The sequence below is a fragment of the Stenotrophomonas sp. GD03877 genome, from assembly GCF_029840555.1.
Classification (GTDB): Bacteria; Pseudomonadota; Gammaproteobacteria; order Xanthomonadales; family Xanthomonadaceae; genus Stenotrophomonas; species Stenotrophomonas geniculata.
Window position 1 is genome coordinate 1 of sequence record NZ_JAOCCT010000023.1, and the last position, 87,416, is coordinate 87,416.

Genomic DNA, 87,416 nt, shown 5'->3' on the forward strand with positions numbered 1-87,416 from the left:
ATACTTCCTCGCCGATGCGCTGGAAATCCTGGTCTTCGGTCTGCCCTTCCACCGCCAGTTGCAGCAGGCCCTCCAGCAGGGCGCGGTCGGTATCGGAATGGGGATCGCTGGGGTGCATCGGTGCCTCCGCGGTGGTGCGCATGATCAACGGTCGCAAGGGCCGTGCCAGCCTGGCCGTACCCCTCCACAGGCGATAGCGGCCGCCGGCCCTCCAGCTTGAGGGTCGAAAACTGACGTGAACGGACTGGACTTGCCCCTGTTCAGGCTTCACGCGATCATGGCGCCCGGCTGCGCACCATCCACGCAGTCGCCGCAGGAGACAGTTCCATGGCTTCGGTCACGCCCCCCGGTCTGGCCTACGAGGTCGAACACGACTTGGCCAACCATCGCTTCACCGCCCGTGTGCGCGGACAGCTGGCGGTGCTGGATTACCAGATCAAACGCAGGCGCATGGTCATCACGCATACCGAGGTGCCCGAGCCGATCGCCGGCCGGGGCATTGCCGGTGAGCTGACCCGTGTGGCGCTGCGTTTTGCCCGTGAGCAGAAGTACAAGGTGGTGCCGGCGTGTTCCTACGCCGAGGCCTTCCTGCAGCGGCATGAGGAGTACCACGACCTGCTCGTTGGCTGAATGCCAGCGGGCCACGCTTCAGCCATGGCAGGCGATGATGTACAAACATGAACAGGGGATCCCGATGAAGATTGGAAACAACCGGCCATTGCACGGCAGCGTGCTGGCCGGCGTGGTGGGCGTGCTGTTGCTGGCCGGTTGCCAGCGTGAGAGCGAAAAGGCACCGGTGGCCGACGGGGCACCTGCCGCCGAGACCACCGCCGCAGGCGAAACGCCGGCCACGGAAGCGCCGCTGGACCTGCGCGACGTGATCGAGAACAACGAACGCGAAGTGGTGGGCATCAGCTACCCGGCCGGCATCGACCGCTACCCGGGCCTGGCACGCGCGCTGCAGGACTATGCCACCAGCGCTCGCAGCGACCTGCAGCAGGCACTGGACGGGCTGGGCAATGACAAGCCGACCATGCCCTACGAGCTGTCGCTGAGCTTCGAGAAGCTGCTGGAAACGCCACAGCTGGTGGTGGTCAGTGCCGATGGCAGCCGCTATACCGGTGGCGCCCACGGCGAGCCGCTGGTGGCGCGTTTCGTGTGGCTGCCGGCGCAGCAGCAGATGCTCAGCGCCGACAAGCTGGTGGCCGATGCCAAGGGCTGGAAGGCGATCAGTGATTTCGTTGCCGACCAGCTGCGCGAACGCGTGGCCACGCGGCTCAGCGGCGAGGACATGGACCCGGCCCAGCTGCAGGAATCGCTGCGCAACGCATCGCGCATGATCGCCGACGGTACCGGCCCGCAGGCCGACAATTTCAGCCAGTTCCAGCCGCTGACCGACGACAAGGGGCAGATCACGGCACTGCGCTTTGTTTTCCCGCCCTACCAGGTGGGTCCATACTCGGACGGCACCCAGACCGCCGATGTTCCGGCGGCGGTGCTGTTGCCGCACGTGGCCAAGGACTACGTGGAGCTGTTCGCACGCGGTTGACCGCAGTCGAGGAGGTGGCGTGGATACAGGGTTGCAGGAGCGGGTCGCCGGCCTGCTGCAGGAAGCCGGGGTCCGCATCGGCGGTACCCAGCCACAGGATATCCAGGTGCATGACCCGCGCTTCTTCGCGCGGGTCATGGGCCAAGGCTCGCTCGGCCTCGGCGAGAGCTACATGGAGGGTTGGTGGGATGCCAACGTCCTGGATGATTTCCTCGTCCACCTGATGCAGGCGCACCTGGACGAACGGGTGCACGGTTGGCGCGAAGTGGCCGATGCGCTGAAGGCGCGCCTGTTCAACCTGCAGGTGGGGCAGGGCAGCTACGAAGTCGGCCGCCGCCACTACGACCTCGGCAACGATCTCTACCAGGCCATGCTCGGCCAGCGCCTGGTCTACAGCTGTGGCTACTGGCGCAATGCCGACGATCTCGACACCGCGCAGGAAGCCAAGCTCGACCTGGTGTGCCGCAAGCTGGGGCTGCGCCCGGGCCAGCGTGTGCTGGACATCGGCTGTGGCTGGGGCGAAGCCCTGAAGTTCGCTGCCGAGCGCTACGGCGTCAGCGGCGTCGGCGTGACCATTTCGCAGGAACAGGCCGAGTTTGCCCGCGAGCTGTGCGCGGGGCTGCCGATCGAGATCCGCCTGCAGGACTACCGGGAACTGGACGAACCGTTCGATGCGATTTTCTCGATCGGCATGTTCGAGCACGTCGGCGACAAGAACTACGCCAGCTTCTTCGAAGTGGCCAAACGCTGCCTGTCGCCGCGTGGCCTGCTGCTGCTGCATACCATCGGCACCAACATCTCGCGGCATCGCACCGATCCGTGGATCGCGCGCTACATCTTCCCCAACTCGATGCTGCCGTCGGCAGTGCAGATCACCCGGGCGTTCGAAGGCCGTTTCGTGCTGGAGGACTGGCACAACTTCGGTACCGATTACGACCTGACCCTGCAGGCCTGGCGACGCAACGTGGAAGCGGCGTGGCCACGGCTGGACACGCGTTACGACGAGCATTTCCGCCGCATGTGGCGGTTCTACCTGGCCGGATCGATGGCCACCTTCCGCTGCCGGCATGCGCAGTTGTGGCAGCTGGTGCTGTCGCCGGAAGGCGTGCCGGGCGGGTACGTGGCGCCACGCTGATCTGCAAGAGCATCCACGCCATGCGTGGATGACCCAACAAAAAACCGCCCGGTTTCCCGGGCGGTTTTCGTTTCAGGCTGCCGCAGCGGCGATCAGTTGCCGGCGCCGGTCAGGCCACGCTTTTCCAGCAGCGGTTCGATCTGCGGCTCGTGGCCGGCGAAATCGCGGAACAGCTGCATGGCATCCACGCTGCCACCCTTGGACAGCAGCGTGGCGCGGAAGTGGTCGCCGTTCTTGCGGCTCAGGCCGCCGTTGTCCTTGAACCACTTCTGGGTGTTGGCGTCGAGCACTTCCGACCAGATGTAGGCGTAGTAGCCGGCCGAGTAGCCACCCATGATGTGGCTGAAGTACGGGGTCTTGTAGCGCGGCGGAACCGGCGCGTAGTAGATGCCGTCCTTCTCCAGCGCGGCGCGCTCGAAGGCCATCACGTCCTTGGCGGCCGGCACCTGGTCGGCGCCGATCTGGTGCCAGCGCTGATCAAGCATGGCTGCACCCAGGTACTCGGTGGTGGCGAAGCCCTGGTTGAACTTGGCCGCCGCCAGCACCTTGTCCAGCAGCGCCTGCGGCATCGCCGAACCGTTCTGGTAGTGCTTGGCGTAGTTCTTCAGGATGACCGGGTTGTCGGCCCACATCTCGTTCACCTGCGAGGGGAACTCGACGAAGTCACGCGGCACCGAGGTGCCCGAGAAGTACGGGTACTTCACGTTGGAGAACATGCCGTGCAGGGCGTGGCCGAACTCGTGGAAGGTGGTGTTCACCTCGTCCCAGGTCAGCAGGGTCGGCTGGCCGGCCGGCGGCTTCGGGATGTTCAGGTGGTTGGCGACCACCGGCTTGAAGCCGGTCAGCTTGGACTGCGAGACGTAGGAGTTCATCCACGCACCACCGCGCTTGGAGGCGCGTGCATACGGGTCGAAGATGAAGATCGCCAGCTGGCTGCCGTCGGCGTCGAACACGTCATAGACGGTGACGTCATCGTGGTAGACCGGCAGGTCGGTGCGCTGCTTGAAGGTCAGGCCGAATTCCTGGCCCGCGGCGTAGAACACGCCGTTCTCCAGCACGTTCTTCATTTCGAAGTACGGCTTCAGCTGCGACTCGTCGAAGTTGTACTTGGCCTGGCGCACCTTCTCGCTGTAGAAGGCCCAGTCCCACGGTTCCAGCTGGAAGGTCGGCTTGCGCGCGGCCTTCTGTTCCTTGTCGATCATCGCCTGCAGGTCGGCGGCTTCGCGCTTGGCGTTGGCCACGGCGGCCGGGGCCAGCTTGCCCAGCATCGCATTGACCGCTTCCGGGGTCTTGGCGGTCTGGTTGGTCAGGTTGTAGGCGGCGAAGTTCGGGAAGCCCATCAGCTTGGCCTTGTCGGCACGCAGCTGCATGATGCGCGAGACCAGCGCGGTGTTGTCGAACTCACCGCCACGGCTGCCACGGCTGACCGACGCTTCGTAGATCTTCTGGCGCAGGGCGCGGTTGGCCAGGTTGGTCAGCGGCGGCTGGCCGGTGGTGTTGAGCAGGGTGATCACGTACTTGCCGTCCTGGCCGCGGGCCTTGGCGGCTTCGGCAGCGGCGGCGATCTGCTCCTTGGACAGCCCGTCCAGCTCCTTGACGTCGTCGACGGTGATTGCCGAAGCGTTCACTTCCGACTGCACGTTCTGGCTGAACTTGGTGCCCAGGTTGGCCAGCTCGGCGTTCATTTCCTTCAGCTTGGCCTTGTCGGCGTCGGACAGCTTGGCGCCGGCGCGCACGTAGTTGTCGTAGTACTTCTCGACCAGGCGCACGCCTTCGGCGTCCAGGCCCAGCTGGCTGCGGGTGTCGTACAGTGCCTGGATGCGCGCGAACAGCTTGCCGTTCAGCGCGATCGCATCGCTGTGCGCGGCGAACTTCGCCGAGTAGTCGGCCTGCAGCTTCTTGCGGGTGTCGTTGGTATCGGCGCCCACCAGGCTGAAGAACACGGTGGTCGCGCGGTCGAGGATGTCACCGCTCTTTTCCAGCGCGATGATGGTGTTGTCGAAGGTCGGCTTGGCCTTGTTGTTGGCGATGGCCTCCACTTCCTTCAGCTGCTGCGCCATGCCGGCGTCGAAGGCTGGGGCGAAGTCGCTGTCCTTGATCTTGTCGAACTGCGGGAAGTGCAGCGGCAGCGGGCTTTCGGCGAAGAACGGATTGGCCTGCTGGGCTTGGGTGCTGGCAGCCGGGGTGGCGGCGCCGGCGGAGAAGGCGGGCAGGGCAAGGCCGAGGGACATGGCCACGGCAAGGGCAAGGCGAGTGGTCAAGGTAGTAGCTCCGGTAAGGCAAACAAGGGCCCGAGGGTAACCCGGTCCGGCGCGGCTGCACTTGTGTCAAAAGGCATGTTGCCGGGGCCGGGCGCGGGTACCATGCATCCACCGCCCACGGCCCGCTGCCATGACCACTGCCTACGATTTCAGCTTCCGCGACCTCGACGGCCAGCCGCAGGCCCTGGCCCGTTATCAGGGCCACCCGTTGCTGCTGGTGAACGTCGCCAGCCGCTGTGGCTTCACCCCGCAGTACACCGGGCTGGAACAGTTGTGGCAGGACTACCGTGAGCGTGGCCTGGTGGTGATCGGCTTCCCGTGCAACCAGTTCGGCGCGCAGGAGCCCGGCGACGCCGCGCAGATCCGCCAGTTCTGTTCGCTGGATTATCCGGTCAGCTTCCCGCTGTCGGAGAAGATCGAGGTCAACGGCGAGGGGGCTGATCCGTTGTGGGCCTGGCTGTCACGCGAGAAGCGCGGCCTGCTGGGCAGTGCCCGTATCAAGTGGAATTTCAGCAAGTTCCTGGTCGATCGCCAGGGGCGGGTGGTGTCGCGTCATGCGCCCACCACCAAGCCGGAGCAGCTGCGCGACGAGATCGAAGCGGTGTTGTAACACGCCCTTGTTCGCGCTGGAGGCGATGTACGGCGTCAGTGCCCCAGCGGCGCCGCCCCTGCCTCGCGGTTGCGCACCTCTTCGGGCAGTGCATCGATCACCTGTTGCATGATCTGCGGCAGGCTGGCCTCGCTGTAGCCGCGGTGGGCATGGGCGATGGTGCCGTCGCGGCCGACGATGAACATGTGGGGTACTGCGACGATGCCGAATTGCTCGGCCAGCGCGCCGCTGGGATCATGCAGGTACTCCAGCTTCGGCCAGTCGCGCTGACGGATCAGACGGCTGACTTCCAGTCGGGGTTCGCCCCAGTTGACCGCGTAGACCTTCAACGCGTCCTCGCCGACCACCTGTTGCAGATGGGCCAGGATCGGAAGTTCCTTGCGGCAGGGGCCGCACCAGGAGGCCCAGAAGGTCACGATCACGACCTTGCCGCGCTGCTCGGCCAGATTGACCGGATTGCCCTTGCGGTCGCTGCCCAGTGCCTGCGGCGGCACGTCGCCACGGGCGGGCGGCGCAGCCCACGCCGGAGCCGCCGCCAGCAGAAGACCGGCAATCGCCCACGCCCGCATCCGGTGCGGGATCCATGTGTCCATCATCCGTGTATTCCCCAGGAGGGCCATCGGCCCGTGTGTGGCGGACCATGCCGGCAATGCGCAGGGCATGCAACAGGTCGGGTGCAGAGGCGGGGGCGGTGCCCCGCGCTTTACTTCTCGACGAACGCGCGCTCGAACACGTAGTGGCCCGGCTGGCCGATGCGCGGCGAGACTTGGAAGCCACGCGCGTCGAGCACGGTGCGCAGGTCGGCCAGCATCTGCGGGCTGCCGCAGATCATCGCGCGGTCGTTTTCCGGGCTCAGCTCCGGCAGGCCGAGGGTGCGCTGCATCTCGCCGCTCTCCATCAGCTGGGTCAGGCGGCCCTGGTTGGCGAACGGTTCACGGGTGACGGCCGGGTAGTACAGCAGCTTGTCGCCGATCATCTCGCCCAGGAACTCATGCTCACGCAGTTCCTTCTCGAAGTAATCGCGGTAGGCCAGGTCCTTTTCGTAGCGCACGCCGTGGCAGAGGATCACCTTCTCGAAGCGCTCGTAGGTTTCCGGGTCCTTGATCACCGACAGCCACGGTGCCATGCCGGTGCCGGTGCCCAGCAGATACAGGTTCTTGCCCGGGTGCAGATCGCTGATCAGCAGGGTGCCGGTGGGTTTCTTGCCAACCAGCACCTTGTCGCCCGGCTTGATGTGCTGCAGGCGCGAGGTCAGCGGGCCGTCCTGCACCTTGATGCTGAAGAACTCCAGATGCTCTTCCCAGTTGGCGCTGGCGATGGAATAGGCGCGCAGCAACGGCCGCGCCTCGGTTTCCAGGCCGATCATCACAAACTGGCCGTTCTCGAAGCGGAAGCCGCTGTCGCGGGTGAGGGTGAAGCTGAAGTAGGCGTCGGTCCAGTGACGGACCTCAAGCACCGTTTCGGCGCCGAAAGCGGAGGACATGGGCGTATCTATCGAAAGTCGTCGGGGGTGATTCTATCTCAAATGAGACAGGTTCTCATTAGGCGGAACGAGAGGCGTTCTCAGCGGTAACCCGCTGCCTGCAGCTCGAACAGCTCGGCGTACCGCCCTCCCTGGGCCATCAGCTGCTCATGGGTGCCGCTGGCCTCGATCCGGCCATCGGCCAGCACCAGGATGCGATCGGCCATGCGTACCGAGGAAAAACGGTGGGAAATCAATACTGCGGTGCGATTATCCGCCAGTTCCCTGAACCGCTGGAACACTTCAAACTCACTTCGGGCATCCAGCGCTGCGGTTGGCTCATCCAGGATCATCACCTGCGCATTGCGCATCCACGCGCGGGCAATGGCGATCTTCTGCCATTGGCCACCAGACAGGTCCACGCCCTGCTTGAAGCGGCGGCCGATCAGCTGGTCGTAGCCGCCGGGCAGGTCGTCGATCACTTCCTCGGCCATGCCTCGCCGCGCGGCATCGGCGATGCGTGCCTGGTCATCCATCGCCTCGACCTGACCGACGCCGATGTTCTCGCCGGCGCTGAGGTTGTAGCGCACGAAGTCCTGGAAGATCACCCCGAGGTTGGCGCGCAGGTCGTCCAGATCGTAGTCGCGCAGGTCGCGGCCATCGAGCAGGATGCGGCCCTCGTCCGGTTCGTACAGCCGCGCCAGCAGTTTCACCAGGGTGGTCTTGCCCGCTCCGTTCTCGCCGACCAGTGCCAGCACTTCACCGGCGTGCAGCTGGAAATCCAGATGGCGCACCGCCCATTGCTCGGCATCGGGATAGCGGAAGCCGACGTTCTCGAACACGAAGCCCTGGCGGATCGGCTGCGGCACGCGCACCGCACCTTCACGCGAGTGGATTTCCGGCTGGATCTGGAAGAACGAGAACAGGTCATCCAGATACAGCGCCTGGCTGGCCACCTGCGAGAATCCGATCAGCAGGCCTTCCAGCAGCTGGCGCAGGCGCAGGAAGCTGCCGGCGAGGAAGGTCAGGTCGCCGATCGAAAAGTCGCCGCGCACCGTGCGCCAGGCGATATAGGCGTAGGCGGTGTAATACCCCAGCGTGCCCAGCGCGGCCAGCAGCGTGCCCCAGAACGCGCGGCGCCGTGCAAGCGCCCGGTTGGCCTGGAACAGCGCCACCGACAGGCGTCGGTAACGCTCTACCAGGAAGCGGTGCAGGTTGTAGATCTTCACTTCCTTGGCCGTTTCCACGCTGGCACCGAGCTGGCGCAGGTAGTCGAGCTGGCGGCGCTCAGGCGTCCATTGGAAGTTGAGGCTGTAGCCGGCCGCATTGAAGTGCGATTCGCCGATGAAGGCCGGCACCAGTGCCAGCGCCAGCAGCAGGATCAGCCACGGCGCGTACACCAGCAGGCCGACGGCGAGGCTGGCCACGGTGATCGCGTCCTGCACCTGGCCGAACAGCTGGCTCATCAGGTTCATCCGGCCCATGGTCTGGCGCCGCGCGCGGTCCAGCTTGTCCTGCAGGTCCGGATCCTCGAAGTCCTCCAGATCCAGCGTTGCCGCGTGTTCCATCAGGCGGATGCTGGTGACGTTGGCGAACAGCTCCGAGAGCAGGGCATCGGCGTAGCTGACCAGGCGGCCGAGCAGGTCCGAGCCGATGGCCAGGCCGAATTCCAGCGCCAGCAGGACCAGCAGTGGGTTGAGCAGACCACTGGACAGCGCTTCGCCCAGCGGCGGGAAGCCGGCATCGTGCTGGCTCAGGTGCAGGGCGCTGTCGATGATCAGCTTGCCGACGTAGAGCATCGCCACCGGCAGCAGCGCACGGATCAGGCGCAGCCCAAGGCTGGCCAGGGTAAGCGCGGGGCTGGTCTTCCAGACCATGCGCAGGAACGGCGGCAGGTTGCGCATGGCCCTGAAGCGCTGGCGCAGGCTGGGTTTCTTCGCGGCGGCAGCGCCAGCGGTGGGGGAAGCAGGCATGCCCGTATTGTGCGCGCCTGATACGTGCAGAGGGGGTCAGTGCAGCCGTGTCGCCGGCACCGGGGGGCAGCATCGGGGTCAGATCCCTTTGCCACGCAAAGGGATCTGACCCCATCACTCTGGATCGGGCCAGAGCCCTTCGCGGAGCGAAGGGATCCGATCCTCCCGCATCCAATCCTCCCGCATCCACGCACGGCGTGGACCCACCCCGCCAACCCACAGTAGAGCCGGCTTTTGATGTTGCTCTGGTTATTGCCTCTGCGGGTGCCGGGCGGCAGCCCGGCCGGACCCTCCTTTTAGGGCAGCGGCGGCAGCAGGCCCGCACCCAGCCGGTTCCAGGCGTTGATCACCGCAATGCCCATGCTCAGGTCACTGATGCCCTTCTCGTCGAAGTGCGGTGCCAACGCATCGAACGCCGCCTGCGACGGCGCACCGTCGGTCAGCCGGGTCAGTGCCTCGGCCCAGCCCAGCGCCGCGCGTTCGCGGGCATCGAAGAAGCGGCTTTCGTGCCAGGCGGGCAGGGTGTCCAGCTTGCGTGGCTCGATGCCGCCCTTGCGCAGCGTGGTGGCGTGCATGTCCATGCAGTAGCCGCAGCCATTGAGCTGGGAAACACGCAGGAACAGCAGCTCCATCAACGTCGGGTCGATCGAGCTTTCGTGCACCGCCTTGCTGGTGGCCAGCAGGCCCTTGAAGGCCTCGGCGGCCAGGCGGGTGTAGGGGACGCGGGGAGAGGTGTGGTCGGACATTTTCGGCTCCACGGCGGCCACGATGGCCGCCTTTCATTACAAGGACGCCGTGCCGTCACCGCGCGTGACAACGACCGGCAACTTTTCCGGATTCAGCACGCTGTACACATTGGCGATGCGGCCATCGACCACTTCGATGGTGGTGACCGAGTGCAGCCGATCGCCATGGAAGCGCAGGATCGCCGGTTCGCCGTTGACGTAACCCAGCTGCGCCGGGTGCGCGGCACCACGGCGGGCGATCGCCCAGAACAGGCGGCCGATGCGCTCGGCGCCAAGCAGCGGGCGGATTGCTGCGGTAACCACGCCGCCACCGTCGGAGACCAGCTGCGCGTTGGCGTGCAGCAGGGCCTGGATCGCCTCGCTGTCGCCGCGCTGCGAGGCATCCATGAAGCGCGCCAGCAGCTGCCGGTGCTGGCTGGCATCGGCGTTGAAGCGCGGTCGTCCGGCCTGCAACCGCTGCCGGGCGCGATGCACCAGTTGCCGGCAGTTGGCCTCGCTGTGGCCGATCAGGTCGGCGATTTCGCGGTAGTCGTGGTCGAACGCCTCCTTCAGCAGAAAGGCGGCGCGTTCCTCGGGGCCGAGCCGTTCGAGCAGGGTCAGGAAGGCGACCGAGACGTCGTCGGCCAGCGCATGCAGCTGGGCAGGGCCGGGTGCTGGGTCGGGCTCCAAGGTGACCGCAAACGGCTCGGCCAGCCACGGGCCGACGTAGTGGACGCGCTCGCGCTTGGCCGCGCGCAGCCGGTCCAGGCCGAGCCGGGTGGTGGTGGTGACCAGCCAGGCTTCAGGGTCGCGGACGGCCGCCGGATCGGCGCCGGACCAGCGCAGCCAGGCATCCTGGACCACGTCTTCGGCATCGGCGCGGCTGCCGAGCAGGCGGTAGGCCAGGGCCATCAGGCGCGGGCGGTGGGTCTGGAAAGCGGTTTCGGCGTTCATTTGGGCAAGGACGCCGCAGCGGTGCGTGGCGTGACAGAGGGCTTGCGCGGATATTGCCGGCCGGCAGCCGGCACTACCACCCCGCGGCCGGGGGAGGGGGTAAAATGGGCGGATTACCCCCGCCAGCCTCGAGCAAGCGAGCAAGACGTGACATCGATCAAGCAGGAAGACCTCATCCAGTCCATCGCCGACGCGCTGCAGTACATCTCGTACTACCACCCGGTCGACTACATCAAGAACCTTGCCGCCGCCTACGAGCGCGAGGAGTCGCCGGCCGCGAAGGAAGCGATGGCCCAGATCCTGATCAATTCGCGGATGTGCGCCGAAGGCCACCGCCCGATCTGCCAGGACACCGGCATCGTCACCGTGTTCCTGGAAATCGGCATGGACGTGCGTTGGGATGACGCCACCATGGGCGTGGAAGACATGGCCAATGAAGGCGTTCGCCGCGCCTACATGCACCCGGACAACAAGCTGCGCGCCTCGGTGCTGGCTGATCCGGCCGGCAAGCGGATCAATACCAAGGACAACACCCCGGGCGTGGTCAACGTCAAGGTGGTGCCGGGCAACACGGTCGACGTGATCGTCGCCGCCAAGGGCGGTGGCTCGGAAGCCAAGACCAAGTTCGCCATGCTCAACCCGTCCGACTCGATCGTCGACTGGGTGCTGAAGACCGTGCCGACCATGGGCGCCGGCTGGTGCCCGCCGGGCATGCTCGGCATCGGCATCGGTGGCACCGCCGAGAAGGCGATGCTGCTGGCCAAGGAGGCGCTGATGGAACCGATCGACATCACCGAGCTGCAGGCCCGTGGTGCCTCCAACCGCATCGAGGAGCTGCGCCTGGAGTTGTATGAGAAGGTCAATGCGCTGGGCATCGGCGCGCAGGGCCTGGGCGGCCTGACCACTGTGCTGGACATCAAGATCAACGACTATCCGACCCATGCGGCCAACCTGCCGGTGGCGATGATCCCGAACTGCGCGGCCACCCGCCACGCGCACTTCACCCTGGACGGCAGCGGCCCGGTGATGCTGGACCCGCCGTCGCTGGAAGACTGGCCGAAGCTGACCTATGACGCGTCCAAGGGCACCCGGGTGGACCTGGACACGATCACGCCGGAGGACGTGGCCAGCTGGAAGCCGGGCCAGACCCTGCTGCTCAACGGCAAGCTGCTGACCGGCCGTGACGCCGCGCACAAGCGCATGGTCGACATGCTCAACAAGGGCGAGGAACTGCCGGTCGACCTGAAGGGGCGTTTCATCTACTACGTGGGCCCGGTCGATCCGGTGCGCGACGAAGTGGTGGGCCCGGCCGGCCCGACCACGGCGACCCGCATGGACAAGTTCACCGAGCAGGTGCTGGCGCAGACCGGCCTGCTGGGTATGGTCGGCAAGGCCGAGCGCGGCCCGGCCGCCATCGAGGCGATCAAGAAGCACAAGTCGGCCTACCTGATGGCGGTCGGCGGTTCGGCCTACCTCGTGTCCAAGGCGATCAAGGCGGCCAAGGTGGTCGGTTTCGCTGACCTGGGCATGGAAGCGATCTACGAGTTCACCGTGCAGGACATGCCGGTGACCGTGGCAGTGGATTCCACTGGCGAATCGGTACACAAGACCGGACCGCGCGAATGGCAGGCCCGCATCGGCAAGATTCCGGTGGTGGTGGAGTAAGTCTTCCGCTTCCGTTTCAGGCAACGGCGCCCGCGTGGCGCCGTTGTTGTGTGCAGCCTGCCCGCGCGCTGCCTGCTCTGCCAACGTACTGGCCGGCGTACTGGAAGGGAGTCCATCGTGCTGCAGTGGTCGCGTGTTTTCGTGTTGCTGGTCGCTACGCTGGCGTGCAGCGCCTGCGGGCCACGTTATTTCGTCGAGCCACCCACCCACGAAGCGGGGAAGATCTGCGCGTCGGTCTGCGAGAGCCAGAAGGCGACGTGCGACTTCCACAACCGCGCCCGTGCCGAATCGGATCAGCGGAGCTGCGAAAGCGAGAAGAGCCGGATCATCAGCCGTTGCAGTGGTATCGCCGACGACAAGCAGCGGCACAACTGCGAAGGGGGCAACGGTGCCGGCAACTACTGCGGTCCCCCGGCGCTTCCTTCATGCAGTGCCCCGTACGCCCAGTGCCTGCTCTCCTGCGGCGGTACCGTGAATGACGTCCGCACCGACACTGGTATTCCCGTGTACTGATCGCGGCACGCGTAGGTGCCTGCACGAGTAACCGTAGTCTGCTAGGGTCGGCACTCCCCTGCACTGGATGTGCCCATGCGCCTGCATCGATCCGCCGCGGCTGTGTTCCTGCTGGTCCTGGCCGGCTGCAGCACAACGTCATCCTATGAAGGTGCGGATTTCTCCGCCTCCTCGCAGTGCCGCATGCAGTGCCAGGCCGACTATCGCAGCTGCATGGCGCGGGGCAGCACCGGCAACAGTGCCTTCAGCTGCGAGCAGCAGGTGGTGCCCGCGCCGGACAAGCGCTGCAAGGATGTCGCCAACCCCGAACTGCGCCGTGCCTGCGAACTGAAGGCGCATGACTGCACGATGCGCGCGCCGATGATGTCCTGTGGCGAACGCCGGGATTCCTGCATGAGCAGCTGCGGCTGAGCAACGATCGCGCGCGCGGGCGCATAATCGGCGGATCCACCTGCACAGGATCTTCCGCATGAGCACCACGCTGTATGGTTCGACCAGTACCGCCGCCCTCGTGGTGCATTGGCTGTTGATCGAGCTGGGCATCGAGCACGAACTGGTGCTGCTGGATTTCGACGCGCGCGAGCACAAGTCGGCGGAGTACCTGGCGCTGAATCCGGCCGGTGTGGTGCCGACGCTGCTGATCGATGGCTTGGTACTGACCGAAGCGGCGGCCATTGCGTTGTACCTGGCTGATCGCCATCCGGACGCCAACCTGCTGCCCCCGGTGGGTACGCCACAGCGTGCCGATGCCTACCGGTGGATGTTCTGGTGTGCCAATACGCTGCAGCCCGCCTATCGCGCCTGGTTCTACCCGCATGAAATGGCGGGGGAGGCGAATATCGAGGCGAGCCGCGAGATGGCCCGTCAGCGCCTTGAAGCCGCCTGGCAGCATGTCGCCACGCACCTGCAGGTGCATGGTCCCTACCTGCTGGGCGCCACGCCCTGCGTGGTCGATTACATGCTGGTGATGCTGATGCGCTGGTCGCGCAACATGCCGAAGCCCAGCGACACCTGGCCGGTGCTGAAGGCGCATGCCACGTCGATGAAGGCGCGCCCGGCGTTTGCCGAGGTGTATCGCCTCGAGGGCATCACCGACTGGCGATAACCGAAAAAGGGGACGGAGGGAATTAAGTCGTTTGTGCACAAACGACTTAATTCCCTCCGTCCCCTTTTTCGGGCTAGAGGATCTCCAGCACCGTTTCCGGCGGGCGGCACAGCCGTGTGCCCTTGGGCGTGCGCACCACGGGGCGGTTGATCAGGCGCGGGTGTTCGGCCATTGAGGCCAGCAGCGTGGCCTCGTCCGCATCTTCCAGGCCCAGTTCGGCGAACTGCGCTTCCTTGCTGCGCACCAGATCACGCGCGTCCAGCCCGGATTCGGCCAGCACCTGGCGCAGCGCGGCCACGTCCGGCGGGTTGCCCAGATACTCGATCACCACTGGATCGAAGCCCGCATCGCGGATCAGCTTCAGTGCGCCGCGCGAGTTGCTGCAGGCCGGGTTGTGCCAGATCGTCACGTCCATCAGAACCACTCCAGCAGCGACACGCCCACACCCACGTAGGTGGCTTTGTGGTTGTAGTCGATCAGGCTTTCGCCATAGCCATCGAAGACCTGCACATGGCCGCGCAGCAGGTTGCTGATCGGGAAGCCGTAATCCAGCTGCAGGGCGCCGTGCGAGCGGCTGCCGGTACGCAGCGAATGACGCGCCATCAGCGAGACTTCATGGCCGTTGCGGTTCCAGGTCAGGGTCGCGTCACCGCGGCCCATGTAGTCCTCGATGTCCGGATTGTTGTCGTCGCTGCGGGTCTCGGGAATGCGGTACCACGGACGCAGCACCAGTGCCCAGTTCTCACGGTCCAGGCCGATGTTGAGCATCACCCGGTTCCAGCTGCGCGACAGCGGATCAGCGCGGCCGTTGGACTGATGGTTCAGTGCGATGCCGGTCATGCGCCCGCGCCAGCCACCGATCGAGTAGCCGTTGCGGAATACCATCATCACTTCCGGCTCGTAATTGGTTTCGCGGAACGGGCGCGAATCCTCGCCGTTGTAGGCCTGCCAGCGCGAGCTCTGGGTGTAGCCGGCCCAGATATCGCCGTTGTCGCCGAACAGGTTCTCGGCGATCTTGGTCTTGAAGCTGATCTGGAACTTCAGTTCGGCACTGTCGAGCACCTGCGGGGTGGTGACCGTGTTGGCCGGGTTCGGCGAATGCGGCGTGGTGTTGCGGTCGCTGGTCCAGAACGCCGGCAGCAGGTATACCGGCTTGTAGGCACGCAGCTGGAACGGGCCCAGCTTGGAGTCCTCGGCCAGCTCCCAGCGGCTGTCCAGCAGCGAACCGCGTCCGGCGTTGGCCAGCGCGCTGTCCGGTGCTGCCGGACGGAACAGGTCGCTGACCCGTTCGCGCAGTTTCTCTTCGCCCTGGCTCACGCGTGCGGTCTGGCGCTCTTCGCGACGGGCCTGCGCGGCCGCCTCGGCAGCGGCGTCGGCAGCCGCCGTGGCCTGCGGGGTGTGCGCGAACAGGCGGTCATAGCAGGCCAGGCGCGCGGCGTCGGTGGTGATGGCGGCACACGCCGCCGGCGAAGTGTCGGTGCTGGGCACGAATTCCTGCGCGGCCAGCGGCGCACTGGCCAGGGCCAGCGCCAGCGGAGCGAGGCGGGGAAGCAGCGGGGGGAGGGTCATTCCAGCAGGCCCTTCGGTGAATACGGGAATCGCATAGTGTGGCGGCTGTACCGGATCGCGGCCAGCCCCTACGGTTTATGCACGGCCACTGCGTGCGTGTAGCGTGAAGGCTGCACCGGTCACAGGAACCAGGCGAAGGCGAACAGCCCCAGCATCGCGATCACCACCGCCAGCTTCAGCGCCAGGCCGAGCAGGATGCCGAGCCAGGTGGCCAGGCCGACCTTGGTCGAGCGGCCCAGCTCGCGGGTGTGCCAGTACTCGCCGAGCAGGGCGCCGATCAACGGGCCGGCGAACAGGCCGATCGGCATGAAGAACAGGCCGACGATGCTGCCGAGGAACGTGCCCCATAGCGCCTTCCGGCTGGCGCCCACCCGTTGTGCGCCCACCACTGTGGCCAGCACGTCCGCCAGCAGCGAGAGCACGGTCAGTACACCCAGTGCGACCAGGGTTGGCCAGCCCACATGGGCGAAGCCGTCGGCCCAGGCCGCCAGCAGCAGTCCGATGAATACCAGCGGGATGCCGGGGAGGGCTGGCAGGATGATCCCGGCGACGCCGACGAGGACAAAAATGACCGCTAGCAGATATAAGATGAATGAGAGTCCCATGCTGTCCCGTATGGTGGCCGTTTTGGGGTTGACAGTGAAAGATTTTGCCAGTTGCTTTTTCGTTTTGGGCGGGTTAAGTTGCAGTCGCTGAGCTTGGCAAGGTCACCGTGGATCGTGGCCTGATGAAGCAAGATCTTCCCGATCCGCTGCATCGATGCACCTCGCTTCCCCCTTGCTTGTCAGCCGCCCACCAGGCGTTTCCAACAACAAGAGAGAGTCAAAGGGAGTTAGTGAGATGGCTGATCGCGAGACCGGTACCGTAAAGTGGTTCAATGATGCGAAGGGCTTCGGCTTCATCAGCCGGCAGAATGGCGAGGACGTGTTCGTGCACTTCCGCGCCATCGAGACCCAGGGCTTCAAGAGCCTCAAGGAAGGCCAGACTGTGAGCTTCGAAGTCGTGCAGGGCCAGAAGGGTCTGCAGGCTGACAAGGTGCAGCCGGTGTAATGCCCGCCGCCTGTCGGCATGAAAAAGGCCCGCGCAAGCGGGCCTTTTTCGTTGCGCATGGCCCGGTGCGGGTCAGCGCAGGATGACCTTGCCGTTGACCACGCGCACGTAGGTGTTTTCGCGGATGCCGCCGAGGTCACGCTGGTTGACCACGATGGTGCGGCCATCGTCCATGCGCACGCTGATGTCGTAGGTGTCGCTGGTCACGTTCTTCTGGATCTGGTTGCCGGCCAGCGCGCCACCGACTGCGCCCGCAGCGGCGGCGATGTTCTTGTTGCCACGGCTGCCACCGGTGTGGTCGGAGATCTCGTGGCCGGCCACGGCGCCGACGATGCCGCCCAGGATCGCGCCGGTCGCGCTGGGGGCGGTACGGCCGGACTGCACGGTATTGATGCGGGTGACGATGCCGCAGTCAGCGCAGCGGCCCTGGTTGTAACCGCCGTTGTTGCCGTAGCCGCCATTGTTGTAGCCGTTGTTGTAACCACCACCGCCGTAGCCAGGCGAGGTGGCACAGCCTGCCAGGGCGAGGGTAGCGATGGCGCTGGCGGCAATGAGCTGGATCTTCATGGGGCGTCTCCTGGCCGTGAAGGCGGGTGTCTGGGGTGGTACTGCGTCATGCAGCAGGGTGGACGAATCGTCTCCTTTCGAACGTGAACGACGCGCCAACCGTGTGTGCCTTGCCCGGCTGCAGGATGAATGCGGCTCAGCGGAAGTCCTGGTGGCAGGCGCGGCAGTCGGCCTGCACGGTTTCCACCACTTGGGCGAGGGCCGTGCAGTCGCTGGGCGGCGCGGCCAGGGCGGCGTTGAGGTTGCCACGCAGCTGGCTGGCGTGCTGCTGGAACTGCGCGTTGTCCTTCAGCCCGGGAAAGGCCAGATCGAGGTCGTTGGACAGCAGGCGCAGGGCCTGCAGGCGCGGCACGCTGTCGGCCAGGCTGCAGCGGTTCTGCTGCTGGGCCTGCTGCAGCAGCTGCGATTGCCGTTGCATCACCTGCATCAGACTGTCCGGGAACGGGTCGCGGCGCGCCTGCAGGGCGCGGCCCACCATCACCGTGGCGATCAGGCCGATCAACAGTCCCAGGCCGAGCACGAACAGATAGCGGTAGGCGGTGGACGGACGGCGGGGTGGGCTGGCGTTCATGGCGGGCTCTCCGGGCGTGCAACGGTGGGTTCGATGCCGGCGCGCTGCAGGCGCTGGCGCCTGCACGTTAAAATAGCGGGATGAATGAACAGGTCAAACAACGCTTCGCCGGCATCGAACGGCTGTATGGCGTGGGTGCGCTTGAGCGCCTGCAGGGTAGCCGCGTGGCGGTGGTGGGCATGGGCGGCGTCGGCTCATGGGTGGTGGAAGCGCTGGCCCGCTCGGCGGTCGGCCACCTGACCCTGATCGATGCCGATGACATCTGCGTCTCCAACACCAACCGGCAGTTGCCGGCGATGGAAGGCAACTACGGCCGCAACAAGGCCGAGGCGATGGCCGAGCGCTGCCGCGCGATCAATCCGGACATCGAGGTCGATGCCGTGCAGGCGTTCCTGACCGTGTCGAACATGGCGGAGCTGCTGGACCGTGGCTTCGATCTGGTGATCGATGCCTGCGACAGCTTCCGGGTCAAGGTCGAGACGATTGCCTGGTGCCGTCGCCGCAAGCTGCCGCTGCTGACCGTCGGTGCCGCCGGTGGCCGTACCGATCCGACCCTGGTGCGCATCCGCGACGTCTCGCGCACCGAGCACGACGCCATGCTGGCGCTGATCCGCAAGAAGCTGCGCAGCGAGTTCAATTTCCCGAAGAACGCCAAGCGCTATTTCGGTGTGCCGGCAGTGTATTCGCTGGAGAACGTGAAGTATCCGCAGGCTGATGGCAGCGTCTGTGGCATCCGCCCGAACCTTGGCGCCGATGCGGCGTTGAAGCTGGACTGCGGCGCCGGCCTGGGTGCGGCGACCCATATCACTGGCGCGTTCGCGTTCGCGGCGGTGGGCAAGGCGCTGGAAATGCTGCTGGAGCCGAAGAAAGTGAAGGCCGAAGCGGTAGAGGCCAGCGAGGTGTGATGGATCGTGCCGGCCAGCGGCCGGCACCTGCCGTTACATTGCCGGCAGCGCGAACAGGCGTCGTGCATTCTCCGTCGTGGCCTGGGCCACTGCGTCCAGCTCCATCCCGCGCAGCGCGGCCACGTGGCGGGCGATGACCGCCAGCCGTGCCGGTTCGTTGCGCTGGCCGCGGATGCCGGCGTCAGGCTGGTCGGGCGCGTCGGTCTCCAGCAGCAGCTGTTCCAGCGGCATGTCGCGCACCAGCCGCTGCAGGCGCTGCGCGCGTTCGTAGGTCAACGGGCCGCCGAGCCCGAGCAGGAAGCCCTGCCGGTGCAGTTGTGCCGCCTGTTCCGGACTGCCGGAAAAGCTGTGCACCACGCCGCGCAGGCCGCCGATGCGACGGATCGCGGCGATCACCACGTCCACCGCGCGCCGTGCATGCACGATCACCGGCAGCTCGAACTCACGGGCCAGTTGCAGCTGGCCGAGGAAGTACGCCTGCTGCGTCTCGGCATCCAGGCCTTCGACAAAGAAGTCCAGGCCGCATTCGCCGATCGCGCAGGGGCGTTCGCGCTCGATCCACTCGCGCAGCAGCGGCAGGTGGCCGGGCCGGTGCTCGGACAGGAACATCGGGTGCAGGCCGTAGGCCGGGTACAGCCCCGGCGCCTGCTGGCAGACCTCCCGCAGCTTCGGCCAGCTGGCCGCCGTCACCGCCGGCACCACCTGCAGGCGCACGCCAGCGGCCTGCGCGCGTGCGATCACGGCGGCGCGGTCACTGTCGAACCCGCCGGCATCGAGATGGCAGTGGCTGTCGACCAGCAGGCTCAACGCTGTTCCAGCGACGGCGGCGCTGTGGCGGTGTTGCGGCTTTTCCAGTTGGCCAGCAGCAGGGTGCCGAAGCCGAGCACCAGTTCATCGACGAACGGGATCGGGTCGGGGATGAACAGGGTCAGCACGAACAGGCCTGCGGTGAGCTTGAACAGGGTGGGGTAGCGCAGCCGGCGCGCCCATTGCAGTACCGGCAGCAGCATCGGGTTGGCCATGGCGGGGGTCCTCCTGGGGAATATGCAAACGCTACCACGGGCCCAGCATTTCCCGATGCTGAATGGGTTACGGGAATGAGCAGGAAATGTGGAGATTCCGTTCAGGCAGCGCATGCTGCAATCTGGTCCGAGAACGTTGCGGATGGTCCGCAAGGAGCAGGTCATGAAAAGCACAACTACAACTGTCCTGGTCGCAGCGGGCGCGCTGCTGGTCGGTGGTATCGCCACCGCCGCCTTCATGAAGAGCGGCGACACGTCGCCTGATTCCATCAGCGCCGGAACCCCCAATGGCGAATCGCGCCTGGTCGATGGCAACGCCACTGGCGATGGCGCGCGTGGTGACACGCTCGACCCGTCGGCACCGCGTGGGCTGGAATATGCCGACGTGCTGAAGGTCGACCCGATCACCGAGAAGCAGAAGGCCTACGCCACCGTGATCGGCACCGATGCGGTGCGCGAGACCTCCACCACCCAGACACCGCATGAAGTCTGCCAGGACGTGACGGTGCAGGAGCGCCTGCCGGAACGTGACGGCAACGTCGGCGGCACCGTGGTCGGTGCTGTGGTGGGTGGCCTGCTGGGCAACCAGGTCGGCGGTGGTAACGGCAAGAAGGCCGCGACCGCGGCCGGTGCCGTGGCCGGTGGCTTCATCGGCAACCAGATCGACAAGCGCCACGTGGGTGGCCGCGTGGTCAACCGTACCGAGCGCCAGTGCCACACCGAGACCGCAACCTCCGAGTCGAGCCGTGTTACCGGCTACAACGTGACCTACCGCAACGAGGACGGCACCACCGGCACCATGCGCATGGCCAGCAAGCCGGGTAACCGCATCGCCATGGGCACCAACGACGTGGTGAAGGGCTACAACGTGACCTATCGCTACGACGGCGCCGAGAAGACCGTGCGCATGGACAACAAGCCGGCCAGCGATCGCCTGCCGGTGGTCGATGGCCAGCTGGTCACGCAGACCGCTGCCGCCGGTGCCACTGCGGCCACCACGCGCCAGTAATCTGGAAGCAGCATGCAGTACCCCACGGGCCGGCTCATGCCGGCCCGTTTCGTTGCAGCCGGCGAAATTCATCCGCGCGGAGCGCGAATCCACCATCATGGACGCTTCCTTCGACATGGAGCCGGCATGAGCATCTTCGACCTGCGCATCGAAACAGAGCGCCTGATCCTGCGCCCACTGCTGCGCGAGGACTACGAACCTTACCTGGCGTTCTGCGCCGACGAGGAAACGATGCGCACCCTCGGTGGCGTGCAGCCGCCTTCGGTGGCCTGGCGCGGCTTCTGCAGCCTGGCCGGCGCCTGGCAGCTGTTTGGCTTCTCGATGTTCAGCGTGATCGAGAAATCCAGCGGTGACTGGATCGGGCGCATGGGTCCCTGGCAACCGCAGGACTGGCCCGGTACCGAGGTCGGCTGGGGCATCCGCCATGCCAGCTGGGGCAGGGGCTATGCGCCGGAAGCTGCGGTCGCCGCGATCGACTGGGCGTTCGACACGCTCGGGTGGGATGAGGTGATCCACACCATCGCCGAGAACAACGACAACTCGCGGGCGGTCGCGCGCAAGCTCGGCAGCACGATGCTGCGCATGGGGGAGCTGCCAGCGCCGTACAACGACAAGCCGATGCAGATCTGGGGCCAGTCGCGCGAGCAGTGGCGGCAGCGCCGTTGACGGTTGTAGAGCCGAGCCCACGCTCGGCTGCCGTTCGCCAAATGCAGCCGAGCATGGGCTCGGCTCTACAGATTGTCCGCATGCTGCACCCGCGCTTGGCATTCACCGGCGTGCTTGCCAGACTGCACGCAGCCGGCCGCCGGCCGGACGTGATGGAGCAGGCAATGGTGGAAGAGCGCGTCCCGCTGACGGTGCATGGCATGTCGGTCTCGGGCAATTGCCACAAGGTCCGCCTGCTGCTGGAGCAGCTCGGCAGCCGTTACCGCTGGGTGGAAGTGGACAGTGCCCACGGCCAGACCCATACCCCTGAATTCCTGGCGCTCAACCCGAATGCCAAGGTGCCGCTGATCGTCCGCGACGATGGCCGCGTGCTGACCGAATCCAACGCGATCCTGTTCTGGCTGGCCGAAGGCACGCCGTACCTGCCCACTGATGGTTGGGAGCGCGCGCAGGCGTTGAGCTGGATGTTCTTCGAGCAGTACACGCACGAGCCGTGCGTGGCAGTGGCGCGCTTCATCCGCGGCTGGACCGCGCCCGAATCGCCGCGCCGCGCCGAACTGCCACGCCTGCACGAGCGCGCCGCCACCGCGCTGGCGGTGATGGAGCAGCACCTGCGCCAGGCGCAATGGTTCACCGGCAGCGGATACGGCATCGCCGATATCGCCCTGTTTGCCTATACCGATGTGGCGGGCGAGGGCGGTATCAGCCTGGAGCCGTTCCCGGACGTTCGCGCCTGGCTGCAGCGCGTGCGTGAGCAGCCGCGCTTCCTGCCGATGCCGGCGGTGACCGCCGAAGTGCGCTCGCGATTCGAGGCCGCGTGACTCTCACCAGGGTGACTCCCACAGGCTAGCGCCGGGCCATGCCCGGCCGAATGCAACAACGACACGGAGGGTGTTCGATGTTCGCTGTGGTTCCAGATCCGATTCCCGCACGCATGCGCGTGCTCAACCGCGCCGAAGTGTGCGACGTCAACTTCCTCGATGCGGTGCGTGGCTGGCGCGGCACCCCGCGCCAGCGCCCGGCGCCGGATGCGCCGATCCTGCCGGGCAGCACGCTCAGCGCTGCGGCCTTCGGTGAACTGTTCGACTCGCAGCTGGCCAGCCGTCAGCTGGACCTGATGGCACGCGTGCTGCGCGTGCAGAACAAGGTCTTCTACACCATCGGTTCCTCCGGCCATGAAGGCAATGCGCTGCTGGCGCGGGCCTGCCGGCATACCGATCCCGCCTTCCTGCACTATCGCTCCGGTGCCTTCATGGCCGAGCGTTCACGCCAGGTGCCGGGTATCGACCCGCTGCGCGATGCCGCTCTGTCCTTCGCCGCCAGCGCGGATGATCCGGCCAGCGGTGGCCGCCACAAGGTGTGGGGCAGCAAGCCATTGTGGGTGCTGCCGCAGACCTCGACGATTGCTTCGCACCTGCCGAAGGCGCTGGGCACCGCGCTGGCCATCGAGAGCGGCAAGCGGTTGGGGCAGGCGCTGCCGGTTCCCACCGATAGCATCGTGCTGTGCTCGTTCGGGGATGCCTCGGCCAATCATGCCACCGCGCAGACCGCGTTCAATACCGCGATGTGGTCGGCCTACCAGAAGCTGCCGGCGCCGATCCTGTTCGTCTGCGAGGACAACGGGCTGGGCATTTCGGTGAAGACGCCGGACGGCTGGATTGCCGAGCGCTTCAGCCGGCAGCCAGGGCTCGACTATTTCTTCGCCGATGGCCTGGACCTGGCCACCGGGCATGCCCAGGTGCAGGCCGCGGTGGAACATTGCCGGCGCACGCGGCGGCCGACCTTCCTGCATCTGCGTACCACGCGCCTGATGGGCCATGCCGGCACCGACTTTGAAGTGGAATGGCGCGCGCTGCCGGAGCTGTGCGCGGCCGAGGCGCAGGATCCGCTGCTGCGCTCGGCGCAGATCGCGATGGAATCGGGCTGGATGGATGCAGCCGCCATCGAAGTGGCCTACGAAACGATGCGCGCGCGCTGCATGGCGGCGGCCGCCGACGCCGAAGGCCACCCGACGCTGCAGTCGCTGCAGGACGTGATGGCGCCGCTGGCGCCGTACACACCGGCGGCGGTGCAGGCTGAAGCGCGGCGCGAGGTGCCCGCCGAGATGCGCGAAGCGCTGTATGGCGGTGCGGAGACCCTGCCCGAGCGACAGGCACCACGGCACCTTGCCATCCAGATCAACCACGGCCTGCAGGAGCTGCTGGCGAAGTATCCGCAGAGCCTGCTGTTCGGCGAGGACGTCGCGCAGAAGGGCGGTGTCTACACCGTCACCAAGGATCTGCTGCGCCGCTTCGGCCCACGCCGGGTGTTCAACACCCTGCTGGACGAGACCATGATCCTGGGCATGGCGCAGGGCCTGGCCAACATGGGCATGTTGCCGATTCCGGAGATCCAGTACCTGGCCTACCTGCACAACGCCATCGACCAGCTGCGCGGCGAAGCGTGTTCGCTGCAGTTCTTCTCCAATGACCAGTACCGCAACCCGATGCTGGTGCGGGTGGCCGGGCTGGGCTACCAGAAGGGTTTCGGCGGCCACTTCCACAACGATAATTCGATCACGGCGCTGCGCGACATTCCCGGCCTGGTAGTCGGTTGCCCGTCGCGTGGCGACGATGCGGTGATGATGCTGCGCACGCTGGCGGCGCTGGCCCGGGTGGATGGACGTGTGGCGGTGTTCCTGGAGCCCATCGCACTGTACATGAGCAAGGACCTGCATGAGCCGGGCGATGGCCGGTGGCTGTTCGACTACCCGGACCAGGGCCAGGCGCTGGTACCGGGTGAAGGCCGGGTCTATGCGCCGGAGGCAGGCGACCTGGTGGTCTACACCTATGGCAACGGCGTGCCGATGGCGCTGCGCGCGGCGCGGGCGATCGAGCAGCAGCTGGGCTGGCAGGTGCGGGTGGTCGACCTGCGCTGGCTGGTGCCGCTGGATGCCGGCTTCATCGCCAGCCAGGCCGCCAGTGCACGGCGGGTGCTGGTGCTGGACGAGGGCCGCCACAGTGGTGGGGTGGGCGAGGGCGTGGTCACGGCACTGGTCGAGGCCGGTTTCGGCCACCTGCCGCTGCGCCGGGTCTGCGGTGCCGATACCTATACCCCGCTGGCGGGGGCAGCAATGTTCGGGCTTCCAAGCGACAATGCGGTGATTGGCGCCGCCCTTGAACTGGCGCAGGAACCTTGATGCATGTGTGGATTGGCGGGAATGTTGTTGCCGGCGCCTGTGGCGTCGGCCGAGGTGCTGCAGGCGCAGGTCCTGGCCATGGGCGAGGCGCTGCACCACCGCGGGCCGGATGATGGCGGCAGCTGGGTCGATGCCGGCGCAGGCATCGCGCTGGCGCACCGCCGGCTGAGCATTCTCGACCTGTCGCCGCTGGGCCACCAGCCGATGGCCTCGTCCGATGGTCGCTACGTGATGGCCTACAACGGCGAGGTCTACAACTTTGCCGCCCTGCGTGCCGAACTGGAGCCGCTGGGGCATGCCTTCCGTGGTCACTCCGACACCGAGGTGCTGCTGGCAGCGATCCTGCAATGGGGCATCGAGGACACCCTGCAGCGCTGCAACGGCATGTTCGCCATCGCGCTGTGGGACCGCCAGCAGCAGTGCCTGTGGCTGGCCCGCGATCGTGTTGGCAAGAAGCCGCTGTACTACGGCTGGGCCGGTGACACCCTGGTGTTCGGTTCCGAACTGAAGGCGCTGTGGCAGCACCCGGCGTTCGACAACGACATCGACCGCGACGCACTGACCCTGTTGCTGCGGTTGGACTACATTCCGGCCCCGCACAGCATCCACCAGCGCTGCTACAAGCTGATGCCGGGCCGCGTGCTGCGCCTGGATGCCGAAGCCGTCGCGGCGGGTGCATCGGCGCATCGCCCGGAACAGGCGCAGCGTCCGTACTGGGATGCGCGGGCACGCATGCAGGCGGCGCTGGCCGCGCCGTTCCAGGGCCGCATCGAAGAGGCCGAGGAACAGCTGGACGGGCTGCTGCGCGACGCAGTGGCGCTGCGCATGGTGGCCGACGTGCCGGTGGGGGTGTTCCTGTCCGGCGGCACCGATTCATCGCTGGTGGCCGCGCTGATGCAGGCACAGAGCGGTCAGCCGGTGCACAGCTTCAGTATCGGCTTCACTGGTTCGGGCCACGACGAGGCGCCGCTGGCCAAGGAACTGGCCGCGCATCTGGGCTGTGACCACACCGAACTCTACGTCAGCGGTGCCGATGCACTGGCGGTGGTGCCGCAGTTGCCGGCAATGTTCGACGAACCCTTCGCTGATGCCTCGCAGGTGCCGACCGCGCTGGTCGCCCGCCTGGCGCGGCAGGGCGTAACCGTCGCGCTGTCCGGCGATGGTGGTGACGAGCTGTTCTTCGGCTATACCCGCTATGTGCGCGCGCTGCGCAACTGGCAGATGCTGGGCCGCGTGCCAGGGCCGCTGCGGCGTTGGATGGGCGCGCGCTCCCAGCAGCAGGGCGAGGCCTCGCGTACCGGCGGCCTGGCCGCGCTGTTGGCCGAGTCCGGCGCGCGTGGCATCGGTGACGTGTACCGCAACCGCATCTCGCGCTGGCGCGACCCGACGGCGGCAGTGCCGGGCGCGCAGGCTGCCGGCAGCTTCTACGACCTGGCCGACCCGTTGCACGGTGCCGGCACACCGGCCGACGCGATGATGCTGGCCGATTACGTGACCTACCTGCCGGATGACCTGTTGTGCAAGGTCGACCGCACCTCGATGGCGGTCAGCCTGGAAGCACGTGCGCCGCTGCTGGATTCACGCGTGGCCGAGTTCGCCTGGTCGCTGCCGCTGGGCTTCAAGCGCAGTGAAACCACCAGCAAGGTGCTGCTCAAGCGCGTGCTGGGTCGTTATGTGCCGCAGTCGATGGTGCACCGGCCCAAGCGTGGCTTTGGCGCGCCGGTCAGTGACTGGCTGAAGGGCGACCTGCGGCCATGGGCCGAAGACCTGCTGCAGCCGGCGCGGCTGGAGCGGGAGGGCGTGCTGTCAGCGGCCGCGGTACAGCCGCTGTGGCAGCAGTTCCTCGGCGGCCAGCGCAAGTGGCATACCCATCTGTGGAACGTGCTGATGTTCCAGGCCTGGCAGGCACATTGGCGGCAGGTGCGCGCGGGCGTCACGGGCGGCTGATCTTCACCGGTCTGCAAGGGCCCGGCGACTAGGCTGGGTCTCCCGCACCATGAGGAGTATGTCCCGATGTCCGTCCCCACCATCGCCGTGTTCGTCGGCAGCCTGCGCAAGGAGTCCTGCAACCGCAGGCTGGCCCATGCGCTGGAGAAGATCGCCGGCGACCGTGCACGCTTCCAGTACGTGCAGATCGGTGATCTGCCGCTGTACGACCAGGATTTCGATGGCCAGTACCCGCCGCAGGGCACCCGGCTGAAGGATCAGGTGCGCGCCGCCGACGCGGTGCTGTTCGTGACCCCCGAGTACAACCGGTCGGTGCCGGGCGTGCTGAAGAACGCCATCGACATCGGCTCGCGCCCCTACGGTGACAGCGCGTTTGCCGGCAAGCCGGCGGCGGTGATCGGCGCCTCCATCGGCCAGATCGGTACCGCCGTGGCCCAGCAGCACCTTCGCAACAGCCTGGCCTTCCTGGACATGCACGTGCTCGGCCAACCCGAGGCGTTCATCCATTTCAAGGACGGCCTGATCGATGCCGACGGCACGGTCCACAACGAAGGCACGCAGAAGTTCCTGCAAGGCTATGTGGACCGGTTCCTGGCGCTGATCGCGGTTCACGTCAAAGGCGATTGACGCCAGCGGTTGCCACCCCCATCTGCGATAATGCCCGCTCGGGTGCCGCAACGGCGCCCGTCGCAGGCAGTGCGACGCCCCCACGCCAATCTGGCCAGGCACCGGCGGATATCCCCCGTTTCTCCACGGCTTATCCACAGGCTTGTCCATGGCCGCCGGGGTCGGCGCATGCCTACACTCGTCCGGCCCACTTTTGCAGGAAACACCGCAGCATGTCCGCTCGCCCCGGCTTCCGTTCCAACCGCAGAGAGCGCGGTGATGGCTTCGATCGCGATCGCGACGAATCGCGCATCGACCAGTTGCGGGTACCGCCCCATTCGGTGGAAGCCGAGCAGGCGGTGCTGGGTGGCCTGATGCTGGCCCCGGAGGCCTATGACCGGGTCAATGACCAGCTGACCGAAGGCGATTTCTACCGCCGCGACCACCAGATGATCTACCGCGCGATCCGTGAGCTGTCCGAGCGCGAGCGGCCGTTCGATGCGGTGACCCTGGGGGAGTGGTTCGAATCGCAGGGCAAGATGGAACTGGTGGGCGATGGTGCCTATCTGATCGAGCTGGCCAGTACCACGCCGTCGGCGGCCAACATCGTGGCCTACGCCGAGATCGTGCGTGACAAGGCAGTGCTGCGGCAGCTGATCCAGGTGGGCACGGACATCGTCAACGATGGTTTCCAGCCCGAGGGCCGTGAGAGCAGCGAGCTGCTGGCATCGGCGGAAAAGAGCGTGTTCGCCATCGCCGAACAGGGCGCACGCGGTCGTACCGATTTCGTGGCGATGCCCGGTGCACTGAAGGATGCCTTCGAAGAGCTGCGCAGCCGCTTCGAGAACGGCGGCAACATCACCGGCCTGCCGACCGGCTACAACGATTTCGATGCGATGACCTCCGGCCTGCAGCCGACCGACCTGATCATCCTGGCTGCGCGCCCGGCCATGGGCAAGACCACCTTCGCGCTGAACATCGCCGAGTACGCGGCGATCAAGTCGAAGAAGGGCGTGGCGGTGTTCTCGATGGAAATGTCGGCATCGCAGCTGGCGATGCGCCTGATTTCCTCCAATGGCCGCATCAACGCGCAGCGCCTGCGTACCGGCCAGCTGGAAGACGAGGACTGGAGCCGCGTCACCAGCGCGATCAAGATGCTGAAGGAAACCAAGATCTTCATCGACGATACGCCCGGCGTGTCGCCGGAAGTGCTGCGCTCCAAGTGCCGCCGCCTCAAGCGCGAGCATGACCTGGGCCTGGTGGTGATCGACTACCTGCAGCTGATGAGCGTGCCGGGCAACAGCGAAAACCGCGCGACCGAAATCTCGGAGATCTCGCGTTCGCTGAAGGGCCTGGCCAAGGAACTGCACGTGCCGGTGATCGCGCTGTCGCAGCTCAACCGCTCGCTGGAAACACGTACCGACAAGCGCCCAGTGATGGCCGACCTTCGCGAATCGGGCGCAATCGAGCAGGACGCGGACATGATCGTCTTCATCTACCGCGACGATTACTACAACAAGGAAAATTCGCCGGACAAGGGCCTGGCCGAGATCATCATCGGCAAGCACCGTGGTGGCCCGACCGGTTCGTGCAAGCTGAAGTTCTTCGGCGAATACACCCGCTTCGACAACCTGGCCCACGATTCGGTCGGCTCGTTCGAGTAACAGGCGTGCCGGCCGCTGGCCGGCAATCTCCTCCTGGCCGGCAAACCATTCCAAACACCAAACGTCCGTATGTGGCGTGTAAATGACATGTAACGCGACGCTTCTACGATTCCGCCGCTGCTGCCCTTCGACGCCGCCCTTCGGCGTCCAGCGTGCCCAAGGAATCCGCCCCCATGCCGTCCCACGCTCCGCTCCGCCGCAATCTGCTGGCCCTGCTGGTCTGTGCTTCGCTGCCGTCGCTGGCTGTCGCTGAAACCGCTCCCACGACCGACGCGCCGTCGGCCACCACCCTCGATTCGATCTCGGTGATCGGCCGCGGCGAAGCCCGCCAGGTGCAGCGTGTGACCGCCGAGGACATGAAGATCCTGCCGCCGGGTGCCAACCCGCTGAAGCTGCTGGCCAGCAAGCCGGGCGTGCACTTCGAATCGGCTGATGCCACCGGCGCCTACGAATGGTCCACCAGCATCAGCCTGCGTGGTTTCAACCAGAACCGCCTGGGCTACACCCTTGATGGCATCCCGCTGGGCAACATGGCCTACGGCAACAGCAACGGCCTGCACATCAGCCGCGCGGTGATCAGCGAGAACCTGGGCGGCGCGGAGGTTTCCACCGGCATTGGCGCGCTGGGTACGCCGTCCACCAGCAACCTTGGCGGCGTGTTCCAGTTCTATTCGATCGACCCGTCCACCGAATACGGCGTGGTTCTGGCACAGGGCTTTGGCAGCGACAACGCGCGCCGCAGCTATGCGCGCCTGGAGACTGGTGAACATCAGGGCTTTGCGGCCTACCTGTCCGGCGCATACTCAGAAGGCGACAAGTGGAAGGGCAAGGGCTCGCAGGAGCTGAAGCAGTTCAACGGCAAGGCCACCTACAACTTCGGAACGGACAGCAGGATTACCGCGCTGTTCAACGCCTCGCGCCGCGTCGAGGCCGATTACCAGGACCTGTCGCTGGAGATGATCGATCGTCTCGGCTGGGACTGGGACAACTACGCGCCGGACTGGAACCGTGCCGTGGCCGCTGCACGCGGCACGTTCAGCGGCGGCGTCAACAGCCCGTGGGATGCGTACTACTCCGGCCACGGCCTGCGCAATGACGACCTGTCCAGCATCGCCGGCGATTTCGGCCTGAACGAGTCGATGCGCCTGAAGGTCAACGTCTACAACCACAGCAACCGTGGCCAGGGCCACTGGTTCAGCCCGTCCAATCCGTCCAACCCGGGTACCAGCCGCGAGATCCCGATCTCGATCCGCACTACCGAGTATGCGATCGACCGCACCGGTGTGACCTCTGCGTTCACCTGGAACGTGGCGGGCCACGAGCTGGAAGCGGGCCTGTGGTACGAGGACAACGGCCACAGCGTGCAGCGCAACTTCTATTACATCGACGGCCCGATCACCGACGATTTCTTCCTGCGTAATCCGGACCAGCGCGTGTGGCACCAGCGCTACACCACCATCACCCGCCAGTTCTACGTGCAGGACCGTTTCCGCCTGTTCGATGACCGTCTGACCATCGACATCGGTGCGAAGTCGCCGCACACCCGCACCCGCGTGCGCACACCGCTGGGCAGCTATGCCAACAACAGCAGCCTGACCTCGAAGAAGGGCTTCCTGCCGCAGGCCGGCTTCAACTTCAAGCTCAACGAAGGCAACGAGATCTTTGGTTCGTTCGCCAAGAACATCGCGGCCTATGCACTGGGCGTGGGCAGTCCGTTCAACGTGCCGCAGGCCGCGTTCGATGCCAGCGCGAAGAGCCTGAAGCCGGAACAGTCGCGCACCCTCGAACTGGGCTGGCGCGGCTACGGCCAGGGCTATGAAGCCTCGGTGGCGGTGTATGACGTGAAGTTCGACAACCGCCTGCTGGCCATCGCGCAGTGCGTGGGCATCCTCGGTTGCCCGGCGCTGTTCTCCAACGTCGGTTCGGTGACCAGCCGCGGTGCCGAGGCGACCCTGCAGTTGAAGCCGATGCAGGACCTGATCTGGTCCAATGCGCTGTCGTGGAATGACAGTACCTACGACAACGACTACGTGAACAACGGCGTGGTGCCGACCCGCGGCAAGACGACCGTCGACACACCGGAGTGGATGTTCGCCAGCACCCTGGCCTGGACCCCGGGCCCGTGGGACCTGCGACTGGCCGCCAACCATGTCGGCAAGCGTTACGTGACCTATACCAACGATGTGTCGGTGCCGAGCTACTGGCTGGTCAATGCGTCGGTGGCCTATGACTTCGGCACGCTCGGCCCGGCACAGAACCTGACCGTGGCGCTTAACCTGACCAACCTGACCGACAAGCGTTACCTGTCTTCGATCAACACCAACGGCACCTACGCCGCCGACCCGACCCGCAGCCTGGCGACCATGCAGGTCGGCGCGCCGCGGCAAGTGATGGCCACCGCCACCGTGCACTTCTGATGCGCGGGCCTGTCGATCCGGAAAGCCGTCGTCGCCTGTTGCGCATGGCGTGGCAGGGCGCGGGGGCGGCGATCGCACTTGCGGCGATGCCGGGGCTGGCCACGGCCGGCCCACGGCCGCGGCTGGGGCGTGATCCGTTCACCCTCGGTATCGCCGCCGGTGATCCGGATCCGCAGGGTGCAGTGCTGTGGACGCGGCTCGCGCCGGACCCGCTCAACGGCGGCGGCATGCCGTCGCGGGCGTTGCCCGTGCGCTGGTTCGTGGCCGAAGACCCCGGCATGCGCCGGCTGGTGCAGCGGGGCGTCGCTGCGGCTGTGCCGGAGCTGGCCCATTCGGTACATGTGGAGGTCGACGGCCTGCGTCCCGGCCGCGATTATTACTATCGTTTCGCCTGCGACGGCGATGAGGAAAGCGTGGTCGGCCACTTCCGCACCGCGCCGCTGCTGGGCACGCAGTTGCAGCAGTTGCGGTTGGCGCTGTGTACCTGCCAGGCGTGGAACAGCGGCTACTACCCGGTGCTGCGTGACATCGCGCAGAGTGATGTCGACCTGGTGCTGCATGCCGGCGACTACCTGTATGAATACAGCCCGCTGCAGAACGCGCGTGGCAGCACGCTGGATGCGGCGCGGTTCAGTGGCGAGACGGTGAGCCTGGAACGTTACCGTGACCAGTACGCGCTGTACAAACTCGATCCCGACCTGCAGGCCGCGCACGCCGCACACGCGTTCGCGGTGATCTGGGATGACCACGAAGTGCAGAACGATTACTCCGGCATCCACCCCGAGAAGCCCGGCGTCTCAATGGAGGATTTCATCATCCGCCGCGCGGCCGCGTATCGTGCGTTCTACGAGCACCTGCCGATGCGCAGCACGCCTGCGGGCAACGGTGGCCTGCGCGTGCATCGGCGCCTGCGTTACGGCGATCTTGCACAGCTGACGCTGCTCGACTGCCGCCAGTTCCGCCCGGCCAATCCCTGCGGTGTGGGCGAGTCACCGCGCTGCGAGGCGGCGCTGGATCCACGCATGAGCATGCTCGGCACGGGCCAGGAGGCGTGGTTCGCGCAGTCGATGGCCGTCGCGCGGGGCACGCGCTGGAACGTGGTGGTACAGCAGCTGCTGATGGCGCAGCTGCGGCTGGACGGTGGCACACCGCGCGAGCGCTTCTGGAACGACGCCTGGGATGGTTATCCGGCGGCTCGCAACCGCCTGCTGCAGGCGATGCAGGCGGGCGGGCAGGGCAATGCCATCGTGCTGGGCGGTGACTGGCATTCCACCTTCGTCAACGACCTGAAGCTGGATTTCGACGTGCCCCGCTCGCCGGTCGTGGCCACCGAATTCATCGCCCCGGCGATCAGCAGTGGCGGCGACGACACGCCGTACGGTCCGTACTACGGACCGTCGATAGCGCAGAACCCGCATATCCGTTACTTCGATGGCGACCGCCGTGGCTGGTGGAAGCTGCAGCTGAACCGGCAGACCGTTGAGGCGGAGCTGCGCTTCGCCGACAGCGTGCTGCGTGCGGATGCCGCAGTGCGCACCGCAGCGCGCTTCCAGGTGACCCACGGCCGCCCGGGCGCAGTGCAGCTCCTGTAGAGCCGAGCCCACGCTCGGCTGCTTCTGGAAAGCCGAGCGCAGGCTCGGCTCTACAACGGCGGTGGACCGGTTTCATCGCCCCCAGCCCGGTTTCGTCGCAAACCGTTTGTGCGTGGCAAGGGCAGGGCGCCAAGGTGTCCGCAGGCGGCAAGGTGCCGCCACAAGGAGACCGTGATGAAGACCCTGTTCGCGCTCGGTGTGTGGTGCCTGCTGTTCGTACTGTGCTGGCCGCTGGCGATCCTCGCCCTGATCGCCTGGCCGTTCGTCTGGCTGCTGAGCCTGCCGTTCCGCCTGGTCGGCATCACCTTTTCGGCGCTGTTCGCCTTCCTGCGCGCGCTGTTCATGCTGCCGGCGCGGTTGATGGGTGGCCGGGCGGTGGCCGCATGAGGGCCGTGTTGCTGATGGGTCTGGTCCTGTTGCCAGGCCCGGTGCTGGCAACACCGCCCGCGCCACCGTCGGTGTGGCTGGAGCGCCAGCAGGCAGCCGGTGCCGATGAAGCGAATGCGGCGGGGGCGAAGGCTTCGACGGCACCCGAGGCCAAGGAGCGCTGCCGGGTCACGAAGCAATGGAAGGTCGGCGAGACGGTGGTGCAGCACAGGGTCTGCGACGATCCGCCGAAGAAGCCTGCTGAAAAGGTGTAGAGCCGAGCCGATGCTCGGCTGGGCCTTCACGGACCGCCAAATGCGCAGCCGAGCGTGGGCTCGGCTCTACATGAAGAAGGGCAACAAAAAACCCCGCCGAAGCGGGGTTTTTCTTCTGCAGGTGAGTGCCGACCAACGGTCGGCACCTACCATGATGCAGATCAGTTCGCCTTGTGGATGGCGCGCTTGCTGACCGCCATCGCCGCGTCGTGGATCACTTCCGACAGCGACGGGTGGGCGTGGCAGATGCGGGCCAGATCATCGGCCGAGCCGCTGAACTCCATGGTCAGCACACCTTCGTGCACCAGCTCGGAGACGTTGGCGCCGACCAGGTGCATGCCGAGGATGCGATCGGTTTCGGCGTGGGCCAGGATCTTCACGAAGCCTGCCGGCTCGATCATCGCCACGGCACGGCCGTTGGCGGCGAACGGGAAGCTGCCGGCCTTGTACGGAATGCCTTCGGCCTTCAGCTGCGCTTCGGTCTTGCCGACCCAGGCCAGTTCCGGCTCGGTGTAGATGACCCACGGGATGGTGTCGAAGTTGACGTGGCCCGGCAGGCCGGCGATCAGCTCAGCCACCGCGATGCCTTCCTCGAAGCCCTTGTGCGCCAGCATCGGGCCGCGCACGCAGTCGCCGACCGCCCAGACGCCGTTGACGCCGGTGTGGCAGTGTGCGTCGACTTCGATCTGGCCGCGCTCGTTGATCTTGACGCCGGTGCCTTCGGCCAGCAGGCCCTTGGTGGCGGCGCGACGGCCGACGGCCACCAGCAGCTTGTCCACGGTCAGGGTCTTTTCGCCTTCGCTGTCGGTGTAGGTGACAACGACTTCCTTCTTCTTGCCCTTGCCGGTGATCTCGGTCTTGGAGACCTTGGCACCGAGGCGGATGTCCAGGCCCTGCTTCTTGAATTCCTTGGCAGCGGTCTTGGCCACTTCGGCGTCGGCCACGGCCAGGAACTCCGGCAGTGCTTCCAGGATGGTGACTTCAGCGCCCAGGCGCTTCCACACGCTGCCCAGTTCCAGGCCGATCACGCCGGCGCCGATCACCGCCAGGCGGTTCGGCACTTCGGTGAAGTCCAGGCCGCCGACGTTGTCGACGATGGTCTCGCCGTCGAACTTGGCGAACGGCAGTTCGATCGAATCCGAACCGGCCGCGATGATGACGTTGGTGCCCTTCAGCTCGACGATGGAACCGTCATGCTGGGTGACCTTGACCACGTTGCCCGGCTGCAGCTCGCCGAAGCCGTAGTAGGCGGCGACCTTGTTGGCCTTGAACAGCATGCCGATGCCGCCGGTGAACTGCTTGACGATCTTGTCCTTGCGGCCAATCATCGCCTCGACGTCGATCTTGGCATCCTTGAAGCTGATGCCGTGGTCGCCAAAGATGTGGCCCATGTTCCAGAACTGGCGCGAGGAATCCAGCAGCGCCTTGGACGGGATGCAGCCCACGCGCAGGCAGGTGCCGCCGAGGGCCGGCTTGCCGTCCTTGCCCAGCGCTGCGTCGATGCAGGCGGTCTTCAGGCCCAGCTGGGCCGCGCGGATGGCAGCGTGGTAACCGGCCGGGCCGGCACCGATGACGACGACGTCGAATTGTTCAGCCATTGAATTATTCCTTGATGCATTACCAGAACCCCTCCGCGCAGGCGCGGAGGGGCGGGAGGTGTCTTACAGGCCGAACAGCATGCGGCCAGGGTTTTCCAGCTGGTTCTTGATGTCCACCAGGAACTGCACCGAATCCTTGCCGTCGATGATGCGGTGGTCGTACGACAGCGCCAGGTACATCATCGGCGCGATCACGACCTGGCCGTTCTGGGCGATCGGACGCTCCTTGATGGCGTGCATGCCCAGGATGGCGCTCTGCGGCGGGTTGATGATCGGGGTCGACAGCAGCGAACCGAAGGTGCCGCCGTTGGTCACGGTGAAGGTGCCGCCCTGCAGTTCGTCCAGGCCCAGCTTGCCGTCACGGGCCTTCTTGGCGTAGTCGGCGATGGTCTTCTCGATGTCGGCGAACGACATGCGCTCGACGTTGCGCAGGACCGGGGTGACCAGGCCCTTCTCCGTCGAGACGGCGATCGAGATGTCCGAGTAGCCGTGGTAGATGATGTCGTCGCCGTCGATCGAGGCGTTGACCAGCGGGAAGCGCTGCAGCGCGTTGGCCGCGGCCTTCACGAAGAAGCTCATGAAGCCCAGCTTGATGCCGTGGGCCTTGACGAACTCGTCCTGCAGTTCCTTGCGCGCAGCCGAGACCTTGGACAGGTCGACTTCGTTGAAGGTGGTCAGCATGGCGGTGGAGTTCTTCGACTCCATCAGGCGCTCGGCGATGCGCTTGCGGATGCGGGTCATCGGCACGCGTTCTTCCGGACGTGCACCACCGGCCTTGCCGGCGCCGCCGTTGCGGGCGAAGTTGACGATGTCTTCCTTGGTCACCGCGCCGCGACGGCCGGTGCCGTCGACGTCGGCCGGGTTCACGCCTTCGGTGATGGCGGTGAAGCGGGCGCCCGGCGGCAGGGTGTCGGCGGCCGACTTGGCAGCCGGGGCCGGAGCGGCGGCAGCGGCCGGAGCAGCGGCGGCCGGGGCAGCGGCAGCCGCCGGAGCGGCTTCAGCAGCCGGAGCCGGGGCAGCAGCCACGGCGCCTTCTTCGATGATCGCCACGACCTGGCTGGAGGTCACGGTCGAGCCTTCGGCGAACTTGATTTCCTTCAGCACGCCGTCGACCGGCGACGGCACTTCCAGGACGACCTTGTCGGTTTCCAGGTCAAGCAGGTTTTCGTCGCGCTTGACGGCGTCGCCCACCTTCTTGTGCCAGGTGGCGATGGTGCCGTCGGCGACGGATTCGGGCAGTACCGGGGCTTTGACTTCGGTGGCCATTGCGGGAGCTTCCTGGTTTGTCTTCTAAATAGGGGGAGGATTATTCAGCGAACGAGTCGTTGAACGGGTTGACCAGCGCGTCGGCGACCAGCTGCTGCTGTTCGCGGACGTGGTCAGCCATGTGACCGGCAGCCGGCGAAGCCGAACGTGCGCGACCGGCGTAGTGCAGGTTCTGGCCATCGGCCAGGCAGAACTGCAGGTGGTGGCGGATCTGGTACCACGCACCCTGGTTCTGCGGTTCTTCCTGCGTCCACACCACGTCGGTGGCCTTGCCGTACTTCTTCAGTTCGGCGGCCAGCAGCGCACGCGGGAACGGGTACAGCTGCTCCACGCGGATGATCGCCACGTCGTCCTGGCCACGCTTGGTCTGGTCTTCCAGCAGGTCGTAGTAGACCTTGCCCGAGCACAGCACCACGCGCTTGACCTTCTTGGCGTCCGCGTTGGCGTCGCCGATCAGGTGCTGGAACTCGCCGTTGGCCAGTTCGTCCAGGGTCGACACGGCCAGCTTGTGGCGCAGCAGCGACTTCGGCGACATCACCACCAGCGGCTTGCGGGTGGTCAGGTGCTGCTGGCGGCGCAGCATGTGGAAGGCCTGCGCCGGGGTCGACGGCACCACCACCAGCATGTTCTCCAGCGCGCACAGCTGCAGGAAGCGCTCCAGGCGCGCCGAGCTGTGTTCCGGGCCCTGGCCTTCATAGCCATGCGGTAGCAGCAGGGTCAGGCCGGAAATGCGGCCCCACTTGGCTTCGCCGGCGGCGATGAACTGGTCGATGACGACCTGGGCACCGTTGGCGAAGTCGCCGAACTGTCCTTCCCAGATGCACAGCGTGTTCGGATCGGTGGTGGAGAAGCCGTACTCGTAGGCCATCACCGCTTCTTCGCTCAGCAGCGAATCGATGACGGTGGCCTTCTCCGGCGAATCCACCAGCTGCCGCAGCGGCATGTAGTAGTTGTCGGTCTTCTGGTCGTGCAGGATCGCGTGGCGGTGCGTGAACGTACCGCGGCCGACGTCCTGGCCGACCAGGCGCAGTGCATTGCCTTCGTCGAGCAGGGTGGCGTAGGCCAGGTTCTCGGCAAAGCCCCAGTCGCCCGGAATCTCGCCGGCGGCCATCTTGCGGCGGTCGTCGTAGACCTTGGCCACGCGCGAGTGCAGCTGCACGTCTTCGGGAATGGTGTTGATCAGCTTGGCCAGCTCGACCAGCTTGTTCTTCTCGACCTTGGTCGAGATCGGATCGGACAGCTTGCCTTCCAGCAGCTTCGGCCAATCGACGAACAGCGGGCTGGTCGGCGGGGTCTTCTCGACCTTGGCCAGCTCGGTGGTCACTTCGCCGGCATCGAGCTTCTCGCGGTAGGCATCGACCATCGCCTTGCCAGCGCCGGCGGCGATCACGCCCGCCTTTTCCAGCTGCTCGGCATACATCTCGCGGGTGGTGGCGTGCTTGCGGATCACCTGGTACATCAGCGGCTGGGTGATCGCCGGTTCGTCGGCCTCGTTGTGGCCCCAACGGCGGTAGCACATCAGGTCGATGACCACGTCCTTGGCGAACTTCTGGCGGAACTCGAAGGCCAGCTGCGCGGCGAACACCACCGCTTCCGGATCATCGCCGTTCACGTGCAGCACCGGAGCGGCGATCATCTTCGCCACGTCGGTGGCGTAGCGCGTGGAACGCGTATCCAGCGGGTTGGAGGTGGTGAAGCCGACCTGGTTGTTGACCACGATGTGCACGGTGCCGCCGACGGCGAAGCCGCGGGCCTGCGACATCTGGAACAGCTCCATGACCACGCCCTGGCCGGAGAAGGCCGCGTCGCCGTGGATCAGGATCGGCATGACCTGCTTGCGGGCGGTGTCCTTGCGGCGCTCCTGGCGCGAACGCACGGAACCGGCCACGACCGGGTCGGCGATTTCCAGGTGCGACGGGTTGAACGCCAGCGCCAGGTGCACCGGGCCGCCTTCGGTGGCGACGTCGGCCGAGAAGCCCATGTGGTACTTCACGTCACCGGCCGAGGCGTGCTCGTCGTGCTCGAACTTGCCTTCGAACTCGTCGAACAGCTTGCGCGGGTTCTTGCCCAGGGTGTTGACCAGCACGTTCAGGCGGCCGCGGTGGGCCATGCCGATCACCACGTCCTTGACGCCATCCTTGCCGGCGCTGCGGATGATGGTGTCCATCATCGGGATCAGCGAGTCGCCGCCTTCCAGCGAGAAGCGCTTCTGGCCGACGTACCTGGTGTGCAGGTAGCGCTCCAGGCCTTCAGCCGCGGTCAGGCGCTCCAGGGTGCGGCGCTGGGTGTCAGCGTCCAGCTGGTAGTTGCCACCGGCCGCTTCCAGCTTCTTGTAGATCCACTGGCGCTGCTCGACCTCGGAGATGTGCATGAACTCCGCACCGATCGAGCCGGTGTAGGTCGCCTTCAGGCGTGCAAGCAGGTCGCGCAGCTTCATGCGCGGCTGGCCGCCGACGCCGCCGGTGCTGAACTCGCTGTTGAGGTCGGCATCGGACAGGCTGTGGAACGGCAGGCCCAGGTCCGGGGTGTTGACCGGTGCGGCCAGCCCCAGCGGATCAAGGCGCGCGTCCAGGTGACCACGCGAGCGGTAGGCGGTGATCAGGCGACCGACATTGCGCTCACGCTCGTCGCCCGCACCGCTGCCGGTGCCGGCTTTCAGCGCATCCTTGGCCGCGTCCGCGATGTGGGAGATGACAGCCGAGTGCGGGATGTCACCTGCTTCGCGGCCCTTGAAGCCGTCGAAGTAGGTTTTCCATTTGGGATCGACACTATCCGGGGAGACCAGGTACTGCTCGTACAGGTCCTCGACATAGGAGGCGTTGCCGCCGGCGAGTTGCGAAGATTGCGCAAACTGCTTCAGTTGATTGTCCACGATGGAGGGTGCTGATTCGCTTTGTGGGGTATGGCTTCAGAAGGACCCGGCACGAAGATGAATAGCCATGCACGGGCGCGTTCAAACAGCCAAATTGTACCCCCAACCGGACACGAAGGGGCACCACCAGAGGCATCGCGCGTCCCCCGGTGCCGCTTCCAGACAGGTTGGCGCGGTGGCCCGCGCTCAGATGCCGAGCGCGCGCAGTTCGCTGCAATCGCGCGAACGGTCCCAGACACGCTGCAATTGCTGCTCGAACGGCTGCGAACGTGCCGGCAGCGCGATGCCGGCCTCGCCGTCGAAGCGATGCCCGATCAGACGAAAGTAGAAGTCGCCCGCATCGTTGAGCAGGCAGGCCGAGGCCAACGCACGGTCGACCGGGTCGGTGACCTCGCGGAACTGGATCACGCTTGGCAGGCGCTGGGCCAACGCCAGCAGCGGTGCCCCGGCAGAGGCAACGGCAGCCGCATCGTGCACGATCACCCGCAGGTGCTTGTCGTGGCGGGCGGTGACGAAGCGGCGCAGGGCGGCCTGCACCGGCGGTGTGTCAAGCAGGCCGGGGTCCAGCTGACGGCTGTGCAGCCACAGCTGGCGGCGGGCGCGGTGGATGATGGCGGTGGTGATCGCCACCGCCTCGGCGCGACCGTCGATGGCGCCGGCCGCGCCCAGCCGGCGACGCATCTGCTGGTGGCCGATGCCGGCCTCCTCGAACACCTCGCCCTCGGGCAGGAAGCCCTGGCGGGCATAGAAGTCACGGGCGGGCAGCTGGGCGTGCAGGTGCAGTTCGGCCAGGCCGAGGCGGCGCCCGGCCTCGACCAGTGCCTCCAGCAGGGCCTCGCCGACCCCCTGGCTGCGATGGCTGGCCAGCACCGCCATGCGGCCGATGCGGCCGTCCGGGGCCAGTCGGCCGGTGCCGACCGGCTGGTTGTCACTGTCCAGCGCCAGCACATGGGCACTGACCGGGTCCAGCGCATCGCGTTCCAGTTCGGCGGCGATGCCCTGTTCCTGCACGAACACGCGTTGGCGCACGTCGTGGATGGCAACGTGGGCGTCGGCGTGGCTGACCTGCTGGACCCGGATCATGGCGGCGGCTCAGACGCGGCCGGCGTCGCTGTCGTCTTCCTCGTCGTCCTCGAAGTTGACGATGACCTCGATGCCGTCGTCGTGCACGGTCACGGAGTGGACATCGTCGGACACCGCATCGGCGTCTATCGCATCCACGCGGTCACGGCCTTCGACCACTTCGCCGAGCACCACGGCGTCTTCGCCGTCGTCCTCGTCTTCGGCGTCATACACCTCGTTCGGATCGATCAACTGGAACACGCCACCAACCAGCAGCTGCTGGACCACCGCGCGGCCTTTGTCGGACAGGCCGCGATAGGCGGTGGCGTCGAGCTGCTCGGCACCGGCCAGGCGCTGTGCGTCCTTCACCGGCAACGCGAAGTCCTGGCCGCTGACATACAGGCTGGCGCCACGCTTGGCCCGGCGCCAGGCCAGTCGCGCCCACGGGTGGCGCTGCAGCAGCAGGCCCGAGGCCAGCGCCTGGGCCACTTCCTCCGGTGCCGGTGCAGCCTGGTGGGCCATCACTTCGCCCGCTGCACGGTAGGTGGTGATGAAGCGGCCGAACCAGTCGCCCAGCTTGTCCGGGTCGTTCATGCGGATGGCATTGAGCGCGGTGATCACCCGCGCCATCGCCACTGTGTCGATTTCGTTCGGGTCGGCCGGCACCTTCAGGTCGGCATCCTGGTAGCGGATGTTCTCGTCGGCATCGGCGATCAGGGTGTCCAGATAGTCGCTGATCAGCTCGGCAGAAGACGGCGCACGCATGCCGAACGAGAAGGTCAGGCAGGGGTCTTCGGCCACGCCGTGGTGCGGCACGTTCGGCGGCAGATACAGCATGTCGCCTGGTGCCAGCACCCAGTCGTGGGTCGGCTTGAACACCTTCAGCAGCTTCAGCTCCACGTCCGGGCGGAAGCCCAGCGGCGGCTGCTTGCCCTTGATCGATTCGCTGGCATCGATCTGCCAGCGGCGGTGGCCGTGGGCCTGCAGCAGGAATACGTCGTACTGGTCGACGTGGGCGCCGACCGAGCCACCGGTAGCGGCGAAGCTGATCATCACGTCATCCATGCGCCAGCGCGGCAGGAAGCTGAAGTGCTCGATCAGGGCGCGCACGTCCGGGTCCCACTTGTCCACGTCCTGCACCAGCAGGGTCCAGTCGTGGTCGGGCAGGGCGGGGAACACGTCTTCCTGGAATGGGCCAGTGCGCACGCGCCAGCTGTCCTGGGTCTTGTCGTGCTCGATCAGGCGCGCCAGTACACCTTCCTCGCAGGCCAGCCCGGCCAGGTCTTCCGGCTGCACCGGGGTCTGGAAGTCCGGGAAGGCGTTACGGATCAGCAGCGGGCGCTTCTGCCAGAAATCGCGCAGGAAGGTGGCCGGCGCCATGCCCAGCGGCTGGCCGGGACGGGCGGTGACTTCGATGAGGGGGGCGGAGGACTTGCGGGCGGCCATGGGGGAATCCTTGCAGCGAAAAGCGGGAGGGGCGGCGCGGCGGGCCGCCAAGGTCTCCATTGTCCGACGTTCGTTGGGATTGCGCACGTGCGGTGGTTTGTCGCGGGGTGCCGGCCAACGGCGGAGCCCCTCGTGGCGGGGGCTGGGTGGGTCGCTGAAAGCAAAAGCCGCGCTTGGCCGGGCGGGTGGGCTGCGCGGGGGACGCAGCAAGTACGTCCCTGTAAGCTTGGCCGCCGCATCCATGCGGCGGACACCCCCGCGCAGCCCACCCGCCCGGCCCCTGACAATTTCCTGCGCGGCCCGCCACGGAATGGAAGAGGAAAATCAAAGGCAAAAGCGGGTCGCGCGCTGCGCTTGCTCGTGTAGAGCCGAGCCCACGCTCGGCTGCTTTCAGGCCAGCCCGCGAAGCCGAGCGCAGGCTCGGCTCTACAACAAAAAAGCGGCCAGCCAGGCTGCCTTTGCTTTTGATCTTCTTTTTTCTTCTCCGTGGGTGGCGGCAGGCACCAGGAATCTGTCAGCGGCCGGGAGGGTGGGTAGGGCGAGGTGTCCGCGGCATGGATGCCGCGGCCAAGCCCCATGGATGGGTTCACGGCGTCCCCGGCCTACCCACCCTCCCGGCCAGCCCGCAGGAAACCGGCTTTCCGCGACCAACCAAACCACCCACGAGGGGCTGCGCCGTTGGCAGGAATCCCCCACCGATTCGTTAGCCGGAAGTTAAAGATCCGTAAGCATTCTGCTGCGATCCCGCCGTCATCTGCATGCAACCGATCGTCATTAGCCTTCGTGACGTTCCAGTCAGGTTCGACGCGGTAAGCTCTCCCTCGATGAGCTCGCAGCATCGCTCATCGAGTGCAGTACGCAGTAGCAATTTGGAGGAATACATCACATGGCAATCGTTCTTTATGTCGGTGGTAGCAAGGATGGCGAGAAGGGCGTGGTGCCCTACGGCTTCAGCAAATCCCGCGCCGACACCGCGCTGGGGCCGGAGTTCTACACGGAGCGGTTCATGGAACTGCAGGGTGTCGGCAAGGTCCGCCTGATGGCCCTGGAAGGCATGCGTGACGAGATCGTCATGCAGCGCGCCGCCCGCCACTACCGCTGACCTCCGCAACACGCGGCAGGGCGCGCCCACCATCGCGCGCCCGCGCCGGCATCCCAGCCCAGGGCCAGTCCGAGCCCTCTCCTTGCCAGGATGCCGGCGTCCAATCCGGCCCCGCCGCTGAACCGCTCCCCCTGTCAATGCCTTGTCCGGCTCCGTCGTGGGTTGCCAGAATGGGGTCTTCCCGAAACGCGGCACAGACCTGAAGCAATGCACGACGCCAAGAACGCACAGAGCGCGCTCGCCCAGCAGATCGCCCAGACCATCGCCGACGAGATCGGTGCCCAGTCCGCCCAGGTACGCGCCGCGGTCGGCCTGCTCGACGAGGGCGCCAGCGTTCCGTTCATCGCGCGCTACCGCAAGGAAGTGACCGGGGGCCTGGACGACACCCAGCTGCGCAACCTGGAAGTGCGCCTGACCTACCTGCGCGAGCTGGAGGACCGCCGCGCGGCGGTGCTGGCCAGCATCGGCGAGCAGGGCAAGCTCAGCGACGAACTGCGCAACGACATCCTCGCCGCCGACACCAAGAGCCGCCTGGAAGACCTGTACCTGCCGTACAAGCCCAAGCGCCGCACCCGCGCCCAGATCGCCCGCGAGGCCGGTCTGGAGCCGCTGGCCGATGGCCTGCTGGCTGACCCGACGCAGGACCCGCAGACGTTCGCGGCCACCTTCGTCGACACCGACAAGGGCGTGGCCGACACCAAGGCTGCGCTGGAAGGCGCGCGTGCGATCCTGATGGAGCGCTGGGGCGAAGACGCTGCGCTGGTCGGCGAACTGCGTACCTGGCTCGGCGAATCCGGCGTGATCCGTGCCCGCGTGGCCGAGGGCAAGGAAACCGAAGGCGCCAAGTACCGCGATTATTTTGAACACGCCGAGTCGCTGGCGAAGATTCCCTCGCACCGCTTGCTGGCGCTGTTCCGCGCGCGCCGCGAGGAGATCCTGTTCCTGGAGCTGGACCCGGGCAATGATGCCGAGGCTGGCCACCAGTACGCCGAAGGGCGCGTGGCGCGCAAGGCCGGCATTGCCGACCAGGGCCGTGCCGCCGACCGCTGGCTGCTGGACGCCTGCCGCCTGACCTGGCGCGCCAAGCTGCATACCCATCTGCTGCTGGACCTGTTCAACCAGGCCCGCGAAAAGGCCGAGGCCGAAGCCATCGCGGTGTTCGGCGACAACCTGAAGGACCTGCTGCTGGCGGCACCGGCCGGCCCGAAGACCGTGCTCGGCCTGGACCCGGGCATCCGGACCGGCTGCAAGATTGCCGTGGTCGATGCCACCGGCAAGCTGGTCGCCACCGATACCATCTACCCACATGAGCCGCGCCGCCAGTGGGAGCAGTCGCTGCAGACCATCAAGCAGCTGTGCGCCAAGCACAACGTGGAGCTGATCGCGATCGGCAACGGCACCGCCAGCCGCGAAACCGACAAGCTGGCCGGTGAAGCGATCAAGGCCGCTGGCAACCCGAAGCTGCAGAAGGTGGTGGTGAGCGAGGCCGGTGCCTCGGTGTACTCGGCCTCCGAGTTCGCGGCCAAGGAGTTTCCGGGCCTGGATGTGTCGCTGCGTGGCGCGGTATCGATCGCCCGCCGCCTGCAGGACCCGCTGGCCGAACTGGTCAAGATCGAACCCAAGGCGATCGGTGTCGGCCAGTACCAGCACGACGTGGATCAGTACCGTCTGGCCCGGGCGTTGGACGCGCGCGTGGAGGACTGCGTGAACGCGGTCGGCGTGTACGTGAACACCGCGTCTGCCGCGCTGCTGTCGCGGGTGTCCGGCCTGTCGGCCACGGTGGCCGAGAACATCGTGCGCCATCGTGACGACAACGGCCCGTTCAAGCGTCGCAAAGACCTGCTGAAGGTTGCGCGCTTGGGCGAGAAGACCTTCGAGCAGTGCGCCGGCTTCCTGCGCATCGCCGACGGTGATCAGCCGTTGGACGCCTCGGCGGTGCACCCGGAGGCCTATCCGGTGGTCGAGCGCATCGTTGCCAGCACCGCGCGCCCGATCAAGGCGCTGATCGGTGATGGCAGCTTCCTGCGTGGCCTGAAAGCAGAACAGTTCACCGACGACACCTTCGGCGTGCCGACCGTGCGCGACATCCTGAAGGAACTGGAAAAGCCGGGCCGCGATCCGCGTCCGGAGTTCAAGGCGGCGCGCTTCGCCGAGGGTGTCGAGGACATCAAGGACCTGCGCGAGGGCATGGTGCTGGAAGGCGTGGTGAGCAACGTGGCGGCCTTTGGTGCCTTCGTCGATATCGGCGTGCACCAGGACGGCCTGATCCACATTTCGGCGCTCTCCGATACGTTCGTGAAGGATCCGCGCGACGTGGTCAAGGCCGGCGATATCGTCAAGGTGAAGGTGCTGGAGGTGGACGTGGCCCGCAAGCGCATCGCCCTGACCCGGCGCTTGGACGACACCCCCGGGCAGGCCACCAGCCGCTCGGGCCAGCGCGATGAGCGCGGGCAGGGGCCGCGCCGCGACGCAGGCGGCCCGAACCGCGGGCCGAACCGGGGCCAGGGCAATGGTGGCCGTCCCGCCGTGTCCGCGCCCCCGGCCAACAATGCCCTGGCCGAGGCCTTCGCCCGCGCCAAGCGCAGTTGAGGACCGTGTCCCCCGTCACGCTTGATTCGTGGTGAGGGACTTGTCGGTTTTCCCCGTGATTGCGCACACTTGCGCTTGAGGGGAGGCGTTCGGCCACCCCGCTGTCGCTGGGGAGGGCCATGACGCCAGCAGGACCCGTTGTCTTCGTTGAGGGCTGCAGCGTTGTGCTGCGGCCACTGCCCGCCTGTGCGGGCCGCGGGGCGGGTTGATGGCGGGCCAGGGAAGCAACGGCAACGGGCTGCTCGAACGGCGCCTGCAGGAGCTGGCCGAGGAGCGCCGTCGCCTGGCGATGATCATCGACGGCACCGCAGCCGGCACCTGGGAATGGAACGTGCAGACCGGCGAAATGCGGGTCAATGCGCGCTGGGCGGAGATCGTCGGCTATCGCCTGGAAGAGCTGGAGCCGGTGTGCCAGAAGACGTTCCTGAAGCTGGTCCACCCCGACGACATCGTCCTGTCCGATGCGGCACTGGAGGACCATTTCGAAGGCCGCAGCGACAACTATGTCTGCCTGCTGCGCATGCGGCACAAGAATGGCCAGTGGATATGGATCCACGACCGTGGCCGCGTGTTCGAATGGGACGGGCAGGGACGACCGCTGTGGATGGCCGGTGCACACGCCGACGTGACCGAGCTGCAGCAGGCGCGACAGGATGCGGCCGAGAGCCGGCAGCGATTGCAGGCCGTGGTCGACGCATCCGACGAGGTGGCGGTGATCGCGACCGATACCGAAGGCACCATCACCTTGTTCAATACCGGCGCGGAACGCCTGCTGGGATACAGCGCCGAAGAAGTGGTCGGCCAGCGGCGACTGGGTGATTTCCACGATCCGGACGAGCTGGCGGCCTGGCTGCGTCCGCTGGCGGCTGCGGACGGAAGCCTGCCGGGCGCGTTTGAAGCACTCAGCGCTCGCGCCGATGATCAGACCTATTCACGGCAGTGGACACTGCGGCGCAAGGATGGCCAGCCACGCCAGGTGCGCCTGTCGATCAGCCGCATGGATGGTGCCGGCGGCGCGCGGATCGGTTATGTCGGCATGTCCATCGACATTACCGAGATCCTGCAGGCGCGTGCCGAAGCACGCCTGTCGGCAGAGAAATTCGCCGGTGCGTTCACGTCGGCGGCGCTGGGCATGGCGCTGGTGTCGCTGGAAGGGCGCTGGCTGGACGTCAATGACGCACTGTGCCGGATCCTGGGCTACCCCCGCGAAGAACTGCTGCAGGTTGATTTCCAGCGCCTGACCCATCCCGACGACCTGCAGACCGACCTGGCCCTGGTGCAGGACCTGCTGGCCGGGCGGCGGAGCCACTACCACCTGGAAAAACGTTATCTCGATCGCGACGGCAAGGTGATCTGGGCACGGCTGTCGGTGTCGCTGGTGCGCACCGAGCACGGCGAGCCGCTGCATTTCGTGTCGCAGATCCAGGACATCAGCGCCCAGCGCAGCAGCGAGCAGCGCCTGTTCGAGAGCGAGCAGCGCAGCCGTATCACGCTTGATGCGGTGGCCGACCTGGTGCTCAGTGTCAGCCTGGATGGTCGCATTGACTACGCCAATGCCGCCGCGGTGCGCACCCTGGCCGGTGATGGCGCGCTGTCGCTGGCCGGGCACAAGGTGCAGGATGTGCTGGCACTGACCACTGAGTATGCACCCGGTTCAGTGCTGGATGTCTCCGTGCTGCTGGACCCGGAAAGCAACGCAGTGGACCTGCACGCTGACCTGTTGCTGCGCCTGGGCACAGCCACGATTCCGGTTGACCTGACCCGTGCCTGGCTGCGTGATGATGAAGGTCATGTACGGGGCGCAGTGTGGGTGCTGCGCGACGATACCCAGCAGCGCGCGCGCCAGCGCGAGGCGCGCCATCTGGCCGAGATCGATCCGCTGACCGAGCTGAGCAACCGCCGCGGCTTCGAGGTGCATCTGCAGCAGGCGATCACCCGCGTCGAGCGTACCGGCCAGGCCGCCTCGTTGATGTACATCGACCTGGACCGCTTCAAGCCGGTCAACGATACCTGGGGCCATCTGGCCGGCGATGCCGTGCTGTGGGCGGTGGCCAGCGTGCTGCGCCACGGCGTGCGCGATTCGGACGTGGTGGCGCGGCTGGGCGGCGACGAATTCGCGGTGATCCTGTCCGGCTGCACACCGCGTCGTGCAGCGCGCATCGGCGGTGAACTGCTGCACACCCTGGCATCGCTGTCGATTCCGTGGGACCGGGATCGCCTGCATGTGGGCGCCAGCATCGGTATCGCGCCATTGGCGGGCGGGATGAGCGTGGACCAGGCTGTAGCGGCGGCTGATGCCCAGTGCTACCGGGCCAAGGCAATGGGTCGCAACAACGTACAGGTGCAGGGCGAGGCCAGTGAGCTGCCGAGCGACGACATCGACCCGATCGAGGGCTGATCTCAGCCTGTGAGAGGGCGTGCGCGAATACTCCGTGCACTTCCCCTCGTACAGGTGATCCCATGAATGTCTGCAACCCGGTGACGGTGCGTGCCTTCGCCCCGGCCCTGGTCGGTTGGTGCCTGGCCCTGGCCGCCTGCCTGCGTGCGGAACAGCTGCGCGGCGACCTGCACGCGCAGGCCCTGCTGCCGGTGCTGCAGGGCGGCGCGGTCGCCCTGCTGGTATTCACGCTGTCCTGCATCGGTGCCGCCTGCATCGTGCTCTGGCGGGCGGGCAGGAACGCGGTGGAGTGATGCGGTGGATGGTCACCGCATCCCCCATGTCATGTTGCGTCAGCGCAGAACTTCATCCGAACTGACCAGCTGCACGTCGTGCATCAGGTTGAGGTAAGCCTCGTAGTAGCCCTTGTGCGAGGCACCGACGATGGTCAGCATGCGAGTGCCTGGATGCTGGCCCAGTATGTCGCGCATGTTGGCGACCATGCGCAGGTTGCGGGTTTCCCAGTAGCCCACGTAGTTGCGGCCGAAGCCTTCCGGCGAGGGTTCGACGAGCGTCGCGCCGAAATCGCTGTTGAAGGCCGCCATCACGGCCTCGGGTGCGTTGTAGGCGCGATACATCGCGAGCAACCCATCCGCTTGGTCAAGATTGGCTTCGAGCCGTTCATCGGCCGCCCTGCGCGCTTTGACGAAGGAATTGTCCCAGGCACCGCGTATGGCGGCAGCGTAGGCCTTCTGCTGCGATTCCGGTGTTGGCGAATCCGCAGTGTGGTCGTCGACCGACCACAGGCGCTCCAGTCCCAGGCGTGCGGCAAGGACGCCGGCCACCAGGCCGGCCTCGTTGCGGCGGGTCATGCGCGTGTCGAGGAACCGCACCAGCTCCGGCGTCAGGCTGTCCGAAGCACGTCGCTCTTCCCTGGGCAGCCGCAGCCATTGGACGACTGCCGAGCTGCTTTCGCCCGCGGCCAGGAAGACTGCGGCCAATCGGCGTCGCTGGGCAGCGGTTGGCGCCTTCGGCCATTCCGCAAGCAGGCGTTCCATCTCCACGTTGGCACTGGGCACGTCCAGGCCGGTAGCGGCCTGCGCCGGGGCCGGATCGACGCAGTAGTCCGCTACGCTCTCCGCGTATCGGGCTGGATTGCGGCGCATGAAGTCACACTGCAGGCCGGACAGGTTCTCCACTGCGATCGCGGTGGGCCGCCAGGCTTCCAGGCGCTGCAGCAGAGGTTCCAGCATCGTCGGCGTGAAGGTCTCCGGCAGGCTGGACAGGTGCGGGCTGCCCAGTACCAGTACTTCGTTCGGGCGTCCTGCGGGCGGTCCCTTCAGCTGGTCCGGGTGGAACGCCGGTCGATAGGCGGTGTCGTTGGCCAGCGCGCTGCTGCTGCACACGGCCAGGAAGAGAAGGCTGGCAAAGCGAGGGAACATGCGATCTCCATGTCGATAAGCGTCCTGCGGGACCTTCATGCTGGTCATTTTCTCCGGCTGGGGAATCCCGCATTGGTCATGTAAACCTTTCTGCCTTGAGCTGCATCCTTCTGCTGAGCGATGCTGTACTCAGCGCTCAGGCAATGCAGAACATGACATCCGACGACTGGACCATCGACAGTCCGCGGCTGCACCTCCGGCCATTCACGCCCGGTGACGCCGACGAGGCATTTGCGGGAATCACACCCGGGCTGACCCGCTACATGGCCTTCGAGCCGCCTCCGTCGGAGGCGGCGTTTGCTGCGGTCTGGCAGACGTGGCTACCCACCATTGCCGACGGGACCGACATCACGTTCGTGATCCGCAGGCGCGAGGATGATGTATTCCTTGGCTTGGCAGGCCTGCATCGAGCCGGGGAAGCAGAACCCGAGCTGGGCATCTGGATCGCAGAAGTGATGCATGGGCACGGCTATGGCCGCGAAGCAGTGGCGGCGGTGTGGTCGGCGGCCTCCGAGCGCCTGCGCTGTGCGGCGTTCCGCTACCCGGTGGCGGAACGGAACCGGTCCAGCCGTTCACTGGCTGAGTCCCTCGGTGGGCAGGCGGTGGCACGTGAGCGGGGCGTGAAGTACACAGCAATCGTCTACCGCATTCCGGCTGCAATGCATGGAGTTGCGACGGACGTCGCGGAATCCCGCTAAAGCGGCCGACGGCATCGCCGATACTCCCTCTGGATCCCGCTCCAGTCACCCGCCGCAGGACCCGGGACTGCCCCCGATGGGCGGTCCGCGCAGTGTGTTCCGCCGCTTCCAGATGCCGATCGCACCCGCAGCAGACGCTCTTGGCAGTCGCTCGAGAGGTGCCGGTTGGCACCTGTAGTCCCTGGCAACTGATGTTGCCGCCGGGCATCCCGCCCGTCGGGTCACAACCGCTTACCGGACACCGAGGATCAGACAATGCTCATTCCAGGCTTCACGGCGGGCGCGCAGGCGCCGGCCGAGCTGCATACCCGTTGGTCGCCGTGGCGTGCGCTGCTTGGCGTACTGGCGCCACAGCAACGCACCCGCACAGAGAAGGCGGTGACCGACCGCACCGAGCTGGAAGCGCAGGTGGCCGCGCTGCATCGCGTGCAGGCCGTCATCGAGTTCGCGCTCGACGGCACCATCCTGCAGGCCAATGACAATTTCCTGCAGGCGATGGGCTACCGGCTGGAGGAGATCCAGGGCGTGCATCATTCCCTGTTCGTCGACCCCGAGCAGGCGCGCAGCGCTGAATACCGCGACTTCTGGGCGCGCTTGGGGCGCGGCGAATATGACGCCGGACAGTACCGCCGCTTCGGCAAGGGCCAGCGCGAGATCTGGATCCAGGCCTCGTACAACCCGGTGCTGGACCGCCAGGGGCGGCCGTACAAGGTGGTCAAGTTCGCGACCGACATCACCGCGCAGAAGCTGCAGGCGGCCGACTCGGCGGGGCAACTGGCCGCGATCGCCAAGTCGCAGGCGGTGATCGAGTTCAGCATGGATGGCCGCATCCTGTCGGCCAATGACAATTTCCTGGCCGCCACCGGCTACAGCCTGGACGAGGTGCGCGGGCAGCACCATTCGTTGTTTGTCGAGCCCGAGCATCGCAGCAGCGTCGAATATCGCCAGTTCTGGGAGAAACTCGGGCGTGGCGAGTATGACGCCGGGCAGTATCGGCGCCTGGGCAAGGGCGGGCGCGAGGTCTGGATCCAGGCATCCTACAACCCGATCCTGGACCTCAACGGCAAGCCGTTCAAGGTCGTCAAGTACGCTACCGACATCACCGTGCAGGTGCATGAGAACCAGGCCATGCAGCGCGCCGTGGCGCAGACCCGCGAGGTGGTGGCTGCCGCCAAGCAGGGCGACCTGACCCAGCGCGTGGCCACCACCGACAAGAACGGACCGATCGCCGAACTGTGCGAAGGCGTGAATTCGCTGGTCGAGGCGATGGCGGCCATCATCGGCCAGATCAAGTTCGCTGCGGACACCATCGCAGTCGGCGCGACTGAAATCGCACAGGGCAACAGCGACCTCTCGCAGCGCACCGAGCAGCAGGCGGCCTCGCTGGAGGAAACCGCCGTGTCGATGAAGGGACTGGCCGAGACCGTGCAGCGCACGGCCACCAACGCGCGCCAGGCCAGCCAGCTGGCCGGTGGAGCGGCCGACGTCGCCGCGCGAGGCGGCAATGTGGTGCATGAGGTGGTCGAGACGATGGCGGTGATCAATGCCTCGTCGCGGCGCATCGTCGACATCATCGGGGTGATCGACGGCATCGCCTTCCAGACCAACATTCTCGCGCTGAACGCAGCGGTGGAGGCTGCGCGTGCCGGTGAACATGGCCGTGGCTTCGCCGTGGTTGCAACCGAGATCCGCGAGCTGTCGCAGCGTTCGGCCAGCGCAGCCAAGGAGATCAAGCACCTGATCGATGAGTCGGTTGCCAATGTGGGCGCCGGCACGGCGCAGGTTGAGAGCGCGGGCCGCACCATGGATGAAATCGTGATCAACGTGCGCCGGGTCAGTGACCTGATGACCGAAATCAGCACTGCCTCGCAGCAGCAGAGCGACGACATCCAGCAGATGAATCATGCGGTTGACCTGATCGATCAGGGCACCCAGCAGAACGCGGCCCTGGTCGAGGAGGCGTCGGCGGCGGCGCGCAGCATGGAAGAACAGTCGGCGCAGCTGCTGCAGACCGTGGCCAGCTTCCGCGTGCAGGGCGGGGCCGGGCATCGGCATGGAGCGGCGGCGCTGCACGCGGTCTAGACGCGGCGCCCGGACCAGTCTTCCGTGGTGCCGGTGTCGCCGCGTACGCAGTTGCGGCCGGCATGCTTGGCGCGATACAGGGCTCGGTCGGCGCGTTCGACCAGGTCGCGCGGATCGCGGTCTTCGCCCGGTGCCTGCCAGGCCACGCCGATGCTGATGGTGACGGTGGCTTCAGGGGCGGGCAGGGCTGCGGCTTCGACCGAAGCGCGCAGCCGTTCGCCCAGGCCCAGGGCGTGGGCGGCATCGGGCGAGGGCAGGGCGGCGATGAACTCTTCGCCGCCATAGCGGGCCAGCAGATCGTCACCCCGTTGCAGGCAGCCATCAAGGATGGCAGCCACCGACTGCAGGCGACGATCGCCTTCCGGGTGGCCGTAGGTGTCATTGAGCCGTTTGAAGTGGTCGATGTCGATCATCAGTACCGCCAGCCCGAGTCCCTGGACGAGGCGGCTGCTGCCGCGTTCGCCCGGGTGATGGCGGCACTGGAGCCGATCCGGCGGCCGGCGGAGACCAAGCCCAGACTGACGGATCCCGCTAAGGCTCGGTTGAGGGAGGCAAAAGTCGGATCAAAGCGGCGCTGACGCGGCGCTGGGCCAATGCCCAGCGCTCGCCGGTGTCGTTACTCGGTAGCGGGCTTGGCACGGGGCTTGAGCCTAAAGCTCACGCCTAGCCGATTGATCGCGTTCATTGCCGCGATGGTGAGCGTAAGATCGACAAGGTCCTTCTCGCTGAAGGCTGCGGCCACGGCCTGATACGCCTCGTCAGATGCGTGGGTCTCGCTGACAAGCGTCACTTCCTCAGACCATGCCAACGCGGCGCGCTCTTGCTCCGAGAACAGGTACGAGGCTTCGTGCCAAACAGGCAGAAGGGTGATTGTGTCGAAGGGCATGCCTTCCTTGAGTAGATCGCGTGTGTGGATGTCTATGCAGTGCGCGCATCCATTCAGTTGAGAAACGCGCAAGAACACCAGGTGGATCAATTTTGAGGGCAACGATGTGCCGGTGGTCACAAAGTGATGGAGCTGTCCAACCGCTTTGGCACCCTCGGGAGAGACCACAAACCAGTTCGCTCGGTTCATTTCTAACGTCCTTTTCCTCTAAGTGTGGGCCGGAGTCGGTCCACTCAAAGGTAGGGACGCCGAGCAGGGACGGTTCGTGACAGCTGATAGCGTGCGCCAGAATAGGCGCTTGGCTGAGCACTGGTGTGCGGTGGGGCTCTACCCGGGCCTGCCGCCGCGCGAGGCCGTGGACCCCCTGACCGACAGCACGCTCATCGCGCCGGCCACGCCTCTGCCGGGCCTACCCCCGACCCGCGAGCAGCAGCAACAGGCCCGGCGCCTGGCTGAGGCTGGGGCGAAGGAGATCGAGCGGATCAAGGCAGCGCTGGAGCCGCGCAAGCCGCCGGCGGAGACGAAACCCCGAGCGAGGGACATCCGCAGCAAGGCGCGGTTGAGGGCGGGGCTGCAGCAGATGCGCGGCGGTGTGTAGCGAGAGAGAATGAAGAAAAAAGGCGGAGCCGGAAGATTCACGACTCCATTACGCCATTTTCTTTTAAACCCTTATGCCGCAAGGGTCTTTGGTGCCGGTGAAAGGACTCGAACCTTCATGGGGTCACCCCCGGCTGATTTTGAGTCAGCTGCGTATACCATTCCGCCACACCGGCAGGCAGCGTGCGATTGTAAACGAGGTCGGCACGGCTTTCATAGTGGGGAGGCCGATCAGGGCGCGTCCTGTCGGCTTCGGCCCAGTGGTGGCTATACTGCGGCGGCTTGAATGCCTCCAGGAGTGGTAGCCGATGACAGTGTTGCAGGACCTGAGGGTGCTGGTGGTCGAGAACGACGAGATGAGTGCCGCACTGCTGCAGATGCAGCTGGTGCACGCCGGTGCGACGGTGGTGGGTCTGGCCGCGAGCGTCGCTGAGGCACTGCGCCTGCTGGAGGCGTCGACCCCGGACGTTGCCCTGCTTGATTACCGCCTGGCCCGCAATGAAACCAGCGAGCCGGTGGCCGCGGCGCTGTCGGCGCGTGGCGTGCCGTTCGTGCTGGCCACAGGCATGCTGGCCGAGCAGCTGCCCGGGCCGATGCTGGCCGGCGTGCTGCTGGTCAAGCCGTATCTCTCGGCAGACCTGAGCCAGGCACTGGTACGCGCAGTGGGCCGCGCCAGCGCCAGGGCCTGATTGGCGCATGCCGAAGCGGTGGGCGTATCCTGCCCGGGCCTGAATGCTCAGGCCTACAAGGAGAGTGGCATGAAGAAGTGGATCAAGCGCATGGTTGCTGCGGGTGTCCTTTCGATGGCGGTCTTCGGTGGTACGGCCTCTGCCGCGTGGTGCGGCCAGCCCTGTTTCCAGCTCTACAAGAGCTGCATCGCGCGGGGTGGTGAGGTCGAACAATGCCTGCAGGAACAGGCCTTCTGCGAAGAGGCGATGTGCGGCGGCAATCCCTGATCCATGAACCCCGCCCAGGCGGGGTTTTTCATCTGTGCGCGGTATTCAGCCGGCTTCTTCGTACACGTAGCGGATCTCTTCGCGGTCGTCGAGGATGCGGTACTGCCGCGCCAGATCATCCGGATCGGGATTGAGCCAGGCATCGAGGTGTTCCCTGCGGATGGGAACGACGCCGCGGTCGTGGCCCGCAGCAGCGACGTCGTGCGGAGGCGTGTCGGTGATGGTGGCAAATGACAGCAGGCGACCTTCCGGTCCTTCCCATTCCGCCCACAGGCAGGCCAGCAGCAGATCGCGCGGGGGATCAGGCCGGAACTCCAGCACCACGTCCTGCTCCTTCTCATCGGCACCCGGCGTAGGGCCGGCGGTGGCGTGACGCGGTACGTGCTCATAGAACGCCTGCACCACCACCACGCCGTGGCGCAGCCCGAACGCACCGCGCCAATAGCCTTCCAGGCTGTCGCGCCTCGCGTTGTAGGTGCCGGGATAGAGGATGTCGTTGCGCACCGGCTTGTCCGGCAGCCGGCACTGGTAGCGCATCGGCTTGATCACGCGTTTGCCGCCCTCGCTGACCATGACCGGTGCGTAGGTGCCAGGGAAAATGCGGTTGTCGCGCGGCAGCAGCTGCACCCGGTGCAGGTCTTCCAGCCGGGCCTGCGCACGATCGATGCGGTTGCCGGCTACGCGCAGGTCGTTGCGTGCCTTCTGGGTGGGGCGGGTCGCCAGCGTGGCGTTGGCGATATCGCGTCGCTCGCGCTGGCGGGCCAGCTCCGCTTCCAGATCCTGGCGCTCCTGCGCATGCCATTGCTGGATTTTCGCGACGATGTCGCGGCCCTGCTCGGTGCGCGCACCGGCGAAGCCGTCATCCATGGCCTTGGGAGTTCTGGGGCGCTTCTTGCCGGGATCGTGCGCGTACAGCTCCGCGAATTCTTCCAGCGACAGGATGGCGCCGAACTCGCGCACCAGCTTGGCGTAGTCGGCGCGGATCAGGGCGGAATAGCACATGGGAACTCTGCAGGCGCGGGTCGCAGCAGTTGCGACATGGATGAGGCAGGATAGCCCGACCTACAGGGAGAAAGCGCATGAATGATTCCGTCGCCTGCCAGTTCCGCGACGCCGTGCCCACGGTCGAAGACTATTGCCAGCTGCGTGTGCTGGCGGGCCTCAGTGCCAAGAGCCAGGAGGCGGCGGCACGCGCGCTGCCCAATACCCTGTATGGCGTGTGCGCCTACCAGGGCAACGAGCTGGTGGCGATGGGGCGCATCGTCGGCGATGGGGGCTGCCACCTGCAGGTCTGCGATATCGCCGTGTTGCCGCGCCTGCAGGGGCAGGGCCTGGGCAAGGAAGTGATGCGTCGCCTGGAGGGCTGGATGCAGGCAAACCTGCCGCCGTCGGCATACGTCAGCCTTCTGGCAGATGGTGAAGCGCACCGGCTGTACGCGCAGTTTGGTTTCGCACCTACCGCACCTGCATCGATCGGGATGTATCGCCGGTTCTGAGGTGTGTCCAGGCTGAGGCCATCCATGCTGGATCGGGCCTTTTCAGAAATCACAGGCAAAGAAAAACCCCGGCCGAAGCCGGGGTTTTAAAGAATTGGCGTCCCCACGGGGATTCGAACCCCGGTCGCCACCGTGAAAGGGTGATGTCCTAGGCCTCTAGACGATGGGGACGCACGAAAACTTCAAGTTGTAGAACCTTCGACGGCCTAATGTCGAAGTGGTGGAGCCAAGCGGGATCGAACCGCTGACCTCCTGCATGCCATGCAGGCGCTCTCCCAGCTGAGCTATGGCCCCAATGAAACTCCGGATGATCTGCCGGGAGCAGAGTCCGTTTTGAAACTGGCGTCCCCACGGGGATTCGAACCCCGGTCGCCACCGTGAAAGGGTGATGTCCTAGGCCTCTAGACGATGGGGACGCACGAAAACTTCAAGTTGTAGAACCTTCGACGGCCTAATGTCGAAAGTGGTGGAGCCAAGCGGGATCGAACCGCTGACCTCCTGCATGCCATGCAGGCGCTCTCCCAGCTGAGCTATGGCCCCGTGTTACCGAGCCGCCTATCATACCTGCGTGTTCACGTTTGTGGAAGCTTTTTTTTTAGCTTTTTTCGTTCCGGTTCAACCGCGGCCACGAGGGCAGGGGAACCGCAACGCCACTACCTGAATGCTGGTAGGCGGTGAACAAAAAAGACCCGGTTATCGGCCGGGTCCTCGTTGTTCGTGATGAGTGGCGTCCCCACGGGGATTCGAACCCCGGTCGCCACCGTGAAAGGGTGATGTCCTAGGCCTCTAGACGATGGGGACGCAATTCTCATCAATGTTCTTTAGCGACCTTTCGACGGCCTAATGCCGAAAGATTGGTGGAGCCAAGCGGGATCGAACCGCTGACCTCCTGCATGCCATGCAGGCGCTCTCCCAGCTGAGCTATGGCCCCACGTCGCTGAGGAGCGAAATAATAGCCTTGCCCCAGGGGGTTGGCAAGCATTTGTTGCACTTTTCTTCACGTGCGTTGCGAAGCCGATGTCAGTCGCCTTTCGCCTGTGCAACGTTGTCGGTCAGTGCCGCCAGGATCGGGCACTGGTCCAGCGTGCCGTGACCGGGGCAGGCGTCGACCAGCTGCGAAAGTGCGGTGTGCATGCGCTGCAGCTCGGCCATCCGTTGTGCGATGTCCTGCAGGCGGGCCTGCGCGGTGTCGCGCACGCTGCCCATGTCCTGCGAGTGCTGATCGCTCAGTACGAGCAGCTCGCCGATCTCTTCCAGGCTGAAGCCCAGCGCCTTGGCGCGGCGGATGAATCGCAGCCGGCGCAGATCCTGCTCGCCGAAGATGCGGTAGCCACCCGCCGAGCGGGCCGCGGTCGGCAGCAGCTGCTGTCGTTCGTAGTAGCGCACCGTATCGATCGGCACGCCCGCCTGGCGGGCCAGTTGTCCAATGTTCATGGCGGATTCCTGCGGATGCTGCCGGCCATTGTGAAGCCTGGAGTCTGGTCGAGAGTCAAGGCTTGGACCGGGTGCGCGCATTCAGCGCACTTTGCAACTTTCTTCATAGCCCCGCCGATGGGCCAGTTCCTACCCTTCGCCTGAACCGGCCGTTCGATGGCCTGCAACGAACCGAGGAGGTGGTCTGTGGAAGGATTCAGGAACGAAGGATTCGTCGAGATCGCGGTGGTTGAATACCCGGGAGGTGATCCGTCTGCCGCCTCCGTACTGGCCGAAATGGCGCACGTTGCCAATCGCCTTGCCCAGCAGCAGCGCCGGCCGTTCAAGCGGGTGCTGGTCACCCGCTGGATCGTGCCGGCCAGCCAGACTGGTGTGCACCGTATTGCGGGTGCGGAAATGCTCGATGCGGCCATCCCGGCTGTGATTGCGGTTCCCGGCCAGATCAGTGCCGGCGCGTGCCTGCGCGCGGATGAGGTCCTGCTGGACTGGCTGCGCGCGCACTATGACGGTGGCAGCCTGCTGGCCGCCGCCAGTGATGGCGTCAGCGTGCTGGCACGGGCCGGATTGCTGGCCGGGCGTACGGTCAGTGGCCCCGATCTCGGGCGCCATCCAAGCCTACAGGCGCAGGCCGCGAGCTGGGTGCCGAGCGAGCGGGCGCTGGTGGATGACGGCGACCTGCTGACGGTCGGCGGGGGCCAGGCCTGGCGCTTCCTGGGCCTGCGGCTGTTGTACCGGCTGCATGGGCAGGGCGTGGCCAGTGCGGTGGCGCAGCAGCTGGGCATCACCGTGCCCGCCACGATCCAGCAGGATCTGGAACGCTTCAGCGCCAACTTCGCACATGGCGATCGTGATGTATTGAAGGCACAGCGCTGGTTGCACACCACGGCGGCACGCGGCGCCACCCTCGCCGCGATCTGCGAAGTCTCCGAATTGGAGCCGCGCACGCTGCAGCGGCGGTTCCTCAAGGCCACCGGCCTGCGGCCGATCGAGTACTGCCAACGGCTGCGCATCGCCAAGGCGCAGACCCTGTTGCAGCAGGGAGCGGGTATCGATGAGGTGGCCTGGGGCGTCGGCTACGCCGATCAGAGTGCGTTTCGCCGGTTGTTCCTGCGCATCGTTGGCATGACGCCGGCGAACTATCGGCGTCACGTCAGCAGCAAGCGCCGCGAGCGGCCCTTGATGCCGTCGGTGGCGGGCAGTCTGCGCGGGCTGCAATCGCCGTCGGTGATGCAACTGGGGCGCAGCGCGGCCTGATGCGGGCAGCATCGTCGGGCTTGCAACCGGAGCGCGACACTTCGACCATGCAGCCAGTGGACGATTGAACAGGTGGTCTGATGTCGAGCGTTGGGCCGGTGCCGATGCCGGTGGTATTGATTCTCGTGTGCGTACTGCTGGCGATGGCCGTGGCGCGTCTGTGGCCACGCAGGAAGGACGGCATGCCGCTGCCTTCCGCACCCAGCATGGTTCTGGACATGCTGCTGGTGGGCCTGCTGTGTGGTCGCATCAGCTTCGTGGCCTTGAACTTCGCGCTGTATCGCGAGGCGCCGTGGAGCATTCTGCAGATTGCCGATGGTGGCTACCACCTCGCGGTTGTCCTGGTTGCGGGATTGGCATGGGGACTGTGGCGGTTGCGCCCATGGCGGGCGTTGCGCCCCCCGGTGCTGGGCGCGGCGTTGGCAGGTGTGCTGCTCTGGGCGGGCGGCAGTCAGCTGTTGTCCGCCTGGCAGGAGCGGCGGATGCCCTTGCCGGTATTGCAGGTTGCTGATCTGCAAGGGGGCAGAGTGGATCTCCAGCAGTTTCGTGGCAAGCCACTGGTGCTGAACCTGTGGGCCAGCTGGTGTGGTCCCTGCAGGCGCGAGATGCCGGTCTTGGCAGCGGCACAGCAGGCACATGCGGACGTGCAGTTCGTGTTCCTCAACCAGGGTGAAACCCTTGAGGAGGTCCAGGGTTTCGTTGCGCGCGAACGGCTCCTGCTGGGCAACGTATTGCTGGACGATGACGCTGCGGCATCCACGGTGCTGGGTGTGCAGGCCTATCCCTCGACCCTGTTCTTCGACGCCGAAGGGCGCCTGCGTGAACTGCACCTCGGCGAACTGACGGCAGCTGGTCTTGAACACAAACTGCGCCGGCTGCGGTAGCCTGCGCGGGCATCTCACTACGGAGTTCCCATGTTGTCGACTTCCCTGCGCACCGCCCCGGCGGTGCTGTTGCTGCCGGTCCTGCTGGCATTGGCCGCCTGCAGCCAGGCACAGACGCCGCCGGGCAAGACCGCCGCGGCACCGGCAGCGAGCGCCACAGCCGCTGCCAACAAGGGCGATCGCCCTGCGGTGCTGAAGGGCATCGAGAAGCATGGGTTCGAGGTCGTCGCCGAATTCGATGCCCCCGGTGGCCTGCGAGGTTTCGCCGGCGTGGTCGGCGGCCAGCAGCCGGCAGCGGCCTATGTCACTGCTGATGGCAAGCATGTACTGGTCGGCAGCCTGTTCGATGCGGAGGGCAACGATGTAGCCGCTGAGGCCGTTGAGAAGCTGGTGGCCTCGCCGATGTCGGCCAAAATGTGGACCAAACTGGAATCCAGCGCCTGGGTACGTGACGGCAAGGCCGATGCGCCGCGCGTGGTCTATACCTTCAGCGATGCCAACTGCCCCTACTGCCACAAGTTCTGGGAAGCGGCACGACCGTGGGTCGATGCGGGCAAGGTGCAGCTGCGTCACATCATGGTCGGCGTCATCCGCGAGGACAGCCCGGCCAAAGCGGCGGCCATCCTCGCAGCCCGTGACCCGAGTGCAGCGCTGCTGCAGAACGAGCACGATTTTGATCGCGGTGGCATCAAGGCGCTGCCGAACATCAGCCGCGAGATTGCTGGCAAGCTCGATGCCAATCAGGTACTGATGATCGAAATGGGCTTCCAGGGCACGCCGGGCATTCTGTTCCAGGACGCACAGGGCCAGGTACAGCGTCGTGCGGGCCTGCCGCAGGGTGCCGATCTGCAGACGGTGCTTGGCCCGCGCTGAGTGACGCCAGCCTCATGAAACATTGCACAGGCCCGCATGGCAGCATGCGGGCCTGTCGCATTCTGTGGCGGGCCTTCCGGTTGCAGGCCTGCGCAACGTTGGTTCATCGTCACGTCTGAATCGTGACTGACATCAAGCATCACGCCTTGATTCCAATCAAGGCCAAAAACGACAGGCGGATTAGCCTGTGACGCATGGAATACAGCGTCACTGCGCGACGGATGCCGCGCTCGCCACGCCCTGATCAGGGTCGGCCGGCACAGCCATTCACGACATTCTCACTCCGTGCTTGTTACCCAGACCGCTGCGGTCGCCACCTCTTTGGCAGCGCGGCCTTGATGGAGTCGACATCGGTGCGGGCAGGGCAGCGTCATCGTCCTGTCGCCTGCAGTGCGCAGGCTGGCCGCCGCCGTCGACGCAGTATCCGCATTTCCAGCAACTGCAACGTGGGGCCGGAGCCGCGCATGCGTGCGTTCGGCCTGCGAGATGAACATGGACGTCCAGGGAGGATGCAATGCGCGTGGCGGTACTGAGTCTGGCCTGCTTGACCGTATTGGCGATCACGCCGGCATATGCACAGGCTGATGACAAGGAGGACGCGCAGGCGCTGCGCCGTGAGATCGCGGCCATGCGTCAGGTACTGGAAGGCATGCAGCAGCGGCTGGATCGGCTTGAGCAGCGCAATGGCGCGGTTGCGCCTGCCGTCGCGCAGATCCCTGCGCCTGCGACCGCACCTGCAGGCGCTACCCATCTGCTGCATCCCACCCAGGTGCCGGGCGTGGCACAACCGGTGCTGCCGCAGCGTGAATCGGTGGCCGATCCTTCCACCGCGGCATCGCGACCGGACAGTGCGGCCGGCCCAACCGACCCGGATCTGAAGGGGTTCTTCGCCATTCCCGGCACCGATACGGTGATCCGCATTGGCGGCTACGCCAAGCTCGATGCCATCGCCGATTCGCGCGCAGCCGGCGACGAAGATCAGTTCATTCCTTCGTCGATGCCAGTGGGCGGCCGTCATCGTGACGTGTCCAATTTCAACATCCATGCCAAGCAGACCCGCTTCAGTTTCGAGGCGCGGCGCCCGACCTCGCACGGGAACCTGCGCTTCTACCTGGAGAACGACTTCTTCGGCAGCAGTGATGGTTATGAATTCCGCCTGCGCCACGCCTATGGCCAGCTCGGCAATACCTACGCGGGCTACGGCTATTCCAGCTTCATGGATCCGGACAGCCTGCCTGACACGCTGGATTTCGCCGGTCCGGGTGGTGCGGGCTATCTGCTGGTGGCCGGCATCCACCACAGCTTTGCGATGGGCAAGGGCAACACCCTGACTGTTGCCGCCGAAGATCCGAAGACTGAACTTGCCGGTGCCAGCGATGAGCGCGCGGCGGTGAACCGGCTGCCGGATGTGACGGTGACGGCGCGCATGGAGCGCGACTGGGGTCACCTGCAACTGGGCGCGGTGGCACGCAGCCTGGCGTATGACGGTGACGATGAGCGTGACCGGCGCATGGCCGGTGGCCTGCAGCTGAGCGGATCGGCGTCGGTGGGCGAGCGCGACCTGCTGCTGTTCGGTGCCCTCGGTGGGCGCGGCCTGAGCCGTTACACCGCTGACCTGACCGGCTCCGGGCTGGACGCGGTGGTCGGTGCCGATGGCCGCCTTGATGCGCTGGACCTGCACGGTGGTTTCGTTGGCTACACCCATTACTGGTCCGAGCTGTGGCGTTCGAACCTGATCGTCGGCCAGCTGACCCTGGAGCGGAATGCTGCACTGGCGGCCGACGCATTCCGTCAGAGTCGCTACGGCGTGTTCAACCTGATCTGGAGCCCGGCACCGTCGTGGACGATGGGCATGGAGCTGCTGTACGGGCGCCTGGAACAGCAGGGCGGCGCGCGCGGTGACACGGTCCGGGTGCAGGGCAGCCTGCAATACAACTTCATCAAGTAAGCGCCAGCGGCGTTACGCCAGCGCAACCGTCCCCACGCCCGGCCGCACCGGGCTCATGCCAGTACAGGAGATTGTCATGGCAGAAGCAAAGAAAATCGGGGTGGTCGGAGCCACCTTCCTCGTCGCCGGCAACATGATGGGCTCCGGTGTGTTCCTGCTGCCCTCCAGCCTGGCCAAGATCGGTACCGCCTCGATCTGGGGCTGGCTGATCACCACCGCCGGTGCGCTGCTGCTGGCGTTCGTGTTTGCCAAGCTGGGCAAGCTGGCGCCCAAGGCGGGCGGTCCATACGCCTATGCGCGCGACTGGTTCGGGCCCTACATGGGCTTCCAGACCAACACCATCTACTGGTTCGCCAACTGGATCGGCAACGTCGCCATCCCGATTGCGGCGGTCGGCTACTTCAGCTACTTCTTCCCGATCCTGTCCGAGCCGCTGGTGCGCTGCATCGCGGTGCTGGTGCTGGTGTGGGCGCTGAGCTTCGCCAATGTGATCGGCCCGGCCTTCGTCAGCCGCGTGCAGACGGTCACCACCAGCTTTGCGCTGGTCCCGATCCTGGGCATCGCCATCTTCGGCTGGTTCTTCTTCGATGCCGATATCTTCAAGGGCGCCTACAACGTGTCCGGCGAGTCGAACTTCGGCGCGATCTCCAGCGCCGCGGCACTGACCCTGTGGGCGTTCATCGGCGTTGAATCCGCTTCGGTCACCGCTGGCGTGGTGGAAAACCCGGAAAAGAACGTGGCCCGTGCCACCCTGGCCGGTGTGTTCCTGGCTGCCATCGCCTACATCGCCAGTTCCTCGGTGATCATGGGCATGGTGCCCAACGGCGAACTGCAGACCTCCGATGCCCCGTTCGCGCTGGCTGCGGCCAAGGCCGTCGGTGGCTGGGGCGGTGCGCTGGTCAGCCTGTGCGCCTTCATCGGCGCGGCGGGTTCGCTGGGCGGCTGGATCCTGCTGACCGCACAGAGCGCCAAGGCGGCGTCCGACGACGGGCTGTTCCCGAGCATCTTCAGCAAGACCAACAAGGATGACGTGCCGGTCAAGGGCGTGCTGATCGTAGCGGTGCTGATGACCCTGGCGGTGCTGGTCACCTCCACCTCGGAAACCGCGTCGGCACAGTTCGACGTCATCACGTCGGCCGCCGTGGTACTGACCCTGCTGCCCTACATCTACTCGTGCGTGGCCTGCTACTTCGTGGTCGAGCGTTCGCACACCCTGGTTCATACCGGTGCGTTCTGGACCCTGACCAGCCTGACCGTTGTGTACTGCCTGTGGGCGATCTACGGCTCGTCGGGAACCATCGTGCAGTACGCCTTCCTGTTCGTGCTGTTCATCACCGTGTTCTATCCCTTCTTCAGCGAGGAGCGCCGCCAGCAGCGGCAGCGCGCCCGCGAGGCATCGGCCATCAGCGCCGGCGCCCAGCGTTCCTGAGTTCGACAAGGAGAATCAACGTGTACTTCAAGTCCCTGGACTATCCGGTCATTGTCATCGACAACGACTACGAGTCGCCGCGCATCGGCGGCATCCTGATCCGCGCCCTGGTGGAAGAACTGCGCAGCAACGACCAGCGCGTGCTGTGCGGCCTGAACCTGGATGATGCGCGCGCCGGTGCCCGCACCTACGTGGCGGCCTCGGCAGTGCTGATTTCGATCGATGGCAGCGAAGAGGTGGATGGCGAGTTCCAGCGCCTGACTGCCTTCCTGCGTGAGCAGAGTGCGCGCCGCGCCAACCTGCCGGTGTTCCTGTACGGCGAGCGCCGCACCATCGAGAAGGTGCCGAGCAAGCTGCTCAAGTACATCCACGGCTTCATCTTCCTGTTCGAAGACACCAAGAGCTTCATCTCGCGGCAGGTGATGCGCGCAGCCGAAGACTACATGAAGAACCTGCTGCCGCCGTTCTTCAAGGCGCTGATCCATCATGCGGCCGAGTCGAACTATTCCTGGCATACGCCGGGCCATGCCGGTGGCGTGGCGTTCACCAAGTCGCCGGTGGGGCGTGCATTCCACCAGTTCTACGGCGAGAACACCCTGCGCAGCGATCTGTCGATCTCGGTGCCGGAGCTGGGCTCGCTGCTCGACCACACCGGCCCGATCAAGGATGCCGAGGAAGAAGCGGCACGCAACTTCGGCGCCGACCATACCTTCTTCGTCACCAATGGCACCTCCACAGCCAACAAGATCGTCTGGCACGGCACGGTGGCGCGCGGTGACGTGGTGTTCGTAGATCGCAATTGCCACAAGTCGCTGCTGCACGCGCTGATCATGACCGGTGCAGTGCCGGTGTACTTCACCCCAAGCCGCAACGCGCACGGCATCATCGGCCCGATCAGCCTGGACCAGTTCACGCCGGAGTCGCTGCAGCAGCGCATTGCTGCCAACCCGCTGGCCAGCCAGGCCTACCAGGCCGGCTCCAAGCCACGCATCGCAGTGGTCACCAACTCGACCTATGACGGCCTGTGCTACAACGCCGAGAAGATCGCTGATGAGATCGGCAGCGCGGTCGATTTCCTGCACTTCGATGAAGCCTGGTACGCCTACGCCGCGTTCCATCCGTTCTACGAGAACCACTACGGCATGGCCAAAGGCAAGCCCCGTGAGCAGGATGCGATCATCTTCACCACGCATTCAACCCACAAGCTGCTGGCGGCGTTCTCGCAGGCCTCGATGATCCATGTGCGCAACTCGGCGCAACGCAACCTGGACGCCGAGCGCTTCAACGAGTCGTTCATGATGCACACCTCGACCAGCCCACACTACGGGGTGATCGCGGCCTGCGACGTGGCCTCGAAGATGATGGAAGGCGAGGCTGGCCGTTCGCTGGTGCAGGAGATGCACGACGAGGCGATCGCGTTCCGCCGCGCGATGCTGCACGTCCGTGACGATCTGGGCCGCGACGACTGGTGGTTCAGTGTGTGGCAGCCGACCCAGGTCGAGCGCAGCCTGGACAAGGGTGATACGCCGGCGCCGCTGGTGGCCAAACGCGAGGAGTGGTACCTGCAACCGGATGCCCATTGGCACGGCTTCGAGAACCTGGTCGATGACTACGTGCTGATCGACCCGATCAAGGTGACCCTGCTGACCCCGGGCCTGGCGATGGACGGCAGCATGGGCAAGCTGGGCATCCCGGCGGCGGTGCTCAGCAAGTTCCTGTGGGGCCGCGGCATTACCGTGGAGAAGACCAACCTGTACTCGGTGCTGTTCCTGTTCTCGATGGGCATCACCAAGGGCAAGTGGAGCACGCTGGTCACCGAGCTGATGGCATTCAAGGAGCTGTATGACCGCAACGCGCCGCTGAGCCAGGCACTGCCGACGCTGGCGGCCGACTATCCCAATGCCTACGCCGGCTGGGGCCTGCGTGACCTGTGCGATGCACTGCATGCGTTCAACCAGGAATTTGCGGTGGCCAAGGTGATGCGCGAGATGTACGTGGATCTGCCGACCCCGGTGATGACCCCGGCCGATGCCTACAACCACCTGGTCAAGGGCGAGATCGAGCGGGTCGACATCGAGCAGCTCAGTGGCCGCGTCGCCGCGACCATGCTGGTGCCGTACCCGCCGGGCATTCCGACCATCATGCCGGGCGAGCGCTTTGGCGACAGTGACGAGCCGATCATCCAGTCGCTGCGCATCGCCCGCGAACAGAACGCTCGTTTCCCGGGCTTCGAGTCGGACGTGCACGGGCTGATCATCGAACAGGAGGGTGATGCGGTTTCGTACAAGGTGGAGGTGCTGAAGGCCTGACCGGCAACGGTCGGTCGTTCGGCGGACGATGGATACCGCGCGCGAGCAACGCATCCTGAAGTTCTCCATCGGGGTCACCCTGGCGGTGAGCACGGTCGGCTTCGGCGGTGGCCTGCTGGTGGGATCGCAGGCCATCCTGTTCGATGGCGTGTACAGCCTGGTCGACGTCGCGCTGACCCTGGTGTCGTTGTCGGTGCTGCGGCTGGTGGCGCGGGAGCAGAGCCCGCGCTTCCAGTACGGCTACTGGCACCTGGAGCCAATGGTCGAGGCACTCGGTGGGGTGATCCTGTCGCTGGCCTGCGTGTATGCGCTGGCCAACGCGGTGATTGGCTTGACCACGGGCGGGCATGAAGTGAAATTCGGGCCCGCGCTGTGGTGGGCGGCACTGCTGAGTGCCAGCAACCTGGCGATGGCGCTGTTTGTCGCCCAACGAGCGCGGCATCTGCGCTCGGCGCTGTTGTGGCTGGACGTGCGTGGCTGGCTGCTGGGTGGGTTGATGAGCCTGGCGGTGGTACTGGCCTTCGTACTGGCCCTGGCCCTGCAGGGGGGCGAATGGCACCACTGGGTGCCGTACCTGGATTCGATCGTGCTGGCGTTGATCAGCCTGGCGGTGCTGCCGGTGCCGGCGCGCAGCGCGTGGAAGGCCATGCGTGAAGTACTGCAGGTGGCGCCGGATGATCTGGACCGGCGCGTGCAGCAGGTGATGCAGGCATTCGTGGCCGAGCGCGGTTATGCCGGTTTTACCAGTCACGTGGCGAAGATGGGGCGGATGCGCTTCATCGAGATCCATGTGCTGGCCGACTCAGGTACGCCGCTGGGGTCGGTGGGCGAGGTTGATGCGATGCGCGATGAGATCGCGGTGCGGCTGGATGCGCGCGGCAGCACGTTCTGGCTGACCATCGATTTCACGGCAGACCCGGCGTGGACGTGAGCGGGGAACGGTAGAGCCGAGCCCATGCTGGGCCGCCATTCGCGCAGCGCAGCCGAGCACGGGCTAGGCTCTACACATCGGCGTGATCGTTGCGCGTGGCAGACCGGTCTGTTGCACCGGATCCGTTTGACCTCAACCCGGGTTGAGGTCACAGACTGCCTGCAATCCCCACGAGGCGCGCGGCATGAACCTGCTGACCACACCGGACCTCAGCCATGGCCTGCTGGAGCTGTCCAATCCTCCCGGCCTCTACGACCCTTCCGCGAATGGCTACTCCCACGTGGCGGTGGTGCGCCTGCCAGCACGGGTGATCCATGTCGCCGGGCAGGGCGGTGAAGATGCCCAGGGCCGTCTCTCGCCCAGTTTCGAAGACCAGGTCGGGCAGGCGCTGGACAACCTGCAGACCGCGCTGCGCTCGGTGCAGGCAAGCCTGGCTGATGTGGCGCGGTTGCGCATCCTGGTGGTGGGCCACGACGAAGACCGGCTGGGCATCATCGCCCATCAGGTGCGGCGGCGCTGGCCGAACCGCGCCGCGCCCACCTGCACGCTGATCCCGGTGCCGCGGCTGGCGCTGGACGGCATGCTGTTCGAGATCGAGGCGGAGGCTTATGCCGCCTAGCGCAGGTAGTACTCCACCGGCACCACCAGCTCCTGCGGTGCCTTCAGTTCATCGGGAATGGGCGGCAGCGGCTGCGCGCGACGGAAGGTCTGCAGCGCGGCGTCATCGAGCATCGGCTGGCCACTGGACTGCTCCAGCCGCAGCGCCAGCAGGCGACCTTCGCGGTCGATGCTGGCCCTGACCCACGCAGTGCCCTGCTGCCGGCGCGAGCGCGCGGTGGCAGGGTAGTAGCGGTAACGCTCCAGCCGCGCCATCAGGCGGGCTTCCCACTGGTCGCTGGCGGCGCCGGCCTGGAAGTCTGCCGGTGGCGCGTCTGGAGCGGGCGGCGCGGCCGTGATCGATGCCGGTGCGGGACTTGCATCGGTCGCGGCCGCAGGCGGGGCGACTGGCAGTGGCTGCCGGCCCGTCCCACCCGTTTCGCTGGCGGCCAGCTCTCCCTCGCGCGCCGCCGTAGGCTTGGGTGGCGGCGGCGACTTCGTGGGCTGCGAGGCGCGGGCCTGCTGCGCCTGGCTGGGGGTCTCGGCCTGGCGTTCCTCCACCGGTTGCGGCGGCGTGGCCGGTGCCAGCAGGCGCAGGCTGATGCGCACGTCCTGCTCCGGCGGCGGCAGCATCGGCGGCATCGCGACCCAGTGCACCAACAGCAGCAGTGGCAGCAGATGCAGGACGACGGTGATCGCGATCGCCTGCCAGTGTTGGCCACGCTCACTCATCGTCCAGCACCCACAGCAGATCGGCATCTGCCGCATCGACGGTTTCACCCGGCGAAGCCAATGCGATCACCAGCGCAGGCGTATCCGGTGACAGGTAGCCCGGTACACCGGTACCGCGCAGTACATGCCAGCGACCTGCTACCAGCAGCGCCGGCGCGGGCGCATCGAGCAGCACCCGCGCCATGCGCGTGTCGCGGGCCTGTTGCACGGCCAGCATTCCTTCCAGCATCGGTGCCGCGTCTGCGTGCTGGGCCAGCACCACCGCCGACAGGCGCTGGCGGGCAGCGGCCACCGGGAACCGCACGCCCTCGGTCGAGGCCAGCAGCGCGTTGACCTCGGCACGCGACAGGTTGCCGCCGAACAACGGCGTGCCTGCATCGGCAGCCTCCCGTACCAGCCCGCCATACGCGGCCCACGGCCAGCGCGTATCCCAGTCGAGCAGTTCCTGCAGGCGTGCACCTTCGGCCTGGTGGCCCTTGGCCAGCCAGCGCTGCACCCGCTGCAGGCGTGGCTGGCGCTCGCTGGCGATCATTTCCAGCACCAGTGAACCCTGCGGACGCTGCCGCTGCAGGGCCTGCAGCAGCCAGCGCTGGGCGGCGTGGTCTCCGGCGAGATCATGGCGTTCACCCAGCAACAGCCGCTGGGCGTGCGCCGTGCGTGTCACGAATGCGGCTTCGTCCAGGTGCTGGCCAGTGGCCAGGTCGATCACTGTGCCGGGCACCGGCTGCGCGCCAGCCACCGCGGCCAGCGCGAGCAGGCATACGGGCAGCCAGTGACGGCTAGAGCGCCACATTGACGCCCATCGCGACGGTACGGCCGCGGCCGTTGCCGCGGTCCAGGATCGGGCTGAAGATGCTGTCGATCGAGGCATTGTTGTCATAGGCCTTGTTCTGCAGGTTTTCGATGTTCAGCCACAGCGTGGTGTTGGCCTGGGGCTTGAAGCTCGCGTAGAAGTCCAGCAGCACGCCGGTGCCGCCGGTCTTGCGGGTCTGGAAGAAGTCGTAGCCCTCCTCGGTGGGCCCGGAGTACGCGGCGCGCAGGCCGGCCTGCACGCGCTGCTGCCACCAGCGGCCGCCTACGTCCAGGGTCCAATAGCGGTCCGGCAGGGCGGTGATGTCTTCCAGGTTGACGAACTCGATGGCCGGTGCGCTGGTGCGCGAGCGGGTCCAGCTGAGCGTGGCGTGGTAGTGCTCGCTGGCGTAATGCGCCTCCAGCTCGATGCCGCGCATGCGCACGACGCCGGGATGGTTCATCCAGCGGGTCGTGGCGGTGAAGTCGTCTGCATCCAGCACATCGGTCCAGGCATTGAGCTGCGGATCGCTGTCGATCGGCATCACCAGCGGTTCCACTTCCGGCGGATGCACGATCAGCAGGTACTGCGGCTTGATGTAGTCGCGGATGCGGTTGTCGAAGCGGGTGATGCGCAGCTGTGCCAGGTCACCGTCGACCAGCAGCGAGTCGATGCTGAGGTTGGCGCCGAACTGCAGGTTGCGCGAGCGCTCGCGGCGCAGGAACGGATTGGCGCCGATGCCGTCGGCGACGCTGGCGTCCTCCAGCGGGATCTTCTCGAAGAACATCTCCTGCACGCGCGGCGGCCGTGATGTGCGCGAGACCTCGGCAAACAGCTGCAGCCAGTCAGTGGCCTGCAGTGAAACCGCCAGGCTCGGGCTGAGTGCGCGCTCGCTGCGCCGCACGTCGATGTCGCCGCCATCGATCTCCGCGCATTGGCCGGGTACATCCGAGCACACCGGGATGTGGCCACGGATGCCGAAGCGGTCCTGGCGCAGGCCGGCAGTCAGCGCGTAGATGTCGTACTGCAGTTCCAGCGTGCTGAACACGCTGTCCAGCTGGCTGCGACCCTGCGGGTTGGCACCGCGCAGGATGGGCGTATCGGCCACATAGATGTCCGACTGGTGCTTGATGCCGGTGTTCCAGCGCGCCTGCAGTGCGCCGATGTCGAAGCGACTGGTGTTGTCGAGGGTCCAGCTGCTCAGGCTGCTGTGGGTGCGGCGGCCGATGTAGCTTGAATCTTCCACCGGCGGATAGAACAGCCGGGTCTTGTTGCTCGCGAAGGTCGCGCGCAGGTCGATCCATGGCGAATAGGGCGTGTAGTGGTAGCTGGCGCGCTGGTTGCGCGCGGAAATCTGCCACGGGTAGTTGTGGTAGAAGTCGTTTTCGTAACGCATGTGGCTCAGGTCGAGCCGATGCTGGTCGCTGGGCTGCAGGCGTGCTTTCAGCAGCCAGCTGCTGGGCTGCTGGCTGCCGGGGTCGGCGTTGTTCTTCTGCCCACGCGCGGTCGCGTATTCGCTGCTGCGGCTGCTGCTGGCGGCGGCCAGCAGGCCGAACTGGCGGTCGCCACCTTCTTCGCTGTGGCGCCATGCACCGGCGAAGGTGCGGCCGCTGCCATAGCCATTGTTGCCATGGCGATAGCCGGCGCGCAGTCCCCAGTCACGGCCCTCACCGAGCAGATCGTCGATATCCAGGGTGCGGAAGTTGGCACTGCCGGCCAGTGTGCCCGCGCCATCACCACCGGCGACCGCACCGCGCTGCACGTCCACGCCTGCAAGCAGGAAGGGATCGACATAGGCGAACGGACCGCCCGAACCATGCCCGGCATTATTGCGGAAGGTCTGGGTGACACCGTCGATCATGGTGTTGACCCGGCCGGCACCGGTCATGCCGCGGATGTTGACCTGCAGGCCCGGCTGGCTGCGCGAATGGAAGCTGTGGGTGCCGGGCATCGAGCGCAGCAGGCTGTTGCCTTCCTGGCGTTCGGCCATCGCCACGCGCTCGCTGCCGACCGAGGGCGCAAAGCCATCGCGGGTGGCCGGTACATATTGGCTGGCGCCGGCCCCCGGTGCCTGGCCGTGCGCGGTAGTGCCTTGCACCCGCAGCGGGCCGGTGCGACGGCTGCCATCGGCGCGTTCAGCCGGCGCCGGTTCCAGGGCGGCGCGGCGCGCATCGACGAAGCGCGGTCGCAGGCCGCTGCCTGCCAGCAGGCGCGACAGGGCCTGCGCATCGTCGAAGTCACCGCGCAGAGCAGGGGCCGAATGACCGGCAGGCAGCGCCGCGCCGATCACCAGGTCGACACCGGTCAGCCGGCTGTAGGCGTCCAGCGCGGCCGCCAGCGGCTGGGCGGGCAGATCGTAGGTGCGTGTGGCGGTCTGTGCGTGGGCACTGCCGGGCAGCAGCGGAAGGGCGCTGGTGCAGGCCAGCGACAGGGCAAGGACAAGGGGGCGGGGGCACAGCATCGGGGGCTCCAGGGGCTGACGCAGAACGTCGTCATCCTGGGTAGACGCAGTCGCAGGCCGGATGTCAGGGTCCATCACGCTGCTCCCTGCGTGGCGGCAGCCACACCTGTATGCCCGCGCCGAGGCGCAGCACGCGCACCTGCAGTTGCGTGGCCAGCTGGTCGCGATTGCTGGCTGCACCGTCGGCACTGCCGAGCAGGGTGACCGGCTGCTGGCGCAGCTGCTCGCCGACGACCCACGTATGCCCGCCATGCCAGCGGTCCAGGCCCTGCGTGACGTCGGCCAGCGGGGCCGAGACCCAGTGCAGGCGCCGCTCGCGCCAGGCCAATGTTCCGGGGGCAGCCGTTGTTGCATGGGCTGTTGCCTGCCCATCGAAGCGCAGCTGCTCGCCGTCGTCGGCCAGCATGCTGACGTTGCCGCTGTCCACGCGCACGCGATGCTCGGTAACGGTGACCACACTGCTGTTGCCCTGCACGGCAAGATCGAATGCGGTCCCCAGTGCAGTGACGGTGCCCTGTGGGGTATGCACCTGGAATGGCCGGTCGGCATCGGCGGCGACCTGGAACCAGGCCTGGCCGCGCTGCAGCTGGAGCTGGCGGCGCTGCCCATCGATGCGCACCTTCACTTCGCTGCCAGGTGACAGCAGGACATGCGAACCATCCAGAAGAGTTTCCTCGCGGATCTCGCCAGCGGCCGTACGCAGTACCTGTGCCACGGGTGGCGAGGCATGGCGGCTGTAGAGACCCAGCGCGCACAGCAACAGAACCGCAATGCCGGCTTCGCGCAGGCGACGGCGTTGCCTGCGCTGCTGTTGCCGCTGCAGGCTGGGCGTCGCCGCACCGGCCTGCCACAACTCCTGCAGGTGCAGGTACTGCGCCGCATGGCGTGGATCGGCCCGGCACCATTGCTCGAACGCGTTCTCATCGCGGTCACCGTCGTGCGCATCCAGCCACCAGCGTGCAGCTTCGCGTGCAATGGTCTCCTGGCTCATGCGCCCGGCACCTGCTGCAATGCGACCAGGGCGCGCAGCAGATGGCCGTGCGCGGTCTGCCGGCTGATCCCCAGCTGGCGCCCGATCTCGGCCAGCGCCAACTGTTCCACACGGGCCAGCAGGAACACCTGGCGCGAGCGTGGCGGCAGCGCGGCGATGATCGCGTCGAGGTGGCGCAGTTGTTCGGCGTCGAGCAGTCGCTGCTCGGGCAGCGGCGCAGGATCGGCGATGGCATTCAACTGCGTGTCATCCAGCACCTCTTCGCGACGGCGCTGGCGTTGCCGGTAGTGATCGGCGATCAGGTTGTGGGCGACGCGGTACAGATAGGCGCGGCCATTGCTCAGCAGGCCACTGGTGGCGACTTTGACGACACGCAGCCAGGTTTCCTGGACGACGTCATCAGCGTCGCTGCGTTGCGGGAGTTTGCGGCGGACATGGGCGTGCAGCGGCCGGTAATGGGCCGCGCACAGCTGCGCGACATCCGTCGGTTCGACAGGCGTGGACACGGGGCGGGCGACAACTGGGAAAGGGAACAGCCCGCGGCGGCAAGGGCAGCGGCTGCACCTTACAGCAAAAGAGAATCATTTACATCTATGGCATGAGGCGCAGCATGCATGGGCCACCGCGGCGTCAGCGCGGGCGATAGTCGCAGTGGATCTGCAGGGCCTCGGTGGGGTTGTGATGCAGCTCGAAGCCGCAATGCTGCAGGCTGCGCTTCACCCGCGCGACCGCTTCGGCATGATGGGCGACGCGATGATCCTGCCAGCGCGGTGGGGTGAACACGCCCAGCGGCAGCAGCCGCTGCCGCTTGCCGTGCAGTACCAGTGAGACATCGATATGACGGCCATCGATGTCGTGGCCGTTGGCACCGAAGATGGCATCGATCTCATCGCGGCGCTGCGGGTAGCAGGTGCGGAACACCGCAATGCCGAGCCGTCGCACCACGCGGCGGAAGCCACCGAGACGGCTGTGGCTGGGTTCGAAGCCACGAGTGAGCAGCAGGCGCAGCCCGGCAGGCAGCATTGCCTGCGCGTCGAGCAGGCGTTGCAGTACCTCTTCTTCCAGTTGGATGCGGGTGGAGGGCCAGCGCGGGGCGATGAGCAGTCCGTGGTGGTTGCCGCGTTGCAGGGTCAGCATCCGTGAAGCTTCGCACGCGGGCGAACAGCCAGGGTAGTGCCGGCCGCTGGCCGGCAAACCTGTTCTCCCGTCGGATGCCGACCAGCGGCCGGCACTACCATCGTCGGGTCAGATGTCGCGGTACTGGATCTGAGAAGCCAGTACGCGCAGGCCATCGGCATTGCTGGACAGGATGCGCTCTTCGCTGACCCCTTTCTGCCGTTTCAGCTGGAAGCCCTGATCGGCAGGCAGCTGTGCGGCGATGGCGTCCATGCGTTGCAGGGCATCGGGGCCGCTGCAGTCGAAGTGACCCCAGTGGGCGCCATCGCGGTGGATCTGCAATCGGTAGTTCATTGTGGTGTCTCCGGCAGGTCCTGCAGCCAATGATCGAACATCGCGGTGGCGGCCGCAGCCAGTGGTGCGCCATAGCGACGCGCCTGCGCGCGAAGGTCGTTGGGATCGATGCCGGCCTGGGCCAGCTCCAGCGTGTGGCCGATCAGCCAACGCTCGAACTGGCGGGCGTCCAGTTCCGGATGGCATTGCAGGGCCAGTGCGTGGCTGCCGATGGCGAATGCCTGGTGACGGCAGGCCGGCGTGCTGGCCAGGCGGCGTGCACCGGCCGGAAGTTCGAACGCTTCACCATGCCAATGCAGTACCGGAATGCCCTGCAGGGACTGCAGCGGAGAACGCTGGCCTTCATCGGTCAGCAGCAGTGGCGCAAAGCCGATTTCCTTGCCACCACTGGGAGCGACACTGGCACCGAGTGCCCGCGCCATCAGCTGTGCACCCAGGCAGATGCCCAGGGTCGGCCGCTGCCGCTGCAGCCGGCGCTGCAGCAGGGCAATGCTGTCGTTGACGAAGGGATAGGTCCCTGTGTCATTGGCACTGATGGGACCGCCCAGCACGACCAGCAGATCGGCGGTTTCGGCGCCATCGAGCACATCGACGCCGGCCTGCAGCACGTGCAGCTGCCAGCCCTGCGCCAGCAGCAACGGTTTCAGGGTGCCGAGGTCTTCAAAGGCAACGTGTTGCAGGACAACCGCGTGCTTCATGCCGGTGCTCCGCTGTTCGGCCAGTAGAAACTGTCCGGGGTGGCACGGGCACCGAAGATGGCCTGGCCGACGCGGACCACGGTGGCACCTTCCTCGATGGCCACTTCGAAATCACCGGACATGCCCATCGACAGCTGCGACAGGTCCAGGCCGGGCGGGGCGGTGCGTTGCAGCTGGTCGCGCAGTTCGCGCAGGCGCACGAAGCAGGCGCGCACGCGCTCGACATCGGGGGTGAAGATGGCCAGGGTCATCAGGCCGCGCACGTGCAGGCGGTCGAAGGCCGGCAGCTGCTGCACGAAGGCCTCGACCGCGTCGGGTTCCAGGCCGTACTTGCTCGGTTCGGCCGAGGTGTTGACCTGCACGAACACATCCAGCGTGCGGTCTTCCAGTTGCAGGCGCTGCTGCAGGGCCTCGGCTACGCGCAGGCTGTCCAGCGCCTGGAACTCGCTGGCAAAGCGCGCCACGTAGCGCGCCTTGTTGGTCTGCAGATGGCCGATCACCGACCAGTGCACGCCCAGGTCGGCCATCGTTTCAGCCTTGCGTTGTGCCTCCTGCACCTTGTTCTCGCCCAGTTCGTGGCAGCCTGCGGCTACCGCCATGCGGATGCGGGCGTCATCGACGGTCTTGCTGACCGGCAGCAGGCGTACGCTGGCCGGGTCCCGGCCGACACGGGCGCAGGCATCGGCGATGCGTTGGCGCACCGTGACCAGGTTGGCGGCGATCTGTTCAACGGACTGGGCGACGGGCCAGTCGGCAGCGGCAAGGGGCATGCGGGCACCTCCAATGCAGGGTGGCCAGGGTGGGATACACTGGCACAGGACAAGAGATATTTTGGCATAGGACAAAATGAAAATCACCGGGCATAGCGCCGAGTCGATCTTCGACAGCATCCGCGACGGCATCGGCAAGGGCCGCCTTCCGGCCGGCAGCGTGTTGCCGCCGGTGCGTGAACTGGCCGAGCAGCTGGGAGTGAACCGCAACACCGTGGCTGCTGCCTACAAGCGCCTGGATGCGGCGGGCCTGGCCAGCACGGCGGGCCGCCGCGGCACGGTGGTGCGTGGCCTGCCGCCGCCGCTGGCGCGTGAAGGCAGTACGCCCGGGCTGGCCCTGCAGGACCTGGCCGGTGGCAACCCGGATCCACGCCTGCTGCCGAACCTGCGCCTGGCCCCGGCCGCACCACGGCTGTATGGCGTGGGCACGGTCGACCCGAGGTTGGAGGCGCTGGCACGCGCCTCGCTGGATGCGGACTGCCCGGAGGGCTATGCGCTGGAACTGACCCATGGCGCGGTCGATGGCATCGAACGCCTGCTGTCGGCGTGGCTGCTGCCGGGGGATCGCATCGCGGTGGAGGATCCGTGCTTCCTCGGCAGCCTCAACGTGCTCAACGCTGTGGGCCACGCGCCGTTGCCGGTGGCGGTGGACGCGCATGGCATGCAGGTCGATTCGCTGCGGCAGGCACTGGAGGCCGGTGCACGCGCGGTGTTGCTGACCCCGCGGGCACACAACCCGACCGGGGCCAGCCTGGATGCGAAGCGGGCGCGGGCGTTGCGGCAGTTGTTGGCGGCCTACCCGCAGGTGGCGGTGTTGATCGACGATCACTACGCGCTGCTCTCGCAGCAGGCCTATCACTCGGTGCTGCCGCTGGATGGCCGGCGCTGGGCGCTGCTGCGTTCGTTGTCCAAACCGCTCGGCCCGGACCTGCGGCTGGCCTGGCTGGCCTGCGATGAAGAGAGCGCGATGCGGCTGCGGCTGCGATTGGCGTCCGGCACCGGCTGGGTCAGTCACCTGCTGCAGGATGCGGCGACCTCGGTGCTGTCGTCGGCAACGCAGCGGGCGAAGATCGCTTCGGCAGGTGAGCGTTACCAGCAGCGCCTGCGCTCGCTGCAGGAGTTGCTGCATGCGCGTGGCCTGCCGACACCGTTGCCGATGGAAGGATTGAACCTGTGGCTGCCGTTGCAGGCCGACAGCCATCCGCAGGTGCTGGCCCTGGCTTCGCGTGGATGGCATGTGCGCGCGGGCGAAGTGTTCTCGGTGGCAGCGCCGGGGCATGGCTTGCGCATCACCTGCGCTGCGCTGGGGGCAGCGCAGCTGCGGCAGCTGGCGGATGACCTGGCGGCGGTGTTCGCTCTGTAGCGTCGAGCCATGCTCGACGTTGCTTCGCCTTTGTAGAGCCGAGCCATGCTCGGCTGCTGTTGATAGAAGCAGTCGAGCATGGCTCGACGCTACACAAGCAGATCAGGGCGCGGCGTTGGCGCCGGGGCGCACGTAGTAGGACTGGCCGCTGTCATCGACGAACATCAGCTCCGGCTTGCCCTGCCAGGAGGTGAGCATGGCGCCGGTGTTGTTCTGGTGCTTGACCATCAGGCTGGCGCCGCGGTCCGGGTTGGCGACGACCTTGAATACTTCAGTGGTGCCGGTGGCATCGTCCAGGGTCAGCAGGGCTTCGCCGCCGCGGTCGCTGGTGCCGTAGCCGCCGCGTTCGGAACCATCGGGACCGAGCAGGATCAGGCCTGACAGGGCGGTGGCACGCGGCCCCTGGGTGCGGCCCTGGCTGAGCGGATCGGGAACCGGTGCGCCGAGGATCACCCGCGGCTGGCCGCTTGCATCGTGGATGACCAGCCCGCGCGCCTCGATGATGCGCTGTGGTGATTGGCTGCGATGCAGGCTCCAGGCGGTCCAGCCGGAAACCAGCAGGGCGAGGGTCGAGACCACCAGGGTGGTCAGCAGCAGCGCACGGGGCATCGGGTCGTCCTTCCTTGGATGTGCCGACGATAGCGGATGCGGACCGGCAATGGCCAGTTCGTTGTGTGACGTTGTGTATCGTCAGTGGAAATCGCGGCTGTGGCTGCGCAGTCCCTGCAGCAGTTCATCCAGGCAGTGCATGCGCTGCACGATGACGTGCTGCACGCCATCGACGCGTTCCAGGCGGCCATCGATCTGCATCAGCTGGGTATCGACCAGCACCCGGTGCTGGCGATCGGCCAGGTGTCGCCAGACCACGGCGTTGACCATGCCGGTCTCATCTTCGAGCGTGAGGAAGGTGACGCCGCTGGCGGTCTGCGGGCGCTGGCGCATGCGTACCAGGCCAGCGATGCGCACGCGACGGCCATGGCCATGCCCGGCCAGTTGTGCAGCGTCCAGACAGCCACGGCTGCGCAGCTGCGCGCGCAGGAACGAGATCGGGTGGCGGCCGAGGGTGGTGCCGGTGCTGCGGTAATCGGCCTGCATGTCGTCCCATGCGCTGGGCAGGGGCAACGGCACGCGGGCTTCGGCAGTGGCGCGGGCCTGGTCGAACAGTGGCAGCCGGTTTTCCACGCCGGAGATATCCCAGCGTGCACGATGGCGATGGCCACTGAGCCCACGCAGTGCACCGGCATCGGCCAGCAGGCCCTGCTGGCGGCGGTCCAGTGCGGTGCGCTGGCACAGGTCGCCCACATCGTCGAACGGGCGCTGCGCACGTTCGCGCATGATGGCCTGCACGACGGGTTCGTTGCAGCCATCGATCAGGCGCAGGCCGAGCCGGATCGCCGCCGGTCCCTTGCTGAAATCCAGCGTGCAGTCCCAGTCGCTGTGGCGCACGTCCACCGGCAGCACGCCGATGCCATGGCGGCGTGCATCCTGCAGCAGCTGGTCGGGGCTGTAGAACCCCAGCGGCTGGCTGTTGATCAGGCTGGCGGTGAACGCGGCGGGATGATGGCACTTCAGCCAGCAGCTGTTATAGGTCAGCAGGGCGAAGCTGGCAGCATGGCTTTCCGGGAAACCGTAATCACCGAAGCCCTTGATCTGCTCGAACAGGTGCTCGCCGTAGTCGCGGCTGAAGCCATTCTTCAACATGCCGGCCAGCAACTTCTCCCGATGCGGTTCCAGGCCGCCACGACGCTTCCATGCCGCCATCGAGCGGCGCAGGGCATCGGCTTGCCCAGGTGTGTAACCTGCTGCTTCCACTGCCAGCTGCATCACCTGCTCCTGGAACAGTGGTACGCCCAACGTGCGTGCGAACACGCGTTCCAGCTGCGGTGGGTAGAGCGGATTGTCCGGATCGTTCAGTGCCTCCGGGCCTTGCTCGCGCAGGATCCTCCGCCGTTCCAGATAGGGGTGCACCATGTCACCATGGATCGGGCCGGGGCGCACGATCGCCACTTCGATCACCAGATCGTAGAAGCAGCGCGGCTGCAGGCGTGGCAGCATCGCCATCTGCGCACGCGATTCGATCTGGAACACGCCGATGGTGTCGGCGGCGCAGATCATGTCGTAGGTCTTCGTATCCTTGGCAGGGATCGCATCCATGCGTCCACTGTGCAGGCCGTGCTGCTGCAGCATCGCCAGGCATTTACGGATGGCGGTGAGCATGCCCAGCGCCAGGCAGTCGACCTTCATCAGGCCGGTGGCATCCAGATCGTCCTTGTCCCACTGGACGACGGTGCGGTCGGCCATCGCCGCGTTTTCCACCGGTACCAGCGTCGACAGCGGGTGCTCTGAAATCACGAAGCCGCCCGGGTGCTGCGACAGGTGGCGCGGGAAATCGATCAGCTCGGTGGTCAGTGCCAGCAGCCGCCGCATCAGCGGTGTTTCCGGATCAAAGCCGCGCTCGCGCAGGGTCTCCGGCAGTGGTACGTGGCCGCCCCAGTGGTCCATCGCCGCGCCGAGTTCGTTGACCTGGTCCATCGGCAGGCCGAGTGCACGGGCCACGTCGCGGATCGCGCTGCGGCCACGGTAACTGATCGCCACCGCAGTCAAGGCGGCGCGTTCGCGGCCATAGCGCTTGAACACGTACTGCAGCACTTCTTCGCGGCGCTCGTGCTCGAAATCGATGTCGATATCCGGTGGCTCGTCGCGCTCGGCGGAGATGAAGCGCTCGAACAGCAGGTTGCTGCGCGCCGGGTCGATCTCGGTCACGCCCAGCACGAAGCACACCGCCGAGTTGGCCGCCGAGCCGCGCCCCTGGCAGAGGATGTCCTGGCTGCGGGCGAAGCGCACGATGTCCTGCACGGTGAGGAAGTAGGAGGCGTAGTTCTTCTGCTTGATCAACGCAAGTTCGTGTTCGATCTGCTCGCGCTGTGCCGGCTGGATGCCGTTCTTCCAGCGCCACGGGATGCCACGCTCGACCAGCACGCGCAGCCAGCTGTCCGGATCATGCCCTTCGGGCACCAGCTCACGCGGATAGGTGTACTGCAGCTGTTCCAGGGTGAAGTGGCAGCGCTCGGCGATGCGCAGGGTCTCGGCCAGCAGCTCAGGCGGGTACAGCTGGGCCAGCGCGGTGCGTGGGCGCAGGTGGCGCTCGCCATTGGGGAACAGGCGCCATCCAGCTTCGGCCACGCTGCAACGGTGGCGGATCGCGGTCAGCGTGTCCTGCAGGGCGCGGCGGCGACGCACGTGCATGTGTACATCGCCACTGGCCACCAGTGGCAGGCGATGGCGTTCGCCGAAGGCCTGCAGCTGCTGCAGGCGGCGTGCATCGTCGTGCTCGTGATGCAGCTCCACCGCCAGCCACAGGCGATCATCGAAGCCGGCGCGCAGCAGTTCCAGGTCGGTGGCGGCCGGTTGCCGGTCCAGCCACAGGCACAGCAGGCCGTCGGGCAGGCCGAGCAGGTCCTCGCGCAGGCAGCGGTACTCGCCCTTGGCGGCCCGCCGCCGGCAGGTGGTGATCAACTGGCAGAGCCCCGTATAGGCGGCCTGGTCGGTGCACAGCAGGGCCAGTTTCGGCCCATCCTCGACCTGGAATTCGGCGCCGACAATCAGCGCCACGCCATGCGTCTTCGCCGCCTGCCAAGCGCGTACGATGCCGGCCAGCGAGCATTCGTCGGTGATCGCCAACGCTCGATAGCCTTGGCCGGCGGCGCGCGCGAACAGTTCTTCGGCGATCGAGGCGCCACGCTGGAAACTGAAGGCCGACAGGCAGTGCAGTTCGGCGTAGCCGGGCAGTTCGTCGTGCATGGCGGCTCAGCCGAACCAGCCGTGCAGCATCCACGGCGCATGCGGGTCGTTGCGCTCACGAAAGACCCAGCCGCGCTGGCCGTGAGCAGTTTCCACCACGTAATAGTCGCGCCGTGCATCGGCCTGGTCCCACCAGCCCGATTCGATCCGCTCCGGTCCGGTGACGATGCGCAGCCGCGGATCACGCAGTGGTTGCGGCGTGTCCAGCAGCCAGCCGGGGCGCAGTGGCCAGTACGACGGAGGCTTGGCTGGCGGCTGGATGCCACTGGCGCGTTCGGGGCGATGGTCGGCCTGCACCGCCAGCGGCTGCACGGCGTCATCGCCCAGCCGCGCGCGCAGGCGCTCGCGCAGCTGGTTCCAGGGCATCGCCTGTGCCGGCCGGGTATCGAACAGGTCACGCGCGGCGGGCACGAACGGTGGCAGCTGCTCGGCCTGCAGGCGCAGTGCGCGGCTGCCGGCCGGCAGGGCAAACGCTTCCATGCGGTTGCGTGCGATCTCGAACAGCAGCGCGGGATCGCGCTCGGGCGCCAGCAGGCCGATGGTCAGCACGCTGGCCGGCAGCATGTCGTGCTCGAAATGCAGGTCGAAGCGCTGCACGCCGCCATCGCGCGAACACAGGAATGCGGCCAGGTCCAGCAGCAGGCGACGCAGCGGAAACAGCAGGGCCTGGCTGGATTCGATCTCGTATTCGAATTCGATGCGCGCATCGAAACGGTCCGGTGGCTGGTAGTAGCGCAGTGGCGCGGTGGGCAGCCCGCGCAGCGCATCCAGCTGCTGCAGCACGTCCGGTGCGAAGCGCCGGGCCAGGCTGTCGCGCGGCAGCTCGAGCACCGCACCCAGCGTGCGCAGGCCGGAACGGCCGAGTACGGTCACTGCTTCGCTGGGCAGGCCACAGCGAGGCAAGGGCAGCTGCGCCAGTGCCGCTGGCAGCTGCTGCGCATCGATGCCGAGGCCGTCGTGAACGTTGGCCAGCACGCGCGCGGCATGCGCGGTGGGTGCGGCCACCAGGCGATGGCGGAAACCAAGCTCATGCAGTTCGTTGCGCAGCCGCTGCTCGATCGTCAGCCAGTCGCCGAACAGGGCGCGGCTGGCACCGATTTCCATGACCAGCGCGTGCGGAAAATCGAGGCTGACCTGCGAGCTGTAGGCATAGGCCCAGCTGGCCAGCAGCTGCCGGGTCTGCTGTTCGGCGTTGGGATCGTAATCGTGCAGATGCAGGTCCTGCACCAGTACCTGCGCAGCCGACAGCAGCATGCCCGGGCGCAGCCCCGCTGCGCGGGCGGCCGGGCTGACCGCACGCAGTACGCGACGCTGTGCCGGCCCCTGCAGCAGCACCAGTGGCCGCTGCGGGTCGGGCTGCAGGCGCAGCACGCTGTCCAGCGCCAGCTGCGGCAACAACAGACAGGCCCAGTGCATGGCGCGGCCTCAGTGGGCGATGGCCAGTGGCAACGGCTGCGCTGGCGGCAGGCCGCCACGGCACTTCAGCACCCGCACCTGGCCGTGGTCGAGCTGCAGGCGCAGGCTGGCCGGGGAAGGATTGCGTGCTGCCTGCGCCTCGCGGAACACGAAGCCCAGGCACTGGCCGCTGTCGGCCGCCACCTGCAGGCGGCGCAGTGAGCGGTCATCGGGCTGGTGTGGCCAGCACAGCACTGCTGCACAGGCGGCCGAGCGCAGGCACTGCTCGGTGGCCCACAGCGCTTGTTTCGGCGCGGCGTGGATGATCTGCAGCTGGGCCAGATCCAGCCCGGCCGCTGCCCAGGCCGGAGCGTGCGGGCGATAGGGTGGCGCGACCAGCACGATCGGGCGGTCGCGCTGGCTCAGCTTCGCCAGCGCTGGCCAGACCAGGGCCAGTTCGCCGACGCCGGGCGCGGCCTGCAGTACCTCGCATAGCCCGCTGCTGGGCCAGCCGCCGCCGGGCAGGCGCGCATCCAGTGCCGGGTGACCGCTGGCCAGATGGTCGCTGGCCGGCCCCTGGCGGGCCGCGCCGCGCCACAGCTGGCGGCCGTCAAGCAGCCGGTCGAGGGCGACGACGGCACCCATCAGCGGGTCCTCCAGGGGAGGTGCCGGGCAGGCTGGAAGCGGCAGGAACGGGCGGAGACGGCGGGCATGACGCGAGTATCGACGGGCCGGTATCAGGGGCTGAGACCGGACATGCTACTCGCCTTGTGAGTAGAATTACTAATGAAATCGGAGGATCAGATTTCAGGTTGCTGAAGGGGTAGGGGTGCCGACCAAGGTCGGCCCCCGGCATGGCCCGGCGCTACCCGGGTATGCCCCCGGTTACGGGCGGACCGGCAGCGCGACCGGGCGCAGCGGCGCGGCATCGCCACCGCGGATCTTCAGCGGGCCGCCGATGAAGGCGAACTCGTAGACCTTGTCGTGGGCCAGTTCGTCCAGCGCCACCAGCTCGATGATCGGCGCGCCCTGCTGGGCCAGCAGGTAGGTGTGCAGCGGCACGTAGTCGTCGGACACCTCCGAGGGGAAGGTCTCGAAGCTGAGGTTGTCGGCACCGACGATCATCGCGCCGCTGTCCTCGATCAGGAAGCGCGCCGCGTCCAGGCCCATGCCCGGCGGGTTGGCCATGTAGGCCTTGGGCTGTTCGAACAGGCGCATGCGGCCGGTGCGGATCAGCACCACGTCGCCCTGCTGCAGTTTCACCTTCTGGCGTGCCAGCGCATCCTTCAGGTCCTGGCGGGTGACGCGGTAGCTGTCCGGCAGCATGTCCACGCCCTTGGCGGTGGCCACGTCGATCAGCACGCCACGCGCGATCAACGGCGGGAACTTCTCGATGCCGGTGACCTTCCAGCCACGGTCGCCGAGGTGTTTGTCGGCCTCGAAGCCATTCCAGATCTTTCCATGGATGCCGAAGTGGTTCAGCGCATCGATGTGGGTGCCGGTGTGGCTGTACATCGAGAACGCGGTGCCGGTGTAGCTGCGGGTGAGGTTCATGGTTTCGCCCACGCCCATCGGATCATCCATCACCGTGCCGCGCGGGGTGTGGGTCATCCAGAACTGGTAGTGCGGGTCGCCGGCATCCTGCCAGCTGGGCATGCCGACGTAGTACTCGGTGGCCAGGTCATAGGCCTTGCCGCCGCTGACCCGCGACAGGATCGCCGCACGCGAGGCCTCGGTGATCAGGTTGAGGCGGCCGATCTCGTCCTTCGGCCCCCAGGGGCTGGTGCCGACCTGCTGGCCGGAGGGTACGCGTTCGTGCGCGGACACGGTGGTGGAAGCTGCGGTGCCGGCCAGCAGCAGGGCCAGCGCGGTGGCCAGGGTACGTGGGGTCATGGGGAATCTCCTTGCAGGGTGGGGGAGGGTGCGGCGCAGGCCGCGACCAGGTGCGCCAGGGCCTGGCGCAGGTGTGGCAGCGGCAGGGTCTGCAGGCGCAGGCCGTTGCCGCCGATCACGGTGGGTATGGAACGGATGCCGAGGGCAGCGGCTTCGGCGCGATCGACCTGCACGCGCTGGCGTACTGCGTCGCTGCGCATGTGGTCAGCGAAGGCGCCACGTGGATGGCCCAGCGCTTCGGCGATATCCAGCAGGACTTCGGCGTCGCCGATGTTGCGGTGCTGGTGCAGGTGCGCCCACTGCACGGCATCGAACATCGCGCCATGGGCGTCGTTGCCACCGAGCATGCCGGCAGCCTGGCAGGCCAGTGCGCCGAGCCAGCCGGACGGATACTCGAAGTCCTGCGCGCGCATGCCTTCGATATCGATGCGCGCGGTGTCTTCATGCGCGGCGCAGTCGGTCCAGTGGCGCAGGATGATCGCCTTGGCGCGCTCCATCGAGCCGAACACCTCGACCATCTGTGCGCGCGAGTCCTGCAGCACGAAGCTGCGGTGGCGCACCTGGATGCCGAGTTCGGCGGAGACCTGCTTCAGGCGCGGGGCCAGCACGAAGCACCAGCCGCAGACCACGTCGTGGAAGAAATCGACCACCGGCGCGGCGGTGGCGGGGGAAGGAACGGAAGACATCTGCCTGCCATCGGTGAGAGGGGAGGCGGCAGATTAGGCAGCGCGGCGTGGCCGAAACAGCACGCCGCGGGCAGCTCAGTTTTCGCTGGCGGTTACGAATCCAGGCCAGCGCAGCCTGGCAGCTCGGCGTGCAGGAAATCGATGAAGGCACGCACCTTGGGTTGCAGATGGCGCGACGTGGGGTAGACCGCATGCACGAAGCGCGGCGGATAGCGGTGGTCGGGCAGCACCTGCTGCAGTTCGCCCTGGGCCAGTGCCGGAGCGGCCAGGAACGAGGGCAGGGCACCGATGCCCATGCCGGCCACCAGCAGGTCGCGCAGCAGCAAGCTGTTGTTGACGGTGACGCGCGCGGGCAGTGTGATGGTCACCTGGCCATCGGGACCGAGCAGCGGCCAGCTGCCGGGGGAGTCGGACAGGCTGTAGGCCAGCACGCTGTGCGCCTGCAGATCGTCCACCGCCTGCGGTGCCGGATGCTGCCGCAGGTAGGACGGGGCCGCGCACAGCACCTGCTGCAGCGACGCCAGCCGGCGCGCCACCAGGCGTGAATCATCCAGTTCGGCACGCAGCCGCAGCGACACATCGAAACCCTCACCGACTGCATCGAGCAGGCGATCTTCCATCACCAGGTCCAGCGACAACTGTGGATGCTGCTGCAGGAAGCGCGGCAGCAGCGGCGACAGCGTGCTCAGTGCGAATGACTGCGGCGCGTTCACGCGCAGGCGCCCGGCCACCTCGCCGCGCTGTTCGGCGATGCCGCGTTCCAGCGCTTCCAGCTCGTCGAGCAGGCGGCAGCATTCGCGGTAATAGGCGTGGCCGGTTTCGGTCAGGCTCATGCGCCGCGTGGTCCGCTGCAGCAGCACCACGCCCAGGTGCGTTTCCAGCGTGCGCAACTGCTTGCTCAGGCCGGCCGGCGACATGCCCAGGTCTTCGGCGGCACGAGCGAGCCCGCCGCGTTCGACGATGCGGCGGAAGGCGCGCATCAGGTTGAAGGAGTCCATGCCGGTCCCGGGCGCGATGAGAGCATCATTGTAGATCCACGCCATGCGTGGATGTGGGAAGCGTGGTGCCCGCAGGGTTGCGCCGTTTGTTCAAGCCAGCAACCCACACGCCACGCCAGCATGCAGGCCCCTCACTTCCCGGGTTGCCCATGAAGCACTGGATGCTCCGCCTGTATGCCCCGCTGTTCCTGCTTGGATTCGTCGCCACTGCCGTCGTCTGGGTCGGCCACTGCCATGGCGATCCGTTGTGGCTGCTGGCCCTGCTGGCGATCGCCATTGCGGTTTCGTTCGTCGCCGAGCGCGCCTGGCCGTATGACCCTGCGTTCAACCGCGACCACGGCGACCGTGTGCGTGACGCCCTGCACGCGCTGGTCAACGAAGGCCTGAACCTGTTGTCGATCGCGGCGGTGCCGCTGCTGGCGGCGATCATTCCGTGGCAGTTGTGGCCGCTGCAGTGGCCGTTCGCACTGCAGCTACTGGTGGCGATCATCGCTGCCGATCTCGGCATCACCCTGGTGCACTACGCCAGCCATCGCATCGGCTGGCTATGGCGTCTGCATGCCGTGCATCACAGCGTGACCCGCATGTATGGCTTCAACGGGCTGATGAAACACCCACTGCACCAGGCCGCCGAAGCGGTGGGCGGCGTGCTACCGCTGCTGCTGTTGGGCCTGCCGATGCCGGTGGCGGCGGTGCTGGCCTTCGCCATTGCCATCCAGCTGCTGCTGCAGCACTCCAACGTGGACATGCGTCCCGGCGTGCTGGGCCGGGTGATGGCCTGGGCGCCGCTGCACCGCTTCCATCACATGCGTTACGGCACCGCCGGCGACGTCAACTTCGGCCTGTTCCTGACCGTCTGGGATCACCTGCTGGGGACTGCCTTCGATGCGCCGGGCTATCGGCTGCGCCAGCACGACCTCGGCATCGGCAGCCAGCCGGACTATCCGCGCGATTACCCCGGGCAACTGCTGGCGCCGTTCCGAGAACTGCCACATGGCGAGGTGCCGGAGCTGCCGGAAGGTCTGCGCAGGCGCGGATGATGGGTCGTGTCAGGCCGCGTGCAGCTGCAGGCCCTGCAGTTGCGCGGCACTGATGCCGAACATGCGGCGCAGGCTGCGCGACAGATGGGCCAGATCGGCGAATCCAGCGGCATGCGCACTGTCGGTCAGGCTGTGGCCGTGCAGATGATGCGTGAGTGCATTGCGCAGGCGTTGCCACAGTACCCAGCCGCGGAGTGTCACCGCCAGGTCGGACTGGAAACGCCGGTGCAGCTGGCTGGCCGACAGGTGCGCCGCCTCGGCGATATCGGCGGCCGGCACCGGGTCAGGCAGGTGCTGGGCGATACGGGCCAATGCCGCCTGCACGCGGCGGTCCAGCGGTTGTGGGCGGCTCAGCCGTGGCAGCCAGTCGCGTAGCTCCATGGTATTGCCCGGCAGTGCGTGCAGATGCTGCTGGATCTGCGTGGAATCGGCATGCGCGGGTTCGAGGAACACCGTGCAGCCCGCTTCCGGCGCCGACAGGATCGCATGCGTCTGGAAGGAGGGCAGCCACAGCCGTTGGCCCTGCTGCCGTACGCCATCGACTTCGACCTGCCAGGGCGTACCGTCGCTCAGCAGCAGTTGATGGGCGTAGTGCGCATGTACGCTGCTGTCACCGGCATGGCCCTGCAGCACCGCCACGTGAGCATCCAGCAGCAGCGTGCCATTCCAGGGCAGGGCGGGGGAGGACATGGAGGGATTGTAGATCCACGCCATGCGTGGATGAATCTCCATCGAAATCGATTAATTCGACGATTGATCGAAGAGCATCCACGCCTGGCGTGGATCTACTGCAGATTGCGGCGAATTGTCGAAGGCGGGGTGGGTCCGGTTGCGGGGGCGTGAG

General features: G+C 66.6%; 80 protein-coding genes, 7 tRNA genes and 1 pseudogene. 41 read left to right on the forward strand and 47 right to left on the reverse strand.

What is annotated here, in order from left to right:
• Nucleotides 1-327: 327 nt before the first annotated feature.
• Genes N5D20_RS16230 through cfa form a run of 3 tightly spaced genes read left to right on the forward strand, consistent with a single transcriptional unit; the run spans nucleotide 328 to nucleotide 2,684 of the window.
• Complete coding sequence (locus tag N5D20_RS16230) at nucleotides 328-630, forward strand: GNAT family N-acetyltransferase (protein WP_006455911.1); 303 nt, start codon at nucleotides 328-330, stop codon at nucleotides 628-630.
• A 37-nt stretch (nucleotides 631-667) separates the two neighbouring features.
• Nucleotides 668-1,549 carry a DUF3298 and DUF4163 domain-containing protein gene (locus N5D20_RS16235; protein ID WP_010486767.1) on the forward strand — a complete coding sequence of 294 codons (882 nt, stop codon included), beginning with the start codon at nucleotides 668-670 and terminating at the stop codon, nucleotides 1,547-1,549.
• A gap of 19 nt (nucleotides 1,550-1,568) precedes the next feature.
• A complete protein-coding gene (gene cfa / locus N5D20_RS16240) occupies nucleotides 1,569-2,684 on the forward strand; it encodes a cyclopropane fatty acyl phospholipid synthase (RefSeq protein ID WP_197578420.1) in 1,116 nt (371 codons plus the stop codon).
• 92 nt (nucleotides 2,685-2,776) lie between these two features.
• On the opposite strand, the gene N5D20_RS16245 is transcribed toward cfa, so the two are convergent.
• Nucleotides 2,777-4,945, reverse strand: coding sequence for a M3 family metallopeptidase (locus N5D20_RS16245; RefSeq protein ID WP_197578419.1), 2,169 nt, complete (start codon nucleotides 4,943-4,945; stop codon nucleotides 2,777-2,779).
• 130 nt (nucleotides 4,946-5,075) lie between these two features.
• Here N5D20_RS16245 and N5D20_RS16250 point away from each other — a divergent pair, with 130 nt between their 5' ends.
• Nucleotides 5,076-5,555: a glutathione peroxidase gene (locus N5D20_RS16250; RefSeq protein WP_049434839.1), complete on the forward strand. Its 480-nt coding sequence runs from the start codon at nucleotides 5,076-5,078 to the stop codon at nucleotides 5,553-5,555.
• Between the two features lie 35 nt (nucleotides 5,556-5,590).
• Here the strand turns inward: N5D20_RS16250 and N5D20_RS16255 are convergent, their stop codons facing one another.
• The 5 genes from N5D20_RS16255 to N5D20_RS16275 all read right to left on the reverse strand — a co-directional run bounded on the left by N5D20_RS16255 (nucleotide 5,591) and on the right by N5D20_RS16275 (nucleotide 10,669).
• On the reverse strand, nucleotides 5,591-6,148 hold the full coding sequence (locus N5D20_RS16255) for a TlpA disulfide reductase family protein (protein ID WP_230080607.1): 558 nt from the start codon (nucleotides 6,146-6,148) through the stop codon (nucleotides 5,591-5,593).
• A gap of 110 nt (nucleotides 6,149-6,258) precedes the next feature.
• Complete coding sequence (locus N5D20_RS16260) at nucleotides 6,259-7,038, reverse strand: ferredoxin--NADP reductase (RefSeq protein ID WP_049434844.1); 780 nt, start codon at nucleotides 7,036-7,038, stop codon at nucleotides 6,259-6,261.
• A gap of 80 nt (nucleotides 7,039-7,118) precedes the next feature.
• Entirely contained in the window at nucleotides 7,119-8,990 is a 1,872-nt protein-coding gene (locus tag N5D20_RS16265; RefSeq protein WP_197578418.1) for an ABC transporter ATP-binding protein, read from the reverse strand.
• Between the two features lie 296 nt (nucleotides 8,991-9,286).
• On the reverse strand, nucleotides 9,287-9,736 hold the full coding sequence (locus N5D20_RS16270) for a carboxymuconolactone decarboxylase family protein (RefSeq protein ID WP_054172155.1): 450 nt from the start codon (nucleotides 9,734-9,736) through the stop codon (nucleotides 9,287-9,289).
• A 36-nt stretch (nucleotides 9,737-9,772) separates the two neighbouring features.
• Nucleotides 9,773-10,669 (reverse strand): RNA polymerase sigma-70 factor, encoded by an 897-nt coding sequence (locus N5D20_RS16275; RefSeq protein ID WP_197580045.1) that lies wholly within the window; start codon nucleotides 10,667-10,669, stop codon nucleotides 9,773-9,775.
• Between the two features lie 147 nt (nucleotides 10,670-10,816).
• Here N5D20_RS16275 and N5D20_RS16280 point away from each other — a divergent pair, with 147 nt between their 5' ends.
• The 4 genes from N5D20_RS16280 to N5D20_RS16295 all read left to right on the forward strand — a co-directional run bounded on the left by N5D20_RS16280 (nucleotide 10,817) and on the right by N5D20_RS16295 (nucleotide 13,952).
• The gene (locus N5D20_RS16280; protein WP_197580043.1) at nucleotides 10,817-12,334 is read left to right on the forward strand and encodes a fumarate hydratase; all 1,518 of its coding nucleotides are present in this window, start codon (nucleotides 10,817-10,819) and stop codon (nucleotides 12,332-12,334) included.
• Between the two features lie 117 nt (nucleotides 12,335-12,451).
• On the forward strand, nucleotides 12,452-12,847 hold the full coding sequence (locus N5D20_RS16285; RefSeq protein WP_010486790.1) for a hypothetical protein: 396 nt from the start codon (nucleotides 12,452-12,454) through the stop codon (nucleotides 12,845-12,847).
• 75 nt (nucleotides 12,848-12,922) lie between these two features.
• Complete coding sequence (locus tag N5D20_RS16290) at nucleotides 12,923-13,258, forward strand: hypothetical protein (RefSeq protein WP_197580041.1); 336 nt, start codon at nucleotides 12,923-12,925, stop codon at nucleotides 13,256-13,258.
• Between the two features lie 58 nt (nucleotides 13,259-13,316).
• Nucleotides 13,317-13,952 carry a glutathione S-transferase family protein gene (locus N5D20_RS16295; protein ID WP_197580039.1) on the forward strand — a complete coding sequence of 212 codons (636 nt, stop codon included), beginning with the start codon at nucleotides 13,317-13,319 and terminating at the stop codon, nucleotides 13,950-13,952.
• A gap of 73 nt (nucleotides 13,953-14,025) precedes the next feature.
• On the opposite strand, the gene arsC is transcribed toward N5D20_RS16295, so the two are convergent.
• The 3 genes from arsC to N5D20_RS16310 form a co-directional block, all read right to left on the reverse strand.
• Nucleotides 14,026-14,367 (reverse strand): arsenate reductase (glutaredoxin), encoded by a 342-nt coding sequence (gene arsC, locus N5D20_RS16300; RefSeq protein ID WP_043401582.1) that lies wholly within the window; start codon nucleotides 14,365-14,367, stop codon nucleotides 14,026-14,028.
• Complete coding sequence (locus N5D20_RS16305) at nucleotides 14,367-15,521, reverse strand: phospholipase A (protein ID WP_049434855.1); 1,155 nt, start codon at nucleotides 15,519-15,521, stop codon at nucleotides 14,367-14,369. The genes arsC and N5D20_RS16305 overlap by 1 nt, the downstream gene beginning before the upstream one ends.
• A gap of 119 nt (nucleotides 15,522-15,640) precedes the next feature.
• Complete coding sequence (locus N5D20_RS16310) at nucleotides 15,641-16,126, reverse strand: DUF456 domain-containing protein (RefSeq protein WP_159360370.1); 486 nt, start codon at nucleotides 16,124-16,126, stop codon at nucleotides 15,641-15,643.
• A gap of 235 nt (nucleotides 16,127-16,361) precedes the next feature.
• Between N5D20_RS16310 and N5D20_RS16315 the strand changes: the two genes are divergently transcribed.
• On the forward strand, nucleotides 16,362-16,571 hold the full coding sequence (locus tag N5D20_RS16315; protein WP_010486802.1) for a cold-shock protein: 210 nt from the start codon (nucleotides 16,362-16,364) through the stop codon (nucleotides 16,569-16,571).
• A gap of 72 nt (nucleotides 16,572-16,643) precedes the next feature.
• Here N5D20_RS16315 and N5D20_RS16320 read toward each other — a convergent pair whose 3' ends face one another.
• Together N5D20_RS16320 and N5D20_RS16325 are read right to left on the reverse strand one after the other, a co-directional pair.
• Entirely contained in the window at nucleotides 16,644-17,138 is a 495-nt protein-coding gene (locus N5D20_RS16320) for a glycine zipper 2TM domain-containing protein (RefSeq protein ID WP_010486804.1), read from the reverse strand.
• Nucleotides 17,139-17,274: 136 nt separating this feature from the next.
• A complete protein-coding gene (locus N5D20_RS16325) occupies nucleotides 17,275-17,709 on the reverse strand; it encodes a cytochrome c (RefSeq protein ID WP_043401586.1) in 435 nt (144 codons plus the stop codon).
• A gap of 80 nt (nucleotides 17,710-17,789) precedes the next feature.
• Here N5D20_RS16325 and N5D20_RS16330 point away from each other — a divergent pair, with 80 nt between their 5' ends.
• Nucleotides 17,790-18,614 (forward strand): tRNA threonylcarbamoyladenosine dehydratase, encoded by an 825-nt coding sequence (locus tag N5D20_RS16330; RefSeq protein WP_010486808.1) that lies wholly within the window; start codon nucleotides 17,790-17,792, stop codon nucleotides 18,612-18,614.
• A gap of 33 nt (nucleotides 18,615-18,647) precedes the next feature.
• Here the strand turns inward: N5D20_RS16330 and N5D20_RS16335 are convergent, their stop codons facing one another.
• Both N5D20_RS16335 and N5D20_RS16340 read right to left on the reverse strand, forming a co-directional pair.
• The gene (locus N5D20_RS16335; protein ID WP_057504164.1) at nucleotides 18,648-19,421 is read right to left on the reverse strand and encodes a TatD family hydrolase; all 774 of its coding nucleotides are present in this window, start codon (nucleotides 19,419-19,421) and stop codon (nucleotides 18,648-18,650) included.
• Entirely contained in the window at nucleotides 19,418-19,636 is a 219-nt protein-coding gene (locus N5D20_RS16340; protein WP_010486812.1) for a DUF6116 family protein, read from the reverse strand. The genes N5D20_RS16335 and N5D20_RS16340 overlap by 4 nt, the downstream gene beginning before the upstream one ends.
• Before the next feature lie 163 nt (nucleotides 19,637-19,799).
• On the opposite strand from N5D20_RS16340, the gene N5D20_RS16345 reads away from it, so the two are divergent.
• The 11 genes from N5D20_RS16345 to N5D20_RS16395 all read left to right on the forward strand — a co-directional run bounded on the left by N5D20_RS16345 (nucleotide 19,800) and on the right by N5D20_RS16395 (nucleotide 33,356).
• Nucleotides 19,800-20,645, forward strand: a complete 846-nt coding sequence (locus N5D20_RS16345) for a glycine zipper 2TM domain-containing protein (protein ID WP_049409337.1) — start codon at nucleotides 19,800-19,802, stop codon at nucleotides 20,643-20,645.
• Between the two features lie 126 nt (nucleotides 20,646-20,771).
• Entirely contained in the window at nucleotides 20,772-21,311 is a 540-nt protein-coding gene (locus N5D20_RS16350; RefSeq protein ID WP_010486816.1) for a GNAT family N-acetyltransferase, read from the forward strand.
• A gap of 164 nt (nucleotides 21,312-21,475) precedes the next feature.
• On the forward strand, nucleotides 21,476-22,132 hold the full coding sequence (locus tag N5D20_RS16355; protein ID WP_197579597.1) for a glutathione S-transferase family protein: 657 nt from the start codon (nucleotides 21,476-21,478) through the stop codon (nucleotides 22,130-22,132).
• A gap of 77 nt (nucleotides 22,133-22,209) precedes the next feature.
• Nucleotides 22,210-24,489, forward strand: a complete 2,280-nt coding sequence (locus tag N5D20_RS16360) for a thiamine pyrophosphate-dependent enzyme (protein WP_197579588.1) — start codon at nucleotides 22,210-22,212, stop codon at nucleotides 24,487-24,489.
• A 3-nt stretch (nucleotides 24,490-24,492) separates the two neighbouring features.
• Entirely contained in the window at nucleotides 24,493-26,436 is a 1,944-nt protein-coding gene (gene asnB / locus N5D20_RS16365; protein ID WP_197579589.1) for an asparagine synthase (glutamine-hydrolyzing), read from the forward strand.
• Between the two features lie 66 nt (nucleotides 26,437-26,502).
• A complete protein-coding gene (locus N5D20_RS16370; protein WP_053443285.1) occupies nucleotides 26,503-27,063 on the forward strand; it encodes an NAD(P)H-dependent oxidoreductase in 561 nt (186 codons plus the stop codon).
• Nucleotides 27,064-27,275: 212 nt separating this feature from the next.
• On the forward strand, nucleotides 27,276-28,706 hold the full coding sequence (locus tag N5D20_RS16375; RefSeq protein ID WP_010486827.1) for a replicative DNA helicase: 1,431 nt from the start codon (nucleotides 27,276-27,278) through the stop codon (nucleotides 28,704-28,706).
• Between the two features lie 173 nt (nucleotides 28,707-28,879).
• Complete coding sequence (locus N5D20_RS16380) at nucleotides 28,880-31,123, forward strand: TonB-dependent receptor (RefSeq protein WP_197579590.1); 2,244 nt, start codon at nucleotides 28,880-28,882, stop codon at nucleotides 31,121-31,123.
• The gene (locus N5D20_RS16385; RefSeq protein WP_197579591.1) at nucleotides 31,123-32,715 is read left to right on the forward strand and encodes an alkaline phosphatase D family protein; all 1,593 of its coding nucleotides are present in this window, start codon (nucleotides 31,123-31,125) and stop codon (nucleotides 32,713-32,715) included. Before N5D20_RS16380 ends, N5D20_RS16385 begins: the two co-directional genes overlap by 1 nt.
• 174 nt (nucleotides 32,716-32,889) lie before the next feature.
• Complete coding sequence (locus N5D20_RS16390; protein ID WP_197579592.1) at nucleotides 32,890-33,102, forward strand: hypothetical protein; 213 nt, start codon at nucleotides 32,890-32,892, stop codon at nucleotides 33,100-33,102.
• Nucleotides 33,099-33,356, forward strand: a complete 258-nt coding sequence (locus N5D20_RS16395) for a hypothetical protein (protein ID WP_197579593.1) — start codon at nucleotides 33,099-33,101, stop codon at nucleotides 33,354-33,356. Before N5D20_RS16390 ends, N5D20_RS16395 begins: the two co-directional genes overlap by 4 nt.
• 161 nt (nucleotides 33,357-33,517) lie before the next feature.
• On the opposite strand, the gene lpdA is transcribed toward N5D20_RS16395, so the two are convergent.
• The 5 genes from lpdA to N5D20_RS16420 all read right to left on the reverse strand — a co-directional run bounded on the left by lpdA (nucleotide 33,518) and on the right by N5D20_RS16420 (nucleotide 41,600).
• Nucleotides 33,518-34,954 carry a dihydrolipoyl dehydrogenase gene (lpdA, locus tag N5D20_RS16400; protein WP_010486837.1) on the reverse strand — a complete coding sequence of 479 codons (1,437 nt, stop codon included), beginning with the start codon at nucleotides 34,952-34,954 and terminating at the stop codon, nucleotides 33,518-33,520.
• A 63-nt stretch (nucleotides 34,955-35,017) separates the two neighbouring features.
• Nucleotides 35,018-36,220: a dihydrolipoyllysine-residue succinyltransferase gene (sucB, locus tag N5D20_RS16405; protein WP_005413940.1), complete on the reverse strand. Its 1,203-nt coding sequence runs from the start codon at nucleotides 36,218-36,220 to the stop codon at nucleotides 35,018-35,020.
• Between the two features lie 40 nt (nucleotides 36,221-36,260).
• Entirely contained in the window at nucleotides 36,261-39,092 is a 2,832-nt protein-coding gene (locus N5D20_RS16410) for a 2-oxoglutarate dehydrogenase E1 component (protein ID WP_197579594.1), read from the reverse strand.
• Nucleotides 39,093-39,278: 186 nt separating this feature from the next.
• A complete protein-coding gene (locus N5D20_RS16415; protein WP_197579595.1) occupies nucleotides 39,279-40,175 on the reverse strand; it encodes a GNAT family N-acetyltransferase in 897 nt (298 codons plus the stop codon).
• A gap of 9 nt (nucleotides 40,176-40,184) precedes the next feature.
• Nucleotides 40,185-41,600 carry a cupin domain-containing protein gene (locus tag N5D20_RS16420; RefSeq protein WP_197579596.1) on the reverse strand — a complete coding sequence of 472 codons (1,416 nt, stop codon included), beginning with the start codon at nucleotides 41,598-41,600 and terminating at the stop codon, nucleotides 40,185-40,187.
• An 886-nt stretch (nucleotides 41,601-42,486) separates the two neighbouring features.
• Between N5D20_RS16420 and N5D20_RS16425 the strand changes: the two genes are divergently transcribed.
• From N5D20_RS16425 to N5D20_RS16440, 4 genes are all read left to right on the forward strand, one after another.
• A complete protein-coding gene (locus N5D20_RS16425; RefSeq protein ID WP_005410085.1) occupies nucleotides 42,487-42,702 on the forward strand; it encodes a hypothetical protein in 216 nt (71 codons plus the stop codon).
• Nucleotides 42,703-42,909: 207 nt separating this feature from the next.
• Nucleotides 42,910-45,291, forward strand: a complete 2,382-nt coding sequence (locus N5D20_RS16430; RefSeq protein ID WP_262102467.1) for a Tex family protein — start codon at nucleotides 42,910-42,912, stop codon at nucleotides 45,289-45,291.
• Between the two features lie 208 nt (nucleotides 45,292-45,499).
• Nucleotides 45,500-47,689 (forward strand): PAS domain S-box protein, encoded by a 2,190-nt coding sequence (locus N5D20_RS16435; RefSeq protein WP_043403096.1) that lies wholly within the window; start codon nucleotides 45,500-45,502, stop codon nucleotides 47,687-47,689.
• A 62-nt stretch (nucleotides 47,690-47,751) separates the two neighbouring features.
• Complete coding sequence (locus N5D20_RS16440) at nucleotides 47,752-47,982, forward strand: hypothetical protein (RefSeq protein ID WP_010484939.1); 231 nt, start codon at nucleotides 47,752-47,754, stop codon at nucleotides 47,980-47,982.
• Nucleotides 47,983-48,021: 39 nt separating this feature from the next.
• Here the strand turns inward: N5D20_RS16440 and N5D20_RS16445 are convergent, their stop codons facing one another.
• Nucleotides 48,022-49,110, reverse strand: coding sequence for a DUF5694 domain-containing protein (locus N5D20_RS16445; RefSeq protein WP_159360312.1), 1,089 nt, complete (start codon nucleotides 49,108-49,110; stop codon nucleotides 48,022-48,024).
• A gap of 152 nt (nucleotides 49,111-49,262) precedes the next feature.
• Here N5D20_RS16445 and N5D20_RS16450 point away from each other — a divergent pair, with 152 nt between their 5' ends.
• Nucleotides 49,263-49,808 (forward strand): GNAT family N-acetyltransferase, encoded by a 546-nt coding sequence (locus N5D20_RS16450; RefSeq protein ID WP_043403106.1) that lies wholly within the window; start codon nucleotides 49,263-49,265, stop codon nucleotides 49,806-49,808.
• Nucleotides 49,809-50,063: 255 nt separating this feature from the next.
• Nucleotides 50,064-51,890: a methyl-accepting chemotaxis protein gene (locus N5D20_RS16455; protein ID WP_279914293.1), complete on the forward strand. Its 1,827-nt coding sequence runs from the start codon at nucleotides 50,064-50,066 to the stop codon at nucleotides 51,888-51,890.
• On the opposite strand, the pseudogene N5D20_RS16460 reads toward N5D20_RS16455, so the two are convergent.
• Nucleotides 51,887-52,327 (reverse strand): annotated as a pseudogene (locus N5D20_RS16460) (GGDEF domain-containing protein); the annotation flags it as partial. The gene N5D20_RS16455 and the pseudogene N5D20_RS16460 sit on opposite strands and share 4 nt — an antisense overlap.
• Before the next feature lie 179 nt (nucleotides 52,328-52,506).
• The gene (locus N5D20_RS16465) at nucleotides 52,507-52,965 is read right to left on the reverse strand and encodes a carboxymuconolactone decarboxylase family protein (RefSeq protein ID WP_019336516.1); all 459 of its coding nucleotides are present in this window, start codon (nucleotides 52,963-52,965) and stop codon (nucleotides 52,507-52,509) included.
• Nucleotides 52,966-53,041: 76 nt separating this feature from the next.
• Here N5D20_RS16465 and N5D20_RS16470 point away from each other — a divergent pair, with 76 nt between their 5' ends.
• Entirely contained in the window at nucleotides 53,042-53,374 is a 333-nt protein-coding gene (locus N5D20_RS16470) for a hypothetical protein (RefSeq protein WP_043403086.1), read from the forward strand.
• 89 nt (nucleotides 53,375-53,463) lie between these two features.
• Here the strand turns inward: N5D20_RS16470 and N5D20_RS16475 are convergent.
• Nucleotides 53,464-53,549, reverse strand: a tRNA-Leu gene (locus tag N5D20_RS16475).
• Between the two features lie 132 nt (nucleotides 53,550-53,681).
• Here N5D20_RS16475 and N5D20_RS16480 point away from each other — a divergent pair.
• On the forward strand, nucleotides 53,682-54,062 hold the full coding sequence (locus N5D20_RS16480) for a response regulator (RefSeq protein ID WP_019336514.1): 381 nt from the start codon (nucleotides 53,682-53,684) through the stop codon (nucleotides 54,060-54,062).
• Between the two features lie 69 nt (nucleotides 54,063-54,131).
• Nucleotides 54,132-54,329, forward strand: a complete 198-nt coding sequence (locus N5D20_RS16485; protein WP_010484956.1) for a hypothetical protein — start codon at nucleotides 54,132-54,134, stop codon at nucleotides 54,327-54,329.
• Between the two features lie 45 nt (nucleotides 54,330-54,374).
• On the opposite strand, the gene N5D20_RS16490 is transcribed toward N5D20_RS16485, so the two are convergent.
• Nucleotides 54,375-55,331 carry an SOS response-associated peptidase family protein gene (locus N5D20_RS16490; protein ID WP_057504128.1) on the reverse strand — a complete coding sequence of 319 codons (957 nt, stop codon included), beginning with the start codon at nucleotides 55,329-55,331 and terminating at the stop codon, nucleotides 54,375-54,377.
• Nucleotides 55,332-55,408: 77 nt separating this feature from the next.
• Between N5D20_RS16490 and N5D20_RS16495 the strand changes: the two genes are divergently transcribed.
• Entirely contained in the window at nucleotides 55,409-55,825 is a 417-nt protein-coding gene (locus tag N5D20_RS16495) for a GNAT family N-acetyltransferase (RefSeq protein ID WP_010484960.1), read from the forward strand.
• Between the two features lie 95 nt (nucleotides 55,826-55,920).
• On the opposite strand, the gene N5D20_RS16500 is transcribed toward N5D20_RS16495, so the two are convergent.
• The 7 genes from N5D20_RS16500 to N5D20_RS16530 form a co-directional block, all read right to left on the reverse strand.
• A tRNA-Glu gene (locus N5D20_RS16500) sits at nucleotides 55,921-55,996 on the reverse strand.
• Between the two features lie 47 nt (nucleotides 55,997-56,043).
• A tRNA-Ala gene (locus N5D20_RS16505) sits at nucleotides 56,044-56,119 on the reverse strand.
• A 46-nt stretch (nucleotides 56,120-56,165) separates the two neighbouring features.
• Nucleotides 56,166-56,241, reverse strand: a tRNA-Glu gene (locus N5D20_RS16510).
• Nucleotides 56,242-56,289: 48 nt separating this feature from the next.
• Nucleotides 56,290-56,365: transfer RNA gene (locus N5D20_RS16515), tRNA-Ala, on the reverse strand.
• Between the two features lie 185 nt (nucleotides 56,366-56,550).
• A tRNA-Glu gene (locus N5D20_RS16520) sits at nucleotides 56,551-56,626 on the reverse strand.
• A gap of 54 nt (nucleotides 56,627-56,680) precedes the next feature.
• A tRNA-Ala gene (locus N5D20_RS16525) sits at nucleotides 56,681-56,756 on the reverse strand.
• 89 nt (nucleotides 56,757-56,845) lie between these two features.
• The gene (locus N5D20_RS16530) at nucleotides 56,846-57,259 is read right to left on the reverse strand and encodes a heavy metal-responsive transcriptional regulator (protein ID WP_010484978.1); all 414 of its coding nucleotides are present in this window, start codon (nucleotides 57,257-57,259) and stop codon (nucleotides 56,846-56,848) included.
• A 186-nt stretch (nucleotides 57,260-57,445) separates the two neighbouring features.
• On the opposite strand from N5D20_RS16530, the gene N5D20_RS16535 reads away from it, so the two are divergent.
• The 8 genes from N5D20_RS16535 (at nucleotide 57,446) to N5D20_RS16570 (ending at nucleotide 67,506) form a co-directional block, all read left to right on the forward strand.
• Nucleotides 57,446-58,513, forward strand: a complete 1,068-nt coding sequence (locus tag N5D20_RS16535) for a helix-turn-helix domain-containing protein (protein ID WP_279914292.1) — start codon at nucleotides 57,446-57,448, stop codon at nucleotides 58,511-58,513.
• A gap of 80 nt (nucleotides 58,514-58,593) precedes the next feature.
• Nucleotides 58,594-59,397: a TlpA disulfide reductase family protein gene (locus N5D20_RS16540; protein ID WP_279914291.1), complete on the forward strand. Its 804-nt coding sequence runs from the start codon at nucleotides 58,594-58,596 to the stop codon at nucleotides 59,395-59,397.
• A gap of 30 nt (nucleotides 59,398-59,427) precedes the next feature.
• Nucleotides 59,428-60,270, forward strand: a complete 843-nt coding sequence (gene dsbG, locus N5D20_RS16545; protein WP_010484982.1) for a thiol:disulfide interchange protein DsbG — start codon at nucleotides 59,428-59,430, stop codon at nucleotides 60,268-60,270.
• 514 nt (nucleotides 60,271-60,784) lie between these two features.
• The gene (locus N5D20_RS16550) at nucleotides 60,785-62,218 is read left to right on the forward strand and encodes a DcaP family trimeric outer membrane transporter (RefSeq protein ID WP_049454651.1); all 1,434 of its coding nucleotides are present in this window, start codon (nucleotides 60,785-60,787) and stop codon (nucleotides 62,216-62,218) included.
• Nucleotides 62,219-62,294: 76 nt separating this feature from the next.
• Nucleotides 62,295-63,647: an arginine/agmatine antiporter gene (adiC, locus tag N5D20_RS16555; protein ID WP_049481955.1), complete on the forward strand. Its 1,353-nt coding sequence runs from the start codon at nucleotides 62,295-62,297 to the stop codon at nucleotides 63,645-63,647.
• Nucleotides 63,648-63,667: 20 nt separating this feature from the next.
• Nucleotides 63,668-65,956, forward strand: a complete 2,289-nt coding sequence (locus tag N5D20_RS16560) for an Orn/Lys/Arg decarboxylase N-terminal domain-containing protein (protein WP_043402035.1) — start codon at nucleotides 63,668-63,670, stop codon at nucleotides 65,954-65,956.
• A 28-nt stretch (nucleotides 65,957-65,984) separates the two neighbouring features.
• Nucleotides 65,985-66,887: a cation diffusion facilitator family transporter gene (locus tag N5D20_RS16565; RefSeq protein ID WP_279914289.1), complete on the forward strand. Its 903-nt coding sequence runs from the start codon at nucleotides 65,985-65,987 to the stop codon at nucleotides 66,885-66,887.
• Between the two features lie 184 nt (nucleotides 66,888-67,071).
• Nucleotides 67,072-67,506 (forward strand): Rid family hydrolase, encoded by a 435-nt coding sequence (locus N5D20_RS16570; RefSeq protein WP_126560373.1) that lies wholly within the window; start codon nucleotides 67,072-67,074, stop codon nucleotides 67,504-67,506.
• Here N5D20_RS16570 and N5D20_RS16575 read toward each other — a convergent pair.
• The 9 genes from N5D20_RS16575 to N5D20_RS16615 all read right to left on the reverse strand — a co-directional run bounded on the left by N5D20_RS16575 (nucleotide 67,503) and on the right by N5D20_RS16615 (nucleotide 75,396).
• Complete coding sequence (locus tag N5D20_RS16575; RefSeq protein WP_224328270.1) at nucleotides 67,503-68,216, reverse strand: energy transducer TonB; 714 nt, start codon at nucleotides 68,214-68,216, stop codon at nucleotides 67,503-67,505. The genes N5D20_RS16570 and N5D20_RS16575 overlap by 4 nt on opposite strands.
• Nucleotides 68,209-69,009, reverse strand: coding sequence for a ChaN family lipoprotein (locus N5D20_RS16580; RefSeq protein ID WP_279914288.1), 801 nt, complete (start codon nucleotides 69,007-69,009; stop codon nucleotides 68,209-68,211). The genes N5D20_RS16575 and N5D20_RS16580 overlap by 8 nt, the downstream gene beginning before the upstream one ends.
• Nucleotides 68,996-71,467: a TonB-dependent receptor gene (locus tag N5D20_RS16585; protein ID WP_279914287.1), complete on the reverse strand. Its 2,472-nt coding sequence runs from the start codon at nucleotides 71,465-71,467 to the stop codon at nucleotides 68,996-68,998. Before N5D20_RS16585 ends, N5D20_RS16580 begins: the two co-directional genes overlap by 14 nt.
• A 64-nt stretch (nucleotides 71,468-71,531) precedes the next feature.
• Entirely contained in the window at nucleotides 71,532-72,458 is a 927-nt protein-coding gene (locus N5D20_RS16590) for a FecR domain-containing protein (RefSeq protein ID WP_279914286.1), read from the reverse strand.
• Nucleotides 72,455-72,964, reverse strand: a complete 510-nt coding sequence (locus tag N5D20_RS16595; protein ID WP_043402056.1) for an RNA polymerase sigma factor — start codon at nucleotides 72,962-72,964, stop codon at nucleotides 72,455-72,457. The genes N5D20_RS16590 and N5D20_RS16595 overlap by 4 nt, the downstream gene beginning before the upstream one ends.
• Before the next feature lie 124 nt (nucleotides 72,965-73,088).
• On the reverse strand, nucleotides 73,089-73,595 hold the full coding sequence (locus N5D20_RS16600; RefSeq protein ID WP_279914285.1) for a hypothetical protein: 507 nt from the start codon (nucleotides 73,593-73,595) through the stop codon (nucleotides 73,089-73,091).
• Nucleotides 73,596-73,703: 108 nt separating this feature from the next.
• Nucleotides 73,704-73,928: a hypothetical protein gene (locus N5D20_RS16605; RefSeq protein ID WP_010485009.1), complete on the reverse strand. Its 225-nt coding sequence runs from the start codon at nucleotides 73,926-73,928 to the stop codon at nucleotides 73,704-73,706.
• Entirely contained in the window at nucleotides 73,925-74,626 is a 702-nt protein-coding gene (locus N5D20_RS16610) for a glutamine amidotransferase (RefSeq protein WP_019660234.1), read from the reverse strand. The genes N5D20_RS16605 and N5D20_RS16610 overlap by 4 nt, the downstream gene beginning before the upstream one ends.
• The gene (locus N5D20_RS16615) at nucleotides 74,623-75,396 is read right to left on the reverse strand and encodes a YggS family pyridoxal phosphate-dependent enzyme (RefSeq protein WP_010485014.1); all 774 of its coding nucleotides are present in this window, start codon (nucleotides 75,394-75,396) and stop codon (nucleotides 74,623-74,625) included. The genes N5D20_RS16610 and N5D20_RS16615 overlap by 4 nt, the downstream gene beginning before the upstream one ends.
• Nucleotides 75,397-75,472: 76 nt before the next feature.
• Between N5D20_RS16615 and ptsJ the strand changes: the two genes are divergently transcribed.
• On the forward strand, nucleotides 75,473-76,759 hold the full coding sequence (gene ptsJ, locus N5D20_RS16620; RefSeq protein WP_071305388.1) for a transcriptional regulator PtsJ: 1,287 nt from the start codon (nucleotides 75,473-75,475) through the stop codon (nucleotides 76,757-76,759).
• 102 nt (nucleotides 76,760-76,861) lie between these two features.
• Here the strand turns inward: ptsJ and N5D20_RS16625 are convergent, their stop codons facing one another.
• From N5D20_RS16625 to N5D20_RS16655, 7 genes are all read right to left on the reverse strand, one after another.
• Complete coding sequence (locus N5D20_RS16625; RefSeq protein WP_019336451.1) at nucleotides 76,862-77,368, reverse strand: hypothetical protein; 507 nt, start codon at nucleotides 77,366-77,368, stop codon at nucleotides 76,862-76,864.
• An 81-nt stretch (nucleotides 77,369-77,449) separates the two neighbouring features.
• Entirely contained in the window at nucleotides 77,450-80,560 is a 3,111-nt protein-coding gene (locus tag N5D20_RS16630; RefSeq protein WP_279914284.1) for an error-prone DNA polymerase, read from the reverse strand.
• Nucleotides 80,561-80,566: 6 nt separating this feature from the next.
• The gene (locus N5D20_RS16635) at nucleotides 80,567-81,976 is read right to left on the reverse strand and encodes a DNA polymerase Y family protein (RefSeq protein ID WP_279914283.1); all 1,410 of its coding nucleotides are present in this window, start codon (nucleotides 81,974-81,976) and stop codon (nucleotides 80,567-80,569) included.
• A gap of 9 nt (nucleotides 81,977-81,985) precedes the next feature.
• Nucleotides 81,986-82,600, reverse strand: a complete 615-nt coding sequence (imuA, locus tag N5D20_RS16640; protein ID WP_071305384.1) for a translesion DNA synthesis-associated protein ImuA — start codon at nucleotides 82,598-82,600, stop codon at nucleotides 81,986-81,988.
• 240 nt (nucleotides 82,601-82,840) lie between these two features.
• Nucleotides 82,841-83,848, reverse strand: a complete 1,008-nt coding sequence (locus N5D20_RS16645; protein WP_049454631.1) for a cyclase family protein — start codon at nucleotides 83,846-83,848, stop codon at nucleotides 82,841-82,843.
• Nucleotides 83,845-84,534 carry a DsbA family protein gene (locus N5D20_RS16650; RefSeq protein ID WP_100446041.1) on the reverse strand — a complete coding sequence of 230 codons (690 nt, stop codon included), beginning with the start codon at nucleotides 84,532-84,534 and terminating at the stop codon, nucleotides 83,845-83,847. The genes N5D20_RS16645 and N5D20_RS16650 overlap by 4 nt, the downstream gene beginning before the upstream one ends.
• A 92-nt stretch (nucleotides 84,535-84,626) precedes the next feature.
• The gene (locus N5D20_RS16655; RefSeq protein ID WP_010485030.1) at nucleotides 84,627-85,577 is read right to left on the reverse strand and encodes a LysR family transcriptional regulator; all 951 of its coding nucleotides are present in this window, start codon (nucleotides 85,575-85,577) and stop codon (nucleotides 84,627-84,629) included.
• Nucleotides 85,578-85,693: 116 nt separating this feature from the next.
• Here N5D20_RS16655 and N5D20_RS16660 point away from each other — a divergent pair, with 116 nt between their 5' ends.
• On the forward strand, nucleotides 85,694-86,572 hold the full coding sequence (locus N5D20_RS16660; protein WP_227199619.1) for a sterol desaturase family protein: 879 nt from the start codon (nucleotides 85,694-85,696) through the stop codon (nucleotides 86,570-86,572).
• Between the two features lie 9 nt (nucleotides 86,573-86,581).
• On the opposite strand, the gene N5D20_RS16665 is transcribed toward N5D20_RS16660, so the two are convergent.
• A complete protein-coding gene (locus N5D20_RS16665) occupies nucleotides 86,582-87,286 on the reverse strand; it encodes an AraC family transcriptional regulator (protein WP_010485034.1) in 705 nt (234 codons plus the stop codon).
• Between the last annotated feature and the right edge of the window lie 130 nt (nucleotides 87,287-87,416).

Excerpts from the sequence above, each read along its gene's own strand:
- N5D20_RS16615 (WP_010485014.1), bottom strand. The coding sequence starts at position 75,396 with ATGCCCCTTGCCGCTGCCGACTGGCCCGTCGCCCAGTCCGTTGAACAG.
- N5D20_RS16600 (WP_279914285.1), bottom strand. The coding sequence starts at position 73,595 with ATGCTGACCCTGCAACGCGGCAACCACCACGGACTGCTCATCGCCCCG.
- N5D20_RS16315 (WP_010486802.1), top strand. The coding sequence starts at position 16,362 with ATGGCTGATCGCGAGACCGGTACCGTAAAGTGGTTCAATGATGCGAAG.
- N5D20_RS16420 (WP_197579596.1), bottom strand. The coding sequence starts at position 41,600 with ATGGCCGCCCGCAAGTCCTCCGCCCCCCTCATCGAAGTCACCGCCCGT.
- N5D20_RS16265 (WP_197578418.1), bottom strand. The coding sequence starts at position 8,990 with ATGCCTGCTTCCCCCACCGCTGGCGCTGCCGCCGCGAAGAAACCCAGC.
- N5D20_RS16585 (WP_279914287.1), bottom strand. The coding sequence starts at position 71,467 with ATGCTGTGCCCCCGCCCCCTTGTCCTTGCCCTGTCGCTGGCCTGCACC.
- N5D20_RS16230 (WP_006455911.1), top strand. The coding sequence starts at position 328 with ATGGCTTCGGTCACGCCCCCCGGTCTGGCCTACGAGGTCGAACACGAC.
- imuA (WP_071305384.1), bottom strand. The coding sequence starts at position 82,600 with ATGGGTGCCGTCGTCGCCCTCGACCGGCTGCTTGACGGCCGCCAGCTG.
- N5D20_RS16330 (WP_010486808.1), top strand. The coding sequence starts at position 17,790 with ATGAATGAACAGGTCAAACAACGCTTCGCCGGCATCGAACGGCTGTAT.
- N5D20_RS16275 (WP_197580045.1), bottom strand. The coding sequence starts at position 10,669 with ATGAACGCCGAAACCGCTTTCCAGACCCACCGCCCGCGCCTGATGGCC.
- N5D20_RS16655 (WP_010485030.1), bottom strand. The coding sequence starts at position 85,577 with ATGGCGTGGATCTACAATGATGCTCTCATCGCGCCCGGGACCGGCATG.
- N5D20_RS16390 (WP_197579592.1), top strand. The coding sequence starts at position 32,890 with ATGAAGACCCTGTTCGCGCTCGGTGTGTGGTGCCTGCTGTTCGTACTG.
- N5D20_RS16305 (WP_049434855.1), bottom strand. The coding sequence starts at position 15,521 with ATGACCCTCCCCCCGCTGCTTCCCCGCCTCGCTCCGCTGGCGCTGGCC.
- adiC (WP_049481955.1), top strand. The coding sequence starts at position 62,295 with ATGGCAGAAGCAAAGAAAATCGGGGTGGTCGGAGCCACCTTCCTCGTC.
- N5D20_RS16530 (WP_010484978.1), bottom strand. The coding sequence starts at position 57,259 with ATGAACATTGGACAACTGGCCCGCCAGGCGGGCGTGCCGATCGATACG.
- N5D20_RS16480 (WP_019336514.1), top strand. The coding sequence starts at position 53,682 with ATGACAGTGTTGCAGGACCTGAGGGTGCTGGTGGTCGAGAACGACGAG.
- N5D20_RS16295 (WP_197580039.1), top strand. The coding sequence starts at position 13,317 with ATGAGCACCACGCTGTATGGTTCGACCAGTACCGCCGCCCTCGTGGTG.
- N5D20_RS16630 (WP_279914284.1), bottom strand. The coding sequence starts at position 80,560 with ATGCACGACGAACTGCCCGGCTACGCCGAACTGCACTGCCTGTCGGCC.
- N5D20_RS16445 (WP_159360312.1), bottom strand. The coding sequence starts at position 49,110 with ATGTTCCCTCGCTTTGCCAGCCTTCTCTTCCTGGCCGTGTGCAGCAGC.
- N5D20_RS16580 (WP_279914288.1), bottom strand. The coding sequence starts at position 69,009 with ATGTGGCGCTCTAGCCGTCACTGGCTGCCCGTATGCCTGCTCGCGCTG.
- N5D20_RS16650 (WP_100446041.1), bottom strand. The coding sequence starts at position 84,534 with ATGTCTTCCGTTCCTTCCCCCGCCACCGCCGCGCCGGTGGTCGATTTC.
- N5D20_RS16345 (WP_049409337.1), top strand. The coding sequence starts at position 19,800 with ATGAAAAGCACAACTACAACTGTCCTGGTCGCAGCGGGCGCGCTGCTG.
- N5D20_RS16380 (WP_197579590.1), top strand. The coding sequence starts at position 28,880 with ATGCCGTCCCACGCTCCGCTCCGCCGCAATCTGCTGGCCCTGCTGGTC.
- N5D20_RS16340 (WP_010486812.1), bottom strand. The coding sequence starts at position 19,636 with ATGGCCAACCCGATGCTGCTGCCGGTACTGCAATGGGCGCGCCGGCTG.
- N5D20_RS16495 (WP_010484960.1), top strand. The coding sequence starts at position 55,409 with ATGAATGATTCCGTCGCCTGCCAGTTCCGCGACGCCGTGCCCACGGTC.
- N5D20_RS16635 (WP_279914283.1), bottom strand. The coding sequence starts at position 81,976 with ATGCACTGGGCCTGTCTGTTGTTGCCGCAGCTGGCGCTGGACAGCGTG.
- N5D20_RS16260 (WP_049434844.1), bottom strand. The coding sequence starts at position 7,038 with ATGTCCTCCGCTTTCGGCGCCGAAACGGTGCTTGAGGTCCGTCACTGG.
- N5D20_RS16550 (WP_049454651.1), top strand. The coding sequence starts at position 60,785 with ATGCGCGTGGCGGTACTGAGTCTGGCCTGCTTGACCGTATTGGCGATC.
- N5D20_RS16310 (WP_159360370.1), bottom strand. The coding sequence starts at position 16,126 with ATGGGACTCTCATTCATCTTATATCTGCTAGCGGTCATTTTTGTCCTC.
- N5D20_RS16395 (WP_197579593.1), top strand. The coding sequence starts at position 33,099 with ATGAGGGCCGTGTTGCTGATGGGTCTGGTCCTGTTGCCAGGCCCGGTG.
- N5D20_RS16465 (WP_019336516.1), bottom strand. The coding sequence starts at position 52,965 with ATGAACCGAGCGAACTGGTTTGTGGTCTCTCCCGAGGGTGCCAAAGCG.
- N5D20_RS16540 (WP_279914291.1), top strand. The coding sequence starts at position 58,594 with ATGTCGAGCGTTGGGCCGGTGCCGATGCCGGTGGTATTGATTCTCGTG.
- N5D20_RS16490 (WP_057504128.1), bottom strand. The coding sequence starts at position 55,331 with ATGTGCTATTCCGCCCTGATCCGCGCCGACTACGCCAAGCTGGTGCGC.
- N5D20_RS16290 (WP_197580041.1), top strand. The coding sequence starts at position 12,923 with ATGCGCCTGCATCGATCCGCCGCGGCTGTGTTCCTGCTGGTCCTGGCC.
- N5D20_RS16455 (WP_279914293.1), top strand. The coding sequence starts at position 50,064 with ATGCTCATTCCAGGCTTCACGGCGGGCGCGCAGGCGCCGGCCGAGCTG.
- N5D20_RS16425 (WP_005410085.1), top strand. The coding sequence starts at position 42,487 with ATGGCAATCGTTCTTTATGTCGGTGGTAGCAAGGATGGCGAGAAGGGC.
- arsC (WP_043401582.1), bottom strand. The coding sequence starts at position 14,367 with ATGGACGTGACGATCTGGCACAACCCGGCCTGCAGCAACTCGCGCGGC.
- N5D20_RS16625 (WP_019336451.1), bottom strand. The coding sequence starts at position 77,368 with ATGCCCCGTGCGCTGCTGCTGACCACCCTGGTGGTCTCGACCCTCGCC.
- N5D20_RS16370 (WP_053443285.1), top strand. The coding sequence starts at position 26,503 with ATGTCCGTCCCCACCATCGCCGTGTTCGTCGGCAGCCTGCGCAAGGAG.
- N5D20_RS16415 (WP_197579595.1), bottom strand. The coding sequence starts at position 40,175 with ATGATCCGGGTCCAGCAGGTCAGCCACGCCGACGCCCACGTTGCCATC.
- N5D20_RS16355 (WP_197579597.1), top strand. The coding sequence starts at position 21,476 with ATGGTGGAAGAGCGCGTCCCGCTGACGGTGCATGGCATGTCGGTCTCG.
- N5D20_RS16350 (WP_010486816.1), top strand. The coding sequence starts at position 20,772 with ATGAGCATCTTCGACCTGCGCATCGAAACAGAGCGCCTGATCCTGCGC.
- lpdA (WP_010486837.1), bottom strand. The coding sequence starts at position 34,954 with ATGGCTGAACAATTCGACGTCGTCGTCATCGGTGCCGGCCCGGCCGGT.
- N5D20_RS16440 (WP_010484939.1), top strand. The coding sequence starts at position 47,752 with ATGAATGTCTGCAACCCGGTGACGGTGCGTGCCTTCGCCCCGGCCCTG.
- N5D20_RS16605 (WP_010485009.1), bottom strand. The coding sequence starts at position 73,928 with ATGAACTACCGATTGCAGATCCACCGCGATGGCGCCCACTGGGGTCAC.
- N5D20_RS16570 (WP_126560373.1), top strand. The coding sequence starts at position 67,072 with ATGAACCTGCTGACCACACCGGACCTCAGCCATGGCCTGCTGGAGCTG.
- N5D20_RS16485 (WP_010484956.1), top strand. The coding sequence starts at position 54,132 with ATGAAGAAGTGGATCAAGCGCATGGTTGCTGCGGGTGTCCTTTCGATG.
- N5D20_RS16645 (WP_049454631.1), bottom strand. The coding sequence starts at position 83,848 with ATGACCCCACGTACCCTGGCCACCGCGCTGGCCCTGCTGCTGGCCGGC.
- N5D20_RS16435 (WP_043403096.1), top strand. The coding sequence starts at position 45,500 with ATGGCGGGCCAGGGAAGCAACGGCAACGGGCTGCTCGAACGGCGCCTG.
- N5D20_RS16665 (WP_010485034.1), bottom strand. The coding sequence starts at position 87,286 with ATGGCGTGGATCTACAATCCCTCCATGTCCTCCCCCGCCCTGCCCTGG.
- N5D20_RS16590 (WP_279914286.1), bottom strand. The coding sequence starts at position 72,458 with ATGAGCCAGGAGACCATTGCACGCGAAGCTGCACGCTGGTGGCTGGAT.
- N5D20_RS16250 (WP_049434839.1), top strand. The coding sequence starts at position 5,076 with ATGACCACTGCCTACGATTTCAGCTTCCGCGACCTCGACGGCCAGCCG.
- N5D20_RS16270 (WP_054172155.1), bottom strand. The coding sequence starts at position 9,736 with ATGTCCGACCACACCTCTCCCCGCGTCCCCTACACCCGCCTGGCCGCC.
- N5D20_RS16320 (WP_010486804.1), bottom strand. The coding sequence starts at position 17,138 with ATGAAGATCCAGCTCATTGCCGCCAGCGCCATCGCTACCCTCGCCCTG.
- N5D20_RS16255 (WP_230080607.1), bottom strand. The coding sequence starts at position 6,148 with ATGGACACATGGATCCCGCACCGGATGCGGGCGTGGGCGATTGCCGGT.
- N5D20_RS16660 (WP_227199619.1), top strand. The coding sequence starts at position 85,694 with ATGCTCCGCCTGTATGCCCCGCTGTTCCTGCTTGGATTCGTCGCCACT.
- N5D20_RS16375 (WP_010486827.1), top strand. The coding sequence starts at position 27,276 with ATGTCCGCTCGCCCCGGCTTCCGTTCCAACCGCAGAGAGCGCGGTGAT.
- asnB (WP_197579589.1), top strand. The coding sequence starts at position 24,493 with ATGTGTGGATTGGCGGGAATGTTGTTGCCGGCGCCTGTGGCGTCGGCC.
- dsbG (WP_010484982.1), top strand. The coding sequence starts at position 59,428 with ATGTTGTCGACTTCCCTGCGCACCGCCCCGGCGGTGCTGTTGCTGCCG.
- N5D20_RS16360 (WP_197579588.1), top strand. The coding sequence starts at position 22,210 with ATGTTCGCTGTGGTTCCAGATCCGATTCCCGCACGCATGCGCGTGCTC.
- N5D20_RS16235 (WP_010486767.1), top strand. The coding sequence starts at position 668 with ATGTACAAACATGAACAGGGGATCCCGATGAAGATTGGAAACAACCGG.
- ptsJ (WP_071305388.1), top strand. The coding sequence starts at position 75,473 with ATGAAAATCACCGGGCATAGCGCCGAGTCGATCTTCGACAGCATCCGC.
- N5D20_RS16575 (WP_224328270.1), bottom strand. The coding sequence starts at position 68,216 with ATGAGTGAGCGTGGCCAACACTGGCAGGCGATCGCGATCACCGTCGTC.
- N5D20_RS16325 (WP_043401586.1), bottom strand. The coding sequence starts at position 17,709 with ATGAACGCCAGCCCACCCCGCCGTCCGTCCACCGCCTACCGCTATCTG.
- N5D20_RS16565 (WP_279914289.1), top strand. The coding sequence starts at position 65,985 with ATGGATACCGCGCGCGAGCAACGCATCCTGAAGTTCTCCATCGGGGTC.
- N5D20_RS16385 (WP_197579591.1), top strand. The coding sequence starts at position 31,123 with ATGCGCGGGCCTGTCGATCCGGAAAGCCGTCGTCGCCTGTTGCGCATG.
- sucB (WP_005413940.1), bottom strand. The coding sequence starts at position 36,220 with ATGGCCACCGAAGTCAAAGCCCCGGTACTGCCCGAATCCGTCGCCGAC.
- N5D20_RS16450 (WP_043403106.1), top strand. The coding sequence starts at position 49,263 with ATGACATCCGACGACTGGACCATCGACAGTCCGCGGCTGCACCTCCGG.
- N5D20_RS16430 (WP_262102467.1), top strand. The coding sequence starts at position 42,910 with ATGCACGACGCCAAGAACGCACAGAGCGCGCTCGCCCAGCAGATCGCC.
- N5D20_RS16610 (WP_019660234.1), bottom strand. The coding sequence starts at position 74,626 with ATGAAGCACGCGGTTGTCCTGCAACACGTTGCCTTTGAAGACCTCGGC.